The organism is Actinoplanes sp. M2I2 (assembly GCF_023544445.1).
Taxonomy (GTDB): Bacteria; Actinomycetota; Actinomycetes; order Mycobacteriales; family Micromonosporaceae; genus Actinoplanes.
In genome coordinates this window covers 57,672-169,979 of record NZ_JALPVJ010000016.1, presented here as the reverse complement: position 1 = coordinate 169,979, position 112,308 = coordinate 57,672, and the positions used below count along the sequence as shown (strand labels likewise).

General features: G+C 72.2%; 108 protein-coding genes and 2 pseudogenes (2 of these 110 running past the window's edge). 53 read left to right on the top strand and 57 right to left on the bottom strand.

The annotated features are described in order from the left end of the window. The 4 genes from HJC40_RS30690 to HJC40_RS30680 all read right to left on the bottom strand — a co-directional run. Nucleotides 1–4,498 carry the 5' portion of a diguanylate cyclase gene (locus HJC40_RS30690; RefSeq protein ID WP_250006392.1) on the bottom strand. 482 nt of this gene lie to the left of the window's left edge, so only the first 4,498 of its 4,980 coding nucleotides appear in the window; its start codon is at nt 4,496–4,498; its stop codon lies beyond the left edge, outside the window. Nucleotides 4,499–4,589: 91 nt separating this feature from the next. Beyond that, nucleotides 4,590–4,721 carry a hypothetical protein gene (locus HJC40_RS45620; RefSeq protein ID WP_284043946.1) on the bottom strand — a complete coding sequence of 44 codons (132 nt, stop codon included), beginning with the start codon at nt 4,719–4,721 and terminating at the stop codon, nt 4,590–4,592. A 57-nt stretch (nt 4,722–4,778) separates the two neighbouring features. Beyond that, nucleotides 4,779–5,393, bottom strand: a complete 615-nt coding sequence (locus tag HJC40_RS30685) for a GNAT family N-acetyltransferase (protein ID WP_250006390.1) — start codon at nt 5,391–5,393, stop codon at nt 4,779–4,781. An 80-nt stretch (nt 5,394–5,473) separates the two neighbouring features. Then, nucleotides 5,474–6,265, bottom strand: coding sequence for a hypothetical protein (locus tag HJC40_RS30680; protein ID WP_250006388.1), 792 nt, complete (start codon nt 6,263–6,265; stop codon nt 5,474–5,476). 223 nt (nt 6,266–6,488) lie between these two features. On the opposite strand from HJC40_RS30680, the gene HJC40_RS30675 reads away from it, so the two are divergent. Then, the gene (locus HJC40_RS30675) at nt 6,489–8,369 is read left to right on the top strand and encodes an ABC transporter ATP-binding protein (protein ID WP_250006386.1); all 1,881 of its coding nucleotides are present in this window, start codon (nt 6,489–6,491) and stop codon (nt 8,367–8,369) included. A gap of 3 nt (nt 8,370–8,372) precedes the next feature. On the opposite strand, the gene HJC40_RS30670 is transcribed toward HJC40_RS30675, so the two are convergent. Beyond that, nucleotides 8,373–9,311, bottom strand: a complete 939-nt coding sequence (locus tag HJC40_RS30670; RefSeq protein ID WP_250006384.1) for a hypothetical protein — start codon at nt 9,309–9,311, stop codon at nt 8,373–8,375. After that, nucleotides 9,308–9,796: a MarR family winged helix-turn-helix transcriptional regulator gene (locus HJC40_RS30665; RefSeq protein WP_250006382.1), complete on the bottom strand. Its 489-nt coding sequence runs from the start codon at nt 9,794–9,796 to the stop codon at nt 9,308–9,310. The genes HJC40_RS30670 and HJC40_RS30665 overlap by 4 nt, the downstream gene beginning before the upstream one ends. 79 nt (nt 9,797–9,875) lie before the next feature. Between HJC40_RS30665 and HJC40_RS30660 the strand changes: the two genes are divergently transcribed. The 3 genes from HJC40_RS30660 to HJC40_RS30650 all read left to right on the top strand — a co-directional run bounded on the left by HJC40_RS30660 (nt 9,876) and on the right by HJC40_RS30650 (nt 13,001). Continuing rightward, nucleotides 9,876–10,304, top strand: coding sequence for a hypothetical protein (locus HJC40_RS30660; protein WP_250006380.1), 429 nt, complete (start codon nt 9,876–9,878; stop codon nt 10,302–10,304). Nucleotides 10,305–10,349: 45 nt separating this feature from the next. After that, the gene (locus HJC40_RS30655) at nt 10,350–10,772 is read left to right on the top strand and encodes a hypothetical protein (RefSeq protein ID WP_250006378.1); all 423 of its coding nucleotides are present in this window, start codon (nt 10,350–10,352) and stop codon (nt 10,770–10,772) included. A gap of 162 nt (nt 10,773–10,934) precedes the next feature. Further along, nucleotides 10,935–13,001 (top strand): cellulase family glycosylhydrolase, encoded by a 2,067-nt coding sequence (locus tag HJC40_RS30650; protein ID WP_250006376.1) that lies wholly within the window; start codon nt 10,935–10,937, stop codon nt 12,999–13,001. On the opposite strand, the gene HJC40_RS30645 is transcribed toward HJC40_RS30650, so the two are convergent. Further along, a complete protein-coding gene (locus HJC40_RS30645) occupies nt 12,982–13,881 on the bottom strand; it encodes a DMT family transporter (protein ID WP_250006375.1) in 900 nt (299 codons plus the stop codon). The two genes, HJC40_RS30650 and HJC40_RS30645, sit on opposite strands and share 20 nt — an antisense overlap. Nucleotides 13,882–14,037: 156 nt before the next feature. Next, complete coding sequence (locus tag HJC40_RS30640) at nt 14,038–14,637, bottom strand: hypothetical protein (protein WP_250006374.1); 600 nt, start codon at nt 14,635–14,637, stop codon at nt 14,038–14,040. A gap of 178 nt (nt 14,638–14,815) precedes the next feature. Between HJC40_RS30640 and HJC40_RS30635 the strand changes: the two genes are divergently transcribed. Then, nucleotides 14,816–15,403, top strand: coding sequence for a DinB family protein (locus HJC40_RS30635; RefSeq protein ID WP_250006373.1), 588 nt, complete (start codon nt 14,816–14,818; stop codon nt 15,401–15,403). A gap of 111 nt (nt 15,404–15,514) precedes the next feature. On the opposite strand, the gene HJC40_RS30630 is transcribed toward HJC40_RS30635, so the two are convergent. The 3 genes from HJC40_RS30630 to HJC40_RS30620 form a co-directional block, all read right to left on the bottom strand. Beyond that, nucleotides 15,515–15,685 (bottom strand): hypothetical protein, encoded by a 171-nt coding sequence (locus HJC40_RS30630; protein WP_250006372.1) that lies wholly within the window; start codon nt 15,683–15,685, stop codon nt 15,515–15,517. A 403-nt stretch (nt 15,686–16,088) separates the two neighbouring features. Then, a complete protein-coding gene (locus HJC40_RS30625; RefSeq protein ID WP_250006371.1) occupies nt 16,089–16,685 on the bottom strand; it encodes an SMI1/KNR4 family protein in 597 nt (198 codons plus the stop codon). A 244-nt stretch (nt 16,686–16,929) separates the two neighbouring features. Beyond that, nucleotides 16,930–17,130, bottom strand: a complete 201-nt coding sequence (locus tag HJC40_RS30620; RefSeq protein WP_250006370.1) for a hypothetical protein — start codon at nt 17,128–17,130, stop codon at nt 16,930–16,932. 275 nt (nt 17,131–17,405) lie between these two features. On the opposite strand from HJC40_RS30620, the gene HJC40_RS30615 reads away from it, so the two are divergent. Then, the gene (locus HJC40_RS30615; protein WP_250006369.1) at nt 17,406–17,765 is read left to right on the top strand and encodes a hypothetical protein; all 360 of its coding nucleotides are present in this window, start codon (nt 17,406–17,408) and stop codon (nt 17,763–17,765) included. Nucleotides 17,766–18,011: 246 nt separating this feature from the next. On the opposite strand, the gene HJC40_RS30610 is transcribed toward HJC40_RS30615, so the two are convergent. The 3 genes from HJC40_RS30610 to HJC40_RS30600 form a co-directional block, all read right to left on the bottom strand. Next, nucleotides 18,012–18,404, bottom strand: coding sequence for a hypothetical protein (locus HJC40_RS30610; protein WP_250006367.1), 393 nt, complete (start codon nt 18,402–18,404; stop codon nt 18,012–18,014). A 132-nt stretch (nt 18,405–18,536) separates the two neighbouring features. After that, the gene (locus HJC40_RS46320; protein WP_250006365.1) at nt 18,537–19,973 is read right to left on the bottom strand and encodes a GGDEF domain-containing protein; all 1,437 of its coding nucleotides are present in this window, start codon (nt 19,971–19,973) and stop codon (nt 18,537–18,539) included. Between the two features lie 48 nt (nt 19,974–20,021). Then, nucleotides 20,022–20,510, bottom strand: a complete 489-nt coding sequence (locus HJC40_RS30600; protein WP_308200964.1) for a MarR family transcriptional regulator — start codon at nt 20,508–20,510, stop codon at nt 20,022–20,024. 85 nt (nt 20,511–20,595) lie between these two features. Here HJC40_RS30600 and HJC40_RS30595 point away from each other — a divergent pair, with 85 nt between their 5' ends. After that, complete coding sequence (locus HJC40_RS30595) at nt 20,596–21,171, top strand: NADPH-dependent F420 reductase (RefSeq protein WP_250006361.1); 576 nt, start codon at nt 20,596–20,598, stop codon at nt 21,169–21,171. Between the two features lie 57 nt (nt 21,172–21,228). On the opposite strand, the gene HJC40_RS30590 is transcribed toward HJC40_RS30595, so the two are convergent. Genes HJC40_RS30590 through HJC40_RS30570 form a run of 5 tightly spaced genes read right to left on the bottom strand, consistent with a single transcriptional unit; the run spans nt 21,229 to nt 25,318 of the window. Continuing rightward, entirely contained in the window at nt 21,229–21,840 is a 612-nt protein-coding gene (locus tag HJC40_RS30590; RefSeq protein ID WP_250006359.1) for a hypothetical protein, read from the bottom strand. Beyond that, a complete protein-coding gene (locus HJC40_RS30585; RefSeq protein WP_250006357.1) occupies nt 21,837–23,186 on the bottom strand; it encodes a hypothetical protein in 1,350 nt (449 codons plus the stop codon). The genes HJC40_RS30590 and HJC40_RS30585 overlap by 4 nt, the downstream gene beginning before the upstream one ends. Beyond that, nucleotides 23,183–23,971: an ATP-binding cassette domain-containing protein gene (locus tag HJC40_RS30580; RefSeq protein WP_284043971.1), complete on the bottom strand. Its 789-nt coding sequence runs from the start codon at nt 23,969–23,971 to the stop codon at nt 23,183–23,185. Before HJC40_RS30580 ends, HJC40_RS30585 begins: the two co-directional genes overlap by 4 nt. A gap of 19 nt (nt 23,972–23,990) precedes the next feature. Beyond that, nucleotides 23,991–24,782 (bottom strand): zf-HC2 domain-containing protein, encoded by a 792-nt coding sequence (locus HJC40_RS30575; protein ID WP_250006353.1) that lies wholly within the window; start codon nt 24,780–24,782, stop codon nt 23,991–23,993. Further along, a complete protein-coding gene (locus HJC40_RS30570) occupies nt 24,779–25,318 on the bottom strand; it encodes an RNA polymerase sigma factor (protein ID WP_250006351.1) in 540 nt (179 codons plus the stop codon). Before HJC40_RS30570 ends, HJC40_RS30575 begins: the two co-directional genes overlap by 4 nt. 93 nt (nt 25,319–25,411) lie before the next feature. Between HJC40_RS30570 and HJC40_RS30565 the strand changes: the two genes are divergently transcribed. Further along, complete coding sequence (locus HJC40_RS30565) at nt 25,412–25,867, top strand: GNAT family N-acetyltransferase (protein WP_250006349.1); 456 nt, start codon at nt 25,412–25,414, stop codon at nt 25,865–25,867. 96 nt (nt 25,868–25,963) lie between these two features. After that, nucleotides 25,964–26,359, top strand: coding sequence for a DUF2255 family protein (locus HJC40_RS30560; RefSeq protein ID WP_250006347.1), 396 nt, complete (start codon nt 25,964–25,966; stop codon nt 26,357–26,359). Here the strand turns inward: HJC40_RS30560 and HJC40_RS30555 are convergent. The 4 genes from HJC40_RS30555 to HJC40_RS30540 all read right to left on the bottom strand — a co-directional run bounded on the left by HJC40_RS30555 (nt 26,326) and on the right by HJC40_RS30540 (nt 31,286). Further along, nucleotides 26,326–27,483: a winged helix DNA-binding domain-containing protein gene (locus HJC40_RS30555; protein WP_250006345.1), complete on the bottom strand. Its 1,158-nt coding sequence runs from the start codon at nt 27,481–27,483 to the stop codon at nt 26,326–26,328. The two genes, HJC40_RS30560 and HJC40_RS30555, sit on opposite strands and share 34 nt — an antisense overlap. Before the next feature lie 4 nt (nt 27,484–27,487). After that, the gene (locus tag HJC40_RS46315; RefSeq protein WP_250006343.1) at nt 27,488–29,626 is read right to left on the bottom strand and encodes a molybdopterin oxidoreductase family protein; all 2,139 of its coding nucleotides are present in this window, start codon (nt 29,624–29,626) and stop codon (nt 27,488–27,490) included. 68 nt (nt 29,627–29,694) lie between these two features. Beyond that, nucleotides 29,695–30,429, bottom strand: coding sequence for an SDR family NAD(P)-dependent oxidoreductase (locus tag HJC40_RS30545; RefSeq protein ID WP_250006341.1), 735 nt, complete (start codon nt 30,427–30,429; stop codon nt 29,695–29,697). Further along, nucleotides 30,426–31,286, bottom strand: coding sequence for a fumarylacetoacetate hydrolase family protein (locus tag HJC40_RS30540; protein WP_250006339.1), 861 nt, complete (start codon nt 31,284–31,286; stop codon nt 30,426–30,428). The genes HJC40_RS30545 and HJC40_RS30540 overlap by 4 nt, the downstream gene beginning before the upstream one ends. A 119-nt stretch (nt 31,287–31,405) precedes the next feature. Here HJC40_RS30540 and HJC40_RS30535 point away from each other — a divergent pair, with 119 nt between their 5' ends. Next, nucleotides 31,406–33,124 carry a dihydroxy-acid dehydratase gene (locus tag HJC40_RS30535; RefSeq protein ID WP_250006337.1) on the top strand — a complete coding sequence of 573 codons (1,719 nt, stop codon included), beginning with the start codon at nt 31,406–31,408 and terminating at the stop codon, nt 33,122–33,124. 5 nt (nt 33,125–33,129) lie between these two features. On the opposite strand, the gene HJC40_RS30530 is transcribed toward HJC40_RS30535, so the two are convergent. Next, nucleotides 33,130–34,596, bottom strand: a complete 1,467-nt coding sequence (locus tag HJC40_RS30530; RefSeq protein WP_250006335.1) for a serine/threonine-protein kinase — start codon at nt 34,594–34,596, stop codon at nt 33,130–33,132. 182 nt (nt 34,597–34,778) lie between these two features. Between HJC40_RS30530 and HJC40_RS30525 the strand changes: the two genes are divergently transcribed. After that, complete coding sequence (locus tag HJC40_RS30525) at nt 34,779–35,576, top strand: universal stress protein (RefSeq protein ID WP_250006333.1); 798 nt, start codon at nt 34,779–34,781, stop codon at nt 35,574–35,576. A gap of 61 nt (nt 35,577–35,637) precedes the next feature. Here HJC40_RS30525 and HJC40_RS30520 read toward each other — a convergent pair. Together HJC40_RS30520 and HJC40_RS30515 are read right to left on the bottom strand one after the other, a co-directional pair. Further along, nucleotides 35,638–36,482 (bottom strand): IS5 family transposase gene (locus tag HJC40_RS30520; RefSeq protein WP_374273148.1). Its coding sequence is split into 2 segments (ribosomal slippage): nt 35,638–36,119 and nt 36,119–36,482, totalling 846 coding nucleotides; the frame shifts between segments, so codons are not numbered across the junction. 115 nt (nt 36,483–36,597) lie between these two features. Beyond that, nucleotides 36,598–37,281, bottom strand: a complete 684-nt coding sequence (locus HJC40_RS30515; protein WP_250006329.1) for a hypothetical protein — start codon at nt 37,279–37,281, stop codon at nt 36,598–36,600. A gap of 506 nt (nt 37,282–37,787) precedes the next feature. Between HJC40_RS30515 and HJC40_RS46710 the strand changes: the two are divergent. After that, nucleotides 37,788–37,958, top strand: a pseudogene (locus HJC40_RS46710) (transposase); the annotation flags it as partial. A 102-nt stretch (nt 37,959–38,060) separates the two neighbouring features. On the opposite strand, the gene HJC40_RS30505 reads toward HJC40_RS46710, so the two are convergent. Together HJC40_RS30505 and HJC40_RS30500 are read right to left on the bottom strand one after the other, a co-directional pair. Next, nucleotides 38,061–39,581 (bottom strand): class I SAM-dependent methyltransferase, encoded by a 1,521-nt coding sequence (locus HJC40_RS30505; RefSeq protein WP_250006325.1) that lies wholly within the window; start codon nt 39,579–39,581, stop codon nt 38,061–38,063. Between the two features lie 30 nt (nt 39,582–39,611). Further along, nucleotides 39,612–40,205, bottom strand: a complete 594-nt coding sequence (locus tag HJC40_RS30500; protein WP_250006323.1) for a bifunctional 4-hydroxy-2-oxoglutarate aldolase/2-dehydro-3-deoxy-phosphogluconate aldolase — start codon at nt 40,203–40,205, stop codon at nt 39,612–39,614. A 162-nt stretch (nt 40,206–40,367) separates the two neighbouring features. Here HJC40_RS30500 and HJC40_RS30495 point away from each other — a divergent pair, with 162 nt between their 5' ends. The 3 genes and pseudogenes from HJC40_RS30495 to HJC40_RS30485 all read left to right on the top strand — a co-directional run. Then, the gene (locus tag HJC40_RS30495) at nt 40,368–41,543 is read left to right on the top strand and encodes a HAMP domain-containing sensor histidine kinase (RefSeq protein ID WP_250006321.1); all 1,176 of its coding nucleotides are present in this window, start codon (nt 40,368–40,370) and stop codon (nt 41,541–41,543) included. A 38-nt stretch (nt 41,544–41,581) separates the two neighbouring features. Then, nucleotides 41,582–42,223 carry a GNAT family N-acetyltransferase gene (locus tag HJC40_RS30490; RefSeq protein WP_250006319.1) on the top strand — a complete coding sequence of 214 codons (642 nt, stop codon included), beginning with the start codon at nt 41,582–41,584 and terminating at the stop codon, nt 42,221–42,223. 129 nt (nt 42,224–42,352) lie between these two features. Further along, a pseudogene (locus HJC40_RS30485) lies at nt 42,353–43,609 on the top strand (M14 family metallopeptidase); the annotation flags it as partial. A gap of 64 nt (nt 43,610–43,673) precedes the next feature. On the opposite strand, the gene HJC40_RS30480 reads toward HJC40_RS30485, so the two are convergent. The 6 genes from HJC40_RS30480 to HJC40_RS30455 all read right to left on the bottom strand — a co-directional run bounded on the left by HJC40_RS30480 (nt 43,674) and on the right by HJC40_RS30455 (nt 48,010). Beyond that, nucleotides 43,674–44,501 carry a bifunctional 2-polyprenyl-6-hydroxyphenol methylase/3-demethylubiquinol 3-O-methyltransferase UbiG gene (locus HJC40_RS30480; protein WP_250006317.1) on the bottom strand — a complete coding sequence of 276 codons (828 nt, stop codon included), beginning with the start codon at nt 44,499–44,501 and terminating at the stop codon, nt 43,674–43,676. A 49-nt stretch (nt 44,502–44,550) separates the two neighbouring features. Next, the gene (locus HJC40_RS30475) at nt 44,551–45,012 is read right to left on the bottom strand and encodes a VOC family protein (protein WP_250006315.1); all 462 of its coding nucleotides are present in this window, start codon (nt 45,010–45,012) and stop codon (nt 44,551–44,553) included. Further along, nucleotides 45,009–45,569 (bottom strand): DinB family protein, encoded by a 561-nt coding sequence (locus HJC40_RS30470; RefSeq protein WP_250006313.1) that lies wholly within the window; start codon nt 45,567–45,569, stop codon nt 45,009–45,011. The genes HJC40_RS30475 and HJC40_RS30470 overlap by 4 nt, the downstream gene beginning before the upstream one ends. Before the next feature lie 39 nt (nt 45,570–45,608). After that, nucleotides 45,609–45,722, bottom strand: a complete 114-nt coding sequence (locus tag HJC40_RS30465; RefSeq protein ID WP_250006311.1) for an IS66 family transposase — start codon at nt 45,720–45,722, stop codon at nt 45,609–45,611. A 1,092-nt stretch (nt 45,723–46,814) separates the two neighbouring features. Continuing rightward, on the bottom strand, nt 46,815–47,288 hold the full coding sequence (locus tag HJC40_RS30460) for an NUDIX domain-containing protein (RefSeq protein ID WP_250006309.1): 474 nt from the start codon (nt 47,286–47,288) through the stop codon (nt 46,815–46,817). Further along, entirely contained in the window at nt 47,285–48,010 is a 726-nt protein-coding gene (locus tag HJC40_RS30455) for a helix-turn-helix domain-containing protein (RefSeq protein ID WP_250006514.1), read from the bottom strand. Before HJC40_RS30455 ends, HJC40_RS30460 begins: the two co-directional genes overlap by 4 nt. Before the next feature lie 309 nt (nt 48,011–48,319). On the opposite strand from HJC40_RS30455, the gene HJC40_RS30450 reads away from it, so the two are divergent. Then, nucleotides 48,320–49,303 carry a YafY family protein gene (locus tag HJC40_RS30450; RefSeq protein ID WP_250006307.1) on the top strand — a complete coding sequence of 328 codons (984 nt, stop codon included), beginning with the start codon at nt 48,320–48,322 and terminating at the stop codon, nt 49,301–49,303. Here HJC40_RS30450 and HJC40_RS30445 read toward each other — a convergent pair. After that, nucleotides 49,245–49,874 (bottom strand): hypothetical protein, encoded by a 630-nt coding sequence (locus HJC40_RS30445; protein WP_250006304.1) that lies wholly within the window; start codon nt 49,872–49,874, stop codon nt 49,245–49,247. The two genes, HJC40_RS30450 and HJC40_RS30445, sit on opposite strands and share 59 nt — an antisense overlap. Before the next feature lie 29 nt (nt 49,875–49,903). Between HJC40_RS30445 and HJC40_RS30440 the strand changes: the two genes are divergently transcribed. Then, nucleotides 49,904–50,680 carry a hypothetical protein gene (locus HJC40_RS30440; protein ID WP_250006302.1) on the top strand — a complete coding sequence of 259 codons (777 nt, stop codon included), beginning with the start codon at nt 49,904–49,906 and terminating at the stop codon, nt 50,678–50,680. 39 nt (nt 50,681–50,719) lie between these two features. Here the strand turns inward: HJC40_RS30440 and HJC40_RS30435 are convergent, their stop codons facing one another. Genes HJC40_RS30435 through HJC40_RS30425 form a run of 3 tightly spaced genes read right to left on the bottom strand, consistent with a single transcriptional unit; the run spans nt 50,720 to nt 52,661 of the window. Continuing rightward, on the bottom strand, nt 50,720–51,619 hold the full coding sequence (locus HJC40_RS30435; protein ID WP_250006300.1) for an aminoglycoside phosphotransferase family protein: 900 nt from the start codon (nt 51,617–51,619) through the stop codon (nt 50,720–50,722). Nucleotides 51,620–51,642: 23 nt separating this feature from the next. Further along, on the bottom strand, nt 51,643–52,173 hold the full coding sequence (locus tag HJC40_RS30430) for a hypothetical protein (protein WP_250006298.1): 531 nt from the start codon (nt 52,171–52,173) through the stop codon (nt 51,643–51,645). Then, a complete protein-coding gene (locus tag HJC40_RS30425) occupies nt 52,170–52,661 on the bottom strand; it encodes a MarR family winged helix-turn-helix transcriptional regulator (protein ID WP_250006296.1) in 492 nt (163 codons plus the stop codon). Before HJC40_RS30425 ends, HJC40_RS30430 begins: the two co-directional genes overlap by 4 nt. A gap of 154 nt (nt 52,662–52,815) precedes the next feature. On the opposite strand from HJC40_RS30425, the gene HJC40_RS30420 reads away from it, so the two are divergent. Next, nucleotides 52,816–53,331: a DUF1440 domain-containing protein gene (locus HJC40_RS30420; RefSeq protein ID WP_250006293.1), complete on the top strand. Its 516-nt coding sequence runs from the start codon at nt 52,816–52,818 to the stop codon at nt 53,329–53,331. On the opposite strand, the gene HJC40_RS30415 is transcribed toward HJC40_RS30420, so the two are convergent. Then, complete coding sequence (locus HJC40_RS30415) at nt 53,328–54,014, bottom strand: response regulator (protein WP_250006291.1); 687 nt, start codon at nt 54,012–54,014, stop codon at nt 53,328–53,330. The two genes, HJC40_RS30420 and HJC40_RS30415, sit on opposite strands and share 4 nt — an antisense overlap. Then, on the bottom strand, nt 54,011–55,561 hold the full coding sequence (locus HJC40_RS30410) for a sensor histidine kinase (RefSeq protein WP_250006289.1): 1,551 nt from the start codon (nt 55,559–55,561) through the stop codon (nt 54,011–54,013). Before HJC40_RS30410 ends, HJC40_RS30415 begins: the two co-directional genes overlap by 4 nt. Before the next feature lie 80 nt (nt 55,562–55,641). On the opposite strand from HJC40_RS30410, the gene HJC40_RS30405 reads away from it, so the two are divergent. The 3 genes from HJC40_RS30405 to HJC40_RS30390 all read left to right on the top strand — a co-directional run bounded on the left by HJC40_RS30405 (nt 55,642) and on the right by HJC40_RS30390 (nt 59,590). Next, on the top strand, nt 55,642–57,024 hold the full coding sequence (locus HJC40_RS30405) for a cation:dicarboxylate symporter family transporter (RefSeq protein ID WP_250006287.1): 1,383 nt from the start codon (nt 55,642–55,644) through the stop codon (nt 57,022–57,024). A gap of 180 nt (nt 57,025–57,204) precedes the next feature. Further along, nucleotides 57,205–59,034, top strand: a complete 1,830-nt coding sequence (locus HJC40_RS45595) for a protein kinase (protein WP_308200963.1) — start codon at nt 57,205–57,207, stop codon at nt 59,032–59,034. A gap of 4 nt (nt 59,035–59,038) precedes the next feature. Continuing rightward, nucleotides 59,039–59,590 carry a hypothetical protein gene (locus HJC40_RS30390; protein WP_250006283.1) on the top strand — a complete coding sequence of 184 codons (552 nt, stop codon included), beginning with the start codon at nt 59,039–59,041 and terminating at the stop codon, nt 59,588–59,590. 43 nt (nt 59,591–59,633) lie between these two features. On the opposite strand, the gene HJC40_RS30385 is transcribed toward HJC40_RS30390, so the two are convergent. Then, nucleotides 59,634–60,233 carry a class I SAM-dependent methyltransferase gene (locus HJC40_RS30385; RefSeq protein WP_250006281.1) on the bottom strand — a complete coding sequence of 200 codons (600 nt, stop codon included), beginning with the start codon at nt 60,231–60,233 and terminating at the stop codon, nt 59,634–59,636. A gap of 101 nt (nt 60,234–60,334) precedes the next feature. On the opposite strand from HJC40_RS30385, the gene HJC40_RS30380 reads away from it, so the two are divergent. Beyond that, complete coding sequence (locus HJC40_RS30380; RefSeq protein WP_250006279.1) at nt 60,335–60,592, top strand: hypothetical protein; 258 nt, start codon at nt 60,335–60,337, stop codon at nt 60,590–60,592. Between the two features lie 242 nt (nt 60,593–60,834). Continuing rightward, a complete protein-coding gene (locus tag HJC40_RS30375; protein ID WP_250006277.1) occupies nt 60,835–64,458 on the top strand; it encodes a S8 family serine peptidase in 3,624 nt (1,207 codons plus the stop codon). An 84-nt stretch (nt 64,459–64,542) separates the two neighbouring features. Here the strand turns inward: HJC40_RS30375 and HJC40_RS30370 are convergent, their stop codons facing one another. Next, nucleotides 64,543–64,698 carry a hypothetical protein gene (locus tag HJC40_RS30370; RefSeq protein ID WP_250006275.1) on the bottom strand — a complete coding sequence of 52 codons (156 nt, stop codon included), beginning with the start codon at nt 64,696–64,698 and terminating at the stop codon, nt 64,543–64,545. Between the two features lie 203 nt (nt 64,699–64,901). Between HJC40_RS30370 and HJC40_RS30365 the strand changes: the two genes are divergently transcribed. Continuing rightward, on the top strand, nt 64,902–65,057 hold the full coding sequence (locus HJC40_RS30365) for a hypothetical protein (RefSeq protein WP_250006273.1): 156 nt from the start codon (nt 64,902–64,904) through the stop codon (nt 65,055–65,057). 21 nt (nt 65,058–65,078) lie between these two features. Here the strand turns inward: HJC40_RS30365 and HJC40_RS30360 are convergent, their stop codons facing one another. Continuing rightward, nucleotides 65,079–68,564 (bottom strand): PAS domain S-box protein, encoded by a 3,486-nt coding sequence (locus HJC40_RS30360; RefSeq protein ID WP_250006271.1) that lies wholly within the window; start codon nt 68,562–68,564, stop codon nt 65,079–65,081. Nucleotides 68,565–68,635: 71 nt separating this feature from the next. On the opposite strand from HJC40_RS30360, the gene HJC40_RS30355 reads away from it, so the two are divergent. The 3 genes from HJC40_RS30355 (at nt 68,636) to HJC40_RS30345 (ending at nt 71,943) form a co-directional block, all read left to right on the top strand. Continuing rightward, on the top strand, nt 68,636–70,633 hold the full coding sequence (locus HJC40_RS30355) for a response regulator (RefSeq protein WP_250006269.1): 1,998 nt from the start codon (nt 68,636–68,638) through the stop codon (nt 70,631–70,633). Nucleotides 70,634–70,694: 61 nt separating this feature from the next. Then, the gene (locus HJC40_RS30350; protein ID WP_250006267.1) at nt 70,695–71,351 is read left to right on the top strand and encodes a nucleotidyltransferase domain-containing protein; all 657 of its coding nucleotides are present in this window, start codon (nt 70,695–70,697) and stop codon (nt 71,349–71,351) included. Nucleotides 71,352–71,448: 97 nt separating this feature from the next. After that, on the top strand, nt 71,449–71,943 hold the full coding sequence (locus HJC40_RS30345) for a hypothetical protein (RefSeq protein WP_250006265.1): 495 nt from the start codon (nt 71,449–71,451) through the stop codon (nt 71,941–71,943). A gap of 13 nt (nt 71,944–71,956) precedes the next feature. Here the strand turns inward: HJC40_RS30345 and HJC40_RS30340 are convergent, their stop codons facing one another. Continuing rightward, the gene (locus HJC40_RS30340; RefSeq protein ID WP_250006263.1) at nt 71,957–73,540 is read right to left on the bottom strand and encodes a YncE family protein; all 1,584 of its coding nucleotides are present in this window, start codon (nt 73,538–73,540) and stop codon (nt 71,957–71,959) included. A gap of 201 nt (nt 73,541–73,741) precedes the next feature. Here HJC40_RS30340 and HJC40_RS30335 point away from each other — a divergent pair, with 201 nt between their 5' ends. Beyond that, complete coding sequence (locus HJC40_RS30335; protein ID WP_250006261.1) at nt 73,742–74,449, top strand: CPBP family intramembrane glutamic endopeptidase; 708 nt, start codon at nt 73,742–73,744, stop codon at nt 74,447–74,449. 283 nt (nt 74,450–74,732) lie between these two features. Continuing rightward, entirely contained in the window at nt 74,733–75,674 is a 942-nt protein-coding gene (locus HJC40_RS30330; RefSeq protein ID WP_250006259.1) for a sulfite exporter TauE/SafE family protein, read from the top strand. A 159-nt stretch (nt 75,675–75,833) separates the two neighbouring features. Here HJC40_RS30330 and HJC40_RS30325 read toward each other — a convergent pair whose 3' ends face one another. Continuing rightward, entirely contained in the window at nt 75,834–76,037 is a 204-nt protein-coding gene (locus tag HJC40_RS30325; RefSeq protein WP_250006257.1) for a hypothetical protein, read from the bottom strand. Nucleotides 76,038–76,113: 76 nt separating this feature from the next. Between HJC40_RS30325 and HJC40_RS30320 the strand changes: the two genes are divergently transcribed. Continuing rightward, a complete protein-coding gene (locus HJC40_RS30320) occupies nt 76,114–76,686 on the top strand; it encodes a TetR/AcrR family transcriptional regulator (protein WP_250006255.1) in 573 nt (190 codons plus the stop codon). Between the two features lie 11 nt (nt 76,687–76,697). Here HJC40_RS30320 and HJC40_RS30315 read toward each other — a convergent pair whose 3' ends face one another. Next, nucleotides 76,698–78,149 (bottom strand): PLP-dependent aminotransferase family protein, encoded by a 1,452-nt coding sequence (locus HJC40_RS30315; protein WP_284043941.1) that lies wholly within the window; start codon nt 78,147–78,149, stop codon nt 76,698–76,700. A gap of 83 nt (nt 78,150–78,232) precedes the next feature. Between HJC40_RS30315 and HJC40_RS30305 the strand changes: the two genes are divergently transcribed. The 8 genes from HJC40_RS30305 to HJC40_RS30270 all read left to right on the top strand — a co-directional run bounded on the left by HJC40_RS30305 (nt 78,233) and on the right by HJC40_RS30270 (nt 83,826). Beyond that, nucleotides 78,233–79,084 (top strand): EamA family transporter, encoded by an 852-nt coding sequence (locus tag HJC40_RS30305; protein WP_250006254.1) that lies wholly within the window; start codon nt 78,233–78,235, stop codon nt 79,082–79,084. 209 nt (nt 79,085–79,293) lie between these two features. Further along, the gene (locus HJC40_RS30300) at nt 79,294–79,491 is read left to right on the top strand and encodes a hypothetical protein (RefSeq protein ID WP_250006253.1); all 198 of its coding nucleotides are present in this window, start codon (nt 79,294–79,296) and stop codon (nt 79,489–79,491) included. 124 nt (nt 79,492–79,615) lie between these two features. Then, nucleotides 79,616–80,047, top strand: coding sequence for a hypothetical protein (locus HJC40_RS30295; protein WP_250006251.1), 432 nt, complete (start codon nt 79,616–79,618; stop codon nt 80,045–80,047). Nucleotides 80,048–80,186: 139 nt separating this feature from the next. Continuing rightward, complete coding sequence (locus tag HJC40_RS30290) at nt 80,187–81,047, top strand: hypothetical protein (protein WP_250006249.1); 861 nt, start codon at nt 80,187–80,189, stop codon at nt 81,045–81,047. 29 nt (nt 81,048–81,076) lie between these two features. Next, nucleotides 81,077–81,613 (top strand): RNA polymerase sigma factor, encoded by a 537-nt coding sequence (locus tag HJC40_RS30285; RefSeq protein ID WP_250006247.1) that lies wholly within the window; start codon nt 81,077–81,079, stop codon nt 81,611–81,613. After that, a complete protein-coding gene (locus tag HJC40_RS30280; protein WP_250006245.1) occupies nt 81,610–82,494 on the top strand; it encodes a hypothetical protein in 885 nt (294 codons plus the stop codon). The genes HJC40_RS30285 and HJC40_RS30280 overlap by 4 nt, the downstream gene beginning before the upstream one ends. Nucleotides 82,495–82,741: 247 nt before the next feature. After that, the gene (locus HJC40_RS30275; RefSeq protein WP_250006243.1) at nt 82,742–83,248 is read left to right on the top strand and encodes a GNAT family N-acetyltransferase; all 507 of its coding nucleotides are present in this window, start codon (nt 82,742–82,744) and stop codon (nt 83,246–83,248) included. A gap of 158 nt (nt 83,249–83,406) precedes the next feature. Next, complete coding sequence (locus HJC40_RS30270; protein ID WP_250006242.1) at nt 83,407–83,826, top strand: nitroreductase family deazaflavin-dependent oxidoreductase; 420 nt, start codon at nt 83,407–83,409, stop codon at nt 83,824–83,826. A 139-nt stretch (nt 83,827–83,965) separates the two neighbouring features. Here the strand turns inward: HJC40_RS30270 and HJC40_RS30265 are convergent, their stop codons facing one another. Further along, nucleotides 83,966–84,931, bottom strand: a complete 966-nt coding sequence (locus HJC40_RS30265; RefSeq protein ID WP_250006241.1) for an alpha/beta hydrolase — start codon at nt 84,929–84,931, stop codon at nt 83,966–83,968. 131 nt (nt 84,932–85,062) lie between these two features. On the opposite strand from HJC40_RS30265, the gene HJC40_RS30260 reads away from it, so the two are divergent. Both HJC40_RS30260 and HJC40_RS30255 read left to right on the top strand, forming a co-directional pair. Then, complete coding sequence (locus HJC40_RS30260; RefSeq protein WP_250006240.1) at nt 85,063–86,259, top strand: sensor histidine kinase; 1,197 nt, start codon at nt 85,063–85,065, stop codon at nt 86,257–86,259. Then, entirely contained in the window at nt 86,256–86,924 is a 669-nt protein-coding gene (locus tag HJC40_RS30255) for a response regulator transcription factor (RefSeq protein ID WP_250006239.1), read from the top strand. Before HJC40_RS30260 ends, HJC40_RS30255 begins: the two co-directional genes overlap by 4 nt. Nucleotides 86,925–87,386: 462 nt before the next feature. Here the strand turns inward: HJC40_RS30255 and HJC40_RS30250 are convergent, their stop codons facing one another. Then, the gene (locus HJC40_RS30250) at nt 87,387–88,379 is read right to left on the bottom strand and encodes a LacI family DNA-binding transcriptional regulator (protein ID WP_250006511.1); all 993 of its coding nucleotides are present in this window, start codon (nt 88,377–88,379) and stop codon (nt 87,387–87,389) included. Nucleotides 88,380–88,634: 255 nt separating this feature from the next. Then, the gene (locus HJC40_RS30245) at nt 88,635–89,633 is read right to left on the bottom strand and encodes a LacI family DNA-binding transcriptional regulator (RefSeq protein WP_250006509.1); all 999 of its coding nucleotides are present in this window, start codon (nt 89,631–89,633) and stop codon (nt 88,635–88,637) included. Nucleotides 89,634–90,101: 468 nt separating this feature from the next. On the opposite strand from HJC40_RS30245, the gene HJC40_RS30240 reads away from it, so the two are divergent. From HJC40_RS30240 to araA, 7 genes are read left to right on the top strand one after another with little or no spacing between them, the layout of a single operon-like run. Continuing rightward, nucleotides 90,102–91,124: an ABC transporter substrate-binding protein gene (locus HJC40_RS30240; RefSeq protein ID WP_374273093.1), complete on the top strand. Its 1,023-nt coding sequence runs from the start codon at nt 90,102–90,104 to the stop codon at nt 91,122–91,124. A gap of 54 nt (nt 91,125–91,178) precedes the next feature. Then, on the top strand, nt 91,179–92,693 hold the full coding sequence (locus HJC40_RS30235; protein ID WP_250006237.1) for a sugar ABC transporter ATP-binding protein: 1,515 nt from the start codon (nt 91,179–91,181) through the stop codon (nt 92,691–92,693). After that, nucleotides 92,690–93,709 carry an ABC transporter permease gene (locus tag HJC40_RS30230; RefSeq protein ID WP_250006236.1) on the top strand — a complete coding sequence of 340 codons (1,020 nt, stop codon included), beginning with the start codon at nt 92,690–92,692 and terminating at the stop codon, nt 93,707–93,709. The genes HJC40_RS30235 and HJC40_RS30230 overlap by 4 nt, the downstream gene beginning before the upstream one ends. A 5-nt stretch (nt 93,710–93,714) precedes the next feature. Beyond that, nucleotides 93,715–94,725 (top strand): galactofuranose ABC transporter, permease protein YjfF, encoded by a 1,011-nt coding sequence (gene yjfF, locus HJC40_RS30225; RefSeq protein WP_374273145.1) that lies wholly within the window; start codon nt 93,715–93,717, stop codon nt 94,723–94,725. Continuing rightward, complete coding sequence (araB, locus tag HJC40_RS30220; protein ID WP_250006231.1) at nt 94,726–96,402, top strand: ribulokinase; 1,677 nt, start codon at nt 94,726–94,728, stop codon at nt 96,400–96,402. Next, nucleotides 96,399–97,109, top strand: coding sequence for an L-ribulose-5-phosphate 4-epimerase (locus HJC40_RS30215; protein ID WP_374273088.1), 711 nt, complete (start codon nt 96,399–96,401; stop codon nt 97,107–97,109). Before araB ends, HJC40_RS30215 begins: the two co-directional genes overlap by 4 nt. Further along, nucleotides 97,106–98,587 carry an L-arabinose isomerase gene (araA, locus tag HJC40_RS30210; protein ID WP_250006229.1) on the top strand — a complete coding sequence of 494 codons (1,482 nt, stop codon included), beginning with the start codon at nt 97,106–97,108 and terminating at the stop codon, nt 98,585–98,587. The genes HJC40_RS30215 and araA overlap by 4 nt, the downstream gene beginning before the upstream one ends. A 266-nt stretch (nt 98,588–98,853) precedes the next feature. Here araA and HJC40_RS30205 read toward each other — a convergent pair whose 3' ends face one another. Beyond that, on the bottom strand, nt 98,854–99,723 hold the full coding sequence (locus HJC40_RS30205; RefSeq protein ID WP_250006227.1) for a substrate-binding domain-containing protein: 870 nt from the start codon (nt 99,721–99,723) through the stop codon (nt 98,854–98,856). A 576-nt stretch (nt 99,724–100,299) separates the two neighbouring features. Between HJC40_RS30205 and HJC40_RS30200 the strand changes: the two genes are divergently transcribed. Together HJC40_RS30200 and HJC40_RS30195 are read left to right on the top strand one after the other, a co-directional pair. Beyond that, complete coding sequence (locus tag HJC40_RS30200; protein ID WP_250006225.1) at nt 100,300–100,776, top strand: DUF6082 family protein; 477 nt, start codon at nt 100,300–100,302, stop codon at nt 100,774–100,776. 75 nt (nt 100,777–100,851) lie between these two features. Further along, the gene (locus HJC40_RS30195) at nt 100,852–101,583 is read left to right on the top strand and encodes a hypothetical protein (protein ID WP_250006223.1); all 732 of its coding nucleotides are present in this window, start codon (nt 100,852–100,854) and stop codon (nt 101,581–101,583) included. A 9-nt stretch (nt 101,584–101,592) separates the two neighbouring features. On the opposite strand, the gene HJC40_RS30190 is transcribed toward HJC40_RS30195, so the two are convergent. Together HJC40_RS30190 and HJC40_RS30185 are read right to left on the bottom strand one after the other, a co-directional pair. Then, entirely contained in the window at nt 101,593–101,769 is a 177-nt protein-coding gene (locus HJC40_RS30190) for a hypothetical protein (protein ID WP_250006221.1), read from the bottom strand. 215 nt (nt 101,770–101,984) lie between these two features. Then, nucleotides 101,985–102,713 carry an alpha/beta hydrolase gene (locus HJC40_RS30185; protein ID WP_250006219.1) on the bottom strand — a complete coding sequence of 243 codons (729 nt, stop codon included), beginning with the start codon at nt 102,711–102,713 and terminating at the stop codon, nt 101,985–101,987. 180 nt (nt 102,714–102,893) lie between these two features. Here HJC40_RS30185 and HJC40_RS30180 point away from each other — a divergent pair, with 180 nt between their 5' ends. Continuing rightward, the gene (locus tag HJC40_RS30180; protein ID WP_250006217.1) at nt 102,894–104,054 is read left to right on the top strand and encodes an FAD-binding oxidoreductase; all 1,161 of its coding nucleotides are present in this window, start codon (nt 102,894–102,896) and stop codon (nt 104,052–104,054) included. Nucleotides 104,055–104,058: 4 nt separating this feature from the next. Here HJC40_RS30180 and HJC40_RS30175 read toward each other — a convergent pair whose 3' ends face one another. After that, nucleotides 104,059–104,655 carry a hypothetical protein gene (locus tag HJC40_RS30175; RefSeq protein WP_250006215.1) on the bottom strand — a complete coding sequence of 199 codons (597 nt, stop codon included), beginning with the start codon at nt 104,653–104,655 and terminating at the stop codon, nt 104,059–104,061. Nucleotides 104,656–104,800: 145 nt separating this feature from the next. On the opposite strand from HJC40_RS30175, the gene HJC40_RS30170 reads away from it, so the two are divergent. Next, nucleotides 104,801–105,772: an SDR family oxidoreductase gene (locus tag HJC40_RS30170; protein ID WP_250006214.1), complete on the top strand. Its 972-nt coding sequence runs from the start codon at nt 104,801–104,803 to the stop codon at nt 105,770–105,772. Here the strand turns inward: HJC40_RS30170 and HJC40_RS30165 are convergent. Beyond that, nucleotides 105,762–106,568: a TylF/MycF/NovP-related O-methyltransferase gene (locus HJC40_RS30165; RefSeq protein ID WP_250006212.1), complete on the bottom strand. Its 807-nt coding sequence runs from the start codon at nt 106,566–106,568 to the stop codon at nt 105,762–105,764. The two genes, HJC40_RS30170 and HJC40_RS30165, sit on opposite strands and share 11 nt — an antisense overlap. After that, on the bottom strand, nt 106,507–108,792 hold the full coding sequence (locus HJC40_RS30160; RefSeq protein WP_250006505.1) for a bifunctional glycosyltransferase family 2 protein/CDP-glycerol:glycerophosphate glycerophosphotransferase: 2,286 nt from the start codon (nt 108,790–108,792) through the stop codon (nt 106,507–106,509). The genes HJC40_RS30165 and HJC40_RS30160 overlap by 62 nt, the downstream gene beginning before the upstream one ends. Nucleotides 108,793–109,015: 223 nt before the next feature. Between HJC40_RS30160 and HJC40_RS30155 the strand changes: the two genes are divergently transcribed. Further along, nucleotides 109,016–110,587: a glycosyltransferase family 39 protein gene (locus HJC40_RS30155; protein WP_250006210.1), complete on the top strand. Its 1,572-nt coding sequence runs from the start codon at nt 109,016–109,018 to the stop codon at nt 110,585–110,587. Nucleotides 110,588–110,626: 39 nt separating this feature from the next. On the opposite strand, the gene HJC40_RS30150 is transcribed toward HJC40_RS30155, so the two are convergent. Further along, nucleotides 110,627–111,391 carry a GNAT family N-acetyltransferase gene (locus HJC40_RS30150; protein ID WP_250006208.1) on the bottom strand — a complete coding sequence of 255 codons (765 nt, stop codon included), beginning with the start codon at nt 111,389–111,391 and terminating at the stop codon, nt 110,627–110,629. A 221-nt stretch (nt 111,392–111,612) separates the two neighbouring features. On the opposite strand from HJC40_RS30150, the gene HJC40_RS30145 reads away from it, so the two are divergent. Continuing rightward, nucleotides 111,613–112,059: an STAS domain-containing protein gene (locus tag HJC40_RS30145; protein WP_250006206.1), complete on the top strand. Its 447-nt coding sequence runs from the start codon at nt 111,613–111,615 to the stop codon at nt 112,057–112,059. Here HJC40_RS30145 and HJC40_RS30140 read toward each other — a convergent pair. Then, on the bottom strand, nt 111,945–112,308 hold the 3' end of the coding sequence (locus HJC40_RS30140; RefSeq protein WP_250006204.1) for a nitronate monooxygenase. It continues 638 nt past the right edge of the window; 364 of the gene's 1,002 nt are visible here — the last part of the coding sequence; the start codon falls outside the window, past its right edge — the gene reads right to left on this strand; the stop codon is at nt 111,945–111,947. The two genes, HJC40_RS30145 and HJC40_RS30140, sit on opposite strands and share 115 nt — an antisense overlap.

Here is a 112,308-nt window from a genome sequence, read left to right as displayed (position 1 = left end):
GGCGCCGGTTGGCCAGCCCGGTCAGCGAGTCGGTGCTGCTCAGCTCGCCCAGGCGGGTGGCCAGCGTGGCCAGCTCGCGGGTCCGCTCGGCCACCCGCGCCTCCAGCGAGGCGTACAGCAGGGCGTTGTTCAGCGACACCACCAGCTGACCGGTGATCAGGGCGACCGCGTCCAGCCGGTCGGCGGTGAACAGCCCGCTGGTCTGCCGGTTGGCCAGCACCAGGACGGCCCGCAGGGTCTCGCCGTGCAGCACCGGGACGGCCAGCAGCGAGCAGCGTCGCGCGTCGGCCAGGAACGGGTCACGGGCGAACCGGTCGTCGCGGGTGGCGTCCTCGACCAGCAGCACGTCGCGGGTGCGCACGGCGTACTGGAAGGCGCTGGCCGGCAGCAGGCCGTACATCTCGGCCGCTTCCAGGTCGATCCGGTCGGACCCGTCCGGGCCGCCGGGCAGGAACCATTCGTCGTCCGCCCGGATCACCAGGACGACCTCGGACGCGCCGGTCAGCGCGGTGAGCTGCTCGTTGATGGCCTCGCGGAGCCGGCCCAGGTCGGTCGCCGAGCTGAGCGCCTGCGACGCCCGCAGGATCGCCATCGTGTCCACCGCGTCGGACCGCAGGGCGCCGGTGGCCCGCGAATGCGCCCGGGTGCCCGGGTCGACCGGGAGCAGCGCGGGGTGCGCGGTCCTCAGCTGGGCCACCTTGGCCGTGGCGCCCCAGGCCGCGTACCCGCGCATCGCCTCGGCCAGGTGCAGCCGGGCGCCGGCTTCGAGGCCGGCCGAGCGGTGCAGCTTCGCGGCTCTCTCCAGGATGAGCGCGGCGTGCCAGGGCCGCGGCCGGGCCTGCGCCTCGTGAATGGCGCGGTCGAACAGGACGCACGCCGCGGGCCGGTCGCCGCGCAGCCAGGCCTCCTCGGCGGCCAGCCAGTGGGCGAGGTGGCCGAAGCCGGCCGGGCAGTCGGCGGCGCGGTCGCGCATCCAGGCCAGCGCGGCGAGGAGCTCGTCGTATCCGGGGTCTGCGGCCCGCTGCCCGGCCGGCACGGTGTGCAACCGGGTGGCGTGGGCCAGCGAAACCAGCACCGTCGCCTGCACGGCCAGATAGCCGGGCAGCACCGAGCTGGCGCGCATGGCCGCCGCGGCGTGCCGCTGCAGGGCGGGCTCGTCGCCGAACACCGCGGCGGCCAGGGCCCGGCACACGTGGTAGACGTTGCTCGTCAGCGCCTGCGGCGACATCCCGGCCAGATGGTCGGCCTCGGTGAACTCGGCGTCGTTCAGGCTGCCCGGCGGAGTGGTGCGACCCTGCAGCGCGCGGGCGAGCTGCCGGTGCGCGACGACGACGCCGGCGAAGAACTCGTTGCCCGTACGCGCGTCGAAGGCCAGCGCCGCCTCGATGTCCAGCAGGTAGCTGGTCACCGTGGGCGCGGACTCGAGCCGGCCGACGAGGATCGCGTTCCACGCCCCGGCGGCCATGTCGAGCTCGCCGCCGCGGACCAGGCCCTCGTAGCCGCTGCGCAGATCGCCGATCGTGTCCTCGATCGGCTCGGCCCAGACCTGCAGCTGCATGGCGTGGCGGTAGCGGGCCAGCGACGTCGACGGCTCGTAGTCGCGGTGCTCGCAGACGGCCAGGACGTGCCGGCCGATCCGCACCCCGGCCTGGTAGTCGCCGGTGACCTGCAGCACGATCATGCCCATCGAGGCGAGCGTGGCGGCGAGCTGCGGCGACGGGCCGTGGCGCTCCCACAGCCGCCAGCTCCGGACGAGCACCCAGGCGCCCAGCTGCCGCTCACCGAGCAGGAAGCACATCGGCATGACCTTGCTGAATACGCGGGCCGCGGCCAGCACCCGGGGATCGGTGATCTCGGGCCGGGCCAGGTCGGCCGCGACATCCAGCCGCTGCGACCAGGCCTGGATGTCGCGGCCGTGCTCCGCGATCCGGGCCGCGAAATCCGGCCCGGGCAGCTCGTGCCCCAGCCGGACCAGCAGGTCCTGGCCGAGCTCGAGGGCCTCGCGCTGGCGGGCGCGCTGGGCCAGGCTGCTCAGCTGCACGACGGCGACGGCGGTCAGCCGTACGGGATCGGGCCGCGCCCGCTCCACGGCGGCGTAGACGGCGTCGGCCTCGTCGAGCCGTCCGAGTTGATAGAGCGCGGCGTGCCGGCGGCCGAGCGCGTCGACCAGCGACGAGGGGTCGTCTCCCGGGCCCGACGCTTCCAGGGCGGTCAGCGCCTCGACCGCCGCCTGCGCGAAGCTCTCGGCCGACTGATGGTTGCCGGCCGCGGCGGCCCGTTCCGCGGCCGTGCGGAACAAGCCCGCCATCCGGCGCCGCTCGTCCGGTCCGGTCACCAGGCCGGCCGCCTCGAGGTACTGGCCGGCGGCGACCATCAGGGTCTCCGGCTCGGCGGCCAGGTTCCGGGCCGTCTCCAGCCGCATCCGGCGCCGCTGGTCGTCGGGCAGGCCGGCCAGCACCGCCCGGCGCACCCGGTCGTTGCGCAGCACCGGCAGCAGCGGCGTGGTCGGGCTGCCCGGGGTCGCGGCCAGGACGACCAGTTCCTCCTCCAGCGCGGGGTACAGCAGCGGTTGCAGCTGGAGCACCGCCACCCCGGCGGCCCGGGCCAGCACCGGGTTCGGCACCTCCTCGCCGCCGATCAGGGCGAGGATGCGCAGCAGCCGGCGGGTCTCCGGCGTCAGGTTGTCGATGCGGTCGCGCAGCAGGCCGAGGACGTCGCTGCGGGCCGCCTGCAGCCGGATCTTCTGCTCGTCCCAGCGCCAGCCGTCGTCGCTCAGGGTCAGCGCGCCGCCCCGGCGCAGGGCGTTGACCAGTTCGAGCGTGTCCGACGGGTTGCCGCCGGTCCACGGGTGGAGCAACCCGGCCAGGTCCGCGGCGGCCGGGGCGGACAGCCGGAGCACCTCGCGCAGCAGGTCGCGCGATCCCTCCGGCGGCAGGTCGTCCAGGCGCAGGACGCGGGTGATCGCGCCGTCCCGCCGGCACCTCGCCAGCATCGTGGTCAGCGGGTGGGCGCCGTCGATCTCGTCCGACCGGAACGCGGCGACGAGAAGCACGCCGTCGATGCCCGGCTCGGTCAGCACCGCCTCGATCAGGTCGACCGAGGTGGGGTCGGCCCACTGCAGGTCGTCCACGGCGATCAGCACCGGGTGACGCTGACCGGCGACCGTGCCGAGCAGCGCGACGACCGCCTGGCGCAGCCTCGCCCCGGCGTCGCCGTCCGCGGTCTCGGCCTGGTCGGGCGACCCGTCGGCCCACAGCAGCGTGCCGAACTCGGGGAGCGCGGCCGCGATCAGGCCGGCGTTCGGGCCGAGCGTGCTCAGCAGGGACGCGCGCAGGGCGGCCAGCGCGGCCGGCGGCTCGGCCAGCAACAGGCGGCCGAGACGGCGCAGCGCCTGCAGCACCGGCCCGGAGGTGGCTCCCGGCTCGGCCGGGTCGGCCCGGCCGGTCACGAACCAGCCGCCGCGGGCCGCCACCGGCCGCCGCAGCGCGTTGATCAGCGTGGACTTGCCGGTGCCGGGCGCGCCGGTGACGACGATGCCGCGGTCACCGCCGAGCACCGCCTCCTCCCAGGCGGCCCGCAGCGCGGTCACGTCGGCGTCCCGGCCGATCAGCACGGACGGCGCGGTCAGTCGCAGGGGGAAGTCACGCTCCCCGAGGGGGAACACCGCGTCCGGGTGGTCGCGCAGCCGGCCGAGATCGCGGACGAGGCCCTCGGCGCTCTGATAGCGGCGGCCGGGCTCCTTCTCGAGCAGCTTGGCGACGATCTCCGACAGCATCGGCGGCGTCTCCGGGCGTACCCCGGACAGCGGGACCGGCACGGTGAGCAGCAGGTCCCGCAGGTGCTGGAGGTCGTCGTGGTGAGCCAGGGGCGGGTGGCCGGCCACCAGCTCGTAGAGGGTGGCGCCGAGGGCGTAGAGGTCGGCGCGGTGGTCGACCGGCAGGCCGGTGCGCCCGGTCTGCTCCGGCGGCAGGTACTGCAGCGTCCCCTCGATCTCGCGCAGGTTGCCGAACGCGGCCTGGTCCTCGGTGAACAGGCTGCAGGAGTCGAAGTCCACGATCACCGGGCGGCCGTCGGCGTCGATCAGGATGTTCGCCGGGTTGACGTCCTTGTGCACGACGCCGCGGGCGTGCATGCCGGCGACGATGCGGGCCAGGCGGTGCGCCAGCCGGGGCACGCCGGCCAGGTCGATCTCGTGGGCCGCCATCGCGTACGCCAGGGTGCGCCCGCCCACGTCGGTCAGCAGCTCGGCGTCGGGGTGGGTCCAGCCGGCCAGGCGGGCCACCCCGGGCAGGCCGTCCAGGCGCAGCAGGACCGCGTGCTCGCGTCGCCGGCGTCCGGGGCCGGCCGGGCCGAGGAACTGCTTCCAGATGACGGTCGTCTCGCCGTCGGCCAGGTAGAGGCGCTTGATCAGCGTACGGTCGGTGGACGAGAGCACGACATGATGGGAGCCGGCCGTGGGCAGCTCGGGCAGCCGGCCCGCCATGCTCTCCGCACCCATCGTCACCCGTCCGTCGCACCGGCCCGCTCCCGCGGCGGGCTGCCCTCTTCCTGTTCGGCGCGAACCGGCGGGCCGTGAGAAAAGCGCGGCGTCAACCGCGGGCGTCCCCGCCGGGTGCCGGCCGGTGCGCCTCGGACCAGGCCTCGACAGCCCGCAGGACCGGTCGTACCGAACGGCCGAGCTCGGACAACGGCGTGCCGATCGTCTGGGCGTTTCTGGTCACACCCGCGACGACGCGCCCGTGCCCCCGCTGTTCAGCCCGGTGAGTACGCCCACTGCCTCAGGCCGCGCGCAGCATCGTCCAGCCCGTGCGCGCGACGAAGCCGAGCCGCTCGAAGAAGGGCACGGTGTCGTCGCTCGCGTGCAGGTAGGCGGTGTGCGCGCCGGCGGCCTTGGCCCGGCGCAGGACCGCCTCGGTGAGCACCCGCGCGTACCCCTGACCGCGGTACTCCGGGAGCGTTCCGACGTTGGCCAGGCCCAGCTGGTTCTGGGTGAGCAGTCCCGCGCCGGCCGCGACGACCAGGCCGCTGGTCGTCTCGGCCACGTAGGTCCCGATCAGCGGGTTGGCCAGCACGTCGGCGGTCCAGACACGGGCGACGGCCTCGTCGGGCACGCCGAAGGCCCGGCCGACGACGCGGGCGAACGTGTCGTGCTCGTCGCTGGCCAGCCGGCGGATCAGGGCCAGATCGGCCGGGACGGAGCCGGTCGAGGCGCGCCGCTGGAGCCCGGCGGTCATCAGGTGCTGCTCGTCGCCGCCGGTCAGGCCGAGCCGGCCCTCGGCCGGCCGCACCCGGGCGCGGCCACGGAGGTGGCCGCGCCGGCGCGACGCGGCGAGCATCTCGACGGCGGCCTGGAAGGCACGCGCGGACGATTCGGTGGAGTTCTCGTGCTGCATGGGACCTTCAGATGCTCTCCCGGGGGCGGACATGAATCCGCCTCTCATTTACCGGGGGAAGCGTAGCTCGCGCGGGCGACTCAGTCGCCGAAGCCGTCGTCGGCGCCGGTGGGCTGCAGGAAGTGGACCGCCGTGCCGGGGCGCAGGCCCACCCGTTCGAGGACGGGCTGCCCGGCCGCCGTGCTGTGCGAGACGATCCGCCGGTGCCCGGTCGCGCGGGCGCCCTCGGCGATCGCCTTGCGGGTGACCGCCTCGCCGTAACCGCGCCGCGCGTCCTCGGTCAGCGTGGCCACGAAGGCCACGACCAGCGCGCCCGAGCCGGGGAGGGCCGCGGCGCAGGTGACCGCCCGGCCGTCCCGGTAGCCGATGAACGCGTACGCCTCGTCCAGCCACAGCTTCGAGCCGGAGAACGCCTCCTGGCCGACCGTCGGCGGCAGGTCGTAGGCGAGCGCGTTGATCTCCCCGTACGTCCGCAGGTCGTCCTCGGTCTCGACCCGGCGGAACTCGAGCTCCGGGTGGACCGGCTCGTCCGGCGACAGTTCGCCCTCCAGGGCCCGGCCGGTGAACGCCACCTCGAGCCCCGCGTCGGCGACCCGGTCGGCCAGCTCGTGCCGCGCACGGGGGCTCAGCAGCTCCTCGAACAGCCAGAGATAGCCGTCCTCGGGCCGGGTGAGAAGGAAGTCGGCCGCCCGCACCAGCTCCTCGCTGAGGTCCTCGGCCGGCAGGTCGGCGCCGGTCAGCGTCAGCGCGTTCCACAACCCGAACGGGCTGCCCGCCCACAGGAACTGGACCCCCTGGTCGGCCGCGGGCACCGCGCCCCGGTCCCGCGCGAGCCGGCTCCACACCGCGATCAGTTGGTCCCTCGACTCCACGGCTCCCACAGTCGTCACCTCATCCTCCGGTCGAGCGACGTCGCCTCCGTTCTACCCCGGCGGCCGGGCGCCGCAGCCGCAATGTGCCGCCCGCCACGTCGGCGGTCGTCGATGAAGTGATTCATGCCGATGGACATGTGCCTAACTCTTTCGGGGAGGCGACAAGACGGCTCCGGAACGGCGAGGGTGGAGGGTGCCGGACCCCACGAGGAGCGAGGTGCCTGTGAGCGTCACGGACGAGACGGTGCTGCCCGAACTGCGCAATGCCTGGTGGGAGCACGGTCTGCGAAGACGGGCCGAGACCGGTGTGCTGGGCGTCTTCGCCGAGCTGCCCCAGTTCGTGCGGCAGGCGATCGCGCTGGCCTGGCGGGCCGACCGGACCCGGACGGCCGTGGTCGGGGCGGCCACGATCGCCGCCGGGGCGATGGCCACCTTCGGGCTGCTGTCGACGCAGCGGTTGCTCGTCGCGCTCTTCGCCGGCGGGCCCACCCCCGACCGGGTGCGCGCGGCCCTGCCCGCCCTGATCGCGCTGGCCGCGGCCACGGCGCTGCGCGGCGCGCTGGGGATCGCCATCGGCTACGCCCAGAACGGCCTCACCCCGCGCGTCAACCAGGCGGCCGAGCGCCGCCTGTTCGAGACGACCACCGCCGTACGCCTGGACGCGTTCGACGCCGACGCGTTCGCCGACGACATGGAACGGGCCAGCCGCGGCAGCGACGCGGCCAACGGCCTGGTGCACGACACGTCCAATGTGCTCGCCGGGTTCGTCGGCCTGATCGCCGTGGCGGTGGCCGTCGTGCTCATCAACCCCTGGCTGCTGCTCGCCCTGCTGGTGGCCACCCTGCCCAACGGGTACGCCGCCCTGCGCGCCGGCCACCTGCGGTACTCCAGCTATCTGGCCGGCTCGGTGCGCCGCCGGCGCCGCAACGTGCTGGAACGGCAGATGGCCGACCGCGCGTCCGCCCCCGAGCTGCGATCGTACGGGCTGCGCCGCTTCCTGCTCGGCCAGTACGACATGGTGATGGGCGCCCAGACCGCCGAGGACCTGACGCTGGCCCGGCGGGTCACGACGACCACCAGCGTCGGCGCGGTGATCGGCGGGATCGGCCTGGGCGGGGTGTGGGTGCTGCTCGGCTTCCTGCTGGCCGGCGGTCACATCCCGCTGGCCGCCGCGGTGACGTGCGTGGTCGCCGTCCAGGCGGCCCAGCGCGCGCTGTCGACCGTCACCTACCAGCTCGACGGCATGTTCAGCGACGGCCAGTTCTTCAAGGAGTACGTCAACTTCCTCGAACGGGCCAAGCGGTACGAGCCCGAGCCCGGACCCGCCGGAGAGGCCGGGGCGCCGCCGCCGTTGCGCCGCCTCGACATCCGGGCGGTGAGCCTGCGCTACCCCGACCGCGACACCGCCGCCGTCGACCGGGTCACGTTGAGCATCGAGGCCGGCCAGACCGTCGCCTTCGTGGGGGAGAACGGCTCGGGCAAGTCCACGCTGGCGGCGATGATCGGCGCGCTGCGAGCCCCCACCGAGGGGGTCATCGAGTGGAACGGCCGCCCGCTGGCCGAGTGGGACCGCGAGGCGCTGATCGCCCGGATCGCCGTCGTCCTGCAGGAGCACCACAAATGGCCGTACACCGCGGCGACCAACATCGCGATGGGCAACCTGGACGCCGAGGCCGAGCAGGAACACATCGAGCAGGCCGCGGTGCGGGCGGCCGCGCACGAGACCATCCTGTCGCTGCCGCACGGCTACCGCACGCTGCTCGACCGGACGTTCCGGGAGGGCCACGACCTGTCCGGCGGCCAGTGGCAGCGCATCACCGCGGCCCGCGGCTTCTATCGCGACGCCGACCTGCTCATCATGGACGAGCCCTCGTCGGCCCTCGACCCGCGGGCCGAGGAGGCGCTGTTCCAGGCGATCCGGAGCCGCCAGGGCCACCGCACCACCATCCTGATCACGCACCGCCTGGCCAACGTCAAGCACGCCGACCAGATCTTCGTGCTCCACGAGGGCGTGCTGGTCGAGCAGGGCAGCCACGCCGAGCTGATGGCGGCCGGCGGCCGGTACGCGGGCCTGTTCACCTTGCAGGCGGCCGGATACCGATGACGCTCACTGCGGCCAGAGATCCGGGCCGGCCCAGGCACCGGTGATGGCCACGTCGGCGTTCTGGCCCCGCTGCCGCGCGAAACGCAAGGCCAGGCGCTGCAGCAGCACGGTCATCGGGATCTGGTCGAGCAGCTCCGAGCCGGTGTCCGCCCGGGTGGTCAGCGTGGCCACCTGCAGCCGTTCGAGCACGGCGGCGTGGCGCAGCGCGGTTGTGAGTTCGTCGGCGTCGGCGCCGGGCTGCAGCACCAGCAGGGTGTCGGCCGCGGTGTAGGGGACGGCGCCGCCGTGCAGCAGGCGGTCGGGATCGAAGCCCTCACAAAGGATGCGGGCGGCTTCACGGATCTTCAGCGCGCCCTCGCGGGCCGTGATCGACCACGGGCCCGGGCCGACGACGGCCATCGCGCGAGCCGGGACGGGGACCGTGCCCGGCTCCTCGTCGAGCCCGCCGGCGATCGCCCGGACGGCCTCGGGGCCGCCGCCGGGCGCGCCGAGGTGGTGGGCGATCTGGGCCAGGACGGTCAGGGCCGCGGTGTAGCTGACCGTGTACGTCTCGGAGGTCTCGGCCACCGGCGTGCGCACCGCCTCGGGCCAGTCGACGCCGGGCCCGGTCACGGCGACCAGCGGCAGGCCGGCGGCCCGGGCGATCTCGCGGGCGCGCCGCGCGTACGCGGTGCCGGTGTGGGTGATGACCACCGCGGCGTCGCCGTCGCGGACCAGGTCGCCGGTGAAGGCGTTGGCGGCGATCGGCCGGGCGTCGTGGCCGGCCGCGCCCAGCTCCCGGGCGCCCAGCTCGGCGGCGTGCAGGCTGGTGCCGGTGCCGATCAGCCAGATCCGGCGCGTCCCGGCCAGGCGGCCGGCGGCCCCGGCGGTCGGCGCGGGGTCGGCCAGGCCGCCGATCACCGCCGGCTGTGCCGCGATCATGCGGGCGAGCTGTGCGGTCATGAGGAGCCTCCCCGGTCGTTGCGCGGTTCGCCGTGCCGTTCGCCGTGCGGTTCGCCTTGCCGGTCGACGAGAATCGTGAGCAGGTCGGTGAGCTGGGCGCGCTGAGCCGGATCGAGCGGGGCGAAGACCTCGTCGTCGACGGCGGCCAGGATCTTGTCGAGCCGTCGGAGCTGCCGCCGGCCGGCGGTGGTGATCCGTACGAGATTGCGACGCTTGTCGGCCGGGTCGGGGGCCCGGTCGACCTGGCCCCGGTCGGCCAGCTCGTTGAGGACGGCGACCAGATCGCTGCGGTAGACGCGGGTGCGGTCGCTGAGCTGGGCCTGGCTGGCCGGTCCGAACTCGTCGAGCGTGGCCAGCACGGCGTAGTGCCACTTGCGGGCGTCGGCCCGGGCCAGCTGCTCGTTGACGCGGCGGTCGGAGTGCATGGCGGCGAGGGAGAGCAGCCGGGTCCGCAGGGTCCGTAACCGCTCGGCGCCGTCGCTCATCACCGCACCCTACCAGTTGCGTTAGTCGGACTAACGTTCTAGCGTGCAGTGTTAGTCGGACTAACGATAGGAGCCCGCCATGACGACGACGATCCCGTTCGGCGCCCAGCTCGTCGGCCGCACCGAGAAGGCCCTCAACGCCATCCTCGGCCGCACCCTGGCCGGCCGGGGCATCACCGAGCCGCAATGGGTGGCGCTCACCCTGACTGTGACGGCCGGCGGCGCGGACCCGGCTGGTCTGGTCGCCGAGGCGTTGCGGGTCCCCGAAGCCGTCGCCCGGGAGCGGCTGGGTGAGCTGGCGCTCGCCGATCTGGTGCGCCTGGAGCCCGGCCGCCCGGCCGAGGCCACTGCGCGCGGGCGCGACCTGTGGCAGGCGGTGCGGGGAGAGACCGGGCGCATCGCGGACGACCTGTGGGGTGACCTGCCGGCCGGCGACCGGGATGCCGCCGCCCGTGTGCTGAATGTCGTGCTGGCCCGGGCCGGGGCGGTGTTGTCGGCCGATCGGTGAACGCGCGGGACGACCGGGCCGGCCGGGTTGGGTTACGATCCGGCGATGACCACCGTGGCGACCCGGATCAGCGTGCCGACCCGCAGCCGGGCCGGCGGATGGGTCCTGGTCGCGGCCCAGGCCGGCTTCGCGGCGCTGTACGCGATCTGCTGTTACCTGGCGCTGGCCCGCGCGGCCGAGCTGGCCGGGCGGTGGTATCTGCCGTCGCAGGACGATCCCTTCACCGCCGACCTCGACGTCACCGGCGCCTGGCCGTGGGCCTGGGTGGTCGCCTACGTGGTCTCGAGTGCCCTGATGGTCACCGTGCTCTCGCTGTTCGTCTCGGCGATCGTCTTCCTGTCCGGGTACGCCAGGGGACACCGCCGGCTCAGGATGGCCCTGGCCGGGTCGACCGCGGCCACGTTCCTCGTCCTGGTCGTCTCGCTCACCCCGGCGGCGCAGTTGCTGGCCGGCTGGCTGCTCGACTGACGAGCGGCCCAGGATCGTACGAGACCGGATCGCCATCCAGCAAGGCTCGGCACCCAATCTGGGAGCGCTCCCAGATTTCCGCCCAGATCGATTGACGCTCGTCAATCAGCGGAGCTACCGTGCGCTTCCCCCGTTACGCACGTGTTTCCTCAAGGCGGACAGATGTCTCCCACTTCCACCCGGCGACGGGCCGTTCTGGCCGGTGTCGTCGCGCTGTTGACCCTGCTGGGCCTGTGGACCGCGACCGCCGCCGGCGCCGCGGCCGCCGGTTGCAAGGTCGTCTACACCGTCGGCTCGCAGTGGAGCGGCGGCTTCACGGCGACCGTCGCGATCACCAACCTGGGCGACGCGGTCCCGGCCTGGCGGCTCAACTGGACGTTCCCGGCCGCCCAGAGCGTCACCCAGGCCTGGGGCGCTTCCGTCACCACCACCGGCGCCGACATCACCGCGAGCAACGTGAGCTACAACGGCTCGATCGCCACCGGCGCGACCACCAGTTTCGGCTTCAACGGCAGCTGGACGGGCAGCAACCCGGTGCCGGCGGCCTTCGCCCTCAACGGCGTGACCTGCACCGGCGCCACCACACCGGCAACCAGCCCGCCGACGACCCCACCCACGACACCGCCGACGACCCCACCCACGACACCGCCGACCGCGGGCGACGCCGAAGCCACCGTGGCCGCCATGCAGCCCGGCTGGAATCTGGGCAACTCGCTGGACGCGACCGGGGCCGACGAGACTTCCTGGGGCAACCCGCGCGTCACCGAGGCGCTGCTCGACGGCGTGCGGGCTCAGGGCTTCAAGAGCATCCGCATCCCCGTCACCTGGGGTCAGCATCAGGGCGGCGCCCCCGGCTACGCGATCGAGGCCGCCTATCTCAACCGCGTCAAGGAGGTCGTCGGCTGGGCGCTGGCCGACGGCTTCTTCGTGATGATCAACGTCCACCACGACTCCTGGCAGTGGCTCAACGCCATGCCGGGCGCCCAGGCCCGCTACGACGCCACGTGGACCCAGATCGCCGCGGTCTTCCGCGACAGCCCCGACAAGCTGATCTTCGAAAGCGTCAACGAGCCGCAGTTCACCGACGAGGGGCAGAGCGCGACCCACCTCGACGCGCTCAACAAGTCCTTCCACCGCATCGTGCGGGGCTCCGGTGGCGGCAACGCGACCCGCCTGCTCGTGCTGCCCACCCTGCACACCTCGGCCGACCAGGTGCACCTCGACGCGCTGGCCCGGACGATCGCCGCGCTCGGCGACGCCAACGTCGCCGCGACCGTGCACTACTACGGCTACTGGCCGTTCAGCGTGAACGTCGCCGGCACGACCACCTTCGACGCCACGACCCAGGCCGACCTGGTCGGCTATCTCGACCGCGCGGCCGCCACGTTCACCGCCAAGGGCATCCCGGTGATCCTGGGCGAGTGGGGCCTGCTCGGCTTCGACCGCTCGCTCGATGCCGTCGAACAGGGCGAGAAGCTCAAGTTCTTCGAGTACCTCGGCTGGTACGCCCGGCAGAAGAAGATCACCACGATGCTGTGGGACAACGGTCAGCACTTCGACCGTACGTCGCTGACCTGGCGCGATCCCGAGCTCTCGGCCCACCTGAGGTCGGCCTGGACCACTCGCTCGGGCACCGCGTCGACCGATCAGGTGTTCCTGGCCCGGTCGGCCGCGATCACCGCCCGGACGGTCACGCTCAACCCGAACGGCACGACCTTCACGGCGCTGCGGCACAACAACACCGATCTCGTACGGGGGACCGACTACACGATCGCGGGCAACGACCTGACGCTGAGCGCCGCGCTGCTCAGTCGGCTGGCCGGCGACCGGGCCTACGGCGTCAATGCCCGGCTCACCGCCGTCTTCTCGGCCGGTGTGCCGTGGCGGATCGACGTCATCTCGTACGACACCCCGGTCGTGGCCGCCCGGACCGGCACCACCGCGGCGTTCGCGATCCCGGTGACGTTCCGCGGCGACCGGATCGCCACGATGGAGGCCCGGTACGCCGACGGCAGCAACGCCGGACCGCAGAACTGGACGTCGTTCAAGGAGTTCGCGTACACGTTCCTGCCGGACTACACGGCCGGCACGCTCGCGCTGACCCCCGAGTTCTTCGCCGAGGTGAACGACGGCGCCAAGGTGACGCTCACCCTGCACTTCCGGAGCGGAGCCAAGGTCACCTACTACGTCACGAAGTCCGGCAGCACGGTCACCGGTGTGACGGCGTGACGAGCGGTTCCGGGGCCGGTCGACGGGGCCGGCTCCGGGACACCGCCACGCCGGCCAGGCAGAGCGCGCCGCCGGCGATGGCCAGCGCGCGCGGCACCTCGTCGAGCAGCAGCCAGGACAGCGCGATGACGACGACCGGAACCGCGTACGTGGTCGAGCCCATCCGGCCCGCGGTGGTGCGCGCGAGGGCGTACGCCCAGGTCGTGAACGCCACGGCGGTGGGGAAGACGCCCAGGTAGATCACGTTGAGGGTGGCGCTCGCGGGCGCGTCGCGCAGATCGTGGACGAGCTGCCCGGCGAACGGCAGGCAGGCGACCGCACCGATCAGGCACCCGAAGGTGGTCGCCTGCAGCGCCGAGGCGTGCCGCAACGCCGGCTTCTGCGCGACCACCCCGGCGGCGTAGGTGATCGCCGCGACCAGGCACAACAGCACGCCCAGCACGGACGCCCGGCCACCGCCGGACATCGAGAGCCCGACCACGACCGTCCCCGCGAACGAGACGGCGATGCCCGCGAGCAGCCGCGGCGGGAAGCCCTCGTGCAACAGCCAGCCCGCGAGCAGGGCCATCAGGGCCGGCCCGACGTTCACGATCATCGCGGCCGTGCCGGCGTCGACGAGCTCCTCGCCCCAGTTGAGCGCGACCATGTAGAGCCCGAACCACAGCACGCCGGACACGGCGATCCCCGGCCAGGCCGCCCGCGGCGGCAGCCCCTGACGGCGCACGATCAGGAACAGCACCAGCACGACCGCCCCGGCGAGCAGCCGCCCGAGCGCCAGCGAGCCGGGCGAGAAGTACGGCGCGGCCGCCCGGATCCCGACGAACGCCGAGGCCCAGAGGACGACGGTGACGGAGGCGGCAGCGACAGCAGGCCACGGCACGCGGTGAGTTTCCATACCGGGTAGCCAACCGTGCGATCGTTTCGGTGGCCAGCGAAAAACGGACGTGGTGTTCGGGCTCTCCTCGCCGCCGCCTCGGCGGAGCCGGCCATGTGCGGCCGGCCCGGACGGGCCGGCCGCACATGGCGACCGGTTCGGTCAGTAGTCGCCGCACGGGGTGGAGCAGCTCGGTCTCCCGGACGGATGCGCCCAGAAACGCCAGAGGTGCGCCGGTGGAGGGTTCACCCCGCCAGTCGCGGTGTAGACCCGGTAGGTCCCACCGGAGAACGGACTGTTGTGCGTGGCACTCATGATTTTGCCGCTCAGCCAGCTCGCGAACCGCACCTTGTGCTCGGCCACGTCGTCGATGACACTCCACTCCTGCCCCTGGGTGTTGCTCTTGAGGGAGGTGTAGACCCCGTAGGTGCCGGCGCCACCGCCGGACGGCGTGCTGGCGTTGTTGCTCAGACTCCACACTCCGGAGCCGAAGTTCTGGTAGTTCGTGAGGCTCGAGCTCGTGCTGTTGCCGCTCAGGCGCCACCACTGGCCGGCAGTCTTGGGGTTGCACGCGGCGAGATAGACCCGGTGCGTGCCCGAGCCGCTCGGCGAGGTCTGCTCGTTGGTGCTGAGGCACCAGTTGTAGGAGTCGTTGACCAGCATGTACCAGCCGGTGGCCGGGGCGGCGGCGGCCGGCGCGGCCGAGCCGAGCGCGACGGCCGTCGCCACCGCCGCGAGGACCGCGGTGAGAAGTCGCTTCATCGATCTCCCTATCGTCAGGAGCCTTTCCTGTGAGGGTCCACATTGGTCGCCCAGGGGCCGCGCATTTCATCGTGCGGATGAACGGAAGGTGATCAATGGGTGCCTCGGTGTCGCGGCCGCTCCTGCCTCGCCCGCCTCGCCCCATGGGAGATTGACGGCTTACGCCAGGATCGTTGGCATGATCGATGACTTCGCGAAGGAGTACCTGCACGGCGACCTGCGAGACATCCGCGAGGTGATGCTGTGGAAACTCGACGGGCTCGGCGAGTACGACGTCCGCCGTCCCCTCACGCTGACCGGAACCAACCTTCTCGGCCTGGTCAAGCACCTGTCGATCACGGAGGCCCGATACTTCGGCGACACCTTCGGCCGGCCGTTCCCCGAGCCGGTGCCCCGGTGGGACGACGCGGACGCGGTCGACGCGGCCATGTGGGCGACCGAGCACGAGACGCGCGCGGAGATCATCGACCGGTACCGCCGTGTCTGGGCGCACTCGGACGCGACGATCACCGCCCTGGCGATCGACTCGCCCGGCCACGTCCCCTGGTGGCCCCGGCCCGACGTGAAGCTCTTCACCATCCTGGTCCACGTCCTCACCGAGACCAGCCGGCACGCCGGGCACGCCGACATCCTGCGGGAGCAGCTCGACGGCTCGACCGGGTTCATGGCCGGGTATGCGGACGGGCAGTCCGACCGGGCCCGGAAAGCGCGGCGCGCGACGATCGAACGGGCTGCGACAGCCGCCGCCCAGGCCGGCAACGCTTGAGCAGGATCGGCCGGACAGTAGGCAGAATTGCATCTGTCGCAACACTGGACCACACGTCGGCATTCGTAGACGCGCTGTTGTCTGCGGCAGATCCGGATGCTTCGTCGACGGCTAGGCCGGTTCGCGTACGCCACCCTCCTCGCCGTCATCAGGGAGCGGTTCGACTGGCGCATCCGGCAGCTCATCCGGCGTATCCGGTAACAACTCGCCTGCGTCATCCGGCGCGGGCTCGCCAGGATCGATCGGTGGATACTCATCAGGGTTCAGATCCGGCAACGACATGCGACCATCATCGGCCAAGCAGACTTCAACCGCTCCTCGGCACACCGCCCGAGGCCGCAGGCGACTCGCGACGCCGCTCTCTCGGTGGCAAATCAGCACGTGCGCGGTGGCGGTAAGTCAAGCGGTCGCCATTGGTGCTCGCGTTGACGCGGGAACGCCGGTCAGCCGGGCGGGGAAGAAGATGAGAGCTCATGCGCCCGAGTGCCCTGATCGTCCGAGCGCCGCGGGCTGACGGTTGCTGGACGCGGCCGGCCGTCCGCGTGGCGATGGCCGTGGCCGTGTCTGCGTGTTCGGCGCGGTGTCCTTCGGACGGGTCGGCGGTGTGCCGGCGAAGGTTGGTTGCTGTGCGCGCCGCCCAGGGAGGTTGCGTCGAGACGGGCATGAAGCGACCTCACCGGTCAGTTCAGCCCCACGGGAAGTGCCAGATCCCTTCCACTGGACCTCGGTCATCTTCCACGACCGTGGAGAGGTCGATCGCCCACAACCTGTCGGCCGTCTGTTCAAGCATGTCGCTGACCGACGCCCAGACAGGGCCGTCCTGGCCATCCGAGTGAAAATGCTCGGAGACGCAACCATAAAGAGGACCGGGGCGGCAGTCGACGAACATTCCCTGTTCATCCCCGGCGATCGGCACCCACTCGGGGATCCAATACGAAAATACCGAGTATGTTCCTGCGGCCTCCCCGCGGAGCGCTTCAATATCATGAGCAGAATCGCTCGGGTTGCTCTCCAACCTCATGGACAGATAATTAGCCGCGTACTGCGCCGGAAGCAGGTGATAAAGTGGAGGAATCAGGTATCCGCAGGATTCAACTTGCGCTCCACCCTGTCCATCGACCGTCTGCCATAGATCAATCAAATCGTCGGGAACATTGACCGAGATCTGGTTGAGGGCAGCCTGTAAGCGAGCATGCTCGGCCGGCGAGTTGAGGGTCGCGGCCGTGGATGGGGCGTATTGGCCGAGCCAAAGAATAATTCTTGACCATGCGGCGTCAGTCACGCTCGACAAGGCTACTCGGCTGCCTGGACCGGCGCGCTGGAATTGACTGCTTCGCACAACGGTGCCGACCACCCCCAGCTCGGCGTCTGACCAAGCCGCATACCTGCGGAACGACGTCAACAAGACCGCCGGTGCACTCAATTCGGCATGTCCGAGTGCTTCAGGCGGATGTCCGGCTGATGATGGGGCAGGCCGAGCGACAGGCCAGGTTCGCGTGCGGCCTGTTGCCCGAAAGATCTCACATTCAGCAGGCCGCATGTTTGTCCTCGACGGCGTTCTCGATCGCTCGGGCCACCGCGGGCGGCAGCGGAACCAGCACCGTCTTGCCGCCCTTGCCGCGAACCGTCAAGACGCGGTGGCCGTGTTCCTCGCCGAGGTCGGCGACATTGGCGCCGCAGGCTTCGAAGATTCGCAGACCGAGCAGACCGAGCATCGCGATCAGCAACAGTTTGATGGGAAACAGAAGAGGCAGTCATAACTCACGGTGCGTCACCGCCACCAAGGGCGCCAGCGCCTCGGCGCGGCAGATCCGTGCATCGAACAACGTTGCGGCAGCGTGTTCCGGACTTATCGCGAGGTGATCGTTCGGGTACTGGTCAAACGGTCTGCCAGGCTCAGGCGGACGACCCTTGCGACCGGGTTGGCGCGGTACTCGGCACAGCTGTGTGCCTCTTCCTGTGCCGACGATTACCGCCGGCTCCGGCGGGGAACGTCAAGGAGATGAGTACCTACCCTGATCCGGCCTGGCACGGCGACGTCTATCCCTCTGAAGAGGAGATCGATCCGTCCGGCACCGACGGCCCGGTCGGGGCGTACGCCAGCCGGCCCGGCTCGCTACCATCCTCCACGCCTGGATCGCCGCCCATCCCCGGACCGGCAGGCCGGGTCGCCACCACCGCCAATTCGATTGTCAGTCGGCGCGCGGACGGATCGATTGAGGTGGTCACCGACCTCGACGGTGACGGCATCGCCGACGTGGTGCAGCTCGACCTCGACGGTGACGGGGTGCCCGAGCTCACCTACCTCGACACAGACCACGACGGCCAGCTCGACACCGTGCTGCGCACCCCGAACCACTGACAGCACGGTGCTGCGCCGGCCCATCTCCGCACCGCACACGCTGCCGCAGCCCATCGCGCCCGGATCGGTGACGGCCTCTACTGCCGCAGCGACCACAGCGGCAGCTGAGTGCGGGAAAGTGCTGATCTCGTCAGCGTCGAGGTGCTCCTGCACGGATCCCGCCACGAAAACCGAAGGGCAACGCGCCACCAGCACATGAGTACGCTCCGCGTTTGTCTGCGGCCAATCAGTGCGTCCGCAAGCATGTCACCAGCGGTGCTGATCCATGGAAGGAATGGCGTTCGACCAGCGTGGCTGTACCAGTAACAGCGCCATGAGAACGTGCATGGTGAGCACAGCCAGCAAGGTGGCTGTGTCGCCGGTGAGCACGAGGGTCAGCACCAGCGCCGGCACCACGAACACGGCAAGGGCTGCCAGCCGGAACCAGTACCACCGCAGACCCGCCCAAGACCGCAGAAGTGCTAATGCACCAGCGGCCAGCAGGAGCGCAGCGCCGTGCAACGGCGCCGCCCAGCACACAGCGATGAACACATGAACACCGACGACCAGAACCTTCGAGGCGACGTGGAGGTCGCTGCTGACCACAGTCGCGTTCAGCACCGCCAGCGTCGCCAAGTCGAGCGTGAAGTACAGCGACAAGTGCACAAGCAGCCAAACTCGCGACGAGTCCGCGATCGTGCGTAGCGGCGCGCACCGAGAGACCCCCAAGAGGGATGCCATGCCATCAACCTAGAGGTCCTGCGCCATACCCGTTCACCGGCTTGGCGTGGGTCAGCGCCCGGCCGAGGCCCCGACCCGTTCGCGGCGGCGGCCCGCGGCCTTGGCCGCGTACATGGCTGTGTCGGCCTCCTGCAGCAGCGCGTCGAGGGACCGGTCGCCGGTGGCCGACCCGATGCTGACGCCGACGGTCACCCGCTCGCCGCGGATGGGCATCGGCTCGGCCAGGGCGCTCCGGATGCGGTCGGCCGCGTCCGACGGGCCGGTCAGCACCAGCGCGAACTCGTCGCCACCCAAGCGGGACACCAGGTCGCCGGGGCGCACGGCCGACAGCAGCCGCCGGGCCACGGTCACGAGGACCTCGTCGCCGGCGGCGTGGCCCAGCCGGTCGTTGACGGGCTTGAACCCGTCCAGGTCGATCAGCAGCACCACGGCGCCGGGGTGGCGGGCCAGCAGCTCACCGCCGCGGGCGTGGAAGGCGGCCCGGTTGTGCAGGCCGGTGAGGGAGTCGTGGTGGGCCTGGTGGGCCAGTTCGGCGCGCTGTCGTTCCAGCTTGACGGCCAGGCCGCCGATGATCGTCATGGTCAGGAACTGGCGGGCCAGCACCAGGGCGAACGTGATCAGCAGGATCCAGACCAGCCCGGCGTCGAGCGTGGCGTGCCGGATCTGCTCGGCGGCGACGGCCACGACGGCCAGGACGATCGGGACGTACGGGAGCAGCGCCCACCGGCTGGCGAAGTGGTGCGCGGCCCGGTCGACCTCGCCGTCGGGGGAGGGGAGGCGGCTCGCGACCAGGATGAGGCCCGCGGCGAGCAGATAACCCGCGCCGACCCCGCTGTACCAGGACCGGCCGCCGACGCTGTTGTGCAGCGCGAGCATCGCCGTCACGGCCAGCACGACCGAGGCCGCCCCGAGCACGCGCGGCGACAGTCCCGTACGCCCGGGGAAGTTGCGGGCCATGGTGACGAGCGCGATCGCGGCGGCGAGCACCTCGAAGGCGGTCAGCGCCGTCGTGGTGAGGAAGGCCGAGCCGCTCGCGCGGGACGGGCCGAGCACGTAGACCCAGGACAGCGCGAGGATCGCGCCCGACACGGCGGCCAGGTCGAGCAGCCCCCGGTAGCGCTGCGCGCCGGTCATCGGGGGAGCGTTGAGGTGCAGCCCGAGCGGCAGCAGCACGGCCGCGCCGAGCGACCCGCCCACGCCGACCGCGAAGGCGGCCGGGGACGGCCGGACCTCGTTGACCAGATAGCCGACGTTGGCGATCGCCCACAGCGACGTCGACGCGACTCCGACCCGGATGGCGTGGCGCGCCCGCCCCGTCTCCGAGCGGATCCGCCGGAGGTAGACCACGGCTGACGCGCCCAGCGTGAGGGCGATCAGCGCGTCGGCGAGGCCGCGGCCGGCCGCCGGTGGCAGCCACGGCAGCAGCGCCTGGAAGGCGAGGGCGCACACCGCCACCGCCACCAACTGTCCACGCAGGGGCTTGGTCACGGTCGTCAACTCGGTCGTCCGGCGGCCGAGTTGAGGGTTGGCGACGGGTCAGTCGTACCGCTCGTAGACCGCGGACGTGGCCCGGGACGGGTCGAGGCGGTGCAGGACCGCGTCGAGGATGTCGGTGAGCTGGGCGATCTGGCCGGGGCTGAGCGCGTCGACGACCGTCTCGCGCACGGTGGCGACGTGGCCCGGCGCGGCCTCGCGCACCTTGTCCCAGCCGGCCGCGGTGAGCCGGGCGTTGGTGGCCCGCTTGTCCTCGGGGCAGGGGAAGCGCTCGACCAGCCCGCGCGTCTCGAGCCGCTGCACCACGTGGGAGAGCCGGGCCAGCGTGGCCGCGGTCAGCTCGGCCAGGGTGGTCATCCGCAGGGTCCGGTTCGGCGCCTCCGACAGCATGGCCAGCACGAAGTAGTCGAAGTGCGTGATCTGGGCGTCGCGCCGCAGTTGAGAGTCGAGGGCGCTGGGCAGCAGCTCGAGCACTGCCGCCAGGCGCACCCACACCGCCTTCTGCTCCTGGTCGAGCCATCGGGTGTCCACGGTCACCAGTTTCCCACGAAGTTAGTTGTTGCTACAACCGGCGCGCCGTGCGATGGTTGTAGCAACAACCAAACAGGAGGCCAGCATGGCGAACATCAGCATCCTCGGTACCGGCAGCATGGGTCAGGCGATCGGCGGTCTGGTCGCCAAGGGCGGCAACACCGTTCAGCAGCTCAACACCTCGAACGCCGCCGAGGCGGTCACCGGCGACATCGTCATCCTGGCCGTGCCGCACAGCGCGCTGGCCGGCATCGTCGCCACCCGCGGCGCCGAGCTCGCCGGCAAGGTCGTGGTCGACATCACCAACCCGCTCGACTTCGCCACCTTCGACGACCTGACCGTTCCGGCCGACGGTTCCGCGGCGGCCGAGCTGGCCCGGGAGCTGCCGCAGTCCCGGGTCGTGAAGGCGTTCAACACCAACTTCGCCGGCACGCTGGCCACCGGCTCGGTCGGCTCCGAGACCACGGCCGTCCTGATCGCCGGTGACGACGCCGACGCCAAGGCCGCCGTGTCGTCGTTCGTCGAGGCCGCCGGGCTGCGCGCCATCGACGCCGGCTCGCTCAAGCGGGCGCGTGAGCTCGAGTCGCTCGCCTTTCTCCAGATGACCCTGGCCGCCGGCGAGAAGCTGTCCTGGACCGGCGGCTTCGCAGCGGTCGCCTGACGCGCCATCGGGCGGTGACCCACCCGGTCACCGCCCGGCGCGTCGGCCGGTGACCGACTACTGGCCCAGGGCCGCTTCGGCCGGGGCCGGGCGCGGGCCGACCCGCCCGGCGTAGGCCACCAGGCCGGCCGCGAGCAGAACGCCCGCCGTGGCCGCCGCGATCTCGCTGCCGGCCGGCTGCACCAGCCAGAACACCGCCTCGCGCCAGCCCGTGGACGACTCGCCGAAGATCAGTTGGGCCACCGCCCAGCAGATCGGCAGCTGCCAGGCCATCCGGGTGCCGAGCAGCGCCACCCCGAGACCGATCAGGCCGGTCAGGCCGGCCACATCGCGCAGCGTCGCACCGGCCGGGCCGAACGACGCGCCGCTGGCCCGGCTCGCGAGCAGCGGGACCGCCGCAACGACGCCGACCAGAAGCAAGTGCAGTACGCGGCGTGGCGGCCAGCGCAGCGCCGCCGTCGATTCCAGCGAGTCGTCGTCCCCGGCCAGCGTCGGGATCAGCGGAGCGAGGGCCAGCAGGGTGGTGAACGTGGCCAGCCCGGCGTTGATCTCCGGAGCGTCGCTGAACATCGACCAGCCGGCCCAGATCAGGGCGGCCGCGCCGAACGAGACCGCGACCGCGAGGGGCAGGCGCCGGGAGCGGAGGTAGAGCCGCGACCAGGCCGTCACGACGAAGCCCCGGTCAGCAGCGGCAACAGGTCCTCCTGGCAGTTCAGGGAGGCGTCGCGCAGCGCGGTCACCCGCCGGATCTGCTCCGGCTCGGGCAGCGCGCGCAGGGCCCGTACCGTCTGGGGCACCTGGGCCTTGAGCTCGGGGTAGAAGCTCAGGGTGTCGTCGACGCCGGTCAGCTCGTCCCGGCCCATCAGCCAGGCGCCGGCCGCGTGCGCGGCGACCAGGTCCTGGCCGCCCGGGCAACCGTTCCACAGCGTGCCGGCGCCGAGCACGATGGTCTCGACCAGCGCCGGGCTGAGCCGCCCGTCGTCCAGGCCGAGGTCGAAGTTCATCGTGCCGGGCTCGGGGCGGGTGGTGCCCGTGCCCTGCCAGTCCGAGTCGCCGGGCTGATAGACCCGGTCGGCCCGCCACTCGACGGCCCGGGTCGGCGCGCCCGGCAGCTTGGCCAGCAGGCTCAGCGCCTCGCGCACCCGGGGCGCGGCCTCGTCCAGGACCGTCGCGTGCACCGCGGTCACACACACCTGCGGAGCTCCGTCGGCGCAGACCAGCTTCTGCGCGGCCGCGTCCACCCGGTAGTGGGTGGCCGCGGTGGTGCCGGGGATGACGGCCGCGAGCGTCCCGGCCACGGCCAGTGCGGCGACGGCGGCCACCCGGGGCAGCCAGGACCGGCCCGAGGCCAGCAGGAACCCGGCCGCGATCAGCCCCGCACCGAGCACCGCATAGCCGAGCACGGCGCGACCGGTGACGGCCTCCCAGTCGTACAGGGGAGGCTGGGGCAGCATCGCGAGGTTCTCCCAGCGCGTCGGCTCACCGGGCGGGCCGAACTCCGCGAAGCCGAACTGCAGCAGCAGGCCGAGCACGGCGACGAGCGGGGGAACCAGCGGCGACGACCAGGCCCGGCCGGCCGCGAGCCCGAGCCAGGCGCCCCCGGCCAGCACCAGCACCCCGGCCAGGGGCCACAGCACGGTGAAGGCGTTGGCGTAGGCGCCGGTCACCAGGATGACGATCGCGCCGCCGGCGAAGACGATCAGGTGGGCCAGGGCGGCCGCGACGGCCAGGGCGAGCAGGCCGGGCAGGAGCCGCTGCGCCCGGGGCCGCCCGGTGCTGGCGATCAGCTCGTCGGCCCGGCTGCGCCGCTCCCGGCGGCCCATCACCGCGCCCCCGGCCAGCGCCAGCGGGAGCAGCAGGAAGAGCGACGACGTGTGGGCGTAGGTGAAGCCGTGCCAGCCGTCGAGCCCGAGGTTGCCGCCGAGCGCCAGGGCGCCCAGGCCGGCCGCGACGAGCAGCACGGCCAGCGACGGGGCGTTGGAGCGGCGCAGCTCGAAGCCGAGGACGCGGGTCATGCGGCGCTCCGGTGGGTGGTCAGCAGCGAGGTGTAGCCACGCTCGGCCGGGCTGTCGCCGGTGCCGCCGCGCTCGCCGAGACGGACGAGCTCGGCCGGCAGGCCCTGCCAGACCAGCCGGCCCTCGTCCACCAGCACGACGTCGGTGCAGGCCGCGACCACGTCCTCGACCAGGTGGGTGGAGACCACGACGCAGCTGTCGGCGCCCAGCTCCCGCAGCAGCGTGCGGAACTCGACGCGCTGTTCCGGGTCGAGGCCGACGGTCGGCTCGTCGAGCAGCAGCAGGTCGGGGTCGTTGACGATCGCCTGGGCGATGCCGACCCGGCGCAGCATGCCGCCCGAGAGGGTCTTGAGCTTGGCGCCGGCCCGGCCGGTGAGCCCGACGCGCTCGACCGCGCGCTGCACCGCGCCCGGGATCGCCGCCTTGGGCATCTCGCGCAGCCAGGCCATGTACTCGACGTACTCGCGCACGGTGAACCGCGGGTAGAAGCCGAAGTGCTGCGGCAGGTAGCCCAGCCGGCGGCGCAACGAGCGCAGCACCCGGCCGTTCGTGGCGTCCTCGCCGAGCAGGCGCAGACTCCCGCCGGACGGCCGGTGCACGGTGGACACCGCCCGCATGAGCGTGGTCTTGCCGGCGCCGTTCGGGCCGAGCAGCCCGTGCACGCCGGTGCCCAGCCGCAGGTCGAGACCGTTGACGGCGACGTGCCGCCCGGCCTTGACCCGCAGCCCGGCGGCCTCGACGGGCCAGGCGTAGGTGGTCGGTTCGAGCTCGGTCGCGCTGACCATGCGTACCACGGGAGTCTCCTTAGTTGACGCGCCGGTGGTCGCCGGCGCGAAGGACGGTGAGCAACGTGCCGGCCAGGGCGGCGGCGGCCCAGGCGGGCAGGCTCGACGGCTGGACGACCGCGGGCAGGTCCGAGGTGAGGACCGCGGGCAGGGCGACGGCCAGCAACCAGCCGCCGCCGAGCACCGCGGCGGCCCGGCCGACGCCGATCAGGCCGCCGGCCAGCAGGGTCGCCGCGGTGAAGGTGAGGCTGGGCAGCAGCCACAGCGCCGGCGACATGCCGAGCCGCCAGCCGGCCAGGGCCAGTGGGGGCAGCACGGTCGCGAGGACCACGACCGTACGCCGGAGAAGTAGTTCCAGCCCGGCCCGCGAGGTGCCCGCGGTGATCTCCCAGGCCGGGTCGCTGCGCCGGGACCAGGCGATCGCCAGCCCGGCGAGCGGCGCCACCGGGGCCAGCAGCAGCACCAGCGACGGCCGCTCGGGGAACTGCCGGTCCAGCGCGAACGCCGCGAGGACCGCACCGGCGACGGTCGCGACCCACGGGATCACCGACCACACGGCCCACCGGTGGGCGAGGCGACGCCAGGCCCGTCGCCGGGCCGGCTCGGGCCCGGTACGCACCCCCCTGTCGATCGTCACCTGCACGTCGTCGAGCAGCGTGCGCAACGGCGGAGCGGCCAGCTCGGCCAGCCGGGCCCGGCACCCGGCGCAGTTCTCGAGGTGCACCTCGACCGCCCAGACGGTGGCGTCGTCGAGATGCGGGTCCCCGGCGGTGTAGGCGGCCAGCGGTGCGGCCGGAATGTGGTCGGTCACGACAGCGCCTCCCGCAACACGGTCCGGGCCCGCCGGGCCCGGCTCTTCACAGTTCCCTCGGGCAGCCCGAGGAGGATCGAGGTCTCCCGCACCGTCAGCCCGTCCAGGACCATCGCGTGCAGCACCGCGCGCAACTCCGGCGCCAGCCGGGAGAGGGCGACGCCCACCTCGTCACCGATCGATCCGGCCAGGGCTTCGTCCTCGGCGGCGGGCGCGGGGCGGACGGGAAGCTCCTCGGCCGGCACCTCGGGGTGCCGGGCCCGCCGGCGCAGGGCATCGACGAGCCGGTGCGCCGCGATGGTCCACAGCCAGCCGGCCGCGCTCCCGCCGCCCTGGGCGCCGGTGAACGACCCGGCCGCCCGCCACACCGCGAGATAGGTGTCCTGCAGGACCTCGGCGACCAGACCGTCGTCGGAGCAGCGGCGCCGCAGCCGCACGGCGAGCCACGGCGACGTGCGCCGGTAGAGCTCGTCGAACGCGGCCCGGTCGGCCCGGGCCACCCGCCGCAGCAGTTGCCCCTCGTCCAGCTCGGTCACTTTCACATCCGGTCAGACGACGGCGCCCCCGTTCACGGATCACCCTAATGAGTGACGCCGGTCACATGGTGTCGTGTCAGTAGGTTGTCGGTCGTGACCGACGTACGGCTGGAGCCGATGACCGAGGACCAGTACACGCCCTGGCGGGCCGAGGGCGAGGCGCACTACGCCCGGAGCGCCGCCGCATCGGGCCGGTCGGCGGCGGAGGCGGCCCACGACGCCGCCGAGACCTACGCGCGGCTGCTTCCCGACGAGTTCGCCACCCCTGACCACCATTTCTGGTACGCCTACGACGGCGACCGCCGGGTCGGCTTCCTGTGGGTCAAGGTCACCCGGGACACCGCGTTCGTCTACAACGTCGCTGTCGAGCCCGACCTGCGGCGTCGGGGCTACGGCCGCGCGATCATGCTGGCCGTCGAGCGCTGGTGCCGCGACAACGCGCTGACCCGGCTCGGCCTGCACGTCTTCGCCCACAACACCGGCGCCCGGGCCCTGTACGAGCAGCTGGGCTTCACCGAGACCGGCCGCAACCTGGCCAAGAACCTGTGAGACCGTCCGCCTGATACCCGCGGAGTATCGATCGGTGTCGAGGCGGTGTTGGTCCCGGGCGGCGCGGCCGAGCACGATCGGGAGCATGAGCACCCGATGGTCCGCCCGGACCTGCGTCTTGTGGCGGCGGCGCCGGAGCTGCGGATCGCCGTCGAACGGCCGGACGGCAGCCTGCGGAGCCCGGTGCCGATCTGGGTCGTGTGCGCCGGCGGGCAGGTGTACGTGCGGTCCTGGTATCGGCGGGACACCGGCTGGTTCGGTCAGGCGCTGCGCTCGCGCCGGGCCCGGATCAGCGTGCCCGGTCTGCAGGCCGACGTCACCGTCGAGGACGTGGGCGACGCGTCCCCCGCGGTCAGCGCCGAGGTCGACGCCGCCTACCGCGCGAAGTACGGCGGGGGCGCCGGGATGGTGACCGCCGCAGCCACGGCGACGACTCTGCGGCTCGACCCCACCGGGCGTCAGGCGGTGGCCTTCATCGCGGGCGAGGAGTAGACGCTGCCCACGCGGAATCCGTCGAGCCAGGCGGTCAGCCGGTCGGCCTCGGCCGTCAGCAGGTCGCGACCCTCGGCCGGCACCTCCTCCAACAGGCGCAGCCGGACGACGCCGGCGGCGTCCTGCACCCAGCAGCCGACCGCCCGCCCGTTGAACCAGGCGGTGGTGCCGGCGTTGCCGCGCCTGTCGAAGAGCCGGTCGCGGTGCGGGCCGAGGTAGAAGTCGCGGCCCTTCCAGCCCATCACGGTCGGGTCGAGCACCGGCAGCAGGGCGGCCCACGGCTCGTCGTGGCCGACCTCTTCGACGTCGTCGGGCAGCAGCCAGCCGGTCGCGCCGCCGTCGAGGCCGACCGGCACGGCGTCCAGCGACGCCAGGGCCGCCCGCACGACCGCCTTGGTCGTGCCCAGCCACCACACGAGGTCCTCCTCGGTGCCGGGGCCGAAGGAGAACAGCCAGCGGCGGACGAGCTCGCGGTAGCCCGCGGCCGGGGTCAGGGGCGTCGGCAGCGGGTCGAGCCAGTGCCGCATCAGCGTCCACCGCGGCCGTGACACGTGCCAGCCGCCGGTGTTGACGCCGCGGACGAGGTCGGCCGTCAGCCCCAGGTGCGTGAGCACCCGGCCCGCCGTCCACACCTCGCCCGGCCGGACGGCGACCTTGACGTCGATCAGCGGGACGGCCTGCCGCAGGTCGAGCGCCGAACGGCCGTCCGGATGATCAGCCAGCGCCTCGATCACCCCCGCCCGCGCGCGGTCGAGCCACTCGTGACCGTCCTCGGCGAAGCCGGCGGTCACCGCGTCCTGCGCCATCCGGGTCCGCTCAGTCGCGGCGACCCGGGCCGACGCGCTCGGCCAGGCGGCGGCCAGCAGGTCGGCCGGGAAGACGAACAGCGTGCGCCGCATGGCCAGCTGCTTGACCAGCGTCCGGTCGTGGTGCAGGGCCCGGTCGACGTTGGCCACCGACAGCGACCGCACCCGCGCCCAGCACGACAGGTAGACCGTGGCCGGTTCGGTGGCGTGCAGCACCGTCATGGCCCTTGTGGCTGCCTCGGGGGAGTCGACCGGGGCGCTCAGCGCGTGCCGGATCGCGAGCCGCGCCCGCCGCTCGTCGTCGGCCAGGTGTCGCATCGCGTCATGATGCCACGCGTTTGATCTCCACCGGGATGCCGTTGAGCACGCTGTTGCCCGAGAGCGGGTCGAGGACCGTCTCGTCGGTGAGCACGTTGGAGTTGACGCCGGGATGGGCGGCGGCGACCGACTGGCGGGTGCCGGGCACGTCGTGGCCCCAGCCGTGCGGCAGGCTCACCACCCCGGGCATCACCTCGTCGGTCAGCTCGACGCGGACGGTCAGGCCGCCGGCCCGCGAGGTGACCTGGGCGGCGTCGCCGTCGGCGAGGTCGAGCCGGGCCGCGTCGGCCGGGTGCAGCTGCAGCGTGCACCGGTCGCGGCCTTTGACCAGGGCCGGCACGTTGTGCATCCAGCTGTTGTTGCTGCGCAGGTGACGCCGGCCGATGAGGACCAGGTCGTCGGCCGGGCGGTCGAGGGCGGCCCGCAGGCGGGGCACGTCGGCGGCCAGCGGGGCCGGGCACAGGTCGACCCGGCCGCTGGGGGTCCGCAGCACCTCGGGCATCCGCGGCTGCAACGGACCGAGATCGACACCGTGCGGGCTGGCCCGGAGCTGGTCGAGCGTCAGCCCGTACGCCCCGGCGCGCAGCGCGGCGTCCAGCAGGCGCTCGGCCGGGGAGTCGCCGGTGACCTCGCGATCGCCCGCCACCCGCCGCAGCAGCTCGTCGTGGAAGACCTCGACCGGCAGGTCCTGACCGGAGACGATCAGGGACAGCCGGGCCAGGATGTCGCACTCGTCCATCGAGCCGGGCCGGGGTGGCAGGGCCGGCGGGGAGTAGGCCGCGAAGTTGCGCACGGCGAGGGCCAGGAACGAGAAGTCGTAGTGCCCCTTGCGGGTGGCCTCGGGCGGCGGCAGCACCACGTCGGCGTGCCGCGTCGTCTCGTTCAGATAGGGATCGACGCTGACCATGAACGACAGTCCGGCCAGCGCCCGGTCGAGCCGTCCACTGTTGGGGGTGGACAGCGCCGGGTTGCCGGCCACGGTGATCAGGGCCCGCACCTGCTCGGGGCCCGGCGTCTCGATCTCGTCGGCCAGGGTGGCCACCGGCAGCTCGCCCTTGACCTCGGGCAGCCCGCGCACCCGGCTGTGCCACCGCCCCACGGTGAAGCCGCGGCCACCGGGCCGGCCCGGCGGTCGCATGTGGGCGGCGAGGGGGAACATGACGCCGCCGGGCCGGTCGAGGTTGCCGGTCAGCGCGTTCACCACGTCGACGAGCCAGCTGGTCAGCGTGCCGAACTCGACCGTGCAGGTGCCGATGCGTCCGTAGACGGCCGCGCGCGGCGCCGCCGCCAGCTCGTGGGCCAGCGACCGGATCCGCGCCGCGGGCACGCCGCAGGTCGCGCTGACCACCTCGGGGGCGAAGCCCGCGGCCAGCTCGCCCACGGCGGTCACCCCGTCCACGTAGGGGGAGGGGGTGACCAGCCCGTCGGCGAAGAGCGTGTGGACGAGGCCGAAGAGCAGGAACGCGTCCGTGCCGGGCCGGACGAACAGGTGCTCGTCGGCGTGCGCGGCGGTCCGCGTCCGTCGCGGGTCGACGACGATGAACCGTCCGCCGCGCTCCTGGATGGCCTTCAGCCGCCCCGGGAAGTCGGCCGCCGTGGCCAGGCTGCCGTTCGACTCCCACGGGTTGGCCCCGAGCATCAGCAGCAGGTCGGTGCGGTCCAGATCGGGTACGGGAATGGCCAGCGGGCTGCCGAACAGGTAGCCGCAGGACACGTGCTTGGGCATCTGGTCGACCGTGCTGGCCGAGAACACGTTGCGGGTGCCGAGCGCCTTGACCAGCGGGGCCGCGTAGAGCCCACCGGCCATCGTGTGGACGTTCGGGTTGCCGAGATAGAGCGCCACCGCGTGCGGCCCGTCCGCCTCGATGATCGGCCGCAGCCCGGCCCGGACCGCGTCGAACGCCTCGTCCCAGCCGACCTCGACGTGCGAGCCGCCCCGCCGCAGCAGCGGCCCGCGCAGCCGGTCGGGATCGTCCGACAGCTGGCCGAAGGTGGCGCCTTTGGGGCAGACGAAACCGTGGCTGAACACGTGCTCCCGGTCGCCCCGGGCGGCCACGACCCGGTCGCCCGAGATCGTCAGCTCGAGACCGCAGGCGGCCTCGCAGAGCGGGCAGGTCCGGTACGCGGTACGCGAATCGGTCACGGTGGCACCAACCTCCCGAGGTGGTTACTGGCCAGTATCGTGCCACGCCCGTCCCGCCGGGGGAACCGTCACTTCCGCAGTCGCAACCCCTGCATCCCGCCGTCCACGGCCAGGGCGACGCCCGTGGTCGCCGACGCGTCCGGCCCGGCCAGGTAGGCGATCGCGTCGGCCACCTCGTCGGCCGTGACCAGGCGTCCGGTGGGCTGGCGGGCCTCCAGCGCGGCCCGCTCGGCCTCGGGGTCGTCGGTCTGCTCGAGCAACCGGCCGATCCACGGGGTGTCCGCCGTTCCGGGGTTCACGCAGTTGACCCTGATGCCCTCGCGGATGTGGTCGGCCGCCATGGCCAGGGTCAGCGACAGCACCGCGCCCTTGGTCGCGCTGTAGAGAGCGCGGTTCGGCAGGCCGGCGGTGGCCACGATCGAGCAGGTGTTGACGATCGCGGCGTGCCCGGACTCGCGCAGGTGCGGCAGCGCGGCCCGGCTGACCCGGACCATGCCCTGCACGTTGACGTCGAAGACCCGGGCCCACTCGGCGTCGTCGTTCTGCTCGACCGTGCCCTGGGCCCCGATGCCGGCGTTGTTGACCACGACGTCGAGGCCGCCGAGCTCCGTCGCCGCGGCGGCCACCGCCGCCCGCACCGACGTGTCGTCCGTGACGTCGCACCGCAGGCCCAGCAGCGGCGCGGGCACATCGGTGTTCAGGTCGAGCGAGGCCACCCGGTAGCCCCGCCGGGCCAGCAGCGTCGCCGTGGCCAGGCCGATGCCCGAGGCGCCGCCGGTGACGATCGCGCGCAGCCCGGTCATCGGGGCCCCACCACCTGCTGGCGGGCGGTGCCGAGCCGCTCGATGCCCAGCGTCATCACGTCGCCGGGCCGCAGGTAGGACGGCGGTTTCAGGCCCAGGCCGACGCCCGGCGGGGTGCCGGTGTTGATCAGGTCGCCCGGCTCGAGCACCAGGAACTGGCTGAGGTAGTGCACCACGACGTACGGGTCGAAGATCATCGTCTTGGTGTTGCCGGTCTGCCGCCGCTCGCCGTTGATGTCGAGCCACATGTCGAGGTCGTTGACGTCCGGGATCTCGTCCGGGGTGACCAGCCAGGGCCCGGCCGGGTTGAACGTCTCGGCCGACTTGCCCTTGCTCCACTGGCCGCCGCGCTCGAGCTGGAACTCGCGCTCACTCACGTCGTTGACCAGCACGTAGCCGGCGATGGCGGCGCGCGCCTGCTCGACGTCCTCGAGATAGGACGTCCGGCGGCCGATGACGATGCCGAGCTCGACCTCCCAGTCCGTCCTGGTGGAGCCGCGCGGGATCCGTACGTCGTCGTTCGGGCCGATCAGCGTGTTCGGCGACTTGGTGAACAGGATCGGCTCGCTCGGCGCGGCCTGCCCGGTCTCGGCGGCGTGGTCGCTGTAGTTGAGCCCGATGCACAGGATCTGGTGGGGCCGGGCGATCGGGGCGCCGATCCGCTGCCCGCCCAGCGGGCGCGTGTCCCCGGCGGCGAGGCGGCCGGCGACCGGTCCGGCCAGCCGCTCGAGGCCGCCCGAGCCGAAGAACGCCTCGTCGAAGTCGGTCACCAGGTCGGACACGTCGACGTAGGTGTCCTCGCCGGCGCGCACGGCGGGTTTCTCGGCGCCGGCGGCGCCGACTCGCAGGAGGTGCACGGCGGGTGCTCCCATCTCGAAGTGGCCGGTACGTCAGAGCATGTTCCGGATCGTAGGCGGAAGTTCCGGATAGATGAAGGATCTTCCCGTGAGAGGCGACGTGGCGTTACGGTCACGACATGTCTGATCGGCGCAGCGCTCAGTGGTACGGCGGCGATGACCGGAACAGCTACATCCATCGGGCCTGGATGCGGCGCGGGCTGCCCGCCGACGCGTTCGACGGCGAGCGGGCCCACATCGCCATCGCCAACACGGCCTCCGACCTGACGCCGTGCAACGCTCACCTCGACGAGGTCGGCCGCAGCGTCGCCGACGGCATCCACCGGGCCGGCGGCATCGCGCTCAACCTGCCGGTCGTGTCGCTGGGCGAGACGCAGGTCAAGCCGACCGCGATGCTGTGGCGCAACATGGCCGCGATGGCCATCGAGGAGATGCTGCGGGCCAACCCGATCGACGGGGTGGTGCTGCTCGGCGGCTGCGACAAGACGATCCCCGCCCTGCTCATGGCGGCCGCCTCGGTCGACCTGCCGGCCGTCGTGATGCCGGGCGGGCCGATGCTGACCGGCACGTTCCGCGGGGTGCCGCTGGGCTGCGGGACGGATGTGTGGAAGCTGTCCGAGGAGGTCCGCGCGGGCACGCTGAGCTCGGCCGAGTTCCAGCGCTCGGAGTCGTCGATGATCCGCAGCCGGGGCCACTGCAACACGATGGGCACGGCCTCGACGATGGGGCTGCTCGCCGAGGTGCTGGGCATGACGCTGCCGGGCATCGCGGGCACGCCGGCGCCGGACAGCCGCCTGCTCGAGGGCGCGCACGCCACCGGGGTGCTCGCCGTCGACCTGGTCGACCGGGGCCGGCGGCCGAGCGCGGTCCTGACCCGGGCGTCGTTCCACAACGCGATCGTGGCGCTGGCCGCGCTGGGCGGCTCGACCAACGCGGTCGTGCACCTGCTGGCCATCGCCGGGCGGCTCGGCGTCGAGCTGACCCAGGACGACTTCGACCGGATCGGGGCCGGCGTGCCGCTGCTGGTCGACCTGCAACCGGCCGGGCGGTTCCTGATGGACGACCTCTACCGGGCCGGCGGGCTGCACGCCGTGCTGGCCGAGGTGCGCGACCTGCTCGACCCGACGGCGATCACGGTCGTCGGCGAGCCGCTGGTGGCGGCGCTGGACGAGGCCCGGGTGTACGACCGTGAGGTGATCCGCCCCCGGGCCGACCCGCTGCAGATGGAGGCGGGCATCGCGGTGCTCTACGGCAACCTCGCGCCCGACGGCGCCCTGGTCAAGCCGGCCGCGGCCACCCCCGCGCTGCTGCAGCACCGCGGCCCGGCGGTCGTCTTCGACTCGGTGGAGGATCTGAAGGAGCGGCTCGACGACCCGTCGCTCGAGGTGACCGCCGACTCGGTGCTGGTCCTGCGCGGCTGCGGCCCGAAGGGCTACCCGGGCATGCCCGAGGTCTCGAACATGCCGCTGCCGGCCAAACTGCTGGCCGAGGGCGTCCGTGACATGGTGCGCATCTGCGACGGCCGGATGAGCGGCACGGCGTACGGGACGGTGGTCTTGCACGTCGCCCCGGAGGCCGCCGCCGGTGGCCCGCTGGCCAAGGTCCGCACCGGCGACATGATCATCCTGGACCTGGAGAACCGCCGCCTCGACGTCGACCTGCCCGCCGACGAGTGGGCCGCCCGCCCGCCGTCGCCGGAGGCGGCCCGCGCCTACGCGGCCCCCGAGCGGGGCTGGGCCAAGCTCTACGTCGACACGGTCAACCAGGCCAACACCGGCGCCGACCTCGACTTCCTGCTCGGCTCCAGCGGCGACCGCGTCGCCCGCGAATCGCACTAGCGCACTCAGTCCATCGTCATCGAGGGCTTTCCGGCCGCGCAGGTCACCGTCATCGTGGTGACCTCGGCGCCGTGCTTGAAGGTGACGGCGGCGGCCTCGGCCGACTGCACCTTGTAGGGCTTGCGGGCCGCATAGGACAGGATCTCCGGGGTGCCGGGCGACGAACAGGTCGCCGTCAGGTTCCCGGCGGTGGACGAGAACGCCCGGGTCTCGGGGCTCGGGGCCTCGGTCGTCGGTGGAGCCGGCCGGGTCGGCGCCGGGGCGCCGGGCCCGGCCGGCGGCGTCGTGGTGACGGTCGTCGGCAGCGGAACTGCCGGCGCGGCCGTCGCCGTGGGCGGCGCCGTCGTCGTCGCGGCCGCCCGCGGAGAGCCGCCCGGCGCCACGGCTGCCGTGGTGCGTCCGAGCCCCGCCGCGCTGGGCGTCGGCCTGACAGGCGCCGAGCTCGCGGTCGGTGGGAGAGCCGGTGAAGCCGACGGCCCGGCCACCACGGGCGCCGAGCCCTCCGGCCGGGGGTCGTCGCCGGGCACGAGCAGCCAGCCGCCCACCCCCGCCGCCCCGACCGCGACCAGCGACGCGGCGGCGACCGCCCAGCGCTTCGGGCGCGGCGGCCCGGCCGGCCGCTCGACCGGCACGGTGTCCTGAGCGAGCAGGGCGGCCACCTCGCGCGCGCTCGGGCGACGCGACGGGTCCTTGAGCAGGCACCGTTCGCACAGGTCGGCGACCTGCGGAGGCACCCCGGCGACCGGTGGCAACGGCGCCGGCTCGACGTAGATGTGGTTTCTCAGCATCTGCGTGGTGTCCTCGGTGGTCCACGGCGAATGCCCGGACAGCAGCCGATAGAGGACCACGCCCAGCGCGTAGACGTCGGAGGCCGGCTCCACGGCGTCGTCGATCAGCCGTTCCGGGGCGAGGAAGGCCGGGGTGCCGAGCACGTCGGGGTCGAGATCGCCGGAGCCGCTCGGGGCGGTGGCGGCGGCGATGCCGAAGTCGACCACCTTGGCGCCGGTCGGCCCGAGCATGACGTTGGCCGGCTTGATGTCACGGTGGACCAGGCCGGCCGCGTGGGCCGCGGCGAGCGCCTCCGCCACCTCGGCGCAGACCCGCATGGCCAGCCGCGGCGTGAGCGGCCCCTCGGCCAGCCGCTGGGACAGCGTGCCGCCCTCGACGAGTTCCATCACGACGTACGGGAAGACCTGGCCCACGGTGTAGAACTCGCCGTAGTCGTGCACGTGGGCGATGTGCGGGTGGGAGAGTGCGGCCGCCGCCTGGGCCTCCTGCTGGATGCGGCGGTCCCCGGTGTCGGTCGCCACGATCTTGACCGCCACCATCCGGGCCAGCACGTGGTCGCGGGCCCGCCAGACCACGGCCATGCCGCCGGCCCCGATCGCTGTCAGCAGCTCGTACCGTCCGCCCAGTATCAGACCGGCCAGGTCCGACCCGGGCCCGCCGCCGGTGGTGGTCGCTCCGTCCATTCGAGGCAGTCTGCCGACATCGACCGCGGTGCGCATCCCCAGGGTGGTTCGCACGACCAGACGTACGGACAGTGTCGGCGTGCGCGCACCGTGCACCCGCCCTTGTCAACCCGGCCGGCCGGGACGAGTCTGAAGGAAGTGCCGCCGGGGTGCCGGCGACCGCCTGAATCGAGGAGGCGGACATGATCAAATCACGGATCGTGGTCGGGGTGGACGGCTCGGACCAGGCCGCCGCGGCGGTCGGCTGGGCCGCCGCCGAGGCCGCCCGCCGCGGGGCCGGGCTCCGCCTGATGGCGGCCTACTACCGCGAGAGCTCCCGGCCCGGCTGGTCCTCGACGCGGACGGCCGAGGAGCACGCCGCCGGGCACCTGCGCCGCGCGGCCGCCCAGGCCCACGCCGCGGCCCCCGGCATCGAGGTGCGCTGCCTGGCCGTGCTCGGGTACGCGGTGCCGATGCTCGTGCACGCGGCCGGCGAGGCGGCGATGGTGGTCGTCGGCAGCCGGCACGAGGGGGGCCTGCCCTTCCTGCCGTTCGGCTCGGTCAGCAGCCAGGTCGCCACCCAGGCCGGGTGTTGCGTGGTGGTCGTGCGCGGCCACTACGACCCCGAGGCCGGACCGGTGGTCGCCGGACTGGGTGACGGAGCCGCCACGGCCGCCGTGACCGGGCGGGCCTTCGAGGAGGCTTCGCTGCACCACGCCGATCTCGAAGCCGTCACGGCGGGCGACCGCCGCCGCGCCGAGGATCCCACCGGCGCCGGGCTGGACGCCGAGCTCGACCCGTGGCGCGAGAAGTTCCCGGGCGTCCGGGCCAGCCGCGAGTTCGTCGACGGCCGCGCCGACAAGGTGCTCGTGCAACGCTCGCGGTCGGCCCGCCTGGTCGTGGTCGGCCCGCGCACGCACGGCTATCAGGGCCTGATGCTCGGGTCGGTCGGCAGCCGGCTGTTGCAGCGCTCCGGCTGCCCGGTGCTGATCGCGCGGTGACGGACTGGCCCGCGGCCGGCCGGGGTCGCTCCCGGGAGGCAGTGACTAAGACCGCATCTCATTAGGGGTTTTTGCTGGTTAGGAGGTTGAGGCGGGCGGCGCGGCGGTAGCAGATCAGAGCGCAGGCCAGGTGCAGGAATCCGGTGTAGTGAGAAGCCTTGCGGTCGTAACGGCGGGCCAGGCGCCGGAACCGGCTGACCCATTCCAGGCATCGCTCGACGACGTAGCGGTGCCGGCCGAGGTGGGTGGCCGATTCGATGCCCTTGCGGGCGATCCGGGCGATCATGCCGCGTCGTCTGACGAGGTCGCGGCAGGACCGGTAGTCGTAGCCCTTGTCGCCGTGCAGCTTGTGCGGCCACCGGCGGGGCCGGCCGAGAGGTTGCCGGATCGCGCGCAAACTGTCGAGCACGTCCTCGAGCATGGTGCTGTCGTTGACGTTGGCAGCGGACAGCACCACGGTCAGCGGCAGCCCGTTACGGTCGCTGACCGCGTGGATCTTGGAGCCGGGCTTGCCCCGGTCTACCGGGCTGCGCCCGGTCAGGTCCCCCCTTTGACTGCTCGGACATGCATGGCGTCCACGCTTGCACGGGACCAGTCGATCTGACCGGCGGCGCCGAGAACGTCCAGCGTCGCTTGGTGAAACGCCTGCATGACGCCCTGTTCGACCCATTCTGTGAACCGGCGATGGGCGGTTGCCCGGGAGATCGGGATCGACGCGGGCAATGCGTCCCATGCGCAGCCGGTCTGCAACGAGTACACGATCGCCGCTGCCGCAACCCGATCATCGATCCGCGGCCGCCCACCGCCCTGGTGCCTTTTCGGGTGGGCGGGCAGCAACGGCTGAACGAGATGCCACAACGCATCCGGGCAGTACTTCTCCACATCACTCACACTCGTCCAACGAATGATGTTGGTCCTCAACAACCCCTATCGAGATGCGGTCTAAGGCGCAGATCAGTGCGCCGAGCACCGGATCGAGCCGCCCCTCGGAGCGTGGCCGGCCGGAGAGCGCGATGTGGCGTCAAGAGTTTTCGGCCTCTGCCTGCTGGAGAAATCTTTTCATTCGCCGGCGCTCGACTACAGCGATGGCAACGATGACGACCGCGGTCGGAACGGCCGAGATGGCGAAAGTAGGTGTGCCAACGATGCCGGCCCCGACGCCCGAAATCAACCATGAAACGGCATAGACCAGCAGTCCGGACAGTAGCAGCACAAGGACCAGTACCGTCGTCGCCAGAGTCTGAACCGGAGAGCCGCCGTGCCCTAACCGATCAAATCTCGGACGCCGCGGATCGGTCGGAAGGAGGACCGCTTCGGCGATGAGTGGGTCATTGGCCACGAAGAACCCACGTATGGCGTTCATCGCTCTAATGTATTTCCTCCCTTGGATCATCATATCGAGGGCTCGCCGGTAAGCAAGATATGTGAGAAACAAGGTCGGCACGCCGAGGCCTAGCGCCACACTAATGACAATCTCGACGCTTCTCCGCTGTGACAATAGAACGCCGAGGAAGGCCATTTCTGCGGCCTGAAGCGTAACGACGAACTGAACCCGTTTCTCCACTGCCGAGAACATGAACGCACGCAGCTCACGAGCTGCGACAAAATCGGCCAGTAAGAACTGGACAGACTCTTCTTTGATCGTGCTCGCGTTGTCAATCGACTGGGAGATCCTACGATTGCGTCTGAGCGCCGGGAAGCTCACGTTCAGATCGTATCCACCCCGATCAATCGTCCCAAGGCCCGTCTGCCGCCGATGAACGCAGTTCGCCGTTGGCATGATCGCGTCCACTCGCCCCGGCACATCGTGCGGGGCGTTGCTGCGGTTGTCGCTCCAGCGTCCCGCTAGCGTGTCGTGCGGTTGTTCAGGAGGTGCAGGTGTTGAGCGTCGTCTGTAGGGCAGTCTTCTCCGTTGCTGCAGGGTGAGGGCCCAGTACGACTTCCCGGTGGTCCACATTTGGCCTAGCCGCACCGGTATGAGGTCCCCGGCGGCTGCCAGGCCAACGGGTCCCCGCCGCCTTCAGCCTGGTTGACGGTGTCGCTGACGGCGATCAACGGGGGCCGGGTGAGGTCTTGGGCGAAGCTTCGCCGCTTGCCAGTGGTCCGGCCGCTGGCACCGGAACGCCGCGTGACCTACCGGCGGGGATCCTCGGCCGGATGCGTTCTGACCGGGTGCTGCGCCGAGCAACCCCGCCACGGGTCTATCAGCCATGGCTGTGGTGGTCCAAGGTCGACGCCACCGATGCTGATGTCGACCGGTGCCGCCAGGTGTTCCTGCGCCGTTTCGACATCGAGCACACCTTCCGCCGGCTGAAACAGACGCCGGTCTGGACCGCTCCGCAGCTCCGCGAACCGATCGCCGCCGCCCGCTGGACCTCGCTGTCGGCCACGACGTGGGACCCATCCTGGGCGCCGGCCAGGTACCTCGACGACCGAGCCATCACAAGGGCGCCAAGCCCGCCGAACCCTTGAACGGCGATTCGGTCAGCTGTTGTGGGGGCGGCGGGCCACCAGGATCGCGTGCGTGGACGGCCAGTCGAGCCGGTCGCCGTGCTCGTCGGCCAGGGACGCGGCCGGGGCGATGCGGTTGTCGATCACCCAGTCGTTGCGGAACGCGTGCGAGGCCGGGTCGATGGTGAACCCGGCCTCGGCCAGCAGCGTGCCCCAGTCGTCGAAGTCGAGCCCGCAGAACTGCTCGCGCGTCTCGGAGAGCCAGTTGTCGGTGTAGTCCTTCCGGGTGAGGAAGTCCATGGCCGGTCCGAGCTCGATCCGCACGACGTCGTCACCGGCCGCGTCGTACTCGAAGGGGAAGGCGAAGTCGACGGCGAACTGGGCCAGTCTCGCGTGCGTCGACAGGCCGCTCACATAGGCGGCGACCTCGGCCGACGGCAGGGCGGTCAGATCGGTCCGGGGCCGGGCCGGGTTCAGCCCGTCGTCGGTGCGCAGCGTCAGCCGGACCGGGCGGCGCCGGTCACCCGGGCCGCACACGTCGCTGTTGATCCAGACCCCGCCGGGCACGGTGTGGTCGTGGATGCGGCGGGCGAAGGCGAGCAGCGAGTCGCGCCGGTCGCCGTACGACCAGATCTCATGGGTCAGCGCGAACGTCAGCGTGGTGTCGACCGACCGGTCCGGCAGCACCGCGCCGCCCAGCACGTTGCGCTGGTAGAAGTACACGTTGGCGTTCCGGAAGACGCCCTGCGCCTTCTTGTGCACACACTCCTGGTAAAGGTGCCGCGCGACCTCGACGCCGATCAGGTCGCTCTCGTGCAGCTCGTCGTCGCGGTCGGCCAGCTCCAGCACCGCCCCGGCGCCGCAGCCGATGTCGACGATGCGGCCCGGCTGCACGTACCGGCGCACGGCGGCCCATTTACGCGCGGCGGCGTCCGCGAACGCCTCCACGTAGGTCCGGTAGTCCCGCGTGGCCGTCAGCCCGCCCTCGTCACCGACGACCGGGTCGTTGACCACCGACCGTACGGTGTCGGTCAGCCGGTAGCGGTCGAACACGTCGATGGTGGCCGGATGCGCGAGGTCCCGCCACGACTCGTCGCCGCCGGCCAGCCGCAGCAGCACATCCCACGGCCGCTCGGGCGGGGCGGCCAGGGCCGGATCGGCCTCCACCGCAGCGATGGGGAATCCGAGCTGTTCGTAGAGGGCCGCCACCTGCGGCGTCGAGCACGCGACGACGGTGTCGGCCGGGGTGAGCACGATCCCGGTCGCCACCGTGACCGTCTTGAGCGTCACCTCGGCGAACTGCTCGGTGGGGGCGGTGTCGAACACCGGCACCACCATCGAACGCAGCCCGGCCACCACGCTGAACCGCTCGATCGCCGCCTCGCGCCGGTGGTAGGGCACCGGGTTGCGCTTGGTGTTCTCGTGGTTGGCCGACGTCACGGCCCACACGATCGTCGCCCCGTGCTCCCCGGCCAGCCGCCGCAGACAGCCGGCCTGGAACCGGGTCAGCAGATGGTGACGTCCGGGAAAGAGCACGTATCGCGGGGCAGCCACAGCAGATGATCTTAGCGGGGCCGGCCTCGGTCACGGTTTCAGGAGCTCGCCGATGCGGTCGCGCTGGGCGGGGTCGGCCAGGGCGGCGCCGAGGGCCACGACGCGCACGCCGGCGTTCAGGAAGGCCGGGGCGTCGGCGACCGTGAGGCCGCCGGTGGCCACGAAGCGGGCGTCGGGGAAGGGGCCGAGCACCGCCGAGACCCAGGCTGGTCCGAGGGCGGCGGCCGGGAAGACCTTCAGCCAGCGGCAACCGGCCACCCAGGCCCGCTGCACCTCGGTGGCCGAGCCGACCCCGGGCAGATGCGGCATGCCGGCGGCCTCGCTGGCGGCGAGAACGGCCAGGTCGAGCCCGGGCGCGACGGTGTACTGCGCGTTCGCGGCGGCCGCCAGGCCGACCTGCTCGGTGGTGATCACTGTGCCGGCGCCGACGCGCAGGTCGCGTTCGCGGGCGGCGTCGGCGGCCGCCCGCAGCGACGAGACCGCCTCCGGCGTGGCGATCGGGATCTCGAGCACGGTCACGCCCGCGTCCCACAACGCGCCGGCCACCGACACTGTCTCGCGCGGCGACAGGCCCCGCAGGATCGCCATGACCTTCCGGCCGGCGAAGATGTCGTCAAAGCTCACGGCTGCTCCTGGAGAGGTCGGCTCGAACGGTGGCGGCGCGCAGTCACCATGCCCGATGGGTGCCGCGGCGACACCGGAGCGGCTTCGCGGCACTCGCTTCTCGGGCTGGTCGGCTGCCGGAAGATCCTGTGATGTCCCGTATATGGTTATCGGGTAGACCGCATGGGACCGATTCGCCTGCTCGGAACCGGGCCGCGTGCCGCGGCCCGGCAGGCCGGGGTGCTCCTGATCCTGGCCGGGATGCTGGCGGTTCTCGGGATCGCCAACGATCCGGGCCACGCCGACCGGCTGCTGCTGGTCGCGGCCTGCGATTTCGCGGTGGCGCTGGTGGCGTTCCTGGTGCCGTGGGGGCTTACGGGACCGAACGCGCCGGCCTGGCTGGGGCTGCCGGCGTTCGCGGTGCTCGGGCTCTCGACCTGGTCGTTCGGCGGGTCGGCGACCGGCACGGGGCCGTTCCTGGTGCTCGTGTACGCCTGGGCGGCGCTGCACTTCCCGCGCGGGATCCTGCTCGCCTACGCGGTGCCGGCCACCCTCGCGTACCTGGTGCCCCTGATCCTGACCGGTCAGCCGCCGATCGTGCTGGGCAGCGCGTTCATCCTGATGCCGGTCGCCGTCGCGGTCGCGTTGCTGATCGAGGCGCAGGCCCGGCACCTGCGCGATGACCGGGAGCGGCTGGAACGCATCGAGCAGTGGCGCTCGGCCATGATGGGCACCCTGGCCCACGACGTACGCACCCCGTTGAGCACGGTACGGATGGTGCTCGAGGAGCTGAAGGGGCAGGCGCCGCCGCACATCGCCCGGATGCTCGACGCGGCCCTGCGGCAGACCGCCCGGATCACCCGGCTGGCCGAGAGCCTGCTCGACATCCAGCGCATCGACAGCTCGGGCGAGCTGAAACTGGACCGTCAACCGCACAATGCGCGCGCTCTCGTGCACGAGATGCTCACGTTCGTGCGCGTCGGCCCCGAGGTGGTCGTTGACGTCGACGAGGACATGATCCTGCACGTCGACAAGCAGCGGTTCGAGCAGATCGTGGTCAACCTGGTCACCAACGCGGCCCGCTACGGGCAGCCGCCGATCGTCGTGCGGGTCTTCGGCGAGGGGCAGTTCGACCGGCTCGAGGTACGCGACCACGGTCCGGGCATCCCCGACACGCTGCGCGCCCGGCTGTTCAGCCAGTTCGCCGTCGGCGGCACCGAGGGCGTCGGGCTGGGCCTGTGGATCGTCCGGCAGCTGGCCGTCGCCCACGGCGGCCGGGCGGTGGCCGAGTCGCGCGACCCCGGGGTGGCCATGGTCGTCACCTTCCCGCGTCCGGTCGCCCTCGATCCCGACAATTGAGGTGGCCGGCCGGCGGCGTGATCGGCAGGATGCGGGGCATGCTCGCCGACCTGTGGCCCCCGTACCAGCTGAGCCTCGTCACGCCGCGACTGGAGCTGCGGCTGCCGCGCGAGGAGGAGGTGGCCGCGCTGGCCGAAGTCGCCGGCCGCGGGGTGCATCCGCCGGGGGAGCGGCCCTTCCTGACGCCGTGGACCGACGGCGCCCCGGCCGACCGGATCCGCGAGGTGCTGCAGGGGCACTGGCACGACCTCGCGACCTGGGAGGCCGGCGGGTGGTGCCTGAGCCTGGGCGTCTTCCGCGACGGCGAGGGGATGGGTCAGATCAGCCTGCGGGCCACCGGCTTCCCGGTGACCCGGCAGGTGCGGACGAGCTCCTGGCTGGGTCTGGAGTTCCAGGGCCAGGGGTACGGGATCGAGGCGCGCGCCGCGCTGCTGACACTCGCGTTCGACCACCTGGGCGCCACGGACGCGCTCACCGAGGTGTTCCAGGACAACCACGCGTCCCAGGGGGTCTCGCGCAAGCTCGGCTACGAGCCCGACGGCATCTCGGTCGACGCCCGCGACGGCGAGGCGCTCACCTCCGACCGGCTGCGCCTCACCCGCCGGCGGTGGGCGCAGCGGGAGCGTCCCGCGGTCACGGTCAGCGGCTTCGAGAACTGCCGCCGGACCTTCGGGTTGTAGAAGGCCCGGCGGCCATCACGGCGGCCATCACGTCGGGGAGAGGTAGTCATTGGCATGTCCGGATAGATTGCCATCGATTCAGGCCGGTGGTGGGGTGAGGGGCATCGTCACCCTTCCTGGAGGTCGTTCATGAGACGACGTACGACAGTGGCGGCCCTCGCCGTCGCGATGCTGGGCGCCTCGCTCGCCGGTGTGCCGGCCGGCGCCGCCCCCACGGTGAGCGCCGAGCCGGCCCCGTACGAGATCTCCGACGTACGCGGCGCCGCGCAGCGTCAGGCGATCGCCCGCACCGGCGTGGCCATCGAAAGCGTGGAGCACGCCGTCGTCACCGTCACCGCCACGCCCGCCGAGGTGCGGGCGCTGCGCCGGCAGGGCTTCACCGTGCAGCCCGTGCTCACCACGTTCGACTTCCCGCCGTCGGACGCGCCGTACCACAACTACAGCGAGCTGATCACCGAGGTGAACCGGATCGTCGCGGCCAACCCGTCGATCGCCAGCAAGCGCGTGATCGGGCGGACATACGAGGGTCGTGACATCGTCGCCGTGAAGATCTCCGACAACGTCGGCACCGACGAGAGCGAGCCCGAGGTCCTGTACGACGCCAACCACCACGCGCGCGAGCACCTCACCGTGGAGATGGCGATCTACCTCCTGCGGCTGTATACCGGCAGCTACGCGACCGACACGCGGGTCCGCACCATCGTGAACAGCCGCGAGATCTGGGTCGTGCCGTCGGTCAACCCCGACGGCTCCGAGTACGACGTGGCCACCGGCAGCTATCGATCGTGGCGCAAGAACCGCCAGCCCAACAGCGGCTCGTCGAACGTGGGCACCGACCTGAACCGCAACTACGCGTACCGGTGGGGCTGCTGTGGCGGCTCGTCGGGCAGCACGTCGTCGGCGACCTACCGGGGGCCCTCGGCCTTCTCGGCTCCCGAGACGCGGGCCGTGCGCGACTTCGTCAACGGCCGGGTGGTCGGCGGCCGGCAGCAGATCCGCGCCGCCATGGACTTCCACACCTACTCCGAGCTGGTGCTGTGGCCGTTCGGGCACACCACGGCGAACACGACGACCGGCATGACCGCCGACGACTACAACACGTTCTCCACGTTCGGCCGGCAGATGGCCGCCACGAACAACTACACCCCCGAGCAGTCCTCGGACCTCTACATCACCGACGGCGACCTGCTCGACTGGCTGTGGGGCACCCACAAGATCTTCGCCTACACGTTCGAGATGTACCCGCGGTCCGCGTCCGGGGGCGGCTTCTATCCGCCGGCCAGCGTGATCACCCGCGAGACCACCCGCAACCGCGAGGCCGCGCTGCTGCTGGCCGAGGTGGCCGACTGTCCGTACAAGGTGATCGGCAAGCAGGCCACGTACTGTTCCGCCGCCTGACCTCCGACGGGAGCGCCGCGCCGGTGCGCGGCGCTCCTCGCCGTCCGGCTCGTCAGGTGGCGCGCCGGCCGATGCGCAGAACGGTCAGGTAGCGGCGCGGGACCCGGTCGCCCAGCCGTGTACGGATGCGCTCGGCCACGGCGTCCAGCAGCGGCTCGCGGACATCCGCGGGCATCTTGAGGTACATCGACGTCGAGTTGAGCAGCTCGGCGAAGCCGGCGCCGTCGAACCACTGGACGGTCGGATACCAGCGGACGACCGGTGGTCCGAAGTGCGATCCGGGATCGCTCACCTGTCCCCAGGCGTCGTCGGTGGCCCGGACCTCGTCCTCCAGCGGCGGGTGACCCCAGTCGGGGTTGCCGGGCGAGAAGCGCTCGCATAGGTCAGCCGTCTCGGCGTACGCCTCGGTCTCATCCGGGCGCCGGACGACCACGTGGCCGAGCACGGCCAGCCATCCACCGGCCGGTGCGTCCGGGGCGTCGTCCGGGCCCGGGCCCAGAACGGCCCGCGCCTTGGCCCAGCCGATCGCCGGATCGACCCAGTGCCACGACGAGGCCGCCACGACGGTCTCGAAACGCGCGTCACCGGCGTCCCACTGCTCGAACGTCGCCGTCTCGACGGTGACGTCGCCGAGACCGGCCAACCGCCGCCGGGCCAGCGCGGCCATCTCCGCGCCGGGTTCCAGCGCCGTGATCGCGTACCCGCGACCGGCGAGCGACCGGGTCGCCTGGCCGGTGCCGCAGCCGACCTCGAGCACGGACGACCCGGCGCGCAGGCCGGCGATCCGCGCCAGGTCGTCGAACAGCTCGTCCGGGTAGCCGGGCCGGACCCGGTCGTAGAGCTCGGGCACTTCGGTGAACAACCGGCCGAGTGAGGGCATCGGACCATCGTCCCAAACCGTGACTGGCGATCGCCCCGGCGGCGACCGGTCAGTCCAGGCAGAACTCGTTGCCCTCGGGGTCGGTCATCACGATGAAGCCGAAGCTCATCGGGGGAGCGGGCTCCGACCGGCTCACCCGCTTGGCGCCCAGCGCCACCAGGCGGTCGCACTCGCTCTCGAGCGCCACCATCCGTTCGTCGCCCTGCAGGCCCGGCGCCGCTCGGACGTCCAGGTGCACCCGGTTCTTGGCCACCTTGTCCTCCGGCACCTGCTGGAAGAAGATGCGCGGCCCGTCGCCGTCCGGGTCCTCGATCGCCGACGCCCGGTTGCGCGCTTCCGGCGGGACACCCTGCTTCTCGAGGAACGCCTCCCACGCGGCGAGCGGATCCTCACCCGGCGCCAGCGTCACCCCGGGCGGACCCGGATGCACGTACCCCAGGGTGTCGCGCCAGAACGACGACAGCGCCGCCGGGTCGAGGGCGTCGAACGTGACTTGGATGTGACGGCTCATCGGCCGGCTCCCTTCGCATAGAGGTCGCGCAGCAGGGCGACCTCGGACAGATGGTGGATCAGCTCCCGGTGGATGTGCAGGACGAGCGCGGCCATCGGCAACTCCGGGAACGGCTCCCGGTCGCCGCACGGTTCGGCCAGGCCGCTCGAGCCGAGGCCGCGCACCCCGTCGAGCCAGACGCCCAGCTGCTCCTCGAGCTGCGCCCTGGCCCCGGCCCCCGTCCCGGCGTAGTCCCATTCCTCGTACGAGGCCGCGGGCGCGCCGAAATGGGCGGCGTTGCGGGCTGCGAGCACCCCCACGATGACATGGCCCAGCCGCCACGCGATCGTCGTGAACGGCGGCGGCACCGGCTCCGGCATGGCGAAGTCGATGGTGTGGTCCCCGCCGCCCGCCTGGACCGGCGCCGTGGAGGTGCCGCGCGGCCGCACGTTCCAGGCGTCCGGCACCGGCGACCAGAAGTACTCGTCGTCGGTCAGCCCGTCGAGCCGCGCCCGTACCTGGTGATTCCAGTGCCACTCCCACTGCTCACGCAGCGTCTCGTTCCAGTCGACGTCCATGGGTCCACCCTGGCATGGCAGGCGGACAGGATCGGTCCGCTATGTCTGAGTGAGTGTTTTGACCATGCGGATCTGCTGCTCGGTGCGGTTGTTGTCGAACGGGGACCGCAGATCGGTCGCGAAGCGCAGGTAGTCGTCGATGCGGTCACGCATCCGGCGGGCCAGCGCGGCGAGTTTCCGGCCAAGCCTTCGACTTCTCGTGCTAGAGATCCTTGATCGCGACGAGCGCGGCCTGGCAGAACAGACCGGTGTGCTCGGCCAGGACATCGGGATCGATGACGGACGCCAGGTTGGCGCCAGCACTTGTCGGCGGCCGTCTTCAGAGCCGGCAGCGCATCGGCCGCCTGACCGGGCCGCACCTGTTCGGGTGCCCGTTGGCCGGCGCGTCGCCCACCGCGGCGCCCGGCAGCTCACCGCGTTCGACGGCGGCAGCCACCGTACGGTGCAGATACTGCTCGCGGGCCGCGTACTCCGCACACGTGCGTACCGAACCCGGGGTTCCCCACGCCGCCGCGGCCAGCGCGGTGCGCAGCCGCTCGTCCGGGGGCGGCCGCCGGCTCAGGACTCAGGCACAGATCCGCCCGGCTGACTCGGGCCCTTCTTGTTCTGCGAGGCCTCCCATGCGAGCAAGTGGAGGAGCTGGTCCCGCTCCTTCACGGGTGAGTCCCGAAGTTTGCCGAAGGCCGAGATTTCCACATCCAGACGAGCGAACAACATCCCGTCCACCGGCGCCCCTTTCGATGGAGGCATCTCATTCACTCCCACGACAAGACAGATCCAGGACGACTCCGGCGTCGGCTCGGGCAGATAAGGAATCAGAAAGTAATACTGACCCGCAATGACCTCGAGGCCTCGCGCCACCCGACTGTAGTGAGCCGTCCTGGCCGCATCGACGAGCCGTGAAAGCTCGTCGGACGAGACGGTCTTGATTACCCGCGGAACAGGCCATCCCCAGTGAGAGACAACTGTTCGCGGCCGCCTAAACCTCCACATGTCGATCCAACCCGCAGGGCATTGAGCACCTACATCTATTTATCTCGAAGAAGCAGAACTCCCTTGCCCGGAGTCCAGAATGTATTCGACGGGTCATTCATTCTGCGCAATTCCTCGCCGATTCGGTTGACCTGGTCTTTCTTATCAGGTGTGGGCCGGCGAGTCGGGTAAGGGTGGGTGTTGACGGCAACGGTGACGGCAACCTGGGCAGACGATGGCGCACCAGCGGCACCGGATGTCGGGTCCGGTCGGCTATCCGAGGTAGGGAATGTCGCGGTGTTCGGCGTGGTGGCGTAGGCGGAGTCGGACGGTGTCGTGGATGGGGATCTGGTCGAACTCGGTGGGGTCGATGAAGCGGACCTCGGTGGACTCGTCGCTGACCGCCAGGCCGCCGCCGACGACGCGGCCGAGGTAGGTGATGTTGAACTCCTGGCGGACTTCCCCGTCGGCGTAGGCGATCACATGCTGCGGGTCGGTATAGATACCCAGTAGTCCGGTGATGGCGATGTCGAGGCCGGTTTCCTCCTTGACCTCGCGGACGATGCACTGGCCGAGGGTCTCGCCGATGTCCATGGTGCCGCCGGGCAGTGCCCAATTGCCGGAGTCGGCCCGGCGTTGCAGCAGGACCCGCCCGGCCTCGTCGGTGACGAGCGCGGAGCCGCCGGGGACGAGGCTGTTGGCCTTCGGAGCGGCGGGGTCGTGGTAGTAGTCACGCCGCCCGCTCACCGTGACTCCTGGTTCGGGTAGCTGGTGGTGGTTTGCCACATCTGCTCGAACTGGTCGGCGTAGGAGCCGAAGATGCCGTGCGGGGACAGCTCGCGTAGGTGTAGGGCGGGGTGTTGGTAGCCGCGTGCCCGGTAGAGGTGCGGGGTGACGATCATCTGGTTGTCGAAGCGGAACACCGAGTTGTACAGGTGCACAGTGTGCAGGCCGATCTCCACACCCGGCACCTGGTGCAGGGGTTCGCAGAAGTTGATCGCGTTGCGGATGCGTCCGGGTAGGGTGCCGCCGATCTGTTCCAAGGCGTCGCGTTCGGCGACGTGCGGGCAGTCCGGGTCGGCGAACGCCAGCCGGATGCGGGCACCGGCGGCGGCCTTGTCGGCGAGACGCTGCATGGTGTCGGGCAGCAGCTCCAGAACGAACGGGTAGGCGTAGCCGAGCAGGTCGATGCGCTTGGTCGCGCCGACGAGTAGTGCGGTCCAAAGCTGTTGGGGGATGTCGGCGCGGTGGGCATACGCGCCGACGACCTCGGCGGTGGCCTCGGCACCAACGGTGAGGTCGGGTCGGGACTGGGGCCACAGGTCGGCCTCGGTCTCACCCAGAGCGTCGGCGACGGCGAGGCGGGTCCGTTGGTGCGGGATGCGGCCGGCCAGCCACCGGTTGACGGTCTTGACGTCCACGCCGACGGCGGAGGCGAGCGCGGCTGGCTCGAGCTGAGCGCGCAGCATCGCGGTACGCAGCCGGTGGCTCATAGCGTCCACGGTAGCGGACACATCGAGGACGTTTCGACACCGCAGAAGTGTCTGAGGCGGTGGCCGCCGGGACGTTCCAGCGTCCGGCCGGCGCTCGTAGGTTCTGCGGGCACAGCCCCACCGGTTCGCTTGCGTTTGATCGCCGAGCCGGTGGGTGCTTGTCGCCTTGGTGGCGCCGGCCCCGGCCGACTCGCGGGCCCAGTACGGTCTTGGGCGCCTGAGCTTCCACTTGTTTGGTGGCCTGGCTGGCGCTTCCGGACAGCAGGCTCTGACAGACTGACGACCGTGGAGGAGCTGGGCACGACCGAGCGCGTGCTGGTCCTGCTCGGCCTGCTTCAGAAACGCCGCGTGTGGACCGGCCCCGAGCTGGCCGACCGTCTCGGTGTCACCACCCGCACGGTGCGCCGCGACGTCGAGCGCCTGCGTACCCTCGGCTATCCGGTGCACGCCGGACAGGGTGCCGGCGGCGGCTACCAGCTCGGCGCCGGTCAGGATCTGCCGCCCCTGCTGCTCGACGACGAGGAGGCCATCGCCACCGCCGTCGCGCTGCTGGCCGGGGCCGAGAGCGGCGACGCGGCGCTGCGGGCGCTGACCAAACTCGACCGGGTGCTGCCGGCCCGGCTGCGCCACGAGGTGCGGGCGCTGGCCGGCTCGGTGGAGTCGTTCGGCGGCGGCCGCGCCCCGGTGGACCCCGAGGTGCTCATGACCCTGGCCCGCGCGTGCCGCGACGAGGTCGAGGCCGAGTTCACCTACAAGAACGGGCGCCGGCGGGTCGAGCCCTACCGCCTGGTCGCCTCCGACCGTCGGTGGTATCTCCTCGCGTACGACCTCGGCCGCGACGACTGGCGCACGTTCCGCGTCGACCGGATGAGCGAGGTCTCCGCCCGCACCTGGCGTTTCCGCCCGCGCGAGGCCCCCGACGCGGCCGCGTACGTGCAGGAGAGCGTGTCCAGCCGGGTCTACCGGCACCAGGCGCGCTTCCTCGTCCACGCGCCCGCCGCGACCGTCCGTGACCAGATCCCGGCCTCCGCCGCCGTCGTCCACGACCGCGGCGGCCACAGCGAGGTCGTCAGCGGCGCCGACAACCTGGACTCCGTCCTCCTGCACATGGTGCTGCTCGGCCACGAGTTCGAGGTGCTCGAGCCGCCCGCGCTGCGCGACCGCTGCTCCACCCTGGCCGACCGCCTGCGCGAGGCCGGCACCGCCCGCTCTACGCAGTCAGAAACGTCAGCTCGACGACGAACCACTCGCCCGATCCGGTCACCGTGAGTGGCCCGCCCGGGTGGTAGGAGACACCGCCGTCCGCGCCCGGTTCCAGCGCCGCGACGACGTGCGGCACCTCGGCCAGGTCGAGCTTGCGGCTCCCGTCCACGGCGACCGTCCACACTCCCACGTGCGGGTGGCGGATCACCGGAAGGCGGCCGTCGGGCAGGCCGGGCCCGGGTCGCTGCCCGTCGACGCTGCGGTCGCCCGGCCCGACGTCGGCCGGCGACGGCAGGTTCTCACCGAGGTCCTTGAGCTCGACGAGCCGGTTCTGATAGAACCGGTCGCCGATGTTGGTCAGCCGGTGCACCGGCGACAGCGGCCGATAGACCGACCCGCCGCGATACTCGTTCAAAAAGCGCGGCTCGCTGCCGTCCAGCCAGTCCATCCGGGCCGGCGACCCCGAGAGGCTCAGGACGACGTACGGGTTGTGGTGCAGATGCCAGGGGTGGGTCTCGCCGGGAGCCAATGACACGTCCCACACCCGCACGACGGGGTTGTCGAGGAGCACGCTGCGCCCCACGTCATCGAGCACGATCTCGTCACCGGCCGGCGAATGAACGATCTGACCCTTCACGGCCACCACCCCACCATCCGGCCTCGTCGATGTCAAAGCAGGTCGAGAACAGCCCAAGCAAGCGATGCCGGCTCGGGGAGGACGAAGGCGCGGGATGGCAGGATGCCGGGATGCGACGCACCCTTGCCTGGCTCAGCGCCTTCTTCCTCGTGCTGGTCGCGATCGAGGCGGTTCTGCTGTGGAGGGCCTCGTCGCGGATCGACGTCCAGGCGGAGCTGGCCAAGGGCTTGATGCCGCTGTGCGCCGCCGTCCTGGTCACTGTGCTCATCACGTACGCGCTCAATCAGCGGAACTTCGAACGGACTCGCGAGGCCGAGAAGACGCGCATCCTCACCGGCGCCCTTCAGGATCTGAAAGCCGGCTTCGAACACGCATCGGTCGCTCGTTACCTGATCTCGGCCCATCCCACGGGCAAACGCATGGAGGAACAGGTCGAAACGATCATCAAGGCGCGCGCGACGCTGCAGCGGATGCAGCGCGAACGCTTCGTTCTCCATGAGGACATCGAAGATCAGGTGGACATGATGCTCCACTATCTCGCCGAGCTGGTCGGCGAGTATCGGAGCAACTACGGGCGGATCGTCACGAGCATGGCCCGCGAGGAAGCCCTGCTGTCCGAGATCCGGCAGGGCAACGAGGGTGATCTGAGCGAGGCCCACCTGATCCGAGGTGGTGATTTCCCTCTGCTGGCCGCCTATCTGGACGACGATCAGTGGAGTGACAGCGCCTTCTGGCACAACTATGACGCCGTGAAAGCCGTCCTCCGAAAGAGGATCCGCGAACTGGACGCGGCCAAGGCGACCTGACTTCGGGCCGAGCGGGTCGCCGGCGCGATCGGCTGAGCCTCAGCGTCCCATGTCGGCGGCGACGACGCGGGCGAGGGTGCGGCGGCCGATGCCGGCCATGGGGGGATTGGTCGTGTCGTAGTACCAGATCAGCTCCATCACCTGGACGAACGCCCAGGCCCGGCCGCGTTCCCACTCGAGGTCGTCGCACGCCAGCTCGTCGCGCAGCGTCGCGCGGGGGCCCGGATCGAGCAGGTGCCAGGCGCCGATCAGGTCGAGGGCCGGGTCGGCCGGGCCCAGGCCGCCGACGTCGAGGACCCCGGTCAGGCGGCCGTCGGCCATCAGCACGTTGCCGGGCATCAGGTCGCCGTGGTTCATGACGTCCGGGGTGTCGCCGCGCGGCAGTTCCCTCAGGTGCGACCAGAGACGGCGGAGCGCGGGAACGTCCAGCAAGGACTCGCTGCGGTCGAAGCAGGTCTCCATCGAGGCGTCGTGGTCCTTCAGGTCGCCGCCCCGGCCGTCGCCCGTGAAGGTGCGGCCGTGGGTGTCCAGGGCCCGGACCCCGGTGATGAACTCGGCCAGATCGCTCGCGAAGGCGTCACCCGGCGTCTGGTCGGTGGCCACCACACCGGGTATCCAGGTCTGCACCGACCAGGGCAGCGGGTAACCGGGGCCGGGTTCACCGATGGCCACCGGGGCCGGGGTGGCGAAGCGGGTGCGGCCGAGCAGTTCGGTGGCCGCGGCCGCCTCGGCCTCGAGCCAGGCGCGGACGCCGGGGCGCGGCTGCAGCGGGAAGCGGGCGGTCAGCTCGTCGCCGACCCGGAAGATGGCGTTGACCGTGCCGTGGCCGGCCGGCGGGCGGACCGGCAGCTCACGCCACTGCGGGAACTGCTCGTCGATCAGGGCGCGGACCGTGGGGCCGGAGATGTCGAGCTGGTCGTCGTGCATCGCCGGCTCCATGCGCCGCAGTGTAGAGAAGCGACTCAGAGCTCATCGCACGTATTGCGGACGTCGACGACGAGCTGCTCGACCCGGTCGATGTCGAACGCGACGACGGCCTGCTGCACCTGCTGGGCCTGCGTGGCCAGCGGGCCGTACTCGGCGTCGCGTCTGCCCGCGGCCTGGGCGAGCGCGATGGCCCCGCCCAGCTGATAGGTGTTGGCCTCGGTGACGGTCTCGCGGGACCAGTCGTCGGGCACCCGGGCGAAGACGCCGCACGCCGCCGCCGCGTCCTCGGCGGCGTCGTCCCCGCCGACGAACGATCCGGCCGCCCACAGGATGCCCACGACCAGGGCCCCGATGACCGCTCCGGCGACGCCACCCAGCAGCCACGGGCGCAGCGATCTCGGCTCCGCGGCGCCGTTCGGTGCCGACGGCGCTTCACCGATCGGCGCGCCCTCCATCGGGGCCGGAGGCAGGTCCCGGGCCGGCTCGTCATCGGCGGAAGCCGGCGGCACGGCTGCAGCCGGCGGGACGGTCGGTTGCTGGTCGTCGGGCTGCGGCGGCGTCGTCATGGTCCGAAGAATCCCACATGATCCGTCTGAAGATCACCGCGGCGTCCGAATCCGTTTCGCAGATCCAGCAGGCGGTCCAGCGCGCTGCTCAGGGCGGCCTGGTCGGCCGGCGGCAGGCAGGCCGCGATCTCCTGGTCCAGTTTCGCCGCGGCCTCGGTCGCCTCGTCCAGCAGCCGCAGTCCCGCCTCGGTCAGGCGCAGGCTCTGCCGGCGGCGGTCGGCCGGATCCCGTACGCGCTGGATCGCCCCCAGGCCCTCGAGGTGATCGGCCAGCAGCACCACCAGGCTGGGGGCCACGCCCAGCAGCCCGGCCAGTTCCATCTGCGAACCGGCGCCCCGCAGGCGCAGCACACACAGCAGCGACACGTGTTTCGGCTTGAGGTCGAGCTCGGCCAGCCGGGTCGCATAGAGCGCGTCCTGCGCGACCCCGAGCAGGCCCAGGCGGAAAGAGACCGTCCCCATCGGAGTGTTGCCGCTCTCCGTTGCCATGAGTTCACGATAACCACATCGAATCATTCGAATCCTGCACGACCGTCCGGAGAGTGAGACCTGCGGCACCCCGGGCCGGTACCCGGTGTTCCGCAGGCGCTTTTCGCGCCGGGACGGAGCAGGCTGAGGCATCAGGACGACGAAGGGAAGACCCATGACCCGTACGACTCCTCTGGGCGCCGTGATCCGCGGCCTCGTCGCCGGCACGGTCGGCACCCTCGCCATGGACGCCCTTCTCTACCTGCGCTACCGGCGTGGCGGCGGGCACGACAGCTTCTCCACCTGGGAGTTCTCGTCGACCGTGCGGACCTGGGACGACGCGCCCGCCCCGGCCCAGGTCGGCCGCCGCCTCTACGAGGGCCTCTTCCAGCGCAAGCTCCCGGACAGCCGGGCCGCGCTGGTCAATAACGTCACGCACTGGGGCTACGGGATTCTCAACGGCGCGGCCTACGGCGTCCTGGCCGGTTCCCTGCCCCGTCCCCGGGTCGCCTACGGGCCGCCGTTCGGCGCGGGCGTCTGGCTCACCGGTTACGCGGTGCTCCCGGCCGCGGGCCTCTACAAGCCGATCTTCGAGTACGACCGGGTGACGCTGGCCAAGGACCTCGGCGCCCACCTGGTCTACGGCACCACGACCGCCGCCACCTTCGCCGCCCTCCGGCCCCGCGGCTAACGGGTGCGGCGGTATTCGACCTCGGGACGCCCGGGCCCGCCGTACCGGGGGTTCCGCGCGACCTGCCCGGCCTCGGTCAGGTGCTCCAGGTAGCGCCGGGCGGTGACCCGGGAGGCGCCCATCCGAGCGGCGACCTCGGCCGCCGACAGCCCGGCCGTGTCGCCGGCGCCGCGCAGGACTCCCAGCACGAGGTCGAGGGTGCCCTGGTCGAGACCCTTGGGCAGCGAGTCGGGGGAGGAGCCGCGCAGCGCCGCGAACGCGCGGTCGATCTCGTGCTGGGCCGCGACCTGTTCGTCGCCGAGCAACTGGGCGCGGTACCGGGCGTACCCGAGAAGCTTCTCCCGGAAGGTGGCGAAGGTGAACGGCTTGAGCAGGTAGTGCGTCACGCCGAGCGAGACCGCCGAGCGCACCATCGCCAGGTCGCGGGCCGACGTCACGACCAGCACGTCGGTGCCGATGCCGGCCGCGCGCAGGGCCCGGGTCAGCTCGAGCCCGCTCAGGTCGGGCAGGTGCAGGTCGAGCAGCACCAGGTCCACCGCGGTCGAGCGCAGCGTGGCCATCGCGCGCTGGGCGGTGTGCGCGACCCCGGTCACCTCGAAACCCTCGACCCGTCCCGCGTACGCGGCGTGGGCCTCGGCGATGAGCGGCTCGTCCTCGACGACGAGCACCCGGATGGCCGTCATGGGCGCACCGGGATCCGTACGGTGATCAGCGCGCCGCCGGACGGCCCGGAGCCCACGTCGATGGTCCCGCCGTGCCGGTCGGCCACCTGCTTGACCAGGGCCAGGCCCAGCCCCCGCCCCGCGGCCTTGGTCGACCAGCCCCGCCGGAAGGCGTCGTCGGACGACAATCCGGGCCCGGTGTCGCCCACCCGCACGATGACCTCGCCGCCGGACTCGACCACCAGCACGGTCACCTCCCTCGGCGGCTCGGTGCCGGCCACCGCCTCCAGCGCGTTGTCGACCAGGTTGCCGACCACGGTGAGCAGTTCCCGGGTCGGCACCGGGGCGCTGTCCAGCCGGGATGCATCGTCCACCACGAGCCGCACCCCGCGCTCGGCGGCCTGGGCCGACTTGCCGAGCAGCAGGGCGGCCAGCGCAGGCTCGCTCAGCGCGCCCACCACCTGATCGGTGAGCTGCTGGGCCACCTCGAGCTCGGCCGTGGCCAGCCGCACCGCCTCCTCGGTGCGGCCCAGCTCGACCATGGTCAGCACCGTGTGCAGGCGGTTCGCGGCCTCGTGGGCCTGCGAGCGCAGCGCCTCGGTGAGACCGCGGACGGAGTCCAGCTCGCCGGTCAGCGCGCGCAGCTCGGTGTGGTCGCGCAGGGTGAGCACCGTCCCGACGGTCTGTCCCTCGGAGCGGATCACCCGCTGGTTGGCGACCAGGATGCGGTCCCCGGCCAGCACCGGCTCGTCGGCCACGGTCGTCCGGGCGGCGAGCAGCTCGCCGATCTCCTGCGGCAGCTCGCCCTCGCCCAGCAGCCGTCGTCCCTCGTCGTTGACCAGGGTGACGGCGCCGGCGCGATCGGCCACGACCAGGCCCTCGCGCACCGAGTGGAGCACCGCGTCGTGGTACTCGTACATCCGGGTCATCTCGGCCGGTCCGAGGCCGTGGGTCTGGCGGCGCAGGCGCCGGCTGAGCAGCCACGAGCCGGCCGCGGCGATGAGCAGCGCCAGCGCCGTGGGGATCGCGACGGCCGGCGCCCGGCCCAGCAGCTTCTGGTTGATCGCCTCGGTGGTGATGCCGACCGACACGAGCGCGATCACGGTGCCGGCGGCGTCGGTCACCGGCACCACGGTGCGGACCGACTCGCCCAGCGTCCCGATGCTCTTCTCGATCACCGTACGGCCGTCGAGCGCGCCCTGGATGGTGCCGATGAACTTCCGGCCGATCAGTTCGGGCCGGGTGTGCGTGAACCGGGTGCGGTCGGTCGCCATCACCACGATGAAGTCGGTCAGGGTCGCCTCGCGGACGCTCTCGGCGTACGGCTGGAGGATCTCCGACGGGTCGGCGCCGCGCACGGCCTCGACGACCAGGGGATTGTGCGCGACCGCCTGCGCGATGCCGGTCACCTGGTCGATGGCGGCCTGCTCGGTGTCGTCGCGGGCCAGCAGCACCGCGCCGGTCGTGCCGATCGCCACCAGCACGGTCACGACCAGCACCTGGAGGACGAAGAGCTGGCGCGCGATGCTCCAGCCACGGGTTTTCCTGGGGGCCAGTGCCATCGACATGTTTCGGTCTCGGTTCTCCGCAGTAAACAGAATGAACGCAATGTCGCCCTGGATGTGAGACGCGGGACACAGTCTGCGGCATGGACACCCAGAGCCCCACCCCGCGGGTCAGGCGGGACCGGACGCACTACCTCTACCTGGCGGTGATCGTGGCAGTCGTGGCCGGCATCGTGCTCGGCCTCGCGGTTCCGGATGTCGCCAAGGAGCTCAAGCCGATCGGCACCGGCTTCGTCAACCTCATCAAGATGATGATCGCCCCGGTCATCTTCTGCACCATCGTGCTGGGCGTGGGCTCGATCCGGCAGGCGGCCAAGGTCGGCCGGGTCGGCGGTCTCGCGCTCGGCTACTTCCTCGTCATGTCGACCGCGGCGCTGGCCATCGGCCTCGTCGTCGGCAACATCATCCACCCCGGGGCCGGGCTGCACCTCGACCCGGCGGCCGCCGCGGCCGGGCAGAAGCAGGCCGGCGGCGCGGCCGACGAGAGCCTGGCCGACTTCGTGCTCGGCATCATCCCCAACAGCCTGCTCTCCTCGCTGACCGACGGTGAGGTGCTCGAGACGCTGCTCGTGGCCCTGCTGGTCGGCTTCGCGGTGCAGAGCATGGGCCGCCGCGGCGAGCCCGTGCTGCGGGCCGTCACGGTCATCCAGCGGCTGGTCTTCAAGATCCTCGCCATGATCATGTGGCTGGCCCCGATCGGCGCGTTCGGCGCGATCGCCGCGGTCGTCGGCGAGACCGGCGTGGACGCGCTCAAGAGCCTGGCCCAGATCATGCTCGGCTTCTACGTCACCTGCGCGATCTTCGTCTTCGTCATCCTGGCCACCATCCTGTGGGCGTTCGCCCGGATGAACATCTTCTCGCTGCTCAAGTACCTGGGCCGCGAGTTCCTGCTGATCCTGTCGACCTCGTCGTCGGAGTCGGCGCTCCCACGGCTCATCGCCAAGATGGAGCACCTGGGCGTCAGCAAGCCGGTCGTCGGCATCACCGTGCCGACCGGCTACTCCTTCAACCTCGACGGCACCGCGATCTATCTGACCATGGCGTCGCTGTTCATCGCCGAGGCGCTCGACCAGCCGCTGTCCATCGGCGAGCAGATCTCGCTGCTGGTCTTCATGATCATCGCCTCCAAGGGCGCGGCCGGCATCACCGGCGCCGGCCTGGCCACCCTGGCCGGCGGCCTGCAGAGCCACCGTCCCGAGCTGGTCGACGGGGTCGGCCTGATCGTCGGCATCGACCGGTTCATGTCCGAGGCGCGGGCGCTCACCAACTTCGCCGGCAACGCCGTGGCCACCGTGCTGGTCGGCACCTGGACCAACGAGATCGACCGGGACAAGTCCCGCGCGGTGCTCTCCGGCCAGGACCCGTTCGACGAGGCCACGATGCTCGACCCCGATTCCGACTCGAACGACGACACACCTCCGCCCGCCGGCGCCACGTCGGAGCCGGCGCCGGCCGGAAGAGCCTGACCCGGCAGTACAGCCTCCGGTGCCCCGCGGCCCGGCTCCCTCCCTCGCCGGAGGGGGCCGGGTCACCCCCGGCTGCTGCCGGAGGTGTCCGGGGACCCACGTCGTCCGTTATCCGCCGATCCGTCCGCCGGGCCGCGGCCACCGGACGGTGACCTTGGCGGGCTTGAGTAGCATGTCCGGGTGCTGTCCCCGGGAACCATGCTCAACGACCGTTATCGCCTGACCCAGCGGATCGCCGCCGGTGGCATGGGAGAGGTCTGGCGCGGCGAGGACCTCATGCTCCACCGGCCGATCGCCGTCAAGACGCTGCTGCCCGCGCTGATGGCCGACCGCGAGTTCCTCACCCGCTTCCGCACCGAGGCCCGCATGATGGCCGCGCTGCGCCACCCCGGCATCGTGCAGGTCTACGACTACAGCGAGAACGCCCAGGTCGACGGCAACCGCATCGACTTCCTCGTGATGGAGTACATCGAGGGCGTCTCGCTGGCCAAGCGGATCGAGCAGGCCGGCCGGCTGAGCCCCGCCGAGACGATGACGATCGTCGCGCAGGTCGCCGACGCGCTGCAGGTCGCCCACGAGGCGGGCATCGTGCACCGCGACGTCAAACCGGCCAACCTGCTGGTCCGCCGCAACGGCGCGATCGTGCTGGTCGACTTCGGGGTGGCCCGTTCGGCCGCCGGGGCCGGGCTGACCGGCACCAACGTGGTGCTCGGCTCGGTCAACTACATGGCCCCCGAGCAGGCCGAGGCCCGTCCGATCTCCCCCCAGACCGACGTGTACGCCCTCGGCGCCGTCGCCTACTGCTGCCTGACCGGCCGCCCGCCCTACGTCGGCGACAACCCGCTGCAGGTCATGTCCCAGCTCGTGTACGGGGACCTGCCCGCGCTGCCGGCCGACGTGCCCCCGCCGGTGGCCGCCCTGGTGCTGCGCGCCCTGGCCAAGGAGCCGGCACAGCGCTTCGCGAGCGCATCCGAGATGGCGTCGGCCGCGCGCTCGCCGGGCCGCCCGCCCACCCAGGCGACCCGCCCGTACGGTGCCGCCGGTCAGAATTCCGGCCGCACCCAGCTGCCCGGCACGGGCACGTCGGGGCGCATGCCGGCAGCCGGCACCGGCACCTCGGGTCGCATGCCGGCGCCCGGAGCCTCGCCGTATCCGACCTCCCGCCAGGGTCCGGCGTCCGGCGCGGCCCGGCCCGTGTCCGGCCCCGCCGGCTATCAGCCCGGTCGCGCGCAGGCCGGCGCCCCGCAAGGCGGTTACGGCACGTCGGCCTATGGCACCTCCGCGTACGGCGCCTCCTCAGCCCGGCTGCCCGCGGCCGGGTCGGCCGCGATCCCGCCGTCCGGCGCCAACCTGGCCGCCTCCGACCGTGGCGCCGGATCGGGTGCGGCCCCCAAGAGCCGCCGCAACGTCGTCCTGGTGTCGGCCATCGCGGCCGTCCTGGTCGGCCTGGGCGGCATCGGCGTGGCCTACGCCCTGTCCGACAGCGCGGGCGAGACCCCCAGCTCGCCCACCGACAACCTGGCCGCCGGCGGTGACAGCCCATCCGTCAAGCCCGGCAAGTCGCGCAAGCCCACGTCGACCCCGCGCACGAAGAAGCCGGTCGCCGAGCCGACCGAGACCACCGAGTCGCCCGAGCCGGAGCCGGAGCCCACCGACACCAAGACCAAGAACCCGTACAGCCCTCAGCAACTCTGCGGCGACGACTTCCAGGTGGTCGACCGGGCCAAGGTGCGCGACGACGAGGGCACCGTGCTCGGCCAGGTCTATCTGCTGTCGCTCAACGACGGCGAGCTGAATTGCACCGTCACCCTGAAGGAAGCCGGCAACGGCAAGAAGACGCCCATGGCGGCATACCTGGAGGTCGCGGGCCAGCAGCGCGCCGACGACAGCCGCGAGGACGAGTTCTACGCCGGCGCGGTGAAGGCCGGCCCGGTGACCGACGGCGACTGCGTCAAGTGGGGCGGCTCGATCGACGGCTCCGACTACGACGGCCAGCAGTGCGGCGACTGACCCCGTGGATTGGCTGACCCCCATCGGCGGCGGGGTGGTGGCGCTGGCCGGCATCCTCTTCGGCTGGGCGACGAGCGTACGCAGCCAGCGGCAGACGGCCGGACTGGCGCGCGAGGGCAACCGGCACGCGCAGGCCCTGGCCGAACTGGCCGGCGAGCAGGCCCGCCGGCTGGAGGAACTGCGCTACGCCCAGGCCGGTGGGGACCGGCGGGATCGTCGGCTCGAGGAGTCGTACGTCGAGATCGCCACCACCGTCGTGCGGGTCAGCACGACCGAAGCCGGCGACGAGGATCTGGTGCGGGCGCGCGTGCTCGTCGGCCTCTTCGCCGAGCCGACGGTCCGCGAGGCGTTCGAGGCCTGGCTGGAACGGTTCGAGAAGCTGCGGTTCGCCCTGACCAAGCAGTCCGAGGCCGGCGACGAGCCCCTGGGCAGCACCCGCGACCTGCACAGCCCACGTGACATGTGGCGCCGCCAGGCCAACGACGCCCGCCTCAAGGAGGTCGACGCCCGCGAGCGCCTGCTGACCGCGATGGCGACCCACCTCGGCCACGACTGACAGTCCGCCAGGCGTCCCCAGGGTGCATCCTCAGGCGGCGTCTTCAGGCTGCGGCGATGGCCGCGTATCTGCGGTCCGGCCGCTCCGGGACCTGCTGTCGAAGGCGCTGAAGCTCGGTGAAACCCGCCTTGACGAGGCGGGCAGAGAACTCGTCGACCGGCCAGCGGTACGCCGTGACGACCTTGTGGTCGAACGCGGCCACCCCGTCGTCGCTGTCGAAGAAGCCGATCACCAGCCGTCCGGCCGGGGCCAGCAGCCGGCGGAACTCGGTGAGAGCCAGGTCGAGCTCCGGTGGCGGCAGATGGATGGTGGAGTACCAGGAGAGCAGGCCGGCCACGGAATGGTCGGGCCGGTCCAGGCCGGTCATCGAGCCGAGCCGGAACTCCGGCCCGGGGAAGTGCGCGCGGGCGTGGTCGAGGAACTCGGGGACCAGGTCGATGCCGGTGACGTCGGCGCCCAGGGAATGCAGGTAGCCGGTCCAATGGCCGGGGCCGCAGCCCAGATCCAGCACCGGGCCGTCCAGGCCGGTCAGATGGTCGCGGATGAGGGCCGTGTCGTCCTTGTCCTGCCAGTCCCCGTCGAACAGCCCGATGTACTGCTCCGACATGGACGAATACGCATCCCGCACCGGCTCCCAGGTCACCGAGGCATGGTAATCCTGCCGATGTGGCGACGCCGCGGCGCCGGACGGTGGGGCGGAAGATCCACTAGCCCGGACGACGGCACCCTGAGACACTCACCGGCGTGGCAGATGCGAAGCGTCCCTGGTGGCAGATGGGCAACACACCCACTTGGGGATTCGTGTTCGGTGGTGTCTGGACCTTCCTGGCGGTGCTGCGCTGGGGCAACGTGGCCGTGGGCGACTCCGGGTTCTTGGGCATGACGGCGCAGGTCATTGTTGCGGTCCTGTCCACCTTGCTGGGCGGCTTCTCCCTGGTTTCCGCTGTACGTCTGCGCCGGCTACGCCGGGCAGAACGCGATCCCGCCACGCCCGGCAACTGATCGGCGGACCGGCGCCCACGCGGTAGTAGACCAGCGGTGCCGAGTCGACAGGATGGTCCGGCTGGGTCGGCTCATCCGGTCAGGTGCCGGGCCGATCGACAGGGGGCGGTGGCGATTGAGCAATCTCGGGCTCGTGCTGCGCAATTGACCGTGAATCCCCTGGATGGGGCCGCTGGTCGTCGGTTCGGCGGCCCGCTCGTGCGTTCGGCGACGTGATCTCCGCGTAATAGAAGATCCTCATAGTGAGCGGGTTCGATCCCATGATCACCCGCGAGGTCTCGTTGTCACTGTCACTGTCCCGCCTCCGTGGATTCGGGCTGGTCGCGCTGACCGTCAGCTCGGTCGCGTTCGTTTCCCCGGCCGCCCAGGCGGCCGCCCCTCCGCCGCCACCCGGCAGCACGCCGGCGAACACGGTCACCCTGATCACCGGCGACAAGGTGACCGTCGCCCCCGACGGCGGTGTTCAGGTGCGCAACCCCAAGGGTGAGCTCGCCGGATACCTGTCGAAGGTCAAGGACGGCGACACGTACGTCTACCCGCACGACGCTTTCCGGTACCTGGCTTCCGGTCTGCTCGACGACGACTTGTTCAACGTCACCGACCTGGTCGCCGACGGCTACGACGACGCGCACAGCTCGGGCATCCCGCTGATCGTCACCTACAACGGCCCGGCAGCCACCGCTCGTACCGCACCGGCCGGTGCCACCGGCCTCCGCCCGCTGGAGAGCATCGGTGGCGCCGCCTTGACCGCGGACCGTTCCGGCCGGTTCCTGGCCTCCGCGATCGGCGCCCGGTCGGCCCAGGGGGTCAAGAAGATCTGGCTGGACGGCAAGGTCAAGGCCGCCCTGGCCGACAGCACCGCGCAGATCGGCGCCCCGGAGGTCTGGCAGAAGGGCAACACCGGCACCGGTGTCGACGTGGCCGTTCTGGACACCGGGATCGACACCTCCCACCCGGACCTGACCGCCTCGGTGACCGCGACCGCGTCCTTCGTGCCCGGCGAGTCGGTCGAGGACGGCCTGGGTCACGGCACTCACGTGGCGTCCACGATCGCCGGCAGCGGCGCCGCGTCGGATGGCCAGGAGCGCGGCGTCGCGCCGGGTGCACGCCTGCACGTCGGCAAGGTGCTCGACAACCAGGGCGGCGGCCAGGCATCGTGGATCATCAGCGGTATGGAGTGGGCGGTCCGCGACCAGCAGGCCCGCATCGTCAACATGAGCCTCGGCGGGGACAGCACTGACGGCACGGATCCGATGAGTGTGGCCGTGAACCAGCTCAGCGCGGAGACCGGCGCGCTGTTCGTCGTCGCGGGCGGCAATGCGGGCCCCAGCAAGTACACCGTGGGCACGCCGGGCGCGGCCGACGCGGCCCTCACCGTCGGCGCCGTGGACAGCCAGGACGTGCTCGCCTCCTTCTCCAGCCAGGGGCCGCGAGTCGGCGACCGGGCGGTCAAGCCCGATCTGACCGCGCCCGGAGTGGGCATCCTGGCCGCCCGGTCCCGCCTCAGCGCGACCGGCGAGGGGCCCTACCAGTCGCTGAACGGCACGTCGATGGCGACGCCGCACGTCGCCGGCGCCGCGGCGCTGGTCGCCGCCGCGCACCCCGGACTCCGGGGCCGGCAGCTCAAGGACGCCCTGGTCAGCACGACCAAGGCCACTCCGGACACGGACGCCTACCAGGGTGGGACCGGTCGGCTCGACGTCGCGGCGACGACGAGCGCCACGGTCTTCGCAACCGGCTCGGTCGACTTCGGCTATCCGTCCTCTCCCACCATTCCGGAGCCGGTCGGCCGGGAGATCACCTACACCAACATCGGCGCGACCGCGGTCACGCTCGATCTGGCCTCCTCCCTCGACCACGTCACGCTGTCGGCCAAGCAGGTCACCGTCCCGGCCCACAGCACCGCCACGGTGACCGCGACGGCCTCGTTCGACACGGTGCCGGGCGACCAGACCTTCTCCGGTTCTGTGACCGCGACCGGCGGATTGCGTACCTCCGTCGGTGGGGGACGGGAAGGCGCACGCCATCAGCTCGCGCTGCGGGCCCGGGACCGGAGCGGCAAACCGCTCGCCGGTACGGTCGTCGTGCTGAGCCGTGACCGGACGCTCATCCAGGCGATCGACGAGACGGGTGCGCTCGACGTGCGGCTGCCCGAGGGCACGTACACCGCCTATCTGACCGCCGATGTCGAGGGGACCCACGGGTCGCGTTCACAGGGCCTGGCCATCCTCCCGGTGACCGGCATCCAGCTGAACGGCGACCGCACCGTGGTCTTCGACGCGGCCAAGGCCCGGCGCCTGACCGCGAGCACCCCGCGGCCGTCCACGGTGATCACGTCCCGGTTCACGCTCATCCGGGACATCGCCGGCAACCCCTGGCTGGACGCGTGGTACCCGGGAGCGCAGTACGACAGCGTCTGGGTGCTACCGACGGGCAAGGTCCCGGACGGTACGTTGACCGCGTCGGCCCGCTGGCGCCTCGCCCAGCCCACCTTGACTGTCGCCGGCTATGACGACCTGCGGGTGCAGCAGGGTGCGACGCCGCTGCCGGCCACCGTGCGCGGCCTCGACGCGGTGCTGGGCGGTAACGTACGCGGCAAGGCTCTGGTCGTCCGGGCCGGCGGTCCGGCCTCGATCCAGGACCAGGCGGCCGCGGCGGCGGCCGCGGGCGCCCGGCTGCTTCTGGTTGTCAACGACGGTGCCGGGCGGCTCGAGCCTTGGCCCGGAACGCCCTGGATGCCGTCGGACCCGCCACCGGTCACCGTCGCGACCCTCACCCACGACGAGGGCGAGAAACTGATCGCCCGCCTCCAGCGCGAGCGCGCCGTCCGGCTCGACGCCACCTCCCACCCCGTCACCGAGTACGCCTACGACCTGGTCACCGACTACGTCGGCCAGGTGCCGCGGGACCTCTCCTACCGGGCCACGCCGGGCAGCCTGGCCCGGGTCGACATGTCGTTCGACAACTGGCGCCCGGGGCGCGCGCTCGATCAGCGTTACTCGATCGACACGCTCGGGTTGACGACGTTCCTGGACTACGTCGAGGCTCCGGCCCACGGCCGACGCACGGACTGGGTGACGGCCGGGAAGAAGTGGATCTCGAACGTGATGATCCGGGGGGAGCAGGCTCAGCACACCGCGCCGGTCGCGTACCGGGCCGGTTCGGTGCAATCGCAGCGGTGGTTCGGCCCGGTGCAGCGGCCCCGCCTGGTGGACGACCCTGACAGCCTCGACATCGTCCGCCAGGAGGGTGGCTGGTTCTTCGCCGACATCCCGGGCTGGGGCGACTCGGGTGCCGCCCACGAGGGAAGCACCGACGACAACCCGAACGTCGACAACCGGCTGACCCTCCACCAGGGTGACAACGTGGTGGGTTCGACCGACCGGAACAACGCGCTGCTGACCGCCGGCCCGCTGCCGGCCCAGGTGCTCCCGTACCGGCTGGTGTCGGAGAACGACCGGGACGCGTGGGCCGGCCCCTACTCGACCAGCACCCGCACCGAGTGGTCGTTCACCTCCGGTGACGTGAAGCCCGGTACGGCCGACTCCCCGACGCTGATCCAGCTGGACTACGACGTGGACACCGACCGGGACGGCCGGGCGAGACGAACCTTCGACCTGACGGTCGCCCCGTCCACCCTGGCCACGGCGACCGATCCTGGAGTCGTCCGGACGCTCACGCTCGACGTCTCGTACGACGACGGGGCCACCTGGCACCGGGCTGCCGTGCGCCCGCGAGCGAACGCCTGGAGCGCCCGGATCACCGCTCCGCGTGCCGCACAGTTCGTCACGCTGCGCACCAGCGCCCGCGACACCCGGGGCAACACGGTCGAGCAGCGCATCACGCGAGCCTTCGGCCTGCGCTGACGAGACAGCGGCACGGGCGTCCCCATCACGTCCGTGCCGCTGTGCTGTCGCGATCTCACCACGCACGAGTCGGGCGCAACGACGTCAGCTTGGCTTGATCTCCCTGTCGCCGTCGTGGACGAGCACCGCCTGGTCGTCTCGGACGGGGACGAAGTCGTAGCGGTGTCCCTCGTCGGCGATGATCTGGGCGTAGAGGTCTTCGCGTCCGCGGTTGGCGTGCGACAACGGATAGAAGGACACCAGCCCGACACCTCGCCCGGTGTCGCCGGCTCCAGATCGAGGCGTCGCACCGAAACCGTGGGCCGCATCGCGCGCGGTCGTGCGGCGCTCGCTCGACCGGATGGCTGCCCTCGCCGGGTCGGTGTGACGCTCCGGCATGCTCAGGCGTGATTGAGTACGGCAGCTCACGCGGGCGACCGGGGCCGGTTCCTAGGTTGATGGTCATGACTTCCAGCATCGACCTCGAGCGCCTCGTCCGACCGTCCGACCTGCACGGCCACCGGGGCCGGCACGCCGCTCCGGGGCGTCACCGGGTCTGGCTCGCCGCCGTGACCGTCGCAGCCGTCCTCGCCACGATCACTGCCGCCACAGCGAGCTGACCGCCACCGGGCGGCCTTCGGTCACGGCGTGCTGACCGCGATCGGGCCGGCCGTCAGGATGACGTCCGCGGCCGCGCGGACGGCGTTCGTCTCGGGGCGCAGGGCGGCCAGCGCTTCCACGGCTGCTTCGAGGTCGTTCCGGCGGGCGTGGTCCTCCAGCAGGCCGCAGGCGTCGGCGGCGGCTGCGGCGCCGATGTTGGCCATGATGCCCTTCAGCTGGTGGGCCTCGTTGCGCAACGTCGTGGCGTCGTCGAGGGCCAGTGCCTGACTGATCTTCTCCAGGTGCTCGGGGATGCGGGCGACCATGGTGCGGAGCAGGCGCTCGATCACGGGGGCGCTGGCGGCCGGGTCGGGTCCGCGCAACTGGTCCAGCCGGGCCTCGATCTGGGCGACGATCCCGTTGCCGGCCGGGGCCGGGGGCGTGACCCAGCGGGCCAGCGCGGCGGCCACGTCGGCCGGGACCAGCGGCTTGGCCAGGTGCTCGTCCATTCCGGCCTCGAGGCAGCGGGCCCGGTCCTCGGCCAGGGCGCTCGCCGTGAGGGCGATGATCGGGACGTGCCGGTCGTGGCCCTCCTGGCGGCGGATCTCGGCCGTGGCGGCGTAGCCGTCCATCTCGGGCATCAGGCAGTCCATGAAGATGAGCTGGTAGTCGTGGGCGGCGGCCATCGCCACCGCTTCGCGGCCGTTCACCGCGACGTCGGCGCTGTAGCCCAGGGTGGCCAGGATGCCCAGGGCCACCGTGCGGTTGATCTCGTTGTCCTCGACCAGCAGCACGTGGCCCCGCCCGGGGACGACCGGGGCCGGACCGGGCGGCGGCTCGTCGGCCGGCACCAGGACGCCGACCAGCGCGTCGTAGAGCTGGGACTGCCGCAGCGGCTTGGCGAAGGCGGCCGACACCGCCACCGGGTCAGGCTCGGTGGGCAGGGCCTCCGGCTGGTCGGTGAGCAGGATCGTCTTGGGCACGGGCGTGCCCTCGGGCGCCGGTGTGCTGACCCCGGCGGTGTGGATGTCCTGGATCACCAGGTCGATCGGGCGCCCGGTCGCCGCCGCGTCGCGCAGGATCTCGTACGCCGCCTCGCTGGTGCCGACGCCGGTGGCCTGCATCGACCAGGCCGTCAACTGGTCGGCCAGCACGGCCCGGTCGGTCTCGTCCTCGTCGACGATGACGACGCGCAGACCGTCCAGGGCATGGCTCGAAGCGATGTCGAGACCGTCGCGGGCCGCTCGCAAGGTGACCGTGAACCAGAACGTGCTGCCCTGGCCCGGCTCGCTGTGGACGCCGATGTGACCGCCCATCAGCTCGACGAGGTCGCGCGAGATGGCCAGGCCGAGCCCGGTGCCGCCGAAGCGCCTGGTGGTGCCCGCGTCGGCCTGCGTGAACGGCTCGAACAGCTTTTCCTGCTGGTGGTGGTCGATGCCGATGCCGGTGTCGTGCACCTCGAAACGGACGGGGACGGCGCCGGGGCCGGCCTGCTCTCCCTGGTCCGGGGTGACCGTGATGGCGATCTCGCCGTACGGGGTGAACTTGATCGCGTTGCCGGCCAGGTTGAGCAGCACCTGGCGCAGCTTGGCCGCGTCGCCGCTCACGGTCGCGGGCAGGCGCTCGTCGCAGAAGCCGGAGATCGACACCGACCGGGCCGTGCCGGGCGGCGCCACCAGCGCGACCACGTCGTCGACCAGGCGCCGCAGCTGGAAGTTGGTGTCCTCGAGCAGCACCTTGCCGGCTTCCAGCTTGGAGAAGTCGAGCACGTCGTTGATGACCGAGAGCAGCGCGGAGCCGGCCGTGCTGATGCCTTCCGCGTAGCGGCGCTGCTGCTCGTCGAGGTCGGAGGAGAGCAGCAGGCCGGTCAGCCCGATGACCCCGTTCATCGGGGTGCGGATCTCGTGGCTCATCGACGCCAGGAACTGCGACTTGAGCCGGGCCGTCTCGATCGCCTGGTCGCGGGCCTGGGCCAGCGCCTGCTCGGTCTCCCGGCGGGCGCTGATGTCGCGGGCGAAGGCGTGCAGCTGCGCCAGGCCGTCGTGCCGGATGCGCCACATGGTCAGCTCGACCGGCAGCTCCCGGCCGTCGTGGTGCACCGCGACCATCTCGGTCGGACGGTCGAGCAGCCACTCCCACCGGCCGTCGAGGAACCTCTCCAGCGCCCGGTGGTAGCGCCCGGACAGGACCGTGTCGGCGACGTTGCAGCCGATGATCCGCTCGCGGGGCCAGCCGAAGACCTGCTCGGCCTGCCGGTTCCACTCCCGGATGACGCCGTCGGAGTCCATCGAGAAGAACGGGTCGGCCGCGGCCGACATGATCATTTCGAGCTGTTCGCGCTCGACCCGCAGCCGGGTCTCGGCCTTGACCCGCGCGGTGATGTCGTGCGCGACCGTCGAGGCCCCGATGATCCGGCCGTCGTCGTCGCGCATGGGCGCCATGCTCAGCGACACCTCGATGAGCCGGCCGTCCTTGCGCATCCGTCGCGTCTCGTGCTGCGGCATCGTCTCGCCGCGGGTCACCCGGGCCAGCAGGTCCTTCTCCTCGTCGAGCCGGTCGGGCGGCAGCAGCCGGGTGACGTCGTAGCCGATCATCTCCTGGGCCGTGTAGCCGTAGAGCCGCTCGGCCCCGGAGTTCCAGGTCTGGATGGTGCCGTCGAGGGCCTTGCTGACGATGGCGTCGTTCGACGACTCGACGATCGCGGCCAGGCGCGCGTTGGTGTGCGCCTGGAATCGGCGCGTGGTGACGTCCTGGATGGCGGCGAGCACCATCCTCTTGCCCTCGGCCTGGACGGGGGAGAGGCTGACGTCGACCGGGAACTCGGTGCCGTCCTTGCGCTGGGCGGTCAGCAGCATGCCCTCGCCCATCGGCCGGGCCGACGGCGTCGCGAAGTAGCGGTTGCGGTGCTGCACGTGGACCTTCCGGCTGGCCCCGGGCACGAGCGTCTCGATCGCCGCGCCGACCATCTCGTCGCGGCGGTAGCGGAACAGCTCCACGGCGCGGTTGTTGGCGTGCACGATCCGGCCGTCGCTGCTGACGCAGACCATCGCCTCGGGTGAGGCGTCGAGCAGGCTGCGGAACTTGCCCTCGGCCAGGCGCAGCTGGGTCACGTCGACCCCGGAGCCGAAGATCGCGTACGGGCGGCCGCGCCCGTCGCGCAGCGCGTGCAGGGTGGTCACGAACCACCGGCCGCCGAGCTCCTCCTCGTACGCGACCGGGCCGCTGCCGACGAGCACGTCGGTGTCGTGCCGGTGGATCTCGGCGATCTTGTCGGGCGAGTGCACCTCGTGGTCGTGCAGCCCGGCCGCGTCACGGATGCCGTGCAGGCGTTCGTAGGCCGGGCTGACGATGCGGTAGCGCCCGTCGAGCGTCTTGACGAAGGCGGGCGCGGCCGTCTCCTCGAGGATCGCGGCCAGGTGGATGTAGCGCTCGAGGCGCCGGCGGTCGTGCCGGTGGAGCAGGCCGCGCCAGGCCCAGATCAGGCCGCCGGTCGCGATGGCCGCGGCGGCGGCGTGTCGGCTGGTCACATCGAATAACCGTACAAGGGATCTTTCCTGCTTTAGTCTTATAACGGACATGAACAGATGAGGAGCCGCCCGTGGCGACGGTGATGGTCGTCGACGATGTGGCCGCGAACCGGGACATCGTCCGGTTGCTGCTGGGGTACCGGGGCCACGAGGTGATCGAGGCCAACGACGGTGCCGACGCGCTGCGCCTGGCCCACGAGCATCACCCCGACGTGGTCGTGTCCGACGTGCTGATGCCCGGCATCGACGGTCTCGAGCTGGTGCACCGCCTGCGCAACGACGACGATCAGCTGGCCGCCCAGGCGCCGGTGATCTTCTACACCGCCAACTATCTGGAGCCCGAGACCCGGCCGATCGCCGAGGCGTGCGGGGTCAGCCAGGTCGTGCTGCGCTCGCAGGACCCGCATGAGCTGCTCGACGCGGTCGACGCGGCACTGGCCGGCGGGCCGGTCTCGATCAACGCGGTCCCTTCGGACGACTTCGCGCAGGCTCACGTGCAGGCGGTCAACGCCAAGCTGATCGAGAAGGTGCGGGCCCTGCACCACACCGAGCGGCGCTTCGAGGCGATGGCCGTGGCGTCCCCGGTCGGCATCGCGCTGCTCGACGCCGACGGCGAGGCCGACTACATCAACCCCCGGCTGGCCGAGATCATGGGCAAGCCGATCCCGGACCTGCTCGGCCGGGGCTGGCTGGCCTGCCTGGACTCCCCGGCCCGCCAGGACGCCCTGGATCTGCTGCGCGGCAACGCGACCGAGCGCCGGTTCACCCACCGGGTCGAGTTCCCCGACGGCACGGTCCGCTGCCTGCGCCTGCAGTTGCGGCACATCCAGGACGACGAGGCCGAGTTGGCCGGCGGCGTGCTCATGGTCGACGACGTCTCCGACGTGGTCGAGACCGAGGAGCGGCTGCGCGACGAGACCCAGCGCCGCCAGGACGACGCCCGCCGCCGCGACGCCGAACGGCTCGACAGCCTGCGCCGGATGGCCGGCGGCGCCGCCCACGACTTCAACAACATCCTCGGCGCGATCCTCGGTTACACCTCGCTCGCCATCGAATCGGTCACCGAGTCGGCCGACGTGCTGCCGGCCGACCTGTCGGCCTCGCTGCTGGCCGACCTCGACCAGGTGATCAAGGGCGGGGAGCGAGCCAAGGCGCTCACCCAGCAGCTGCTCGCGTTCGGCCGGCGGGAGATCACCCAGCCGGCCACGTTCGACCTCAACACCCTGCTGCGCGACCTGCTCGGAACCCTGCGCGACGCCGCGGGGGCGGCCTCCGTCGTGCTGCGGCCGGCTCCCGGCTCGGCCGACGTGCGGGCCGACCCTCGCCAGATCAGCCAGGTACTGATCAACCTGGTCGGCAACAGCGCCGACGCGATGCCGGGCGGCGGGACGATCAGCATCGCGACGGCGCTCTCGGACACCGGCGACGCCGTGGTGACGGTCAGCGACACCGGGCGCGGCATGGAGGCCGACGTGCTCAACCGGGCGTTCGAGCCGTTCTTCACGACCAAGCGGTCGACCGGGACGGCCGGGCTCGGGCTGTCGACGGCCCACGGCATCGTGAGTCAGGCCGGCGGCCAGCTGACGCTGTCCTCCACTCCGGGTGAGGGCACGACGGCGACGGTCCGGCTTCCCGGCGTACGGGATCAGGCCGCGCCGGCCGCGCCGCAGCCCGCAGCCCCCGCGGAGCCCGGTGGGGGCGAGACGCTGCTGCTGGTCGACGACGAGCCGGACCTGCGCGAGGTCACCGCCCGGTTCCTGGACGGCGCGGGCTACCGGGTGCTGTCGGCGGCCGACGCGGTCGAGGCCCTGCGCCTGCTCGACCGCCACGACCACCCGATCGCCGCCATGATCACCGACGTGGTGATGCCCGGCATGAACGGGCGCCAGCTGGCCCGGGTGGCCAAGCAGCGGCGCCCCGACCTGCGGGTGGTCTTCGTGTCGGGCTTCGCCGAGGCCCTGATCGACGAGGCCGGCAACAACCTGGAGCCCGAGTCGATGATCGTGGCCAAGCCGTACACCCGGGAGCAGCTGCTCGCCGGCGTCCAGTCGGTGCTGCGCCAGACCTGAGACCGGCCGGTCCGCCGCACCCGCGTGGTCCACCAGATGAGCCCTGGGGCAGGATCGGCCCATGGACCCGCTGACCGACGCCCGTGACCTGGTGCGGGAACGCTTTCCGGAGGCGCGGTGGGCGCTGCTGACCGGCAGCGTGCTCGGGCCCGACCGTACGGCCGGGTCCGACCTGGACATCGTGGTGCTGCGGGACGAGGAGCCCGGCTACCGGGAGAGCCTGCACTTCCGGGGCTGGCCGGTCGAGCTCTTCGTGCACACGCCGGACAAGCTCGCCGCCTTCCTCGCGAGGGAACTGGCCGCCCGCAAGCCGAGCACCCATCGCATGCTCGCCCGCGGGGTGCCGGTGCTGGGTGACCCGGGCGAGCTGACGGCCCGGTGCGCGCGGGTCCTGGCCGACGGGCCGCCGCCGCTGAGCCCGGCCGAGCGCGGCCGCACGCGCTACCTGCTGACCGACCTGCTCGACGATCACCGGCACGCCACCGACCTGGGCGAGCGCGTGGTGATCGCCGCTGCCCTGTGGACGGAGACGGCCCGGGCGGCGCTGGCGTTCGCCGGCCGGTGGGTCAGCGGCGGCAAGTGGCTGCTGCGCGAGCTGCGGGAGTCCGATCCCGCCTGGGCCGCCCGCTGGCTGGCCGCCCGCGAGGACCCGTCCGCCCTCGCCGCCGAGGTGCTGGCCCGAGCCGGGGGCCCGCTGTTCGACGGCTACCGCGCCTGACGGACGCCGCCCGATGTTCGTCCGCGGCGTGAGCGGGTTGTGAAGGTGTTGTGTGCGGGGTGGCGGCGTACCGCTCCCGCCGCCTAGCTTGACGATCATGAAAGCGATCCGCGTCTGGCTGGGTGTCTTCGTCGCCGGACTGGTGCTCAGCGGTGTGACAGCATTCCCGCTGGTCACCGAGGTGCGGCTGCTGGCCGGGATCCTCGGTCACGTTCCGGCGCCGGACGCTCTGGTCGCGTTCATCGAGCGCGTGCGCGAAGGGCTGACCGTCACGGCCGAGCAGTACCCCTTCATCGCGTACGGAACCGACTGGCTGGCCTTTGCCCATGTGATGATCGCCGTCGCGTTCATCGGTCCGTGGCGCGACCCGGTCCGCAACGTGTGGGTCGTCGAGTGGGGGATGCTCTGCTGCGTCGCGGTCATCCCGCTGGCGCTGATCGCCGGCCCGATCCGCGAGCTGCCGTGGTGGTGGCTGCCCATCGACATCTCGTTCGGCGTGCTCGGCATCATCCCGTTGCTGATCGTGCGTCGCCTGATCAGGCGGCTGGACGCCGGCCGGAGCGAACCGGCCGGCGCCGCTCTTACGGCCTGACCGGCGGGCCGGGTCAGTCCACCACGAAGGACGCCGTGGTCACCTTGGGTGAGGCCGTGGCCGCGGTGTCGCCGGCCGCGCCGACGACGAAGCGGTAGGTCATCTTGCGGTTGCCCTGGGCCAGGCCGACCCAAGCGGCGCCGGCGGCGTCGGTCGCGAACGTGGCGCTCTGGTCGGTGACCCACGTGGCGCCGCTGCGGTGCTGCAGGCTCACGGTGACCCGGCCGGCGTGCCGGGGCAGGATCTGCAGCGTGGCGTGGACGGCGCCGAGCGAGCGGTAGTGCGCGACGCCCTTGCTGATCCGGGTGTAGCCGGTGAGCTTCGCCGACGCCGCGCCGGCCGTGGTGAAGGCGGCGGACGCCGAGGCGGGCTGGGTGGTGAGGGAGGCGGCGGCGGTCGCCGTGACGGTGCCGCTGCCCCGGGCGCCCAGCGACCAGGTGGCCACCCCGGAGGCGTTGGTCCGGACCGTCCTGGCCAGCGTGGTGCCGCCGGCCATGACCCTGACCGTCACCGCGGTGAGCGGCCGGTTGGTCGCTCGCACGGTCACGGTCATGCTTTTCCCGTACGCGGAGGCGCGCTTCACACCGACCGCGAACGGCTGCTTGACCTGGCCGCTGGTGGGAGTGACGACCAGGTGGGCCGGGCTCGCCGGCTCCTGGCTGATCGAGTAGACGTACTTGCCGTCGGGTGAGAAAGCCGCTTCGTGGGCACTCCGGTAGGTGTTGCCGCCCGCCGCGGGCGTACGGGTCAGCAGGCCGCCCGTCGACGTCGAGAAGACGTGCACCGGCGAATCGCTGGAGGAGGCGGACAGCACGCCGGCAAACCGGTGGCCGTCGGCCGACCAGGCCACGGCCGACGGGTACGGGCCGGTGGCGACCGTGCTGGTCAAGGTCATCGTGGCCGTGTCGAAGCGGGCCACGCCGTAGCCGTTGACGTAGTCGGTTACGGCCAGGCTCGTGCCGTCCGGGGACAGTTCGGCGTCGTAGATCGTGCCGCTCACCTGGCCGCGCCCGGTGAGCGAACCGTCCGGGCCGATCGCGTACGACGTGGCCGAGGACGAGCCGTAGGCCACGACGGTCGACCCGGCGGCCACGACCGCCGAGGCGCCGCGGTCGGTCAGCACGCTGCGGCTGACGCCGGTGCCCAGATCCAGCCGGGCGACGCCGGCGGCCGCGGCGTCACATCCGTACGCGTAGAAGAGCCCACCCTGGGCGACCCCCGACTTGCCGGGGCAGCCCATCGAGGTCCACGAGGCGAGCACGGCACCGGCCGGGGAGAGCTTGACGATCCGGCCCGCGGTGGAGAGCGAGACGTAGACGCCGCCCGGTCCCGCCGTCAGCCCGGTCGCGCCGGGCAGCCCGGTCACGGTCTTCCTCACCTGGCCGGTCGGCGACGTGATGAGCACCTTGTCGCCGGCCGCCGTCCACACGTCGGCGCCCACCCCGAGCACGTCGGTGACGCGGTCGATGCCGGGCAGAGCGACGCGGATCGGGGTGACGGTGGTGGTCGTGGCGGCGGACGCGGGCGTGGCGGCCGGCGCGACGACGCCGCCGGCGACCACGGCGGCGGACAACAGGGCGTTCCTGAGCTTCAACACGGACGCTCGGATCGGCGGCGGGCGGGCCGACTTTAGACGATCCCGCATCGACTTCCGGCCGCAGCGAGGCGCGGCGCCCGGCCCGCACACTGCCCGTACGGGGAAAGGGGAAGCGCGTGCAACGACCCCATGTCCTGCTGCGGCCGGCGATCGTCTTCGGCGCCGCCGTGCTGATCTGGCTGTTCATCGACCGGGCGGGCGATGCGATCTTCGGGACCGGCTACAGCCGGGGGGCGGCACCTCGCCTCGGCGGTGACGGCGACCGTGCTGGTCGTGCCGATGGTGATGCTGGCGTACCGCCGTCTCGACCGGTTGCCCTGGAGCGGGCTGCGGCGCGGCTCACCTCGTACGGTGGGAAGGCTCCTGGCGGCCGGGGCGGCGGGTTATCTGATCCCGGCGGTGCCGGCCATCGTCGTCTTCGTCTGGGCCGGGGCGCTGAGTATCCGGCTCGACGGCTCGACGGCCGGCGCGATCCTGTCCGTGGTGGCGCTGATCGGGCTCGTGTTCCTCTACGAGGCGCTGCCCGAGGAGCTCATCTTCCGCGGCTACCTGTTCCGCAATCTCGCGACGGTGCTGCCGGTCTGGGCTGTCGTGCTGGTCCAGGCGCTGCTGTTCGCGCTGTTCGGTGTCCTGGTCGGCGCGGCCGGGAGCGTCGAGCGAGTCGTGATCTTCTTCGCGTTCGCCGTCGTGCAGGGCGGGCTCCGCGCGGTCACCGACACACTCTGGGTGCCGATCGGCTTCCACCTGGCCTTCCAGACTGCCGAGCAGATCGTCGGCCCGCAGTGGCACCGCTTCGTCGTGAACGATCTCGCTCTGCTGCAGGACGTCGTGCTCGGCCTCGTCCCGCTCGCCCTGGGCGTGCTGGTGGTGCGGCTGCTCGGCCGGCGGGCGCGCCGACCCGGGCCCTGACGTGATCGGACGTCGACCGCGTACCCAAGCCGGGCCGAGCCGGTCACCTGGTCAGCTCGTAGATGCCGACGTGACCCGGGGTGGTCAGATATGACGCCCGGGGGAGCTCGTCGTCGCGCGGGGGCCAGTCGCGGTGGGGGAGATAGGCCAGGCGCCCGATGGTGGATCATCCGTTCCGGGGGGCGCGCGGGTGGGACGGACTTGCCTGTTCTCCTATCGAAATGGTAGGCACTATAGGCGCAGCGAGCAACGTCCCCCATCCTGCGCCCGGACTGGAGCGACCATGAGAAAGCTGATCCTCCTGGCCCTCGTCGGCCTGGGAGCGCAACTCGTCGACGGCAGCCTGGGCATGGCCTACGGCGTGACGTCGACGACGCTGCTCCTCGCCATCGGCACGAACCCGGCCGCGGCGTCGGCCACGGTCCACCTGGCCGAGATCGGCACCACGCTCGTCTCCGGCGTCGCGCACTGGAAGTTCGGCAACGTCGACTGGAAGGTCGTCCTCAAGATCGGCGTGCCCGGCGCGGTCGGGGCGTTCGCCGGGGCCACGTTCCTCTCCGGGCTCTCCACCGAGACCGCCGCCCCGCTGATGGCGCTGATCCTGCTGGCGCTCGGCCTGTACGTCTTCATCCGCTTCACCACGATGGGCCTGCCCAAGGGCCGGCTCGGCCTGCCGCTGCGCAAGCGTTTCCTGGCGCCGCTGGGTCTGGTGGCGGGCTTCGTCGACTCGACCGGTGGCGGTGGCTGGGGCCCGGTGGGCACGCCGGCGATCCTGGCCAGCGGCCGGCTCGAGCCCCGCAAGACGATCGGCTCGATCGACACCAGCGAGTTCCTCGTCGCGGTGGCGGCGAGCCTCGGCTTCCTGATCGGGCTGGGCTCCGAGAACGTCGACTTCGGCTGGGTGGCCGCCCTGCTGATCGGTGGCGTGATCGCCGCGCCCATCGCCGCCTGGCTGGTCCGGCACATCCCGCCGCGCGTGCTGGGCGCCGCGGTCGGTGGCGTGATCATCCTGACCAACAGCCGGACGCTGCTCCGCTCCGACTGGATCGACGCGTCGGACGGTGCCCGCTACTCGATCTATGCGGTCATCTACGTGGTCTGGGCGGCCGCCCTGGCCTATTCGTTCCGCGAGCACCGCAAGAACGCCGCGGAGGAGCGCCGGATCATCGAAGAGGCCGAGGCCCGTACGGCGGACGAGCAGCGCCGCGAGACCGAGCCCGCCTGACCCCACCCGACCCTGGACCGCGCCTCGCTCCCGCGTGATCCACCAGATACGCCCCAGTGGCCGCGCCGACAACCGTCGGCGCGGCCACTGCCGTTTCGCCGCCGGCCGCTGCCGGTTCAGGTGGTGGTGCGGCGGCTGCCCCAGCCGGCCGCTGCCGGTTCAGGTGGTGGTGCGGCGGCTGCCCCAGCCGGCCAGGAGCACGCCGGCCAGGGCCAGCACCACGTGCCCGGCCAGCTGGACGCCGAAGCCGCCTGGCAGCCAGCTCAGGAGTCCGGCGTTGTCGTGGTCGACGAGCTGGCGGATGGCGCCCTGCGCCCCGACGACCAGCAGGATCATTCCGATGACCAGCATGACTGTCCGCATGCCCAACCCTCCCCGCTATCCTGGTACGTCCGTACCATAACACGTAGTGGTACGTGCGTACCAGAACGGAGGCCGGATGCCCCGGCAGGTCGACCACGACGAGCGGCGGCGGCACATCGCGGCCGCGGTGTGGCGGATCGCCGCCGTCGGCGGGCTCGAGGACGCGACGATCCGGCGGGTCGCCGCCGAGGCCGGAGTGCCCGCGCGGCAGCTCCAGTACTACTTCGGCAGCCGCGACGACCTGCTGCTGGGCGCGCTCGACCTGCTCAACAAGGAGGGCGAGGCCGAGGCCCAGGAACGGGTCGCCGCGCTGGGTCCCGCCCCCACGCCGCGCCAGATCCTGCGCAGCGTCCTGCTCGAGTTCCTGCCGCTGGACGAGAGCCGCCGGCGCCGCCAGCTGGTGCACGCCGCGTACTTCGTCCGCTTCCTGGGAGACGACACGTTGCGGGAGCGGATCCGGGACACGCCCCCGGAGCTGGAGGGCCTGATCGCCCTGCTGCTGCCGGAGGACCGGCGCGACGAGGCCGACTTCCTGCTCGCCGGGGCGGCGGGCCTGCAGGGCCAGGTGCTGCTCGGGCAGATGACCGCGGAGCGTGCCGTCGACCTGATCGACCGCCAGCTCGACCGGGTCTTCGCCGCGTCGGCCTGATCGTCCGGGAGTCAGCCGGGGCACGTGTGCCGGACGGCTTCGGCGAGGGTGCGGATGCCGCGGCGGATCTGGAGTTCGCTGATGTTGCCGAAGCCGAGGACGAGAGCGGGCGGGCGCGGCTCGGCCGCGCCCGCCGGCGCGAACCGGTAATGGGCCAGCCCGTTGACTCGGACGCCCATGGCTGCCGCGGTCGCCACGACCGCGGGTTCGGAGGTCTCGTCGGGCAGGCGCAGCTGGGCGTGGCAGCCGGCCGCCAGCCCGTGCAGTCGCCCGGGCCCGAAGGCGAGTTCGGCTTCGGCGGCCAGCACGTCCCGGCGGGCGTGGTAGACCTCCCGCACGCGCCGCAGGTGGCGGTCGAAGCGGCCCGTCTCCATGAGCAGCGCGAGCGCTTCCTGGTCCAGGCCGGGGGCGCCGCGACTGCTGAGCCGCTTCTCCTCGACGATCCCGGCCACGAACCGAGCGGGCGCGAGCACCCAGCCCAGCCGGATCGCGGGTGCGAGCGTCTTGCTGACCGATCCCAGAGCGATCACCCGGTCCGGGTTGAGGCCCTGGATGGAGCCGACCGGCTGGCGGTCGTATCGGAACTCGGCGTCGTAGTCGTCCTCGAGGATGACCCCGTCGACCTCGTCCGCCCAGGCCGCCAGGTCGCGTCGCCGGGACGGGCCGAGCACGACGCCGGTGGGGCACTGGTGGGCCGGTGTCAGCAACACCGCCCGGGCCCCGGTCGCGCGCAGGCGGCCCACGTCCAGGCCGTGGTCGTCGACGGGAACCGGCACGGGGTCCAGGCCGGCGCGGAGGGCGATGACGTCGTGCTCCCGGGGACCGGGATCCTCCAGCGCGATGCGCTCGATGCCGTGCTGTGCCAGCGTCGCGAGGGCGAACGTCAGTCCCTGCCGGAAGCCGGAGACGACGACGGCGTCCTCGGCGACCGCGCAGCCCGACCGGACGCGACGGTGGTAGGCGGTGACAACCTCTCGCAGGTGCCGCGAACCGGCCGGGTCCTCGTCACCCAGCTCGGCGGTCGGCAGGGTCCGCGTCGCCTCCGACACCGCCCAACTCCAGTCGGTCAACGGCACCGAGCCCAGATCGGGAATGCCGTACTCGAAGTCGACCTCGACCCGGCGGACCGACGGGGGCGAGGCCGGGGGGACGCCGAGCCCTCGCCGGGCCGGCCCGGCCTCCGGCGGAGTGGACGACAGGGCGGCCACCCGGGTCCCGGAGCCGACCGCGGACTCCACGTAGCCCTCGGCCAGCAACTGCTCGTAGGCCTCGACGACCGTGCCGCGGGACACGCCGAGCAGCTCGGCCAGTCGCCGGGTCGACGGCAAGCGCTCGCCGGCGCCCAGCCGTCGATCGCGGATCGCCGCCCGCAACTGGTCCTGGAGCTGGAAACCGAGCGGACCGGCGTCGCGGTCCAGCGCCACCAGAAAGTCGGGGCCACCGCGGGCCCAGTCCACCGTCATGCCACCAGTACACCAAATGGCCCACTCCACAGGTCCACGAGTGGACCTTCATACTGGACCGCATCACCAGCAGGCTGAATGCCATGACACTCGGTATCCTTCTCGCGCTCTCGTCGGCTCTCGCCTACGGCGCCGCGGACCTCCTCGGCGGTGTCGGGTCGCGCCGGCACTCCTCCTGGCAGATCGTTCTGGTCGGGCAGGCCGCCGGCGCGCTCGTCATGCTCCTGGCCGGCCTGATGCGGCCGGGCAACCCCGCCCCGGGCGACTTCGCCTGGGCGCTCCTGGCCGGAGTCGGCTCGGCGACCGGCAGCATCTTCCTGTTCCGCGGGCTCGCCCGTGGCCGGATGGGCCTCGTGGCGCCGATCTCGGCCGTCGGCGCCGCGGTCCTGCCCGTGCTGGTGGGTGTGGCCCTCGGTGACCGTCCCGGCTGGCTGGCGGGGGTCGGTGTGCTCGCCGCGCTTCCAGGGATCTGGTTGGTCTCCCGGGACACCACGTCGGATCGGCCGGCCGGTACCCGCGAAGCGCTCCTCGACGGAGCCATCGCGGGCGTCGGCTTCGGGGTCCTGTTCGTCGCCCTCGCCCAGATCTCCGCGGACGCCGGTATGCTGCCGCTCGCCGCCAACCAACTGGTCGGCGCGATCCTGACCATGGTCGCCGCCGCCGGCCTCCGACAGCCATGGCGCCCCCGCCGCGGCATGGGCGCCGGCGTGGCCGGCTGGGGCGGCGCCTCCGGCGTGCTCGGCGCCTCCGGCACCCTCGCCTTCATTCTCGCCACTGGAACGACCAGCCTCGCCATCGCCGCCGTCCTTGCCTCCCTCTATCCGGCCGTCACCGTTCTGCTCGCCGCCGGCGTACTCGGAGAGCGGATCGGCACCGCACAACGGACGGGTATCGGGATCTGCCTCCTCGCCGTGGCCACCCTGGCTCTCGGCTGAGCCACACACCACGAATGCTCTCGCCTGAGCGAGGACCCACCACGAAACGGGGATCACGTGCTCTGGCCTGCCGTCGTCGCCGCAGCCCGACTCGGTGAGCCGCAACGGAGGCGAAGGTCGTCGTCGTGGCCGACCAGCATCTCCGGCTCGGCAAGAGAGCGCGGGCGATGGCGGATCGGCCGGCCCGGTGATGGCCTACCGTGGCGCTCATGATGACCGAACTCGCCCAGCGGATCGCCGATGCGCTCAACGAGGCGCTCGACCAGCGCGTCGCCACCGATCACCACCTGCGGCACGTCGAGCGCGGCCTCGCGGCCGGCGGCCCCGAGGAGCCGATCATCGCGCTCACGGTGGACGAGGTGGCCCGCATCGCCGCTCGCACTGCTCGCGACGCCGCGTCCGCGTGAGGACCCGCGCGCTGAGTCCAGGTCCGGCCGGGGGTGACGCCGCCTCGGGGGAGGTGTCCGGCCCCGATAAGCTGGCCCGCGCGCCGCGCCCGGCCGGCGTGCGGTGATCGGAAGCGGGGAGACCATGCACGACGACCTGTTCAGTCCGACGATCCGCGAGCAGCGGGCGCCGGGCCGACCGCCGTGGCGCCCCGAGTCGATCGTCTATCCCGCCTTCTTCGGTGGCCCGCTCGCCGCCGCGACGCTCGGCGTTCTCAACGGTCGCCGGCTCGCCCTGCCGACGAGCCGGCTGCTGCTCATCGCGGTCGCCGGGCTGGCCGGCTTCGGCGCGCGGGTGGTGGTGGGCGCCTTCTCCGACGGCTCGTCCCCCGTACGGCTGGCCGGCACCGCCACCGGCCTGCTGGTGTGGCTGGTCGTGCTCGCCCTGCAACGCGGCCCGTTCCGCCTCGCCGCCCTGCGCGGCCACGGGCCGGCCCGCCTGATCGGCCCCGGTTTCGCGGCGGCGATCGGCTGCGGCCTGCTCGAAGCCGTCCTGCTGCTGGTGCTGGTCCGATGAGCCGGCGACAGGACCGCGTCCGGCGACAGGCCCGGACCCGGCGACAGGCCCGGACCCGGCGACAGGACCGGACCCGGCCACAGGCGGCTGACCAGCGCGCGGCCCGGTGCGCCGCCGCGGCCTGTCCGGTGCCGGCCCGATGAACGCGGCCCTGCACCACGCGCAGGCGCTGCTGGCGACCGGTCGCCCCGAGCAGGCCCTCAGCGAGCTGTCGGCGCTGCCCGCCAACGAGGTCACCGGCTCGTACGCGATGCAGTTGCGGTGTGCCGCCCTGAGCCAGCTCGATCGCTGGGCCGAGGTGGGCGACGCCGCCCGGGCCGGGCTGGGCGCCAACGGGCCCGACCCTGACCTGCTCTTGTGGCTGGGCCGCTCCGAGCACGAGGCGGGTCGCGACCAGGTGGCCGAGCGGGTCTTTCTGGACGGGCTGGCGCTGGCTCCCAACGACGTCGATCTGCTCTGCGCGTACGCGGACCTGTGCGCCTCCGACGGCCAGCTCGACAAGGCCGGCAAGCTGGTGGAGCTGGCCGCCGCCCGGGCCCCGCAGGCCCCGGTGGTCTACGCGACGCGCATCCAGCTGGCCCACGCGCGCGGCGACAACCGTGAGGCTCAGCGGATCAGCCGGGAGTTCGTCGGCGTCCACCCGGAGAACCCGGTCGCGCACGCGCTGCTCGGCGGCACCAGCGCGGCCCGGGGACAGGTCGACGCCGCGTACGAGGGTTTCCGCCAGGCCGCGGCGGCGCGCCCGACCGAGCAGGTCTTCGCCGAGTCCGCGATGGAGTTGCGCGTGGCCCGCCATCCGCTGATGCTGCCGCTGCGGCCCATCCTGCGCTTCGGCGCGGTGAAGACCTGGCTGACGGCGGTCCTCCTGGTCATCGGGCTGCGCGCCGCCGGGCTGCCCGTCCTGGCCGGTCTGCTGGGTTTCGCCTGGCTCGCGTTCTGCGTCTACTCGTGGGTGGTGCCGCCCCTCGTGCGCAAACGTGTGCTGCGCGGGTGGCGGTGAAAGACCCGGCCGCGAGCCGGACATAACCCATGGTGAACCCTGACGATCGCCGGCAGCGGTTCGAGACGGTCGCGCCCGCGGTGATCGCCGCCGTGCGCCGCTACCTGGCCCGGCGTACCGACCCGGCCACCGCCGACGACGTGCTCCAGGAGACGCTGCTGGTCTGCTGGCGCCGCTTCGACGAGGCCTTCGCGGGCGACGTGCTGCCCTGGGCGTACGGGGTGGCGCGCCTCTGCCTGGCCAATGCCGAGCGCTCCCACCGCAGGCAGGGCCGGCTGCTCACCCGGATGCGGCAGTTCGGCCCGCCGACCGTCGTGCCCGCGCCGGACCTGCCGGACGAGGACCTGGCGTCGGCGTTGCGAGCGCTGCGCCCCGCGGACGCGGAACTGGTGCGGCTGTGGGCCTGGGAGGAGCTGACCCCGTCGCAGATCGCCACCGTGCTGGGCATCAGCGCGAACGCGGTCAGCATCCGCCTGCACCGGGCCAAGCAGAAACTGCGCCACGAGTTGCGAAAGACCGCCGCCGCCGCCGGACATGAGGAGTCGACAGAAGGGAGCCGGCCATGACGGACGACGACCTGCGCGCACGCCTGCGCCGGGCCGACCCGGCCGCCGACCTGCCGCCGCCGGCTCCCGACCGGGTTTCCCGACTCCTGGAGAACACGATGACCACGCCGGCCACCGCCCCACACCGTTCCGCCCCGCCCCGTTCCGCCCCAGGCCGGTCCGCCTCGGGCCGGTCCGCCTCGGGCCGGTTCGCCTCGGGCCGGTTCGCCTCGGGCCGGTTCGCCTCGGGCCGGTCCGCCTCGGGCCGGTTCGCCTCGGGCCGGTCCGCCTCGGGCCGGTCCGCCTCGGGCCGGTCCGCCTCCGGCCGGTTCGCCCCGCTACGGCCCGCCCCGCGCCGGTTCGCTCGACGCGGTCCGGCTCCGCTGATCGCGACGGCTGCGGCCGCGCTGGTGCTGATCGCCGCGCTCGGCACGTGGTTCCTGCTGCGCCCCGACAACGATCCTGGAGCTCCCGTGGCTGCCCCCACCGTCACCACTTCTACGTCCGACGCTTCCACGTCCGGCGCTCCCACGTCCGGCGCTCCCACGGCCGGCGGCCCCACCGTCACCGACATCACTGCGTCCGGTGTCGCCGCCAAGTGCGTCGAGCCGTCCGCCGATCGCCTGAGGGAGGCGGCCGACTTCGCCTTCGCCGGCACCGTCACCGCCGTCGACGGCAAAGCGGTGACGCTCAAAGTCACCAAGGTCTACCGCGGCACCCCCACCGACGAAGTCCGTGTAGCCCAGACCGGCGACATCTCCGAGACCCTGATGGGCAGCGGGAAGTTCGAGGCCGGCCGGGACTACCTGGTCGCCTCCGCCGAAGGTGCGATGCTGATCTGCGGCTACAGCGGCGAGGCGGCGTCCCCCGGCCTGGCCGAGCTGTACGTCGCCGCGTTCTGAAGCGCGGTCGAGGTGGGTATGACGCCGCTTCCGAGGCGCTCCAAGCGTGCGGTGTGGCGTCATGTTCCATGGACGCGGCCGTCGGTCGCCGCCTCACAGAGCGCCCGCTCACCTTTCGTGGGCGCGGTCGTCGGTCGCCCCCTCAGCAGGGGGCCCGTTCACCTTTCGTGGGCGCGGCCGTCGGTCGCCCCCTCAGCAGAGCGCCCGTTCACTTGCGGGCGCCCGTCGTCGATCAGACGGGAGTTCCATGAGCAGCACCCTTGTTCGTCCGATGCGGATCACCGATGCCGAGGCGGTACTCGCGCTCTATCAGGCCGGCCTCGACGGCGGAAACGCCAGCTTCGAGACAGCCGCGCCCGCGTGGGAGGCGTTCGACGCGGGCCGGCTCGACGAGCACCGACTCGTAGCGGTCGACGCCGACGAACAAGTGCTCGGCTGGGTCGCCGTCACCCCCGTGTCGAGCCGTCCCGTCTACGCGGGCGTGGTCGAACACTCGATCTACGTCGACCCCGCCGCCCAGGGCCGCGGAATCGGCCGAACCCTGCTGAACGCCCTGATCGCCTCCACCGAAGCGGCCGGCATCTGGACGATCCAGTCCGGCATCTTCCCGGAGAACACGGCCAGCCTGGCCCTGCACCGATCGTGCGGCTTCCGCACCGTAGGCGTCCGCGAGCGCGTAGCCCGGCACGCCACCCGAGCCAACCGCTGGCGCGACGTGACCCTCCTCGAACGCCGCAGCCCACTGGTGAACTGAGGAGCTCGGCGGGCGGTTGCTGACCAGCACCCTGCCGGACCAGGGCACGGGGGCGTTCGTGTCCGGGTGTTGCCGGCCGATCCGGTGACCGCGACCGCGTGTCCGGGCCATCGGACGGAACACGGATTGACGTGGCAGTCCCGGGGTACCTTCCGCGGGTGACTTCAGCGACTGAACTGCACGGACCTCCGCACGTTGCTCGTTATCTGGAGACCGACGGCGAGGACGGCTATTACTGGCGTAACGGGACCGAGATCCTCATCCTGTTCACCAGGGGCCGGAAGACAGGCGAGCAGCGTTCACACGCGCTCATCTTCCGCGAGCACAACGGCGCCTACCTGGTGGTCGCGTCGAAGGGCGGCGCCGAGGCGCCTCCCGCGTGGTTCGTGAACCTGCGGGAAGAGCCGGCGGTCGAGGTCCAGATCAAGGGCGACCGCTTCCCGGCGACCGCGCGCGTGGCGACGCCCGAGGAGAAGCCGGAGATGTGGGCCAAGATGACCGAGGTCTGGCCCGACTACGACGAATACCAGACGAAGACCTCGCGCGAGATCCCGGTCGTCGTGCTCGAGCGAGCCTGAGCCGTCCCTCGCACGGCGGGCCGGTCACGTTCCGGCCCGCCGATTGGACACGTTCCGGCCCGCCGATTGGACACGTTCCGGCCCGCCGGGTTGGACCCGCTTGCAGACCCGCCGGCCCGCGGGCCGACACGCACCCCGATCATCGGCGGGCCAGCTCGTCGAGGATGTCGACCGATGCGGCCCAACCGGCCTGGTCGGCCGCGTGCGAGGTGGCGACCGACCGGACGTCGAACGTGTTGGCCGGAGTGAGCCGGTCTGCCTCGGCGATCATCCTGTCCTGCAGAGGGAGGGGGATCATCCGGTCGCGGGTGTGCCGGATATAGGTCCGCGGGATCGTTCCCCACGTTTTCTTGTGGCCGCGCGCGTCTGCCAGGGGCACCTGCGACGACTCGTCGGGATGGGAGCCGTTCAACATGGACATGAACTCCGCCTCGGTGGCGTCCGCGCACAGCGCCTCCTTCAGCTTCGCCAGCACGGCGGGATCGTTCGTGCGGAAGTTCGTCCGCGTCGCGCCGATCACCCGCGGATCGCCCACCGAGGCGCCGCCCAGCCCGAGAATCAGGGTGCCGGCCGCCTCGGGGGTCTGCAGATAGTCACCCACCGTCGGCAGGTCGACGCAGCAGAAGGCGGAGCTGTAGACCAACCGGCTGATCAATCCCGGCACCTCGTTGGCGACCCGGCTGACCGTGGCGCCGCCCATGCTGCCGCCCCACAGGATCACCGGGCCGAGGCGGGCCGCGCGGCGCACCACGGCCACGGTCGCCGCGACGTAGTCGTCCAGGGTGATGCCGGCCATCGGTGACGGCTCGGTCGCCAGCGCGGCCAGATCTTGCGGGGCCTGATAGGAGCGGCGGAACTGGCCGGCGCCGACCCCGTGACCGGGCAGCTCGACGCCGACCGTGCGGTGGCCGCGCAGGGTGAGCTCGGCGTCGCCGGTCGGCGCCCCGTTGGCCCCGGTCACCAGCACGAAGGTGGTCACCTCGCGGCGCGGCGGCCGGCTGCCCCGGGCGACGGCCGGTGTGGCGGTTACCGCCGCAGCGCCGGCGGCGGCGCCGAGCAGCCCCCGCCTCGTCATCCTGGTCATGGTCGTCGTCGTGGTCGTCATGGCCTTCTCCTTCGCTGTTGTCGCCTCCATTCAGCCCGAGGGCGGCCGGTCCGCGGCAGCGGAGAAAGTAGGTGCCTGGCCCCTACTTTGGTAGGGTCCGCCCCCTCGCCCCGACCGGTAGCGTCGGGCCCATGAAGCGGCGTGACGTGCTGATCGACGGCGTGCTGCTGTCCGTGCTCGTTGCGGCAGCGGCGCTCGGCGGCGTGCTGACTGCGCTCGTCACCGGGCCGGCACCTTCCTCGGCGTACGTCTGGACGGTCGTCGCGATTCAGACGGTGACCTCCGCAGTCGTGCTGTTGCGGCGACGCCGGCCGACGGCCACAGCGGTGACCATCGTCGCCTCCGCGCTCGTGCAGACCTTCGTGGCGTTCGCCGCGCCGACGGCGACAGCCGAGGCGCTGCTGTCGGTGAGCGCCTGGGTTCCGATCGCGCTGTCCGTGGTGGTGGAGAACATCACCGAGCGAGGCGTTCCGCGCGCCTGGTCGGCGGTCATCTGGACGTTGATCGGGCTGTTGGCCGTGGTCAGCACGAGACCGTGGGAGCCGACGGCGAGTCTCGTGGTCAACGGCCTGTTGCACAGTGCGGTCGCGCCGCTGTTCGCCCTCTATCTCGCGGCCCGGCGCCGCAAGATGCAGCTGCTCGCCGAGCGGGCCGAGCGGGCCGAGCGGGAGCAGTGGTGGCGGGCGGAGCAGGCCCGGGCCGAGGAACGCGCCCGCTTGGCCGCCGAGCTGCACGATCTGGTCGCGCATCGCGTCACGCTGATGACGTTGCAGGCCGGCGCGCTGACGGTCCAAGCGGCCGACGACGACATCCGAGCCGCCGCGGAAGACCTGCGGGCGAACGGCGCCCTGGCGCTCGACGAGCTGCGCGAGCTGGTCGGGGTGCTGCGGCGGGGCGGCCCGCCGACGGAGACACCACTGGACGAGACGTCCTTGCCGCCGCTCGCCGAGCTGGTCGACGAGGCCGGGCGGGCCGGGCAGCAGGTAGAACTCGTGGTGGCCGGCGAGCCGACGGGGCTGTCCCGGGTGACCGGCCGGACGGCCTATCGCGTGGTGCGCGAGGCGCTGACGAACGCGCGCAAACATGCGAGTGGCGCCGCCGTACGGGTCGATGCGCAATACCATCCCGAGCGCCTGCGCATCGTCGTCCACAACGGGGCCGGTCGGCCGTCGTTGTGTGCCCGGGGGAGCGGGGCCGGGCTGGCCGGGTTGCGGGAGCGGGTCGAGTCGATCGGCGGAACGCTCGACGTCGGCCCTGACGGATCGGGTGGCTTCCGGCTCGAGACCGTGATGCCCACGACCGTGCGGGCCGACCGGGGGGCGCGGTGACCGAGATCCGGGTGCTCATCGTCGACGACGAGCCACTGGTGTGCCGTCATCTCGGCACCATCCTCGCCGCCGCACCGGACATCGTGGTGGTCGGGACGGCCTCGGACGGGGCCGAGGCGGCCGAAACCGTGGTGCGGCAACGGCCTGATCTCGTGCTGATGGATCTGCGCATGCCCGGTGTGGACGGACTCGCGGCCACCGCGCGCATCCGGGCGTTGCCCTCGCCACCGGTCGTGCTCGTGCTGACGACGTTCGACGCCGACAGCTACGTGATCCGCGCGCTCCGGGCCGGCGCGGCCGGCTACCTGGTCAAGTCGACGCCGCCGGGCGATCTGCTCGACCTGATCCGGGTGGCCGCACGGGGGCACACCGTCCTGTCCCCGATCGCGAAGGACGGTCTGGTCGGGGTGTCGGCCACCGCCCAGGACGAGCGCGAGGCGGCACTCGCCCGCATCGCCGCTCTGACCGACCGCGACCGCGATGTCCTGATTGCCCTTGGTGACGGTCTGTCCAACGCCGACGTTGCCCGCCGTCTGTTCCTGTCCGAGACGACGGTCAAAGGTTATGTGTCCCAGCTGTTCGACAAGCTCGGCTGTGCCAACCGCACCCAGGCCGGCCTCCTGGCGCGGTCCGCCGGTCTGACGTCTCCGACAGACCAGGCTTGAGGCTTGATGCCCGCCCCCGCCGACCGGGACGACGATGGCGTCGAGCGGGCCGGTTGGGGGATGTTCACAGCAATGCCCATGGCGAGCCGGGACCGCTCGGTTGGGACTTCGGCCGCTACATTGGGCACCCAGCCGGGGTCATCCTCCCCTTGACGCCCCCAGCCGGGTCCTCTTCCCATGTCAGCGCCACAGGTCAGCGACCCTGGCGAGACCTGTTAACGCTAACAGATTCTTTCGGGCCGGTACAGAGGTGAGACAGTTCTGCCACGGCGAGTACGCGATAGCGGGCCCGGATCGCCGTGGGTGTGCGTGCGCGGCGGCAGGACGGCTGCGCTGGCGGGGCGGCTGCGGGGCGGGACGGCTGTGGGTGGGTGGGCGCCGTGTGTGGGAAGCGGGGTGCGGTTGTACCAGGCCGGTCGCGCGGTGAGCGGGTTATCGGGTCGCGCGCGAAAGGGCGATGTGTCAGCGGCTGGGGGGCGGGGCGACGCTGTCGCGGGAGACCAGGGTGGGGGCGATCGTGCGGCGGGCGGTCAGGTCGGGGGCCCCGGACTCGATCTGGGCGAGCAGCAGTTCGACGCTGGCCGTGGCCACCGCGTCGAAGTCGGGGCGGACGGTGGTGAGCGGGGGTGAGTAGTAGGCCGCCTGCGGCACGTCGTCGAAGCCGACGATGCTGATCTCCTCGGGCACCCGGCGGCCGTGCTCGCTCAGGGCGCGCAGCAGGCCCAGTGCGATGTGGTCGTTGGCGGTGAAGATCGCCGTCACCTCGTCGAGGCGGGCCAGCAGCTTGCCGTTGCGGTAGCCCGACTCGGCGCTCCAGTCGCCGGTCAGCAGGGGCGGCTGTTCGGCGCCGGCGTCCTGCAGGGCTTCCTGCCAGCCGCGCACGCGACCGGCGGCGTCGAACCAGTCGGCCGGGCCGGAGATGTGCCAGACCGTGGAGTGGCCGGCCGCCAGCAGGTGCTCGGTGGCGGCCCGGGCGCCGGCCACCTGGTCGACCGTCACGAGGGTGCTGGCCCGTTCCGGATCGCCGTCGATCGTGACCAGCGGGATGTCCTCGGGGAGGCGGGCCAGGGCGGGGCCGGCGCTGGCCACGGGGGCGATCACGACCAGGCCGGCGACGCGCTGGTCGAGGTGGCGTTCGACGGCGTCGGCGATGGAGCGTTCGTTGAGGCTGCGGACGCTGCCCACGTTCACCGCGAAGCCGCTGTCCTGCGCCGCCTGCTCGAAGGCCGTGAGCATCGAGGCCGGGCCGTAGAGCGCGGTGTTCGGCGCGACGACGCCGATCACCTTGGACGTGCCGGTGACCAGGGCGCGGGCCGTGCGGTTGGGGCGGTAGCCCAGTTCGGCGATCGCCGCGCGCACCTTGAGGCGGGTGGGCTCGCTGACGTTGGGATGCTCGTTGAGGACCCGGGACACGGTCTGGTGCGACACTCCCGCCAGCCTGGCGACATCCATCATGCCCGGCGGCCGCCCGCGTTTCACGCTCACCCGTACCCCGCATCCCCTGGTTCCGGGCAGGATATCTCCTCACCGGCCACGGCTGTGACGTGCGGGTACGCCGCGCCGCGGAAATCACAACGCGCCCGGTGTCATCGCCCCGGGCGCCGCCGTCGCGGGAGCGGTCCCACCATGTCGCGGGGAAGGGAGCGACTGAGGATCAGTGCTCGCCGGGCGTTGCCGTCGCGGAGCTGTCGTGCGACGCCGGGTGGGGGATCAGGGCGCGCGCCGGGGGCCGCTGCTCGTGCGGACGACCAGCTGGGGAGCGACCAGGATGCGGTCGGGTGGTGGCACCTCGGGGGCGGTGGCCATGTGCTCCAGCAGCAGCGACAGGCTACGGCGGCCCAGTTCGGCGAAGTCCTGGTGGACCGTGGTCAGCGGCGGCACGAAGAACCCCGAGTCGGGCATGTCGTCGAAGCCGACCACGCTCACGTCCTCGGGCACCCGCCGGCCGGCCTCGTGCAGGGCCCGCAACACCCCGAGGGCGATCCGGTCGTTCGCGCAGAAGATCGCGGTGACGGCCGGGTCCTGGGCCATCGCCCGGCCCTGGGCATAGCCCGACTCGGCGTCCCACCAGCCGTGCTCGACCGCCGGCACCACCGCGCCGGCCGCGTAGAGGGTCCGGCGCCAGCCCTCGATCCGTTCCACCGACTCGGGCCAGTCGGCCGGGCCGGCCGCGTGGTGGACGGTGGCGTGGCCGAGGTCGAGTAGGTGCTGGGTGGCCAGGCGGGCGCCGGCCGCGTTGTCGATGGAGACCGTCGGGGCGGCGTCCGACTCGCCCGCCCCGCCGACGGCCACGCACTGCAGGGACGGCGGGGCCTGGGCCAGGGCCTGATTCACCGACTGCTTCGGGGCGATGGCGATGACCCCGTCGACCGAGTGCTGGGTCAGCCGGTCGACCGCCTCCAGCACCTGCCGGCGGTCGAGGTCACGCACCGACGCGATGCTCACCATGTATCCGGCGGCCCGGGCTGCGCTCTCTATGCCGTACAGCATGGAAGCGGGACCGAACAGCGTGGTCTCGAAGCCGATGATGCCCAGGGTGTCGGACTGCCGGGTGACCAGCGTGCGCGCGGCCAGGTTGCGGCGGTAGTTGAGCGAGCGCATGGCGTCGAGCACCCGCTCGCGGGTCTCGTGCCGGACGTTGGGGTGGTTGTTGAGGACGCGCGACACGGTCTGGTGCGAGACGCCGGCCAGCTTGGCGACGTCGCGCATGACGGTGAGGCGGGGCCGGGCCGTCACGGCGGGGCCGCCGTCGGCTGCGGGCTTCTCGGATGGCAAAGAAAACCTCCACGACCGCGCTACAGGTGACGCGAGAAGCGCTACAGGTGACGCGAGAAGCATTACGGGTGATGCGAAAGGCGTTACGGGTGACGCGGGGAACCGGAACGCGGGCCCACCGGCGAGGGGTCGGATCGCCCGATGTGAGCGCGCACAGTGTAAGGCTCGAGCGAGCCGTGTCCATCGATCCGGGTGGCGTCTTGCTGCACGTTGCGGGATTCGGCAATCTGTCGGTAACAAACCGGTGTTGAAGCCTTGACTCGCTGGTTGAGAACGGTAACACTTCCGGAACGCGGGTCCTGAGGGTGACACCACAGCGACTCGCCGCAACGAAAGCTCCCCTTCGCCGGCCGCCCGTCTTCCCCGCGAGGCGCCGGACCTCAGCCCTGTGAACGTTCACACATGCGCCTTCACATTCAGGAGGATCCAGTGCTCAGAAGACTTTCCCTCGCGGTCGCCGGTGGGCTGCTGCTCACCTCGGCCGTCGCGGGTTGTGGTGCCAGCGACGAAGCCGGTTCCGGCGGCAACAGCGGCGGTGGCGGCGATGACAAGATCACGCTCGGCTTCTCGCAGGTCGGCGCCGAGAGCGGCTGGCGTACGGCCAACACCAAGTCCGTGCAGGAGTCGGCCGCCTCGGCCGGCATCGATCTCAAGTTCTCCGACGCCCAGGGCAAGCAGGAGAACCAGATCAAGGCCATCCGCAACTTCATCACCCAGCGGGTCGACGTCATCGCCTTCTCGCCGGTGGTCGAGAGCGGGTGGGGCACCGTGCTCAAGGAGGCCAAGGACGCCAACATCCCGGTGATCCTGACCGACCGCGCGATCGACGACCCGGACACCACGCTCTACAAGACCTTCATCGGCTCGGACTTCGTCGAGGAGGGCAAGAAGGCCGGCCAGTGGCTGGTCAAGGAGTACGAGGGCAAGAGCGACCCGGTCAACATCGTCGAGCTGCAGGGCTCGCCCGGCGCCGCGCCGGCCAACGACCGCAAGTCGGGCTTCGCCGAGGTCATCAAGGCCGACCCCAAGTTCAAGGTCGTCGCCTCGCAGACCGGTCAGTTCACCCGGACCGACGGCAAGGCCGTGATGGAGACCTTCCTCAAGTCGCAGCCGGACATCGACGTGCTCTACGCCCACAACGACGACATGGGGCTCGGCGCGATCGAGGCCATCGAGGCGGCCGGCAAGAAGCCCGGTACGGACATCAAGATCATCACGGTCGACGCGGTCAAGGACGGCATGACGGCGCTCTCCGAAAACAAGATCAACTTCATTGTGGAGTGCAGCCCGCTCCTCGGCCCACAGCTGATGGACCTGGTCAAGAAGGCCAAGGGCGGCGAGACCATCCCGCAGCGGGTGATCACCAAGGAGACCACCTTCACGCCGGAGCAGGCCAAGGAAGCTCTGCCGTCCCGTCAGTACTGAGTAGCGGCTGGTGGGCCGTCCTGGCCGGACGGCCCACCGCTGAACGGAGCCCAGATGGCTGAGCAATTGAAGATGACCGGCATCAAGAAGGCCTTCCCCGGCGTCGTCGCGCTCGACGGCGTCGACTTCCGCCTGTTGCCCGGCGAGATCCACGCGCTGATGGGCGAGAACGGCGCCGGGAAGTCCACCCTCATCAAGGTGCTGACCGGCGTGTACGACATCGACGGCGGCGAGATCGAGCTGGCCGGTACGCCGGTGCGTCTGGCCGGGCCGCTGCAGGCCCAGCAGGCCGGCATCAGCACCGTCTACCAGGAGGTCAACCTCTGCCCCAACCTCTCGGTGGCCGAGAACATCTTCATCGGGCGCGAACCGCGCCGGTTCGGCCGCATCCAGTGGTCGGAGATGCGGCGGCGGGCCCAGCGGAGCCTGGCCCGGCTCGACCTCGACATCGACGTCTCGGCCCAGCTCGACAGCTACTCGCTGGCCATCCAGCAGATGGTGGCGATCGCGCGGGCCGTCGACCTGTCGGCGAAGATCCTGATCCTCGACGAGCCGACCTCCAGCCTGGACGCCTCCGAGGTCCGGCAGCTGTTCACGATCATGCGGCGGCTGCGCGACGACGGCGTCGCGATCCTGTTCGTGAGCCACTTCCTCGACCAGGTCTACGAGATCGCCGACCGGATGACGGTGCTGCGCAACGGCCGGCTGATCGGCGAGTACCGCACCGAGGAGCTGCCCCAGAGGCAGCTCATCGGGAAGATGATCGGCAAGGAGCTCGAGGCCCTGGGCGAGATCGAGGAACAGGCCCGGGAGGCGACCGTCCCGGAGCGGGGCACGCCCATCCTCGAGGCCCGGCAACTGGGCCGTACGGGCGCGATTGCCCCGTTCGACCTGACGATCCAGGCCGGCGAGGTGGTCGGCCTGGCCGGACTGCTCGGCTCCGGCCGGACCGAGCTGGCCCGGCTTTTGTTCGGCGCCGACCGCCCGGACCACGGTCAGCTCCTCATCGACGGCAAGGCGGAGGCGGTGAAGAGCCCGCGCGAGGCCATGGCCAAGGGCATCGCCTTCTCGTCGGAGAACCGGCGCACCGAGGGCATCGTCGGCGAGCTGACCGTCCGGGAGAACATCATCCTGGCGCTGCAGGCCGAGCGCGGCTGGATGCGGCCCATCCCGCGCCGCAAGCAGGACGAGCTCGTCGACAAGTACATCAAGGCCTTGCAGATCCGGCCGGCCGACCCGGAACGCCTGGTGCGCAACCTCTCCGGCGGCAACCAGCAGAAGGTGCTGCTGGCCCGCTGGCTGATCACCGAGCCCCGGCTGCTGATCATCGACGAGCCGACGCGCGGCATCGACGTCGGCGCCAAGGCCGAGATCCAGCGGCTGGTCGCCCAGCTCGCCGACGGGGGCATGGCCGTCCTGTTCGTCAGCGCCGAGCTCGAGGAGGTCCTCCGGCTCAGCCACAAGATCGAGGTTCTGCGCGACCGGCGGCTGGTCGAGGAGCTGGAGAACGGCGACGACGTCGACGCCGACCGGATCATGCAGACGATAGCCAGCGGAGCCACGCCATGACGAACCTGCTGAGACACCGGCTGTTCTGGCCCATCGCCGTCCTGGTGGTGCTGCTGGCCAGCAACCTGGTGTTCTCGAACAACTTCTTCTCGATCACCCTGCAGGACGGGCACCTCTACGGCTCGCTGATCGACATCCTGCGCCGCAGCGCGCCGCTGGTGCTGGTCGCGCTGGGCATGACGCTGGTGATCGCGACCGGCGGCATCGACCTCTCGGTCGGCTCGGTGATGGCCATCTCGGGCGCGCTGGCCTGCCTGCTCATCGGCGACCTGAGCAACCCGGACGCGGTCGGGCCGGTGCTGCTCGTGGTCGGCGCGGCGATCGCCCTGTGCCTGGTCTTCGGGCTGTGGAACGGTTTCCTGGTCGCCGTGCTGGGGATCCAGCCCATCATCGCGACGCTGATCCTGATGGTCGCCGGCCGGGGCGTGGCCCAGCTCATCACCGGCGGGCAGATCCTCAACGTCCGCTCGGAGCCCTACCGGGTCATCGGCGCGGGCTATTTCCTGGCCGTGCCCGTCTCGTTCCTCATCGCCGCGGCGGCGGTCGCGCTGACGGTCGCGCTCACCCGGCGTACGGCCTTGGGGTTGCTCCTGGAGTCGGTCGGCGGCAGCCCGACCGCGAGCCGGCTGGCCGGCATCCGGGCGCGCCGGATCACGATCATGGTGTACGTCTTCGCGGCCGCCTTCGCCGGTGTCGCCGGACTCATCTACAGCTCGGACGTGTCCAGTGCGGACAGCAACGCGGCCGGCAACCTGATCGAGCTCAACGCGATCCTCGCCGTCGTCCTCGGCGGCACGGCCCTGACCGGCGGCCGGTTCTCCATCGCGGGCAGCGTGCTCGGCGCGGTCATCATCACCACGCTCGACATCACCGCGGTCAGCGTCGGCGTCCCGGTCGAGACCACCCTGCTCTTCAAGGCGGTCGTCGTGATCATCCTCTGCCTGGCCCAGTCGGCCACGTTCCGGGCCAAGGTCTTCGGCCGATTCGGCCCCAAGCGAGCGGAGGTGCCGGCGTGATCGACGTGTCCACCCCACCCACGCCGCAGCGGAACCGATCGATCCTCGGCAGCCGCCGGGTGTACCGGCCGAACACCCGGCATGTCCCGGTGCTGGCCACCCTGGCGCTGCTGATCATCATGTACTCGATCGGCGTCTACAACTACGAGGGCTTCGGCGACACCCAGGTGCTGCTCAACGTCTTCGTCGACAACGCCTTCCTGCTGGTCGTCGCGGTCGGCATGACGTTCGTGATCCTCACCGGCGGCATCGACCTGTCGGTCGGCGCGGTGATCGCCCTGACCACCACGGTGGCCGCGACGCTGCTGACCGCCGGCTGGCCCGCCGGGGTCGTCCTCCCGCTGGTGCTGCTCATCGGCACGGTGATGGGCCTGGGCATGGGCGCGGTCATCCACTTCTTCAAGGTGGAGCCGTTCATCGCCACGCTGGCCGGCATGTTCCTCGCCCGCGGCCTGTCGCTGCTGATCAACCGCAACTCGATCCCGATCACGAACGACTTCTGGACCCAGATGGCGCAGAAGCGGTTCCGGTTCGGCGAGGGCATCTTCATCTCGCTCAACGTGGTGATCGCGCTGATCGTCGTGCTGATCGCGGCTCTCGTGCTGGCCTGGACGCGGTTCGGGCGCAACGTGTACGCGATCGGTGGCAACGCCGACTCCGCGCTGCTGATGGGTCTGCCGGTCGGGCGTACGCGGATCGCGGTCTACACGCTGAGCGGTTTCTGCGCGTCGCTCGGCGGGGTGCTCTACAGCTTCTACACGTCCTCCGGCTACAGCCTGCACGGGCAGGGGCTCGAACTCGACGCCATCGCCGCGGTGGTCATCGGCGGTGTGCTGCTGACCGGCGGCTCGGGATATGTGCTGGGCACCGTCCTGGGCGTGCTGGTGCTCGGTCTCATCCAGACGATCATCACGTTCCAGGGCGACCTGAACTCGTGGTGGACGCGCATCGTCGTGGGAATCCTGCTCTTCGTGTTCATCGTCCTGCAGCGGCTCGTCACCAGAAAGGCCAAGTGAATGCCCTCCTACACCATCGGGGTCGACTTCGGCACGCTCTCCGGCCGTGCCGTGGTCGTCCGGGTCAGCGACGGCGAAGAGGTCGGCAGCGCCGTGCACGAGTACGGGCACGGCGTGATCGAACGGACCCTGCCGGCGACGGGGGAGCGGCTGCGACCCGACTGGGCGCTGCAGAACCCCGACGACTACCGCGAGGTGCTGCGCACGGCCGTGCCGCAGGCGGTCGCGGCGGCCGGGATCGACCCGGGCGACGTCGTCGGCATCGCCACCGACTTCACCGCCTGCACCGTGCTGCCGGCGCTGGCCGACGGCACCCCGCTGGCCGAGGTCGACGGCTTCGAGGGCCGTCCGCACGCGTACGTGAAGCTCTGGAAGCACCATGCGGCGCAACCGCAGGCCGACCGGATCACCGACCTGGCCCACCGCCGCGGCGAGCCGTGGATCGACCGCTACGGCGGCAAAATCTCCTCGGAGTGGCAGTTCGCGAAGGCGCTGCAGGTGCTCGAGGAGGACCCCGAGGTCTACGCGCGCACCGAGCGCTGGATCGAGGCGGCCGACTGGATCGTCTGGCAGCTGTGCGGCCGCGAGACCCGCAACGCCTGCACGGCCGGATACAAAGGCATCCTCCAGGACGGTACGTATCCCAGCCGTGAGTATCTGGCCGAGCTCAACCCCGGGTTCGCGGACTTCGCCGACACCCGGCTGGCCCACCCGATCGCGGCGCTCGGCGAGCGTGCGGGCGGGCTGACCGCCGAGGCGGCCGGGTGGACGGGGCTGCCCGAGGGGATCGCGGTCGCGGTCGGCAACGTCGACGCGCACGTCACCTCGCCGGCCGCGCAGGCGGTCGGCCCCGGGCAGATGCTGCTGGTGATGGGCACGTCCACCTGTCACGTCATGAACTCCACCGAGCGGGCGGCGGTGCCGGGCATCTGCGGCGTCGTCGACGGCGGCATCCTCGCCGGGCTCTACGGCTACGAGGCCGGGCAGAGTGGTGTCGGCGACATCTTCGGCTGGTTCGTCGACAACGGCGTTCCCCCCTATGTGTACGAGGAAGCGCGCGCAGCCGGGCTCAGCGTGCACGATGTGCTCTCCCGCCAGGCCGCCGAGCAGCCGGTGGGCGGGCACGGGCTGATCGCCCTCGACTGGCAGAGCGGCAACCGGTCGGTGCTGGTCGACCACCACCTCTCCGGGGTGATCGCGGGGCTGACGCTGGCGACCCGGCCGTTCGAGATCTACAAGGCGCTCATCGAGGCGACCGCGTTCGGCACCCGCAAGATCGTTGAAACGTTCGAGGCCGCGGGCGTGCCGGTCACCGAGTTCGTGGCGGCCGGCGGGCTCAAGCGCAACCCGCTGGTCATGCGGATCTACGCCGACGTGCTGCGCCGGCCGATCAGCGTGGCCTCCTCGGAGCAGGCGCCCGCGCTGGGCTCGGCGATCCACGCGGCGGTGGCGGCCGGGGTCTACCCCGACGTCGCGACGGCGTCCGAGGCGATGGGCCGGGTCGAGAAGGACGTGTGGCAGCCGGAAGCGGCCGACGCCGACGTCTACGACCGGCTCTACGCCGAGTACTCGACGCTGCACGACTACTTCGGGACAGGCGAGAACAAGGTGCTCCACCGGCTGCGGGCGATCAGGGACGAGGCCTTCCAGCCGACAACGTCGGAGGTTGACCGATGACCGTCATGCCCATCTCCCAGACGATCGCCCGGATCCGGGCCGAGGTGTGCGACCTGCACGCCCATCTCACCCGGTGGGGCCTGGTCACCTGGACGGCCGGCAACGTCTCGGCCCGGGTGCCCGGCGAGGACCTGATGGTGATCAAGCCGTCCGGGGTTGAGTACGACTCGCTCACCCCGGAGGCGATGGTCGTGTGCGACCTCGACGGCGCCCTGGTCGAGGGCGAGCACAGCCCGTCCAGCGACACCGCCTCGCACGCCTACGTCTACCGCCACATGCCCGAGGTCAACGGCGTCGTGCACACCCACAGCCCGTACGCCACGGCCTGGGCCGCCCTGGGCGAACCGATCCCGTGCGCGATCACGGCCATGGCCGACGAGTTCGGCGGCGACATCCCGATCGGCCCGTTCGCGCTGATCGGCAGCGACGACATCGGGCGGGGGATCGTCGAGACGCTGCGCGGCTCCCGCTCGCCGGCCGTGCTGATGCGCCAGCACGGGCCGTTCACGATCGGCCCGACGGCCAAGGCGGCCGTGAAGGCCGCGGTCATGTGCGAGGACGTCGCCCGCACGATGCACCTGGCCCGCCAGCTCGGTCCGATCGACCGGCTCCCCACGACCGCCGTGGACCGCCTGTTCGACCGGTACCAGAACGTCTACGGCCAGCACCTGACGGAGGGCCGGAATCCGATGGAGGGACAGCAATGAGTCAGCACGAGGTCTGGTTCCTGACCGGCAGCCAGGGACTGTACGGCCCCGAAACCCTTGACCAGGTCGCCGCGCAGTCGCGCGAGATCTCGGACGTCCTCGCGTCGTCGCTGCCGGTCAAGATCGTCTGGAAGCCGGTGCTGACCACCGCCGGCGACATCCTCAGCGTCGCCCGCCAGGCCAACGACGACCCGAACGTCATCGGCCTGATCGCCTGGATGCACACGTTCTCCCCGGCCAAGATGTGGATCGCCGGGCTGGACGCGCTGCGCACGCCGTTGCTGCACCTGCACACGCAGGCCAACGTCGAGCTGCCCTGGGCGTCGATCGACATGGACTTCATGAACCTGAACCAGGCCGCGCACGGCGACCGCGAGTTCGGCTACATCGAGACCCGCCTGGGCGTCGCCCGCAAGACCGTGGCCGGGCACGTCTCGAACCCCCGCGTGGTCGAGCGGATCGCGGCGTGGGTGCGCGCGGCCCGCGGCCTGTCGGCCCTGCGATCGCTGCGGCTCGCGCGTTTCGGCGACAACATGCGCGACGTCGCCGTGACCGAGGGGGACAAGGTCGAAGCCCAGCTCCGCTTTGGCGTCTCGGTCAACACGTACGGGGTGAACGACCTCGTGAGCGTGGTCGACCAGGTGCTCGACGCCGAGATCGACAAGCTGGTCGTCGAGTACGCCGACCTGTACGACATCGCGCCCGAGCTGCGCGACGGCGGGGACCGGCACGAGTCGCTGCGCTACGCCGCCCGGATCGAGCTCGGCCTGCGCGGGTTCCTCGAGGCCGGCGGGTTCCAGGCGTTCACGACCAACTTCGAGGACCTCGGGGGGCTGCGCCAGCTGCCCGGCCTCGCGGTGCAACGGCTGATGAACGACGGCTACGGCTTCGGCGGCGAGGGCGACTGGAAGACGTCGGTGCTGCTGCACACGCTCAAGGCCATGACGCCCGGCGGTACGTCGTTCATGGAGGACTACACCTACGACCTGACGCCCGGCCAGGAGCGCATCCTCGGCGCCCACATGCTCGAGGTGTGCCCGTCCATCGCGGCCGGCACCCCGCGCCTGGAGATCCATCCCCTCGGCATCGGCGGCCGCGAGGACCCGGTCCGGATGGTGTTCGACGCCGCTCCCGGGCCGGCCGTGGTCGTCGGCATCACCGACATGGGCGAGCGGTTCCGCCTGGTGGCCAACGAGATCGAGGTCGTGCCGCCCTCGTCGCCGCTGCCCCGGCTGCCGGTGGCCCGCGCGGTGTGGAAGCCGGCGCCGGACTTCGCCACGTCGACCGAGGCGTGGCTGACGGCCGGCGGACCGCACCACACCGTGCTCTCGTCGGCCGTGGGCGCCGAGGAGCTCGCCGACCTGGCCGAGATGCTGTCCACCGAGCTCCTGGTGATCGACGGCGCGACGTCGATCCGGCAGTTCGCCAAGGAGGTGCGCTGGAACCAGGCGTACTACCGCCTGGCCCGCGGTTTCTGAGGGTGCGCCGGGGCCCTCGGCCCCGGCGGCCGCTCTGTCAGAGCCGGCTCATCGACGACTCGGTCGCCCGTCCCTTCCGGTACGATTAGGCCGCCGTGGCGACGATGCCGGCGAGGACCACGACGTAGCCGGCTGCGCTGACCCACCGGGCGGTGGACAGGCACAGGACGAGAAACGCGCCGAAGACGGGCAAGGCATGGCGGCGTACGTGCCCAACCGCCCGGCGGCTCACACCCGCAGCGCGGCCGAAGCGGTGCCCTGGATCCCTATACCCGCAGCGCGGCCGACACTGTGCTCCGGGGAATGAGCACCGGGTCGAGGCGTACGGACTCGGGTTGCCGCGACGGCGAGCCGAGCTGGTCGAGGAGCAGGCGCAGCGCCTCGCGGCCCACCTCGGCGAACTCCTGGCGGACGGTAGTGAGCGCCGGATGGGTGTAGCCGGCCTCGGGCACGTCGTCGAAGCCGACCACGCTCACGTCCTCGGGGACGCGGCGGCCCCGCTCGGCCATCGCGCGCATGACTCCGAGCGCGATGTCGTCGTTCGCGGCGAAGACGGCCGTGCAGGCCGGGTTGTCAGCCAGCAGCCGGCCGCAGCGGTAGCCCGACGCCGCCGACCAGTCGGCCCGGACCGTCGGCGGGGCGTGCACCCCGGCCTCGGCCAGGGCCGCCCGCCAGCCGGCCTCGCGGGCGCGGCTGCCGTGCCACTGCTCGGGGCCGGCCACGTGCCAGACCGTACGGTGGCCGTGGGCCAGCAGGTGCCGGGTGGCCAGCATCCCGCCGGCGTGCTGATCGACCGCGACGTTCGAGGTGGGGCAGCCGGGCGGACCGTCCACGGTCACCACCGGCAGGCCGGCCGGCACGGTCTCGAGCACCCCGGCGGTGGCGTCGATCGGCGCGATCACGATCAGGCCGGCCACGCCCTGCCCGGTGAACCTGCGCACCAGCCGGCGGGACGCGGCCACCGAGTCGAACCCGCAGACGTGCCCGACGGTGACCGGCAGCTCGGCGTCCAGGCCGGCGTCGCCGATGGCCTTCACCATGCTGGCCGGGCCGTACAGGGTGGTGTTCTGGGCGACCACGCCGATGGCCGAGGCGCGCTGGTCGCGGGAGCTGAGCGGTGCAGGACTGGTCCTCATGCCCTTCGTCCTTTGCTTCCGAGGTCCCACGAGCCTTGTCGAACGTGAACGCAAACATGTCTGGTTCGCTCCGGCCCGGTCAAGGCCTCGTTACGTCCTTGTTACAGGCCGAAAATTCCCGTGCCATCGCTGGCCGAACCGCCCGACCGGGGTGCGGCGCGCGGTGAGCGGGTCATCGCCGTCTTGGTGCCCGTTTTAGTAAGAAATGGCGATAGTGGAGGTTCGCCGTTTTCGGCGTTCACGGTGACAGAAGGTATGTGGATCGCCGCGGTGGGCATGGAATCGGGCCTGGACCATTCGTCCTGCGCACGGAGGCCTATGCATCGTGACCTGCGCATGCACACCCGGACCGCCCTGACAATACTCCGACCGAGCGACCGATCACGGGCCTGTCCAGGACGGAATACATCGCAACTGCTGACGTACGACCGGTGCCAAACTGCGTTGTCGATGTCGTCGCACGTCAGTGCAACCACACGTAAGAGCTGAGGAAACCGCGCCCCCCTGATCGTCCGCGTCCTCCCGCCGCGGCCCCCTGACCCGGCCGGAGCAACGCACAAGGAACAGAGAGTGATGATGACCGATCTACCCACCGTCGTGTCGATTGCCGCGCTCCTCGCCGTCGCGATCGCGCTGGTCGTCCAGCAACAGCAGGCTCGCACCGCCCAGATGGTCGACGTCCGCGAGCGCCACTTCGAGCTGATCAAGCTGATGCTCGACCACCCCGAGCTCGACTACAACGCGACCGACCGGCCGCCGGCCGACGACCGCAAGGCCGCGATCGGGATGAGCCTGTGGATGGCCCACTGGAACACCCTGTGGCACATCGGCAAGCTCGACGAGAAGGCCCTGCGCTTCAACCTCGAGGACCTGTTCGCCAACGCCGAGGCCCGCAACTGGTGGCGCCGGGTGTCGAGCGCCTGGTCGTCCAAGGGCACCCGCAAGGAGCGGCGCTTCCTCACGATCGTCGGTGAGGAGTGCGAGGCCGCCCGGGCCAAGCTGCCCGCGCAACGGCGCGAGCCGGTCAAAAGCGGTTCCGGCGTACGGGACTGAATCCTCAACCGCGGCGGCGCCGTGCCGATCTGGGGAGTCCCCCCGATCGGCACCATCCCCCCGCCGAGGTGCAGTGTGAGCTCGATCCGCCAGGCCCTGAGCACCCATGTTCCGAGAACCGCCGGCTTCGCCGCGCTCTACCTGCTGGCCACGGTCGCCGGACTGGCCACGGCCGGGTCCGAGTCCGGCGTACGGCTGATCTGGCCCGCCGCCGTCGTCGGCGCGCTGTGGCTGGTCGCCCAGGGCCGTTTCGGCCGGCGCAACCTCGACGTCATCGCGCTCGCGGTGGTCGCCGTGCTCGCCCCGGGCAACGGCGACGACCTGCTGCAGTCCTTCGTCGGGGCGGTGCCCCAGGTGGTGCCGGCGCTGCTGTTCGCCTGGCTGTCCGACCGCTGGCTGCCCGGTTACTGGCTCGGCCACGGCGACCGGTTCCGCCGCACCGGTCCGGCGCTGGCCCGGCTGGCCGGCGCGGCGACCACGGCGGCGCTGGCCGCGGCGGTGCTCCTCAAGACCGTCGACAACGAACTGACGTTGGGCGAGGCCGGGTACGTCATCGTGCGCGACGCCACGGCGGTGCTGCTCGCCGTGCTGGCCGCCCGGGGAGTCCGCCGCCTGGCCAGGCGCGGCCGCGGCGGCGACCCGGGCGCGGGGCCGGACGACGACGGCGGCCGCGGCCCGGGGCCGGACACCGGCGGCGATCAGGGCCGGGGGCCGGACACCGGCGGCAACCGGGGTCCGGGCCCGGACACCGGTCGAGGACCGGGGAGCGCCGGCCCTGGCCGTCCTGGGCTGACGCTCGTCCGGTGACCCCGGCCGTCACAACTCGCGCGAGGTGGTCTTTCCCCCATCCGGCTCCTGGCCGCCGGGCTCGGAACCGCCCGGCTCGGTGGCGGGCGCGCCGGGATCCGACCGCGGATCCTCCGCGTTGGCCTCACGCAGGTACTCGTCGGCGTTGTCCGGTGGGTCGCCGAGGGCTTCGGGATTGACGCTCATGCCGGTGTCCTTTCGCTCGTGGTGGCCATGTCGTGCCGGTGGCTCAGTCGTGCCGTGGTGGCGCTGTCGTGCCGTGGTGGCGCTGTCGTGCCGTGGTGGCGCTGTCGTGCCGTGGTGGCTATGTCGTGCTCGCGACGTGGAGCCGGGCCGTGGCGTGGCCGGTACGACTCCGTGGCAGGAACGATTGCGCGGTGGGGCCGGCTCGGGCGCGCCGCTTACCCGTGGGGCGGGGCTTCATGCGGCGGCAACCACTCCACCGCGCGTCGCACGACGTCTTCCGGCACCTCGTGGCCGCCGGCGAACTCCTGGTATGTCACGTCGTAGCCCTGGGCCCGCAGCCGCGGCACCAGCCGGCGGCTGCAGTGGTCGATCGGCAGCACCCGGTCGGCCGTGCCGTGCGACACGAAGACGACCGGCCGCCCACGGGTGAGCGGCGGCGCCGCGAAACCGGGCGAGAAGGCCAGCACCGCGTCGAACACGTCGCCGTTGGCCAGGCCCAGCGAGAGCGCGTACGAGGCGCCGTCGGAGAACCCGCCGATCAGCATCCGGTCGATCGGGTAGCCGTCGGCGAACCCGGTGAGCACCCAGTCGATCCGTTCCACGTCCGGGCCGAGGGCGGAGCTGATCAGATCCCAGGTCGGCGCCACCGACTGCGGCGCCACCAGTAGTAGGCGCTGCTCGTCGGCCACCGGCAGGAGCAGGTCCAGTGCCTGCTCGGCCGAGCCGCCGGCGCCGTGCAGCAGCACCACCAGCCGGTAGGGCAGGTCGCCGGCCGGCTCCGGCACGTACGCGACCGCGAGCAGATCCCCGGCCGGGCCCCGGACGGCGATCCGCCCGGTGCGGCCGGGCGGCCCGAGCGGTGACCGGCGCCGGACCCGTAACCGGCCGTGGGCGGGAAGCTCCCCGGGCCGGCGCGGCCCGCCCGGTTCGTCGATGACGGTCATACAGCGGACTACCCAGAGGACCCGTTCCCACTCTCCCGGCCGGCCATCACCTGGTCGGTCGCGCCCTCGCATCGCGGCGACGGGCCGCCGGGCGGCGGTCGTATTCTCTCGTTCGTGATGCCGGCTGACGCCCGGTTCGCCGCGGGGCATGGTCAGGGTGGCGACGGGTATGCGGCGCGCATGAGCCGAAACCTGGAAGTCGCAGTCGTGGGGGCCGGCATCATCGGGGCGTGTCTGGCCGACGCGCTCGTGCGAGCCGGAGCGTCGGTCACGGTGATCGACCGGGCCCGGCCCGGCTCGGGCACCAGCGGGTCGAGCCTGGCCTGGCTCAACGCCAACCGCAAACTCCCGCGCCACTACCACGACCTGTCGGCGCGCTCCCTGGCCGACTGGCGGCAGCTGGCAGCCGCCTTCGGCGAGCCGGACTGGTACGTACCCAGCGGCAGTTTGACCTGGGCGGAAGTCTTCGCTGAGACCGGGGCCGGCACCGAAGCCGAACCCGCGGCCGGGCCCGGGGCCGGCGAGCTGACCGAGCGGCTGGAACGCCTGACCGCCTGGGGTTACGCCGCCGAGCAGCTGACGGCCCACCAGGCGGCCGAGCTCGAACCCTCGCTGCGCATCCCGGCCGGAGCGCACGTCGCCTTCTTCCCCGGTGAGTCGTTCGTGCACGGCCACCTCGCCGTCGAGGCGCTGCTGGCCCGCGCGGCGCCCCGGCTGATCGTCGCCGACGGTGACGTGACGTTCGAGGGCGACGGTGCCGGGATCACCGCCGTGCGGCTGCCCGGCGGCGAGCGGGTCCAGGCCGACGTCTACGTCTGCTGCGCCGGCTGGCGTACCGCGCGACTGCTCGAGCCGCTGGGTGTCTCGATCCCGCTCACCGGGGCCGGCGAGGCCGGCTCGGCCGCGCCCTGCCTGGTCACCCGGACCTCCGGAGCCGGACAGGTGAACCGCGTCGTCAACGCTCCCGGCCTGACCCTGCGCCCGCTGCCCCGGCGCGGGCTTCAGCTCGAGGCGAGCGACATCAACGAGCGCGTCGACCTGGGCACCGGCCGGAACGATCTGGACCGGCACGGGACCGAGCTGCTGCGCCGCGCCGGGGCGGCGGTGCACGGGTTCGAGGCCGGCGAGGCGCAGCATCGCCTGTGCGTGCGGCCGCTGCCGGTGGACGGGCACCCGATCGTCGGCTGGGTGCCTGCCCTGCCCAATGCCTATGTGAGTGTCACCCACAGCGGCATGACGCTCGCTCCGGCGCTGGCCCGGCTGGCGGCCGCGGAGATCCTGGGCGGTGAGGCCGGCGACGACCTGCGGCCGTACCGGCCCACCCGCTTCGCCCAGGTGTGACGGCTTACCGGCGGTTGGGGAGCAGGCGCCCGAGAACACCCTCGACGGTGGCGCCGGTCCGATAGGACTGCACGAGGTGCGAACCCGCGGCGATGTTGGCGCCCGCCAGCACCGGCCCGATGAACTGGGCCACGCGCTGCTGCCGCTGCCACTTCGCGACCGTCTCGGGCGTCTGCTCGGTCGGCGTGGTCGCGTCGACGACGTCGATCGGCTCGCCCCGGCGTTCCGCCTCGGCCGTGGCCTCGGCGATCTTCTTTCCGCAGTACGCCGCGTACGCCGTGGCCGCCGCGCCGGCGACCGCCAGGCCCGCCTTGGTGGCGCCCACGGTGCCGAAGCCCTTCTGCAGCGCGATGCGGCGCCCGCCGACCCGGGTCAGCTGCAGCCCGGCCAGCAGGGTGGCGCCGATGCCGGCCCACTGCGCCGGCGCGAACCGGCCCCACGCCGAACTGGCCACCCGGATCCGGTCGGCGCCGTCTTTGAGGTCGCGGCCGGACGAGTTGACCCCGATCACGCCCATGGCCGACCCGCCGAACCACAGCGCGGATCCGAGATCGTGGACGGCCTGGGCCACGGAGTGGGCGTCGTTCTGGGTGGTGGTCATCGATAACTCCCTCACAGATTTCCGGTGCTGTGCTCGGTGCGAGCCTTCGCATACCCACCGCTGAGCCCCGAAACCTGTGGCGCGTTAGGCGTCCGTCCCGCCGGGAATGCCGGGCCGGACGACGAGCCGACAGGGAGGTACGCCGATGACTGACCGGGAATCGACCGTGGTGATCACGGGCGCGTCGAGCGGTATCGGGTTGTGCACGGCGGAGGCGTTCGCCCGGCGCGGCGCGAATGTCGTGCTCGTCGCCCGGGCCGCCGCCCCGCTGGCCGAGGCGGCGGAGCGCTGCCGGGCCGCGGGCGGCCGCACGCTGGTGGTCGCCGCGGACGTGGCCGACGGCGAAGCCCTGCGCCGCGTGGCGGACGAGGCGGTGGCGGCCTTCGGCGGCGTCGACGTGTGGGTCAACAACGCGGGCACCAGCCTCTGGGGACTGTTCGAGGACATCCCGCTGGAGACCCACCGGCGGCTCGTCGAGGTCGACCTGGTGGGCGTGATCAACGGGGCGCACGCCGTCCTGCCGCACTTCCTCGCCCGCGGCACCGGGGTGCTGATCAACGTCGTGTCGATCGGCGGGCGGCTGCCGAGCCCGTGGGCGGCCAGCTACAGCGCGGCCAAGTTCGGCGTGGCCGGCTTCACGCAGGCGCTGCGCTCGGAACTGGCGTCGCACTCGAAGGTCCGGGTGTGCGGGGTCTATCCGGCGTTCACCGACACGCCCACGGCGGCCCGCTCGGGCAACTACACCGGGCGCACGCTGCGGCCGGTGCCGCCGGTGGTCACGCCCGAGCGGGTGGCGGCGGCGATCGTGTCGCTGGCCGGCCGTCCCCGGCGGACCCGGCTGGTGGGCAGCCAGCACGTCCTGTCGTTCGGGCACGCGATCGCGCCCGGGCTCACCGGCACGCTGTCGGCGCGGCTCGGCGGCTGGTACTTCGGTCGTGCGGGGGAGCCGGCCGAACCCACCGACGGGGCCCTGTTCGAGGTGCGCCCGGCCCCGGTGAGTGGCCGGGGCGGCTGGGGGCTCCCGCAGCGCCGGCGGGCCCGGGCCGTGGTGGCGGGGGTCGCGGTGGTGGGACTGGCCGCCGCGACGGCCGGCCGGGTGCGGCGCCTCAGGGCTTGACCGCGATGCGTCCCGGCCCCAGCGGCACGAGCAGGAGCCGGGCACCGGTCCGCCGGACGAACTCGTCGACGGCCTCCCGGGCGCCCTTGAAGGTGCCGTAGTCGTCGATGATCAGCACACCGCCCGGCGCCAGCCTCTCGTACAGCGACTCCAGTTCGTGGCGGGTGGACTCGTACCAGTCGGTGTCGAGCCGCAGGATCGCTATGCGGTCGGGAGCCTGCGCGGGCAACGTCGACTCGACCGGGCCCTGGACGAAGTGGATCCGCTCCGACGGGTACGGGATCGCGGCGAAGCCCTCCCGCACGTCCTCCAGCCCGGCGACGGCCCAGATCCGCGCGGTCCGGGGCTGGGCGCTCAGCAGCTCGGCGACCGGCCGGCCGCCGTACGTGAGGTCCTTGTCGCCCGGCTCGGTCATCCCCTCGAAGGTGTCGAACAGGTAGAGCTCGCGCGAGGTGTCGCCGATCGCCAGCAACGTCCGCGCGACCACGTGCATGCTGCCGCCCCGCCACACCCCGCACTCGACGATCGCGCCCGGGATGTCGTGCTCGACGACGTACCTCGTGGCCAGGTACAGCGCGTAGCGCTTCTCCTTGCGGGTCATCGTGTACGGGTGGGCCGCGCGCAGGATCGGCACGGCCACCTCGTCGTAGTCGGCCGGATACGTCTCCTCGGCCGGCTTGGCCGGGGCCGGTGGCTTCGGCGGCGGCGGCGGCGCCGGGCGGACCGGCGGCGGCTCAGGCGCCCGGGCCGGCCGGCCGGACCCGGCCCGGACGATCCGGTACCCGGTCGTGGTCACGAGGGCCCGGTTGATGCGGGATCGCCACGCCCGGGGCAGGTTCGGGGTCATCTTGGCCTCCACCGTCGGTGAACACACGTCGCACGACTCGTTCGGCGGCGCCGCCGTCGTCGAGATAGCAGAATCGCTGGCGGAACTTGAGCCGGGCCTTGGTCGCGTAGTCGTCGCGGTAGGCGCCGGTGCGGAGCACGTCGAGCAGGTCGGCGTACGTGGTCGCCACGGCCCCCGGCGGCTCGGCCGTCAGGTCGAAGTAGACGCCGCGGATCAGCTGGTACGCCTGCCAGTCGGGGGCGAAGACGACGATCGGCCGGTCGAGCACGGCGTAGTCGAACATCAGCGACGAGTAATCCGTGATCAACAGGTCGGCGGCGAGATAGAGGTCCTCGACGCTGGGCTGGCCGGACACGTCGATCACCTGGCTGGTGCCGTCGCCGGCGCGGCGGCCGGAGCCGCCGTAGAAGTAGTGCGCCCGTACCAGGATGAGGTGATCCGGGCCCAGCTGCCGGGCCAGGTCGTCGATGTCGAGCAGCATCTGGCTGCGGCGGTGCCACTCCCGGTGCGTGGGGGCGTAGAGCACCACCGTCCGGCCCGCCGGGATCCCGAGGCGCTCGCGTACGGCCGCCACCTCGTCCGGGGTGGCGCGGGCGAGCCGGTCGTTGCGGGGATAGCCGACCTCGAGCGTCTCGTGCCGGCACGGGTAAGCCCGTTTCCACTGCTCGGTGGTGAAGGCGTTGGCCGTGATGCTGAAGTCCCACCGGTCGGCCCGGCGGATCTGCGCCGCGAAGTCCGGGTCCTTCACGCCTCCCGGGTAGCGCAGCTGGTCCAGTCCCATCACCTTGACCGGGGTGCCGTGGTGGGTCATGACGTGCACCGAGCCCGGGCGCTTGGTCGCCCAGTCCGGCCAGTTGACGTTGTTGACCAGATACCGGGCCCGGGCCAGCGCGCGATAGTACGCACGGGTGCCGCTCACCACGTGCTCGACGCCCGGCGGCAGGTCCTTGACCCGGTCGCGGCGCACCGCCCACACCCCGCGCAGACCGGGGACGACCTCCCGGGCCTTCTCGTAGATCGCGGCCGGGTTCGACGCGTATCCGCGATGCCAGTACGCCGAGTACAGCACCAGATTCTCGTCGACCGGCCGCCGTAGCTGCGCCCGGTAGTACAGGCGGAAGGCCCGCGTCCGGACGGCCCCGGCGAACCGGCGGCCCCGGCGGATCGCCCGCCGGGCCGGTCGTCGTGACCGCACCCGCAGGCGGTTGGCCGCGCGCAGCGCCTCGAAGGTCCGATACCGCCCGCGGGCCACGAGCCGGTGCTTGACCCCCTCGACGCCGTCGGGCACCGGATAGCCGCCGGCCGGGACGAAGCGCTCGTAGTGCTCGTGCATCCGGGCGAAGAAGAACCGGCGGGCCCGGCCCTGGATGCGCTGCCGGTTGCCCAGCACCTTGAGCAGGTGCCAGATCATCCGCCGGAACAGCAGAGGCCGCACCGCCGCCGGGTCGCGCCCCCACTCGCCGACCAGCGCGTGCGTGCGTACCCAGGCCGGGAAGATCGCCAGGTGGCCGGCCCCCACGGTCCGGGTGGCCGCGCCCACCCGGCGCTGGCGGTAGTGCACACACACGCGGTCGAGGGTGCTGATCCGCTCGGCCACGGCGAGCACTCCGTAGGTGTACGGCAGATCCTCGTACCAGCCCGGGTCGAACCGGAAACCGAGGCGGTCCAGCAGCTCCCGCCGGACGATCTTGTTCCAGGCGACGTGCAGCACGTCGATCACCCGCGGCCAGCTGTCCAAGGTGAAGACCTCGGGGGCGTCGCGCAGGGCCCGGCCGACCCAGCTGCCCTGCACCCGGCCGGTCCAGTGCTCGCGGACCCAGTCGACCAGCAGCACGTCGGCGCCGGTCTGCCGCAGCCGGTCGGCCACCGCCGCCATCGCGCCCGGCGCCAGCCAGTCGTCGCCGTCCAGGAACCAGACGTACCGGCCCCGGGCGCGCTCGAGGCCGGCGTTGCGCGCCGGACCCTGGCCGACGTTGCGGTCCAAGGTGATCACTTGCAGCCGCGGGTCGCGGGCGGCGATCTCGGCCAGGATCGCGGCGCTGCCGTCGGGTGAGGCGTCGTCCACCGCGATCACCTCGAGATCGGTGAACGACTGGCCGAGCAGCGAGTCCAGGCATTCCCGCAGGTAGCCCTGCACTCCGTGGACCGGGACGACGACGCTCACCAGGGTCACCACGACCACCTCCGTTCCCCGTCCGGGCACACGGGCCCACCCGGCCCGGCCGGCGCATTGCCAATTCGGATCGAAATATTCATCCGCGTCGCACTGGGTATGCGGGCGCGGCCGGTTCTGTCACGCGCCGGTCGATCACCCCGCGCCTTTCCCGCCGCTCCCGCCGCCTTTCCCGCCGACTTCCCTCACCGACTTTCCCCGCCGACCGACACGGAGGCCGGACATGGACGACCCGGGCACACAACGCCGGGCACGGGCGCGCCTCTGGCTCGGGCGCCTCGTTCCAGTGCTCGTCCCGGCGCTGCTCATGGCCCTGATCTCCGCCCGGCACCTCGCCACCCCGGTGCTCAGCTGGGACGAGGTGGCCACGGCGGACGTCGCGACCCGGACACCGGCCCAGATCTGGCGGCTCGCCCACCACATCGACGCGGCCATCACCCCGTACTACTTCTTCATGCACGGCTGGACGGAGGTGTTCGGGATCTCCGAGTGGGCGCTGCGGGCCCCCTCCTGGATCGCCATGGCCCTGACCGCCGGGCTGCTCGGCGCGCTGGGAGCCCGGCTGGCCGGCCCGGCCGCCGGTCTGCTGGCCGGCGTGATCTTCGCGCTGATCCCGCAGACCTCCCGGTACGCCCAGGAGGCGCGCGTCTATGCGATCACCTGCCTGCTCTTCGTGCTGGCGACCCTGCTGCTCCACCGGCTGATCGACCGCCCCGGCGCGCGCACGGCCCTTCCGTACGGGCTGGCCGTGGCCTTGCTGGGAGCCGGGCACCTGGTCGCCCTGAGCGCGCTCGCCGGCCACGCGGTCATCGTCGGCCTGCACTGGTGGCGCACCCGGCGTACCCGGACCGTCGTGGTCTGGGCGGCTGCCGTCGTCGTGGGAGTCCTGCCGCTGGCGCCGCTGGCCCTGACCGCGGCCGGGCAGGTGGACGCGCAGATCGGCTGGATCTACGGCCCGCTCACCCTCGACGACGTGCTCACCGCGCCCGAGGACATCGCCGGCTCGGCCGCGGTGGCCTGGCTGCTGGTCGGTCTGGCCCTGCTCGTACGGGACCGTCCGCACCGGATCGTGCCGCTCGCGGCTCTGGCGCTGCTCCCGGCGCTGGTCCTCGGGGCGGCCGCGACGGCCGGACAGCCGTTCTGGGTTCCGCGCTACCTGCTGGTCGTCCTGCCCTGGCTCGCCCTGCTGGCCGCGCTCGCGACTCTGGGGCCGACGGCCAACCGGAGATCAGGCCGCGGTGGAGTTGAACGCACGCCGCAACCAGCGCAACCGGAGACCACGTCCGACTCGGACCGGCACCCGCCGGGGGCGCCGCGCGGCCGACGGCGCGCCGGGCTCGCCCGGGCGGTGGTCGTCCTGGTCGCGGTGGCCTGGGCGGCCTGGCCCGCTCAGCGCACGCTGCGCGAGACCGACTCCCACAACGGCGGCAACTACCGCGCGGCCGCCCGTACGGTGGCCCGGCACCAGCAACCCGGCGACGTGGTGCTCTTCCCGCCCGAACGCGACCTGCGCGCCGGCCTGCTCTACTACCTGCGCGACGACCCGGGACGCCCGGCCGACTTCCTGCTGAGCCGCACGGCGGCCGAGGCCGGCGACCTCCGCGCGGTCGAGGCGCCCGATTCCGCGGCCCGGCTGCGCGCTCAGCAGCGGGTCTGGTTCTTCGCCTACGGCCGGCCGCGGGACCCGACGACCGCCCGGCCCGACCTGGCCCCTGTGCTGCGTGCCGAGTTCCGGCCGGTGCGCACCTGGCGCCTGTCCAGCTCGACCCTCGTCCTTTACCAGCGCCGCCCATGAACTGCTTCGCCGCCGCCCGTCAGCCGGTGTCGCGCCGGGTCAGGCGCCCGCGGAGAAGACCGTCCAGTTCTCGGCGACCTCGAAGCCCATCGCGCGGTAGAGCGGAAGCCCGTCGGGCGTGGCGTGCAGGAACGCGGTGCGGGCGCCGGCCGCGTAGGCGTCGCGCAGGACCGCGGCGGTGGCCAGCCGGCCGTACCCCTTGCGGCGGAAGGCCGGCGGCACGGCGATGTTGAAGACGCCGACCTGATCGCCCACCATGACCCCGAACGAGGTGGCCACCGGTACCCCGTCCACTTCGACCAGATAGCCGCTCCCGCCCGGCAGGGCGACGACGGCGGGCTCGGCGAAGATCGTGAACAGCGGCTCGGGCGCCTCGAAGCCGGCAGCCATGGTGCGCTGGTAGGAGACGCTGTCGGCGTCGGTGATGCGGCGCGCGAACGGCACCTCGGCCGCGTCCGCGACGGTCAGGTCGCGGACCATGAACGGCAGCGGCATGCTCCCGGTGAGGCCGTTGCGCCCGGCGATCGCGGCGATCCGCTCGTCCACGCCGTCGCCGCGTACGTGGATCGTCCAGGCCACCTCGCGCAGGCGCGCCGAGCCGGCCAGCTCGGCGATCTCCTCCGGCGAGGGGATGCCGACGACCGCGGCGACGCCGTTCAGCGACGGGAACGGCGCCCCCGTGACGATCTGGGCGGTGCCGCCGGGCATCTCGCGGAAATACCCGGTGCGCTGCGAGCCGGCGAGAAGCTTGAGGGCGCCCAGCCAGGCGCGGGACGCGGTGTCGGCCGCATGTACCAGAGTCACTCCCCAAAGGTAGGAGTTCGACCGCCTCCCCGGGGCCGCCTATGGGCAGGCTCACTCGGCGACGCGATCGGCGACGGGTGACCGGCGACTCGGGTGCCCGGCTGGCCAATTGACATCAAGTGGTGCGAACGGGCATGGGTCGAGCCGCACGTGGAATGCGCGGTTACGGGTCGGTTGTCAGGTCAGCAGTTGTCAGGTCAGCAGTTGTCAGGGGGAGCACCATGTACTCGAACGCCGAAGCACGGACGGAGGCGAACACCGCGCCGGGGTGGCCGCTGGAGATCACCGCGATGGCCGACCCGCCCGGGGCGCTGGTGGCCGGGCAGGTCGATCCCGGCACGCTGCCGCTCTTCGATATGGCGCTGGAACTGCTGGCCGGCTGCGCCGGGGACGTCGTCATCGACCTGTCCGCGGTCACGTTGCTGCACGTCGGCGGCGCGACGGCTCTCGCACAGGTCACCCAGCGGGTGCGCGACTGTGGCCGCCGGCTGTGGATGCGCGCCCCGTCGCCGGAGGTGCGCCGGATGATCGACCTGCTCGGCTGGGCCGGCCGCTACGACTGGGAGCCGGGCATGAGCCTGGCCACCAGTTCGGCCGCCGGGCCGCCACGGGCCGAGCGGAACCCCGTACCGGCCCAGAGGTTGATGCCGTCGGCGTCCGCGGCCTGAGCCGCGGCGGCCCGCAGGGGCGCGGTCAGGTGGTGCACGGCCGGATAGCCGATCGGCGCCATCGACGTGTAGGTATCGGTGAACCGGTTGCGAAGCGCCCGGGCCGGCTGCCCGGTGAAGGCCCGGGTGACCACCGTGCCGGTGGCCCGCCCGGCCAGCATGTGCTCGCGCTGCGCGGCCCGGGTGCCGGCCTCGTCGGCGAGCAGAAAGGCGGTGCCGCACTGCACGGCGACGGCCCCGGCCGCGAGC

Coding starts and splice junctions, on each gene's coding strand:
- HJC40_RS30655 (WP_250006378.1), top strand. CDS start 10,350: ATGACCACCGTGGCGACCCGGATCAGCGTGCCGACCCGCAGCCGGGCC.
- HJC40_RS30365 (WP_250006273.1), top strand. CDS start 64,902: ATGACTTCCAGCATCGACCTCGAGCGCCTCGTCCGACCGTCCGACCTG.
- HJC40_RS30145 (WP_250006206.1), top strand. CDS start 111,613: ATGTACTCGAACGCCGAAGCACGGACGGAGGCGAACACCGCGCCGGGG.
- HJC40_RS30240 (WP_374273093.1), top strand. CDS start 90,102: ATGCGCCTTCACATTCAGGAGGATCCAGTGCTCAGAAGACTTTCCCTC.
- HJC40_RS30420 (WP_250006293.1), top strand. CDS start 52,816: ATGACCCGTACGACTCCTCTGGGCGCCGTGATCCGCGGCCTCGTCGCC.
- HJC40_RS30555 (WP_250006345.1), bottom strand. CDS start 27,483: ATGCGACACCTGGCCGACGACGAGCGGCGGGCGCGGCTCGCGATCCGG.
- HJC40_RS30435 (WP_250006300.1), bottom strand. CDS start 51,619: ATGGAGCCGGCGATGCACGACGACCAGCTCGACATCTCCGGCCCCACG.
- HJC40_RS30525 (WP_250006333.1), top strand. CDS start 34,779: ATGATCAAATCACGGATCGTGGTCGGGGTGGACGGCTCGGACCAGGCC.
- HJC40_RS30280 (WP_250006245.1), top strand. CDS start 81,610: ATGACGGACGACGACCTGCGCGCACGCCTGCGCCGGGCCGACCCGGCC.
- HJC40_RS30595 (WP_250006361.1), top strand. CDS start 20,596: ATGGCGAACATCAGCATCCTCGGTACCGGCAGCATGGGTCAGGCGATC.
- HJC40_RS30305 (WP_250006254.1), top strand. CDS start 78,233: ATGACACTCGGTATCCTTCTCGCGCTCTCGTCGGCTCTCGCCTACGGC.
- HJC40_RS30190 (WP_250006221.1), bottom strand. CDS start 101,769: ATGAGCGTCAATCCCGAAGCCCTCGGCGACCCACCGGACAACGCCGAC.
- HJC40_RS30185 (WP_250006219.1), bottom strand. CDS start 102,713: ATGACCGTCATCGACGAACCGGGCGGGCCGCGCCGGCCCGGGGAGCTT.
- araA (WP_250006229.1), top strand. CDS start 97,106: ATGAGTCAGCACGAGGTCTGGTTCCTGACCGGCAGCCAGGGACTGTAC.
- HJC40_RS30285 (WP_250006247.1), top strand. CDS start 81,077: ATGGTGAACCCTGACGATCGCCGGCAGCGGTTCGAGACGGTCGCGCCC.
- HJC40_RS30265 (WP_250006241.1), bottom strand. CDS start 84,931: ATGACGACCACGACGACGACCATGACCAGGATGACGAGGCGGGGGCTG.
- HJC40_RS30650 (WP_250006376.1), top strand. CDS start 10,935: ATGTCTCCCACTTCCACCCGGCGACGGGCCGTTCTGGCCGGTGTCGTC.
- HJC40_RS30670 (WP_250006384.1), bottom strand. CDS start 9,311: ATGACCGCACAGCTCGCCCGCATGATCGCGGCACAGCCGGCGGTGATC.
- HJC40_RS30470 (WP_250006313.1), bottom strand. CDS start 45,569: ATGGACGTCGACTGGAACGAGACGCTGCGTGAGCAGTGGGAGTGGCAC.
- HJC40_RS30245 (WP_250006509.1), bottom strand. CDS start 89,633: ATGCGCGACGTCGCCAAGCTGGCCGGCGTCTCGCACCAGACCGTGTCG.
- HJC40_RS30315 (WP_284043941.1), bottom strand. CDS start 78,149: ATGACGGTGGACTGGGCCCGCGGTGGCCCCGACTTTCTGGTGGCGCTG.
- HJC40_RS30665 (WP_250006382.1), bottom strand. CDS start 9,796: ATGAGCGACGGCGCCGAGCGGTTACGGACCCTGCGGACCCGGCTGCTC.
- HJC40_RS30325 (WP_250006257.1), bottom strand. CDS start 76,037: ATGCGGACAGTCATGCTGGTCATCGGAATGATCCTGCTGGTCGTCGGG.
- HJC40_RS30155 (WP_250006210.1), top strand. CDS start 109,016: ATGGACGACCCGGGCACACAACGCCGGGCACGGGCGCGCCTCTGGCTC.
- HJC40_RS30535 (WP_250006337.1), top strand. CDS start 31,406: ATGTCTGATCGGCGCAGCGCTCAGTGGTACGGCGGCGATGACCGGAAC.
- HJC40_RS30430 (WP_250006298.1), bottom strand. CDS start 52,173: ATGACGACGCCGCCGCAGCCCGACGACCAGCAACCGACCGTCCCGCCG.
- HJC40_RS30585 (WP_250006357.1), bottom strand. CDS start 23,186: ATGACCCGCGTCCTCGGCTTCGAGCTGCGCCGCTCCAACGCCCCGTCG.
- HJC40_RS30440 (WP_250006302.1), top strand. CDS start 49,904: ATGTCAAAGCAGGTCGAGAACAGCCCAAGCAAGCGATGCCGGCTCGGG.
- HJC40_RS30275 (WP_250006243.1), top strand. CDS start 82,742: ATGAGCAGCACCCTTGTTCGTCCGATGCGGATCACCGATGCCGAGGCG.
- HJC40_RS30410 (WP_250006289.1), bottom strand. CDS start 55,561: ATGTCGATGGCACTGGCCCCCAGGAAAACCCGTGGCTGGAGCATCGCG.
- HJC40_RS30465 (WP_250006311.1), bottom strand. CDS start 45,722: ATGCGTGACCGCATCGACGACTACCTGCGCTTCGCGACCGATCTGCGG.
- HJC40_RS30215 (WP_374273088.1), top strand. CDS start 96,399: ATGACCGTCATGCCCATCTCCCAGACGATCGCCCGGATCCGGGCCGAG.
- HJC40_RS30345 (WP_250006265.1), top strand. CDS start 71,449: ATGAAAGCGATCCGCGTCTGGCTGGGTGTCTTCGTCGCCGGACTGGTG.
- HJC40_RS30635 (WP_250006373.1), top strand. CDS start 14,816: ATGATCGATGACTTCGCGAAGGAGTACCTGCACGGCGACCTGCGAGAC.
- HJC40_RS30290 (WP_250006249.1), top strand. CDS start 80,187: ATGAACGCGGCCCTGCACCACGCGCAGGCGCTGCTGGCGACCGGTCGC.
- HJC40_RS30250 (WP_250006511.1), bottom strand. CDS start 88,379: ATGATGGATGTCGCCAGGCTGGCGGGAGTGTCGCACCAGACCGTGTCC.
- HJC40_RS30480 (WP_250006317.1), bottom strand. CDS start 44,501: ATGCCCTCACTCGGCCGGTTGTTCACCGAAGTGCCCGAGCTCTACGAC.
- HJC40_RS30415 (WP_250006291.1), bottom strand. CDS start 54,014: ATGACGGCCATCCGGGTGCTCGTCGTCGAGGACGAGCCGCTCATCGCC.
- HJC40_RS30490 (WP_250006319.1), top strand. CDS start 41,582: ATGCTCGCCGACCTGTGGCCCCCGTACCAGCTGAGCCTCGTCACGCCG.
- HJC40_RS30405 (WP_250006287.1), top strand. CDS start 55,642: ATGGACACCCAGAGCCCCACCCCGCGGGTCAGGCGGGACCGGACGCAC.
- HJC40_RS30335 (WP_250006261.1), top strand. CDS start 73,742: ATGCGATCTTCGGGACCGGCTACAGCCGGGGGGCGGCACCTCGCCTCG.
- HJC40_RS30170 (WP_250006214.1), top strand. CDS start 104,801: ATGACTGACCGGGAATCGACCGTGGTGATCACGGGCGCGTCGAGCGGT.
- HJC40_RS30350 (WP_250006267.1), top strand. CDS start 70,695: ATGGACCCGCTGACCGACGCCCGTGACCTGGTGCGGGAACGCTTTCCG.
- HJC40_RS30295 (WP_250006251.1), top strand. CDS start 79,616: ATGCACGACGACCTGTTCAGTCCGACGATCCGCGAGCAGCGGGCGCCG.
- HJC40_RS30180 (WP_250006217.1), top strand. CDS start 102,894: ATGAGCCGAAACCTGGAAGTCGCAGTCGTGGGGGCCGGCATCATCGGG.
- HJC40_RS30455 (WP_250006514.1), bottom strand. CDS start 48,010: ATGCTGCGCGCTCAGCTCGAGCCAGCCGCGCTCGCCTCCGCCGTCGGC.
- HJC40_RS30545 (WP_250006341.1), bottom strand. CDS start 30,429: ATGACCGGGCTGCGCGCGATCGTCACCGGCGGCGCCTCGGGCATCGGC.
- HJC40_RS30425 (WP_250006296.1), bottom strand. CDS start 52,661: ATGGCAACGGAGAGCGGCAACACTCCGATGGGGACGGTCTCTTTCCGC.
- HJC40_RS30475 (WP_250006315.1), bottom strand. CDS start 45,012: ATGAGCCGTCACATCCAAGTCACGTTCGACGCCCTCGACCCGGCGGCG.
- HJC40_RS30260 (WP_250006240.1), top strand. CDS start 85,063: ATGAAGCGGCGTGACGTGCTGATCGACGGCGTGCTGCTGTCCGTGCTC.
- HJC40_RS30580 (WP_284043971.1), bottom strand. CDS start 23,971: ATGGTCAGCGCGACCGAGCTCGAACCGACCACCTACGCCTGGCCCGTC.
- HJC40_RS30235 (WP_250006237.1), top strand. CDS start 91,179: ATGGCTGAGCAATTGAAGATGACCGGCATCAAGAAGGCCTTCCCCGGC.
- HJC40_RS30205 (WP_250006227.1), bottom strand. CDS start 99,723: ATGAGGACCAGTCCTGCACCGCTCAGCTCCCGCGACCAGCGCGCCTCG.
- HJC40_RS30495 (WP_250006321.1), top strand. CDS start 40,368: ATGGGACCGATTCGCCTGCTCGGAACCGGGCCGCGTGCCGCGGCCCGG.
- HJC40_RS30685 (WP_250006390.1), bottom strand. CDS start 5,393: ATGCAGCACGAGAACTCCACCGAATCGTCCGCGCGTGCCTTCCAGGCC.
- HJC40_RS30230 (WP_250006236.1), top strand. CDS start 92,690: ATGACGAACCTGCTGAGACACCGGCTGTTCTGGCCCATCGCCGTCCTG.
- HJC40_RS30200 (WP_250006225.1), top strand. CDS start 100,300: ATGACCGATCTACCCACCGTCGTGTCGATTGCCGCGCTCCTCGCCGTC.
- HJC40_RS30615 (WP_250006369.1), top strand. CDS start 17,406: ATGAGTACCTACCCTGATCCGGCCTGGCACGGCGACGTCTATCCCTCT.
- araB (WP_250006231.1), top strand. CDS start 94,726: ATGCCCTCCTACACCATCGGGGTCGACTTCGGCACGCTCTCCGGCCGT.
- HJC40_RS30660 (WP_250006380.1), top strand. CDS start 9,876: ATGACGACGACGATCCCGTTCGGCGCCCAGCTCGTCGGCCGCACCGAG.
- HJC40_RS30560 (WP_250006347.1), top strand. CDS start 25,964: ATGGTCCGCCCGGACCTGCGTCTTGTGGCGGCGGCGCCGGAGCTGCGG.
- HJC40_RS30175 (WP_250006215.1), bottom strand. CDS start 104,655: ATGACCACCACCCAGAACGACGCCCACTCCGTGGCCCAGGCCGTCCAC.
- HJC40_RS30630 (WP_250006372.1), bottom strand. CDS start 15,685: ATGTCGTTGCCGGATCTGAACCCTGATGAGTATCCACCGATCGATCCT.
- HJC40_RS30320 (WP_250006255.1), top strand. CDS start 76,114: ATGCCCCGGCAGGTCGACCACGACGAGCGGCGGCGGCACATCGCGGCC.
- HJC40_RS30330 (WP_250006259.1), top strand. CDS start 74,733: ATGAGAAAGCTGATCCTCCTGGCCCTCGTCGGCCTGGGAGCGCAACTC.
- HJC40_RS30530 (WP_250006335.1), bottom strand. CDS start 34,596: ATGGACGGAGCGACCACCACCGGCGGCGGGCCCGGGTCGGACCTGGCC.
- HJC40_RS30300 (WP_250006253.1), top strand. CDS start 79,294: ATGATGACCGAACTCGCCCAGCGGATCGCCGATGCGCTCAACGAGGCG.
- HJC40_RS30640 (WP_250006374.1), bottom strand. CDS start 14,637: ATGAAGCGACTTCTCACCGCGGTCCTCGCGGCGGTGGCGACGGCCGTC.